The following is a 115,343-nucleotide window of genomic DNA, read 5'->3' on the forward strand; positions in this document are numbered from 1 at the left end:
TCCGCGCACCACGCACCGTACGCGGTGCCGCCTCCAGCTCCGTCAGCCCGCAAGCGTCTTCCGCCGTATACGTCAGCCGCGGGAACTCCCTGCCCAATTGGTTGTCTTCGCCCGCCTCCGCCCATACCGGACGAACGATATGCACCATCTTCCAGTGCGCGACCCACTTCCCGCTAGCCCCGGCAGCCTGCTCACGCCGCGCACCCGAAAGGGCCTTGTCCATGCCCGCCGCGACCCCAGCCGCAGAACCCACCGGGATGTTCGGCTCCATGCCCCCCTGCCACAGCGCCGTATTGCCATTCATATCCGGCGTGTTAACCGCCCGCCGGACCCGGTCCTCGTAATTCCGCATGTAACCGTACCCCATCGTGATTTCCTCGATGTTCGGGTGGACAAATCCCCTGTCCCAGCCCATCGCATCGGCCACGCTGTTGATATAGTCCCAGCGCCCCGTGTTGAACCCGACGAAATGCCTGCCAAGCGCCGCTCGGATTTCCATCAGCTGGAACGTCGCCTCAAGCTGCTCAACCAGCACGTACACCTTGATGGTGCCCGCACCCAGCCCGAGGTGGCTTTCCAGCGTTCCCAGCATCGAGGCCCACAGTGCCGCCTCCCCCGCCGTCTGTATCTTGGGAAGGTACAGCACGATGGACGAACCGGATGCCTGGAGCGTCCCGTAGTTGTTCACCACGTACAGCACCAGATCCACTATCGACGCCGCCATCGGGGAACCGTCCCCCGAACGCACATGCCGGTCAGCAAGGTGAAACCCCCGGACACGGAATATACGCGTCGTGAAACCCAGCTGCGAGCGCCAGTCCGGGACAATCTCCCGCCCGAGGAAGCCCAACGACCACCGGTTCATCTCCCCGGACACCCCCTCGGCGACACGATGGAACAGCGGATCGTTCCCGTAGGCCAGCTTCAGGTTCCGCTGGCTGTCCAGCGACATCGTCCCAGCCTGGCCCAACGCGTCCTCCCCGTCGAACATCCAACCGTCGGCCCCCGAAAGCAGCGCGTAGGCAACGTTCCGAAGGCCCGCTTCCACCGATGCCCCGGGACGCGACGCGGGGCCCGTCCCCTGGATCCACTGCCGCCGCAAATCATGCGGGATCGCGCTCCCCTCGAACCGACCCGAACGCGCGTCTTCCACCTTTATCGACGTGCCGGGAATGTACGAATCCCACGGAAGGAAACCTATCCTTTCCCCCCGCTGGTAGCGTGAAAGCCTCCGGCCGAGACGGTCGGACATCGCCGATTTGATGGCGCCGTTGAAAGGCAGCAAGGCCTCCAGCGCTTCAAGAACATCCAAGGTATAGATGTCGCTGTAAGTTTCCTGTAAGGAGTCACGTATGGTGAAGCCGTAGTTTTTCATCATCAAATTCTATTTGTTATACGGTAAATCAAAACATTTTAAAACAGCGGTTATACGATATCTTTTATTCTTTTTACATCGTAACTACTTTGTGTTTAGCAACAAAGTCGGGATTTATTGTCACTCCCCAACCTGGATCAGTGGGTACTTTAAGCTTGCCGTTCTGCACTTTCAATGGTGATGTAGGGCATTCAAACTCCACGTTCGTTTCCAGCGACTTAAATTCGTGATGAGCCCCGGCGTTCGGGATCGCAGAAACAATATGGATATCATAAAGAAATCCTAATCCACCACCCGACATGTGCGGTGTACATGTTTTTCCAAAGGCTTCGGCCATGCGGGCTACTTTGATGGTACGAATCATCCCGCCGAAATAGTAATTGTCCGGCTGGACAATTTCAATACCGTCATTGGCGATAAGCCAACGGAAATTAACAAAACTTTGATCCTGTTCCCCGTTTGCTATGGGCAATGTGAGCGCATCTGCCACCGCCTTGATGTCTTCGAAGTGATCGAACATCACCGGCTCTTCAAAATACTCATACTTGTACTCTTCCAAAAGCTTCCCGACGCGTATCGCCTCATCTACCGTATAGTAGCCATTGGAGTCTGCATATAAGGCGATATTATCGCCATATGTTTCACGGACAAGGGGTATCAATTTTTCGGTTTTGCCAATCGGCCCTTTATAATGAATGTCTTTGGTGCCAGCGTACTGATACCCTACCTTGATTTTGAGCGCTTGCACGTCATATTCTGCTACAGTTTCTTTGATGAGCGCAAAGTGTTCTTCCAACGGCTTTTCCCGAAACTCGGTAGCCATATAAACACCGACATCCGTATTGTGAATTTCACCAACCAATTGTCCTACAGGTTTGTTCGCAATATGGCCAAGCATATCCAGAATAGCGAATTCAAGTGTTGCCAAAGGCAAGCCAAGCGTAATACCATTATAGCGGAAATTGAAATGATAGATATATACCCTTTCCAGAATCAAATCTAATTCACGTGCATCTTGACCTATAAAGAAAGGTTGGACATCTGCTAAAAAAATCGGGAAAAGTGTATTCATGCCGAAATGCCCCACAGACATTCCTTCTGCTCCATCTGTTGATCGAACACGGCATAAGAAACTTCGCTCATGACGCAACAATTCAACAGATTCGATGATGACCGGTGAGCTGAATAATTCCTTTTTCAGCACGGGCTGTTTCAAGATGGCGTCAAGCTTAGCATACCGTTCCTGCAAATCTGTGGACTGATTCGTCGATGTACCAGTTGCACAAGAAGACAATGGAAGTGCAGTCGCAGCTAAGCCGCCCACTACAGCATTAGAAATAAATTTACGTCGATTCGTTTTCATATTATAAAAATTTAAATTGGTAATTAAATACAGAAATTAGATGTCCATGTTAATTCCTACCAGCCACTGCCTGAACCCTCCGGGGAAAATACCTCCCGTGGCGCGGTTGAGTCGTGACGCCTTGTAAATGTTGTTTGTGATGTTTTTTCCATTCACGAACAAGTGGAAATGAATACGGTCGTTGATCAACAAATCATAATTGGCAAAGACATCTACAGTGAAAAAGGAAGACAATTTTCCAATCGATCCGTCTGCGGATTCATTCACAAAATTATTGAACTCAGTGAATTGGCTGCCGGTGTAATGCCCACTTGCGCCTACTGCAAACGGCGAAATATCGTAATACAAGCCACTGCTGAAACTCACCTTAGGTGTATACGGAGCTTCAGCTTTTACTCCCCCATCTCCTAAGCGAACTACGCTTTTCGTGAAACCGTCAAAATCGTCCATTGTAAAAGTTTCCCTGGCATCGAGTTTGGCCTCACCTTGGCCGTTCAATGTATAAAGGGCATAGGCCTCTCGATGGTTGTTGATTTTATTCAGGAACTCCTGCCGCGTAGCATGATTGTGAATTACCTGACCAAATAAGTCGCTATCTTCCAATTCACCGCTCAGCACCTTTGATGTCAAGAAAGTAGCATTTCCTGTCCACGTAAGACGCTGTTTTGCCGAATGAAGCAAATCAACATGAAGTGCCAGTTCAACCCCCTGAACATTAATCTCTCCAAGTTTCGTAAACACTTCATTTCTCCCGCCGACAAAAAAGTTATATACGGTATTGTTGAAATAAGTTAGTTGCCCGTCCACGCTATTGGCAACCAATCCTCCTCGCCAACCGATTTCTGTGTTGAGGCTCACTTCAGGCTTCATATTAATCGATTGTCCAACAAGTGGGTTGGTGATGATACCATCCTGTTCTACTAAGAATCCGAAAACCTTTGATGGTGCAATAAAACCTTTATAAATGCTTCCAAAAATTTCGCCTTTTACAAGTTGGTAATCCAATGTAACACCTGGCAGGACAACCGGATAGTCGTTATATTCACGTTTAGCTTCAGCCCGATCGATAGTGGGATCTCCGGCAACTGCCAGGACATCCTGCCGATACATGTTGATGTATTCAAACCGTACGATTGGGGTGACATTCCACTGCCCAAACCGGAACACATTGCGTGCATAGGAAGATACTGACCACAGGTAATAGTCCAGATCTGCACTTGGATTACCACTTCGTGCCCACCTTGAACTACCTGCTTCAATAAGCGCATCCCGATAAGTCTCTCGATGATATTTTAATCCAACTTCCAGCTGATGTTTTTCTTCTTTATTTCCCCATCCCACAGCCAACGTCTCCTGCAAACCCACCACGCTGAAAGTCCATTTACTGTTTGCCGTGCTTTCCAATCCACCAACCACACGTCCCACCATAAGGTAATCCTCCTCGCCAAATGTACGTCCGGACAAATAACCGTACCGTCCGTTGTAAATCGATGTACCCAGGTAGTCAAGCGCTTCATCGGCTCGTACCTTCGACGTGTTCTGCCGCCACCAATCACGCGAGAAGTCAGAAGCGAAGACTTTAGAAGTCAGGCTTACCGTATGATTAACCGCCCATTTGTGGATAATATCCAAGCCATACCTACGCATGGTAAACCGATCGGCATCAAACGGATTGCTTGTGGGATCTAACTTGAAAGTCAACGGTGTTTGTGCACTCAGCGTAGCTAAATTATCTTCGAACTGGCTACTGACTTTGAAATACAACGACTGATCTTTCGACAACGTAGCAAACCATTTTGCATTCAAATTGAGCATTTCCACACTGGAATTGGCGAGAAATCCATCAAACTTCTTGTATACACCTTCCACCAGCATACCCACGTTATTCCACGTACCACCATAGGAAAGCAGTCCGGTCGTGTAATTGCGGTTTCCACCGATTAATTTTAAGCGGAGTTCCGGTTTCTGTGGCGGCAAAGCGGTAATGTAATTGACAGCACCATACATGTTATTTGGCCCATAACGCAACATATCCGCGCCTTTATAGACTTCAATGGCTTTGACCCTATCGCTCACGGGATTGTAATAGGTACCAGGAGCCAAATAAGGTGCCGGGGCAGTCGGTGAACCGTCTTCCATCATCAGCACCTTTTCTGATCGCCTTCCCCATGATCCACGGATACTTATGTTTGGCCGATTGGAAAGACTCATGTCTCCCACGATATTTACCCCAGGGACAAAACGAAGGATTTCTTCCGTCCCTAATGGATTACTATTGGTTACTTCCTGTGGGCTGATGCGGAAATTCGACCCTTTAAAATCACTCCGGTAGCTTTTGGAAGACTCGCTAACAATAATTTCGTTGAGGCTTACACTACTTGTTGCCAATTCAATGGTCACTTGCGAATTCCACTCATCCGTATCGATAACCAGCTCTTTGGGTTCATAACCCAAATACGTGACCACCAAAGTGTATTTCCCCCGGTCTACCTGCAGACTAAAGATTCCGTCATCCACCGTCAATGTGCGGATTGGTGTGGCGCTGTCCTTGACAGCTACTTGGGCACCAATTAGGGATTCTCCACTACCAAATCTTACTACCCGACCGCCTACAGCTACTTTCTCTTGCCCTACCGAACGTGCGGCAAGGAATGTGAATAGGACAATCATGAATAAACGATTTTTCATCAATAGCAACGAATAGTAGCGGTTTACAAAAGCTGCTCCCTCAAGGATTGGATGACCAGCGCTCCCATCTCTCGCGTACCTACGATTTTATCTTTATGGCCCATACGGCCACTGATGTCACTGGTGCGGTAACCGGCTTTCAATACACGGGCAACGGCATCATTCACCTGCTTTGCCGCTTCCTTCATGCCGAAACCGATTTCCAGCAGCAGTGCCGCCGACAGGATGGATGCCAATGGGTTGGCCTTATCCTGCCCCGCGATATCGTAGGCCGACCCATGGATGGGTTCGAAGAAGCCCGTGCCATCCCCGATGGAAGCAGAGGCCAGCATGCCCATGGAACCGACAACCTGGGCCGTCTCATCGGTCAGGATATCGCCGAAGAGGTTTTCCGTGACGATCACATCGAACCACGTGGGATGCTTGATGAGCTGCATGGCGGTATTGTCGGCAAGCATGTGCGTGGTTTCCACGTCCGGGTAGCGCCTGGCCACCTGCTGAACGACCTCCCGCCATAGACGTGAGCTCTCCAGCACGTTCGCTTTATCCACCGAACAGACTTTTTTCCGCCTCGTCCGGGCCGCCTCAAACGCCTTTACCGCAATCCGCTCCACCTCGTACCGGTGGTAAACCATCAGGTCGGACGCCATCTCGCCGTCTTCGCTGCGCACCTTTTCCCCAAAATAGGCCCCGCCCGTGAGTTCCCGGAAAAAAAGGATATCCGTGCCTTTCACGATTTCCGGCTTTAAGCTGGAGGCGTCCAGCAGCTCATCGAACAGGATGACGGGACGGATATTGGCATACAGCCCGAGTTCCTTCCGCATCCTGAAAAGCCCCTGTTCCGGCCGCACTTTCAACGTCGGGTCATTGTCGTACCGCACATGCCCCACAGCCCCGAACAGGATGGCATCACTGGCCTTCGCCTTTTCAAATGTCTCGTCCGGCAATGCCACCCCTGTCGCCAGGATGGCTTCATGCCCCATCTGCGCCTCCTCAAAAGCAAACGCGTAGCCATACCTGGCTGCCACTTCTTCCAAAACGGCTTTGCCGCATGCCGTCACTTCCGGCCCGATGCCGTCACCGGGTATGATTAAAATGTTCTTTTGCATGGTATTTTTAAATTACTTTTTTCCGATAGTTGATGCATGCCCCACGTTGGATGCATTTTCGCGCACCGCGCCACTGCTGGTGATTTCCACAAAATCAAGATCCCTGCCGAATGTCTCCTCCATCTTCCATAGCCCCAGCAACGCCGTACCGATGGCCAGCAACCCCACAAGGCCCGCACCATATAAGATACCGAACTGATCCTTGAACAACAGGAAAAGCGGGGTCATCAGGATGATGCTGCCCCGCACGAAATTCGGGGCGGTCGTTGCCACGGTAGCCCGCATGTTGGTGCCGAACTGTTCCGCCGCGATGGTGACAAACAATGCCCAGTACCCCGCGGCAATACCCAGTCCGGTGCACACCAGGTAGAACATGGTATCGGTTCCCAGGGGAACAAACAAATACACGGTTACCAATACGGTGGCCAGGAGGATGTATAGCAAAACCACCTTTTTGCGGCTCCGGAAATACTGGCTGATGATACCGCTGGAAATGTCGCCGATGACCAATCCGACATATTCCCACATCACCGCCTTGCCCGCCACAATGGGGTTATCCAGGTGCAGCGCAGCACCGATTTCGGGGGAAAACGTCATCAGGATGCCCGCCACGAACCAGACCGGTATCCCGATTAAAATGCACCGCAGGTATTTGCTGAACTGCGGGGCCGAGGTAAACAGCTGCAAAAAGTCCCCCCGCGTGACGGTCTTCTCCTTGACATTGTTAAAAATGCCGGATTCGAATACCCTGACCCGCATAATCAATAGCAGCAGCCCCAGCCCACCCCCGATGAAATAGGTAACCCGCCAGTCGAAGTGTTCGGCCACATTATAGGCCAGTACCGCGCCCATCATGCCAACCCCCGCTACGAGTGACGTCCCGTAACCCCGGATTTCCCTGGGCAGGATCTCCGCGACCAGGGTAATCCCTACCCCGAGTTCCCCGGCCAGCCCGATACCGGCGATGAACCGCAGCACGGCATATTGGTGGACCGAGGTAACAAACCCGTTTGCCAGGTTGGAAAGCGAGTAAATCAGTATCGATCCGAAAAGGACACTGATCCGGCCACGCTTGTCACCCAGGATGCCCCAGAGTATGCCCCCCAGAAACAGCCCCCCCATCTGCATATTGATAAGGTAAACCCCGTCGCCCAGCAAGCCGGAATCGCCCACACCGAGTGAACGGAGGCTGTCAACCCTGACAATGCTGAATAACAGCAAATCGTAAATATCCACGAAATAACCCAACGCTGCTACGATAACAGGTACCTGTAGCAATTGCCGGATGGTTGATCGTTGTTTCATATCATTTTAGTTTGTATACAATAAATCTGAGTCTTCATATGTTAACCGGGCTACTTAATGCCGCCGAAACAGAGGTACTTTATTTCCATGAAATCATCCATGCCGTATTTGGATCCCTCCCGGCCCAATCCCGATTCCTTGATGCCGCCGAAAGGGGCCACCGCCGTGGAGACCAGCCCCTCGTTAATACCGACAATGCCGCATTCCAGCGCCTCCGCTACGCGCCAGCAGCGGGCGATGTCCCTGCTGTAGAAATAGGATGCCAGGCCATAGGCCGTGTCGTTGGCCACACGGATGACCTCCTCTTCCGTTTTGAACCGGAAAACCGGGGCAACGGGCCCGAACACCTCCTCCTGTGCGATGGCCATGGCCGGCGTAATTTCCGACAGGATCGTGGGCTGGTAAAACAACCGCTCCAGCACCCGCCCCCCATGTATGATTTGAGCGCCTTTGTCCACCGCGTCGGCAACATGCCGCTTCACTTTATTGAGGCCTTTTTCATTGATCAACGGGCCGATCTGAACGGTTTCGTCCATGCCGTCACCCACCCTGAGGCTGGCCACCGCGCGTGAAAATTTCTCCATGAACTCGTCATAGACCTTATCGTGGACGAATAACCGGTTCACGCATACGCAGGTCTGGCCGCTGTTCCGGAATTTGGAAACCATCGCACCCCTGACGGCGGCATCGATGTCCGCGTCCCCGAAGACAATGAAAGGGGAATTCCCGCCCAGTTCGAGTGAAAGTTTCTTGAGCGTGGAAGCACATTGGGACATCAGTAATTTCCCCACCGCTGTGGAACCGGTGAAGGACAGCTTGCGGACTTTCCCGTTTTCGCAGAGCTCCTTGCCGACCCCGCCGTTATCGGACGTCGTCACGGTATTGTAGACCCCTGCGGGAAAACCTGCTTCTTCTGCCAGCCGGGCCAGGGCCAGAGCAGTCAGCGGGGTCTCCGACGGGGGTTTGACCACCACGGTACATCCCGCCGCAAGGGCCGGGGCGACTTTCCGGGTAATCATGGCCAATGGGAAATTCCATGGGGTAATCGTAGCCACCACCCCGATGGACTGCTTGATGACGACCATCCTTTTATCGTTCGCCGGGGCGGGGATGACATCGCCGTAGGTGCGCCTGGCCTCTTCGGCGAACCACTCGACGAACGATGCCCCGTAATCCACTTCCCCGCGGCTTTCCGTCAATACTTTACCGCATTCCATGGTCATCAGTGCAGCCAGCCGTTCCTTGTGTTCCAAAATGAGTGCAAACCATTTTTTCAGCAGCGTGGACCGCTCAGCGGCCGGCAGGTCACGGTATGCCGGCCATGCCGCGTATGCGGCATCGATGGCATTGCGGGTGTCCATCGCGTCCATATCCGCCACGGCAGCGACCTGTTCGCCCGTTGCGGGATTTATTACGCCGAACGTCCTGCCGCTGGCCGCATCCCGCCACTTCCCGTTTACGTATGCCTGCGTCCGGATTGATTGTTTATCTATTGTTATCATGTTGACATCAACTATGGGTATCATGAATCAGGAAAAGGTGATGACCTGACGGATGGCTTCGCCTTTGGCCAGCCGCTCGAAGCCTTCGTTTATCTCGTGTAAGCCCAGCGTATGCGTAAGGAGTTTGTCGACCGGCAACCGACCGGCCTGGTGCAGCGCGATATAGGCGGGGATATCCCGCGCGGGGATGCAGCCGCCCAGGTAAGAACCCAGCAGCATCCGCTCCTCCGCCACCAGCTTGGTGGGGGATAGCTGCATCATCCTGCTGGGGTGCGGCAGGCCTGCCGTGACGGTTTTCCCGCCCCTCGCCGTAGCCTGGTAAGTAAACTCCAGTGCCGGGACCACGCCGGTGAAATCCAGGCCGATATCCACCCCGCCACCCGTTATATCATGCACCTGCTGCACCGCGTCGGCCCGGGAAGCATCCACCGCCTCGTCCGCACCGAGCTGTTTCGCCAGTGCCAGCTTCTCCGCATTGACATCGGCCACGATAATCCTGCCGGCCCCGCTGGCCAGGGCCCCCAATAACGCCGAAAAACCAATCCCGCCCATCCCGGTAATCAGGACGGTCTGCCCCATGGACAGCTTCGCGGTATTGACCACCGCGCCGACGCCTGTCATTACCGCACAGCCGAACAGCGCCGCTATCTCAAAGGGCAGGGTCCTGTCCACCCTTACCACGGATTTGCGGGAGGTCACGGTGTACTCGGCAAATGCCGAAACACCCATGTGGTGGTGGACCGCATGCTGACCCCGATCCTGCAGGCGTATGCCCCCGCCCAGCAGCACGCCCCCGTTATTGGCTTTCACCCCGTTCTCGCAGAGTGCCGGACGGGCCGTCATGCAGGGCATGCAATGGCCGCAGACCGGCACAAACGAAAACACAACGTGGTCGCCCACCGCCAAATCACTGATGCCCGGGCCAAGTTCCACCACTTCCCCGGCCGCTTCATGGCCCAGTACCATCGGCATCTGCCGGGGCCTGTTCCCGTCGATGACCGACAGGTCGGAATGGCACAGCCCTGCCGCGCGGATCCTGACCAGCACCTCCCCTTCCCGTGGCGGGGCCAGCGTTAACTCTTCAATCACGAGCGGCTTGCTCTGGTCGTAGGGGCGCTCACTGCCCATGCTATGCAAAACCGCCGCTTTTATTTTTATGCTCATACGTTTTATTATTAGTTTTGTTTACCGTCCACCAGGGCACCGTTGCCGGTGCGGTCATTTTTGATCGTACAGGAATTCCCCGATATTTTTGGCCACCCGTGCAATCAGCAGGGTCCGGGCTTCAATGCTGGCCCAGATGCTGTGGGGTGTCAATACCAGCCGCTCCCTGTTTGCCATATGGAGGAAGGGATGACCGGGCGAGATGGGCTCCTGCTGGAATACATCGATGCCCGCGCCCCCTATCCTTTCCTCGTCCAGCGCACGGGCCAGATCCTCCTCGTTGACAATCCCGCCCCGCCCGACATTGAGCAGGATGGCATTTTTTTTCATGAGGCACAGCCGTCCGTAGTTGATGAGATTCTCGGTATGGGCGTTGAGCGGTGCATGGATGGACACGACATCTGACGTGTGAAGAAGGTCTTCCAGTACCAGCTGTGGATAGACTTGGTCGTTGTTTCGCCCGGATGTTGAGTAATACACCACCTCAGCCCCGAAGGCACCGGCGATACGTGCGACCTGGCGGCCGATATGCCCCAGGCCGATGATGCCGAAACGCTTGCCGCCCAGCTCCCAAAAAGGTTTACCCAGATGCGTGAAAATATCATTTTCCGCGTATGCACCGCTCTTCACATAACCATCGTAATACGGGATGCGGTTCAGCAGATGGAGCAGCAGCGCGAACGTACCCTGTGCCACGCTGTTCGACGAATAGTCTGCTACGTTCTTTACCGGAATCCCCCGCGCTTCCGCCGCGGCCCTATCGATATTGTTGGTGCCCGTTGCTGCTACACAGATCAATTTCAGACGGGCCGCGCGGCCAATCAGGCCATCATCCAATACCACTTTGTTCGTGATAACGATGTCCGCGTCCTTGATGCGCTCCCAGGCCTGTTCGCGCGTGGTCGTTGGGTACAGGGAGAGGGTTCCAAACTGCGCCAGCAATTCCATGTTCGGAACGTCCCCGACGGTCTTGGTGTCTAAAAAAACGAGCTTCATGGTGTTCCGCATGTTCATTCCGTCACTCGTCCCAACCCAAACTGGTCTCCAGCCTTTACCGCTTTATTGTTTTCAAAATGGATTTCCACCATTTTCTCACTGCCAACGCTGTTGTAAAACTCATCTTGCAATGTCAACAAAGTCTTGCGGGTCTTCACATCAATAACCTCACCACTGGATGGATAGGCATATTTACCATCGATGCTAAATGTCACCCATCCGGGCATATCCTGTAACGGAATAGTAGTCAATTGTTGATAGGGTGGCTGCGCACTGAAAACATGCAATCGCATATTGTACCCATCACATACCCACACTTCTTTCTCGTCAGGCGTCAGGCCAATGCCGTGACTGGGATTGCCATGTCTTCGGACCGGCCCCTTTTCCCAGCCCTGCACGACAATCCGCTTTAGGAATTCACCGGTGACCAAATCTCCTACCTCGAAACCCAGCAAACTATCCACGTTTACGTAAGCCAGGGTTTCCTTGCCATTCACAGTAAACGGCCGGATCCCATTTCCAAAAGGCCCAACCCGTTTCATGATGGTATGGTCTTGGGTGTTCGTCACATGCAGGTAGGGAACAGCAATGTCGCCGAGGTAAGCATGTTTACCCGAAAAACCGTAGATCGTATTGTGCGCTCGCCTGCCGACCTCTATTTTCTTGATAATTTCTCCTGTCTCGCAGTCCACTACATTCCAAAATGTACTTTCCAGGGATGGTAGATACATAATTTTACCATCAGGCGAAATAGACATACGGTCGGCGCCGCCTTCATAGGATTTCTCCCAAATCAATTCGTCCGTGGTGAGGTCTATCCGTTGCAGCGTTTGAAGTGTACTGACAAAAATACTGTTCAATGGAATACTTACCGCGATTCCCTTTACATTGGACGGGACCCCATTCAGTAAATATCCCTGCGTCTTGATCCGTTTCACGAATCGATGGTTGTCGTCCATATCAAAAACCAGAATGCCGTGGCCTCCATATCCGAGGTAATTTCTTATTCCCGGTACTGCTACATATAAATATCTACCAGCGGCGGGCGTATTCCCCTCGTCTTGCTGTATTTGGTTACTACAAGAGAACATACAGGCAGCCAAAAGCAAGGCAGCGAATCCTTGTAAGATCAGAACGAACTTTTTTGTTTTCATATCAGTGTTCAAGTTTAATTAAGGTATTTTCTACAGTAATTTGGACAGCTATACCAACTTCGCCTTTGCGATAAAATCAGCGTCATAGGTAATACCTAACCCGTACCCGTCCGGAACGATGATGTGACCTTCTGTCACATCAAAATGAGGTGCATACCATGATTCGTGTTTCATGGGGTGCCCATAAAACTCTTGATGAGGGCCACTATTAGCGATTACTGATGCAAAATGTAGCATACACACACTTTGCGCATCGGCCTTAGGGCTATGTGGCGTAACGTTGATTCCAACTGCTGCTGCCATTTTTGCTACGCGCAAACAGCGGATAAATCCGCCGTTATAATAGAGGTCCGGCTGCACCAATTGAAAAGCATTGTTTTTTATCATCCACTCAAACATGGATAGATTGCTATCCTGCTCGCCTCCGGCAATGGGAACCGCCAGTGCTTCAGCAACTTGCCGGGTGGCCTCATGATCCTCAAAAGGACACGGCTCTTCATAAAACCCGATGCCATGTGCTTCCAGCAGCCTGCCGACCTCAATCGCCTTAGGCGCGTCATAAGAACCATTGGAATCCACATAAATAGCCACATCATCCCCGAATGATTTACGGGCAAGCGGTATCAAATTATCCGTCCTTCCCGGAAAGGCATCCGCATTTTTGCTCATACGTCCGCCAATTTTCAGCTTTACCGCCTGAGCGCCTGTCTCCTGCAGTCGTTGCGCTAGCCATTCCACTTCTTGCTCTGGTGTGGTTTCACGGGTGAGGCTGGAAATATAAACGGGTATACGACGCCGCCTCACTTTTCCCAATATTGCCCCGACCGACTTACCAGCCACTTTTCCCAACATATCCAACACGCCCATTTCTACTTGCGCAACACAATTCCAAAAGGCCATTCCAGCCAGCTTGTAGTTCGATTCATACGCATACACCTCATCGACCAGCGTTTCCATATCCCGCGCGTCTTTCCCAATAAAAAAGGGAATGACTTTTTCCTTCATAATGGGATATAGATGCGATAATCTCCCGTTGTCGATAACAATTCCTTCTGCCCCATCTGTCGATCGAACACGAATGAAAAATTTATTTTCAACACGTAATAACGTTATCGAATCAATGATAACCGGCGCATCGAATTGTCCGTGCAGGTCGATGAGGTTCTCATATTTGTCAGGTAACCCGGAAGGCCTTCGCCGCCCGTGGGCAGCGAACGCCGGTGAAGCAAGCATCGGCGTTGCCGATGCAATCAATGTATTCCGGAGAAACTCTTTTCGAGAGTATGTCTTCTTCATTTTTTTAATCGCGCTGTGATGATGGAATCAAAACCTTTCCTTTTTGTGCGGGGAATGGATTTAACCATTAATCATACCCTGGGTTTTGCGGGAAAATAGAAGGATCGTTGACCACCTGTACTTGCGACAATGGTACAGGGAAAACCCACATATGCGCTTTCATACCATAAGGTTCCATCACTTCAAATGCACGACCAGTCCTCACCAGATCAAACCACCTATGCCCTTCGAACGACAATTCTAACCTTCTTTCTAAGTAAATAAGTTCCCGCAGTTCATCTTGACCCAGATTCGAGTAGCCTTCCAGTCCAGCCCGTTCACGTACTTGGTTGAGATAGGGTATGGCTTCATCGGCCTTACCATTTTCATTGAGTGCCTCGGCCAACATCAACAACACATCGGCATACCGAATGACTTTCCAATTTGCCGGGCTATCACCCGAGACTTTCGTTGGAATCAGGTATTTTTTTGTAAACGTAGAGCTGTTGTTCCCTGACGGGATAATCGGGATAAAATCCCCATTTTCATTGACGAAGCCATCAGCAACGGTGATGTCTTTGCGCAGATCTCCCGGAGGAAACAGGTCAAATAAGTGCCGAGGTGGGCTGTTTATGTCATTTCCTGGGCCAGTTACGCCATAAAATTCCAGCAGCCTGGGATCTTTTGGTGTAAAATCATTTGTGAAATTATTGCCCAAGCCTATCCCTCCTTCTTCATATTCGATATCGAAGATATATTCGCTATGATGTTCGTTTACATACCTAAACAACTCATTATAATCGGGTAACAGTGCATATCCCATCTTGGTAACTTCCATCAATTTGGTTTCAGCTTGCTGAAAATCGTGTATCGTCAGGTATACCTTGCCCAATAGCGCTTTTGCCGCGCCCTGCGTAGCCCTGCCTACGTCGGCACTGGGATATTGGGCTGGAAGTTTACTCTCGGCATCCAGCAAATCAGGTATAATGACCTGGCTGTACACATTGGCTACATCTTCCCGTCTTGCCTGAAAAGATTCTTCGATAGTTATCGGCTTCGTAATCATCGGCACATTCCCGAAGATCCGCACCAAATCAAAATAAGCCAATGCCCTTAGAAATTTAGCTTCACCAATGTGCCGATCTTTGTTTGGCACAGCCGAGACATCTTTATCTTCAATTTCAGCCAATATCAGATTGGCGCGATAGATGATGGAGTAATAGTTGTTCCAGGTATTACTCAAAAGGCTTTCGTCGTTGTTAATCGTAAATAAATCCACGTAAGAGGCGATAAACTTCACCGTCTCATCATAAGAATCATCTGCCCGGACATCACCAAACAGGTACATATTTTTATACTGACTGATGAATACATTGTATACGCCGATAACTGCGTCCGTAAAATCACCTTCCGTCTGATATAACACGTCCGTACTTACCGTATCTACAGGTCGCAATTCGATAAAACTATTGTTACACGATAGGGTTAAGAATAGTGCCAATAAGCATAGTATCTTTTTCATAACTAATACGTTCATTTAAATCTAAAATGTAATGTTCAAACCAGCTACAAGACTTTTCGGCAAAGGATAATCGTAATTCTCCCGTCCCGGGGTAAGGGGATCTGCGCCCGCACTTACATCTGGATTCCAGCCGACATGGTCGGTAAAGAGAAATGGATTGATCGCATTCAGGTAGAGCCGGAGGCTTCCCAACCCCAATTTATTCGCCAACGTCTCGGGGAATAAGTAGCCCAACGTTATGTTATTGATTCTCAGGTACGACCCACTATCCAACCAGATTTGGCTATAATTCCCGCGCCAATTTCCTGTTGGTGGATCTACGGGCCTTGGCGTTTTGCCATCACCGGGTTCTTCTGGTGATTTCCAGTAATCATTCATGATGGCCAGTTGCCGGAATCGTGCCCTGTTATTCGCTACTTGATTCCGGGAAAGCGCGAGAATATCATTCCCATAAACACCTTGAAGTGATACACTTAAACTAAAGTTCTTGTATTCAAAGTTGTTGGTCATACCGTAATAAAAGTCGGGATAAGGTGATCCCATTATCGTTCGGTCCAAACCGTTTATTATGCCATCGCCGTTAAGATCCACAAATCGTACATCCCCCATCCTGGTCGCATCACGTCCTCCCGGATTAAATATGGGGCCGCGTGCCAATTCCTCTTCGTTCATGAAAATTCCATCCGTCAACCAACCATAGAACATCCCGATGGGCTGTCCAATCATGGTAATGTTTCCACCTGAAATGATGGGATCCCCCTTAGGACCAAGCTTCGTCACCTCATTCTTGAATGTAGAGAAATTGAAATCGGTTGACCATCGAAATTCGTTTTCAAAGTTTACGGTATTTAGCACAAATTCCCATCCTTGGTTCCTTACCTCTCCAATGTTTTGCAGAGCGGTACTGAATCCGGAAATCGAAGGAACATTTACATTTAACAGCAGGTTTTTATTTTTTGATCTGAAATGATCCACGGTGAGATTTATCCTGCTGTTGAAAAGGCTCACGTCAATGCCTAAGTTGATTTGCTCTTGTGTCTCCCAAGTCAAATTCGGATTTGCAAACCGTGATGGTGCATAACCCCCTGTGGGTGTACCGCCTATCGAATATAGCAGGTAATTTATAGTTGCATATTGGTCGTAGTTCCCTATGTTATTGTTGCCCGTCTCTCCATAACTCGCCCTTAACTTCAATTCGTTCAAATCATCGACGTCTTGAAGGAAATTTTCTTCTGATATCCGCCAAGCCAAAGCCGCAGAGGGGAATATACCATACTTGTTTTCCAACCCAAAGCGGGAAGAACCATCGGCACGAATTGAAGCCGTCAAATAATATTTGTTATCAAAATTATAATTGACCCTTGTCAAATAGGATAGCAATGACCACTCATACTTATTGGACGATCCCGTGGTGATCAAACTTGCTGCGCTAAGTGTTGGCACCAAATTATTGGGATATTGATTACTGCTCATATTATTGGATTCAAATACCTCCTTCTGCACAGTATATCCAGCCAATCCCGTAAAATTATGCCTACCCCAGTTTTTGGTATAGTTAAGGGTATACTCGGTAAGCCAGTTGGAACTCAGCGCAGCATTATCCGTTCCCACAGCAGGATTGTTGAAAAATGACGGAAGTCGGGGAACAAACGTCATCCCCTTGTTGCTCAACAAATTCAAACCCAACATGACATTGAATTTGAGATCATCCAGGATTTGGTATTCAAGCCCCACATTGCCCAGCAATCCAATTGCTTTTTGTTTGTTGTCAATTTCCCGGGCACGGGCCAACGGATTCTGCGAGGAAACAACGGCATCAAGACCATCACCAAAAGGAAAATAGGTTCCGTCTTCGTTCAACAAAGTATAATACGTCGGAATTACAATGGTATTGTACAGCAAATCCGTATTGGGACTCGCTCCGTCAAAACCGGTATTACCCACATTGGTCTTATCCGTGAACGAGGGATTAAAATTTAAGCGTGCAGATAACTTGTCTGTTAATTTTGCATCAATATTCGCACGCAACGAATACCGCTTAAAATTAGTGTTCAGCATAATCCCGTCCTGATCCATGTATTCGCCGCTCATGGCAAACCGTACATTTTCGGTACCTCCAGAAGCTGATAACTGGTGTTGCATTTGGGGTGCGGTTTGCAAAATAGCATCCAAATGTTCTTGAAAGTCTGAGGTCGTCCCCGGTTGGGTAGTCGGCCGGCCCTCAAGCAGCTCTACAATCGTTATTGGCACAGGGATAGCCCATTGATTTGGAGCTCCAGAAATATCGTTACCCACATCCAGATTCGCATTTTTAATCCCATCGAAATAGTGTTGGGCTTGTTCCATACCGGTTTGGTATTTCGGTATTTTCGATGCACGTTGGTATCCAAAATAGGTATCATAGGAAATCACAGTTTGCCCTGCTTTCCCCCGTTTCGTATTAATGATAATGACACCATTTGAACCACGGGAACCGTAGATGGCTGTTGCGGAAGCATCCTTTAGAACGTCTATTCTTTCGATATCATTGGGATTTAATGACTGGATGCTGGCCGTAGGGAGCCCATCGACCACGTACAACGGGCTTCCGCTTGCGGATATACTACCGATACCTCTTATTCTTATCTGTGGGGGTGCCCCCGGTTCTCCCGACACCGGTTTTACCATTACCCCTGCTATTTTTCCCTGCAAAGCTTGTTCAACGCGTGGTACCGCTAAATCCTTAATGTCCTCAACTCCTACTGAAGATACGGAGCCAGTCAAGTCTTGCTTGCGTTGTGTTCCGTAGCCAACAACAACTACTTCTTCCAAATCGCTGACTTGCTCTTTCAGCGACACATTTATCACCCTGCCAGTAGACGCACTTAACTCCTTGGGCTCATACCCCACAATCGTGAAGACAAGTGTACCGCCATTATCTGGCAACGTCAATTGATAATTACCTTCACTGTTTGTCGTGGTGGCAACAGCAGTTCCTTTTAACGTCACGGTTACGCCTTCCAGCGGTTGCCCTTGTCCATCGGTAACGTGACCCGTGATCTCATAGTTTTGCACCTTTTCTTTTCCGGGCACCAAGACATGTTTAGAGATGATGATATTGTTGTTTTTAATTACATACCGCAGGGGTAATCCCTCAAAACATTGGTCTAACACCGCTGCGACCGATACGTTATTAACGGTTACACTGACATTCGGCGCTCCCAATAACGCACCTGCGTCGTATAAGATATTATACCCACTTTGACGTTTAATTTCCTTAATGATAGTCGCAAGTGGAACATTTTTTTTATCCAATGTGATGTTCTGCCCGAGTGCAAAAACACATACATGCATACTGACAATCAGCCACATCAGAAATAATCGCATAATTACGGGCGAGTTAATTAAATTGGTCAGTATTTTACCATATTTGCTTTTTATGGCATTTTTTTTATAAATTCGCATCATACAGGTTTATTAAAATTGTTAGTTATCACCTTACTCTTTTGGTAAACTGGGTTTGGCCTATTGGCTAAGATAATCTTTGCCAGAAGCGTTGCCGCGCTTCTGGTTTTTTATAACTTAGCCACCATTTATTGTCTAGCTATTTCATAATCACCACGATACCTCCTTCCAATTTGTAATGCAATAGCCCGGTCGCCTGCAAGGCGTCCATCAATTCGCCAATACTTGCAAACCTTGGAATACTCCCTCCTATTCGCTTGCCGGCCATGCCGTCCAAATACGTTACTTCTACGTCGTACCAGCGGCTTACCTTTTTCATCACTTCACTGATCTCTTCGTCATAGAACACAAAAAGATTTTCTTTCCATGATATCACTTCCTCCGTATCAATTGACCCGACGACTATTTGGCTTTTTCCTCTTTTCGTAACCGCTTGTTGACCCGGCGTAAGAATTATTGATCGGTTAGTTATTTGAGCTGGTGCACTTCCAACCGCTATAGAAGAAACTTTTACGCTCCCCTCAACCAACGTGGTCTTGGCCTGCTCATCGTCTTCATATGCGCTTACATTGAAATGCGTACCCAATACTTCGACTTCCTGGGATTTCGTTTTTACAATAAAAGGCCAGTCTGCAGCCTTTTCCACTTCGAAATATGCTTCTCCATTGATGGTGACTTCTCGCCTACTTTTATTGAACTGCACAGGATAAGTAAACTCAGTCGCAGCATTCAACCATATCTTTGACCCATCCGGCAGTACCAATTGGTATTGGCGTCCTTTGGGAGTAACAATCGTGTTGGTAAGTAATTTACCGTTTGCATCCGGCAATTCACCCTCATAATGCAACGTAGCACCATCAAATTTAATCTGTGTTTCACCTTCAACCGCCAGCAAACCATTGGCCGCATCGTCTAAATCAATGGTCCTTCCATCTGCCAAACGCAATATGGGTTTATCTGAGGGTGATGAAGTAACCGTATGGGTCAGCGTGGCCGTTGAATCAGGTAAGACACCGTTATTACTTATCGGATCTTTTTTACTTAAGAGCCAGCCGCCAAGCAAAAGCAGTACGGCAGCTGCGCCATAGTTCCAATACTTCTTACTAAATCGCCGCGGCCTGCTGAATGCAGAATGGTCTACAATACGTTGATATAATGTTTCTGCGTCTATTGGCAAATCAGCGGCTGCATCCGTTTCTTCCAATAATTCTTCAAGCAGGGAATCCAAATTTGCGTCATGCTGATGGCCAGCTACATAATCCAAGAGTATCTCCAGATCAGTCTCACTAATAGTGCCTGTTGAATAATCGGTAAGTAACTGCCGCAACCTGCTTCTTTCCATATTACTTTTTAAAGGTTTATAACCGTTTAAGGAATGTCTTCCTGTGCGGCTTTGTTTAGTATTACGTTTGAAAAAAGAAAGCGGGTAGTCAGTAATGTGAATTTTTCAATATGAGCGTGTAACGAAATCATAATCGTTAACAATTAATTCTTTAAATTTAAAACCAAATTTACGCAATGGTGCATGGCAATATCAACGTTCGCACACTGCACGAGCTGTATCGGCAGTTTGGCCTTCCTATCGATTCCTTGGAAGAAGAATCGGGCTTCACCATCCATTACCTCGAAGATACGTTCAAAGATCTGCCGTTCCGTTCGGAACCGTTCCGTCCGAATTACTTCAGCTTTCTGTTTATAAAAAGCGCATTTGGACATTATACGATCGATGACCAGCGGTTTGAAGTGACTTCAAACACCGTTTACTTCACCAACCCCGGAAACTACCGGATTTTTGAGTGGGAAAAATTGGAACATACCTGCTTGATTACCTTCGGCGAAGGGTTTTTGAAGGAATATGTGCACGATGAGGTATATCGTGACTTTTCCTTTTTGTTGTCGGAGATCGTTTCGCCACGTGTTTTAACACCGCATCAGTTTGACCAGGTGGAAGAACTGTGTAGTCTCATACACAAAGAATACAAAGGAGATTCCCCATACAAAAATAAAATCATCGGAGCACTTGTTATTGCGCTGTTATTAAAGATCAAAGCATATTTTTTCCAGGATTACAACCCCATTTATGAAGGAAACCGAAGCTCACAAATCGTAAAGGATTTCAAATTGAATCTAGAACGGCATTTTCGGGATTTGACCAGTGGAAAAACCAATACCCCATTAAGGGTTCAGGATTATGCGGACTTACAGGCGCTGCATGTCAACTACCTGTCGAGTGTAATCAGCAGTAAAACGGGGAAAACTATCAGCTCGTGGATAGCGGACAAAATGACTACAGAAGCTAAGGTAATGCTTCAGGATGAAGGCCTCAGCATCAAAGAAATTGCCGCCCGTTTAGGTTTTCTGGAAACGCCCCACTTCAGCAATTACTTCAAAAAGCATACATCTATCAGCCCCGCCGAATACCGGAAACAGTATTTCAATACCCTTTCTTAGATATTTGCAACACCTGCTACGATCCTTGTACCTTAACAAGGGGCTTAATGTGCCAACTTTGTCTTATCAAATTAAAAGATAAAAGTATGAGCACATTAAACAACAAAGTGATCCTGGTGACCGGAGCGTCAAGAGGTATCGGTGCTGAAGTAGCCGGGCAGTTGGCTGCTGCCGGCGCTAACGTTATCGTAAACTATGCCGGCGGAAAAGATGCCGCAGAAGAGGTCGTTGCTTCCATTAAGAAGAATGGAGGTGATGCCATGGCCCTACAAGCGGATGTAAGCAATGCGGATGCTGTAAAACAACTATTTGACAATGTCATCAATCATTACGGACGGGTTGATGTACTGGTCAATAATGCGGGCATCATGATTACCAAGCTAATCAAAGACACCACCGACGAGGATTTTACCCGCCAGTTCGACATCAATGTAAGAGGTGTATTCAATACGCTTCGTGAAGCAGCAACACGTCTTGCAGATAACGGTTCGATTATTAATTTTTCAACTTCGGTAAACCGGTTGATGTTGCCTACCTATGCCACCTATTCCGCTACAAAAGCAGCTGTAGAACAACTTACCCGTGTATTCGCAAAAGAAGTAGGAAGCAGGGGAATTAATGTTAACTCAGTTTCTCCCGGCCCTACCAATACAGAATTATTTACGAACGGTAAGCCTCAGGAAGTCATTGACCGATTAGCTTCTTTCTCTGCTTTTAATCGTATTGGCCAACCGGAAGACATTGCCAAAGTCATTGTATTTCTCGCCAGTGATGCGGCCAAATGGATTTCTGCCCAGAACATTGGGGTCAATGGAGCTATGGCGTAATGACATATTCATCTAAACAATCAATTAGATTTCAAATTCAAATACAATGAATTCACTAAAAAATAAAGTAGCCATTATTACAGGCTCAGGCAGGGGCTTGGGAAAAGCCATCGCAGAACGTTATGCCGCTTTAGGCGCAGCTATCGTATTGAACTATTCCAGAGACAAAGTTTCAGCAGATGAAGTGGAAAGTAACATCAACGCAATGGGTACTAAGGTAATTTCCGTGCAGGCTGATGTAAGCAAGGTATCCGATATCAAGCACCTGTTTGAAGCGGCAAAGAAAGCATTTGGCAAGATAGATATTGTTGTTGCGAATGTCGGTATTGAGATGGTGGAAACACCCGTTACTCAATTTACAGAAGAGCAATTTGACAGGTTGTTCTCCATCAATACCAAAGGTGCTTATTTTACCATGCAGCAGGCGGCCTTGAATGTGGAAGATAATGGACGAATCATCTATGTAGCGTCCAGTACGACTGCATTTCCTGTACCGGGGATGGCTGTTTATGGAGGAAGCAAAACGACTCCGAGATACTTAGTGGATGTACTGTCAAAAGAGATTGGCCATCGTGGGGTAACCGTCAATTCCATCATTCCTTTTGCGGTAGATCATTCCGGTATTTTTGCGGAAGAAGGCAGTTATCCGGAATTGCGGAAATCCTTGATTGATAGCTGCCCGATGGGAAGATTAGCGGAAGTAGAAGATGTAGCCAACATTGCTGAATTTTTCGCCAGCGATCTTTCCTCATTTGTGAACGGACAGCATTTATTGGTAAATGGCGGAGCCAATCAATAACAATCACTTTTAAAATGGCATGATGAGCAAAGTAAAATTGGCATTCTGAACAAACTAACCTATCTTTATCACGGGTAAATTTGCTTTCAAAATATCATAGATAATGAAAGCAATAATTTTAAAAGAATTTGGTTCGGCTGATAACTTACAGGTAGTTGAAGTACCAACTCCTGAAGAAATAGCAGAAAATGAGGTTTTAATCCAGGTGAAAGCATTTAGTGTAAATCCGTTGGATGCGCATGTGAGGGAAATACCCGAGTGGTGGAAACTGGTTAGTGGTTCGGATGTAACAGAACCTTACGTGATCCTGGGCTGGGACGTGGCCGGTATCGTTACAAAAACAGGAAAGAACGTCACTAAATTTAAAGAAGGAGATGCCGTGTATGGTTTGATCAACTTTTTAGGCAGGGGAAATGCCTATGCCGAATACGTGGCAGCACCAGAAAGCCATCTAGCGCTAAAACCTGAAAACATCAGTTTTGAAGCAGCAGCGTCAGCAACGATGGCTGCGCAAACGGCATGGGTTTCGTTGGTCCATTATGGCAATATAAAAAAGGGCGACAAGGTTGTTATTACCGGTGCTTCCGGTGGCGTCGGACATTATGCGGTGCAGATCGCGAAAAGCTTTGGAGCTTATGTAGTAGCTGTTTCCTCTGGGGAGAACAAGGATTGGGTACTTAGTTTGGGAGCGGATGAATATGTTGATTATAAGACACAGCATTTTGAAGAAATCGTCAAAGACGCAGATTTAGTACACGATGCGGTTTGGAGAGCGGACGAATCCCATCTTTCCCGATCGCTGATTGCCATTAAACCCGGCGGAACTTTATTGAGTTTAATGGTTTTTCCAAGTCCTGAATTCATCACAGCAGCAAAAGAGCAGCAAAACATTACCGTGGTTCGTGCCAACTTATCGGATACGCCAGACAAGCAAGGAGACATTGAAGCTATTAATGCTTTGCTTTCTTCGGGAAAGATAAAGTCCCACGTATCCGGCGTGTTTTCAATGGACGAAATTTCCAAAGCACACCATCAGATTGAAACGCATAGTACAGTGGGGAAAATTGTAGTGACAGTGTAGGATTATAATTATTAAGAAGAATGGCGACACAGCAGAAAAGCGATTTCAATGAAATAGTATGTTCCGTTACCGAAGAAAAATATTTTAAGGATGACCTATTTTTCGATTACCATTCTTTTGTAAGGGTTTTGTCCGGGGAAATGAAAATAATCCAAGCCGACAGAACATATGTATTCGGAGCTGGAAGCACATTCCTGTATCCCAGAAACCAGCTCTGCACCGTGATCAAATACCCACTTGAAGGCAGGCCCTATAAAGCTGTTATCATGACGCTGATGCCCCAACGATTGGAGGAATTCTATAAAAGACATCACATGAGATCGGCAGGTTTGAAAAATCCGGAAATAAAAGAATTTGGTCCGGGCCCTTTATTGGATAGCCTTTTCGATTCGTTGTTACCTTATTTCCGTTTGGAAAATCAATTACCTGAAACGGTAACTGTTCTGAAAATTAAGGAAGCCATTAGCATCCTTCGGGCAATCGATGAAGATACTGACGGAATCCTATCTGATTTCTCCCAACCTGGCAAGATCAACCTGTTTGATTTTATGCAAAAGAACTACATGTTCAATCTGTCACTCGAAAAATTCAGCTATTTGACGGGACGAAGTCTCTCTGCTTTCAATAGGGATTTTAGAACCACCTTTCATACTTCCCCTCAGAAATGGCTTACAAAAAAACGATTGGAACTGGCACTTCAACGAATAAAAAAGGAGAAAAGAAGACCGGTTGATGTATATCTGGAAGTGGGGTTCGAGAACTTATCCCACTTTTCCCATGCTTTTAAAAAACAGTTTGGTTTTGCTCCCAGTGAAATGCCAATACGTTGATTTGCGTTTACGCTAGCAGCAAGCATAGATAGATGAACAAAAAATCCGCAAGAACTAACATGCTGCGGATTTTTTGCGTTGAGTTTTTAGCCCTGAAAATCAGTTGATAAGCTATTTATCGTACTTCTATTTTATTTCAGTGATGAAATTCAAGTACGCTTCAATTGGTTGCTCAAGAGCAGATTTGAACATATCAAATAACTCCACGGTGTAGGGCTGCGCGAAGTGGAAATCAATCGCTTCTTGGCTCCGCCATCTTTCATACAACACATACGTTTTATCGTCGCCCGGTACGGTGTGCAGGAAGAATTGAATATTCCCAGCTTCGGGCCTGCTGTGTGCGATCGACTTTTCAAACTGCTTGAGGAAGGTATCCTGCATCCCGTCTTTTACCTTGAAGATCACGACCAGGTCAACCGGAGTATCGGTTGAAAACGGGGCCTTGATTTCATTTTTGGGCAGCGGCGCAATATCATGGAGATAAAGAATTTCCATAGGCTTTATTAACGCCGTTTTGTTTAACGCAAACACGTCTTCTGCGTATTTTTTCGTAAAATGTTCATCCAGTGATTTCCGGCTGTCCCATCTTTCAAATAGATATAGTATGTCCGGTTTGTCGCTATGTTCATACAGCGACATGGATATATTCCCGGGTTCGCTCAGCGCCCCATACCGATCTGAAATAAGCGCGTTTTTCAATGCTTCTTTGTGGTCCGCCTTCACATGGAAAGTAACCAATAGGGTGATTCGTTCATTAACAGTTGACATCATTTTAAATATTAAGTGTGTGATTTATTGATAAATTAACCCATCAGGCAGCGCCGTCATCGTGATAAAGGGGTTACGCCATTACCTCCTGCGTGGTCTTGATCCATCCCTTGGCGCTGTGTACGATAGCCATCAGCTTTTCGGGAATTTTCTTATCGGCAGCAAGGTCCGTATCCAGGATCATCGTAATATCGTCCTCGCGGCCTTCGTTGGCCCATTGCGCCCATTTTGGGTTGACTACCAGGCTTCTTCCGATCGCTACCAGGTCTAATCCCAAACTTAAAGCCTGGTCAGCTTCCGTTGGTGTGGTCACTTGTCCTGCTGCAATTACCGGTACACGGTTGTTTATATAGGAGGTCAATACCTGGGCGATCGTCTTATTGGTATTGCTGTCCAACGGTTTTTGCGTCAATACCTGGAACAAAGAGAAGTGGAGGTAATCTACCTGTTCCTGGATCAATCTGTCCACCAAAGCCAGGCTATCCGGTAATCTTAAACCTTCCTTTGGCAATTCCTCCGGGGAAATCCGAAAACCCAATACAAAAGGACGATCGGCATATTCGGCAATAACACGCCTTACTTCACGAACCACCTCCGTAGAAAAGCGCAAACGATTTTCGATGGATCCACCCCATTGGTCAGTCCGTTGGTTGAATAGCGGCGATAAAAAGTTTTGGTTCAGGAAGCCATGTGCACCGTGTATTTCAATACCGTCGAAACCCGCTTCTATAGCTCTGCGGGTAGTAGCACCAAACGCTTTGATAATATCCCGTATCTCATGCGCTGCTAACGCACGGGGTGTTAATAACTCAGCGGGCGTAAAAGGCGTCACTTCCGATTTTATGGCACTCGCGCTTACTACGGTTTGATTTGGGCTCAAGTCGGTCACGGTTTTATTGCCTGCGTGGAAAATCTGCAATATGGCAGGAGCCCCGCCACTTTTTGCTGCATCTGCCAATTTTTTCAGACTGGGGATGAAACGATCATCGTAGGCTGCGAATTCGTGGGTAAAGCCAATTCCCTCAGGAGTTACATGTGTACAACCAGTGATAATCAGTCCCACATCGTTTACCCGTTCTTTATACCATTCCACTTCTTCGTCAGAAATAGTAAAATCATGGTTGCCGGCCCATGTAGTCATTGGGGCCATTACAATCCTGTTTTTGATCTCGATACCATTTATCAGTTGAAAAGGTTCAAGCAATTTTTTATACGGTTTCATTTTCTTATTGTTTTGATACAAAGGTAGATGGCAAGCCCGAAGTACCGGATGCGCGGATGAAACCAAAAACTGCGAATTTCAAACAATCACAATGCGAACAGGGAGATGTTGAAACTCTTTTACTAAAAAAGACTGTCTCATTGATTTGAGAACAGTCTCTAAAGGTTGAGAAGCGGAATTTCGGTATTACAATAGTTTATTAAGCGTTTATAGCTGTTTTTGACGGTTACAAGTGTCTGTTACGAAAATGTTTTGGTGTTGAAGTCTCGGCTTTTTTGAAAAAATTAATAAAATGGGGCAATTCTTCAAAACCAAGGCACCAGGAAATTTCAGAAATATTCCAATCGGTGTGTTGCAATAAACTCTTGGCTTCTTGCATGATCCTTTCAGCGATAAATTGCGAGGTAGTCTTTCCTGTTATTTTTTTCAGCGAACGGTTTAGGTGATTGACGTGTACCGAAAGGTTCTCTGCGAACTCAATGGGGTATCTGAGTTTGATCTGTTGCCTTGGTGATTCGATGGGAAATTGGCGTTCCAGTAACTCTGCAAACAATGACGTTATTCTCAACGAGGCGTTTGAATCGTCAACAGGGTTGCTGCTAATGGGGTTTAGTTTTAATGCAAGATGAATAAGCTCAAAAACCAGCGCACGTATGGCGTCATATTTGTAAAAATAATCTGATTCGATCTCGGCGATCATCTTTTTGAAGATCGTGTTGATCTCTTCTTGTTGCTCAATATTCAACTCGAATAAAGGAATATTTCCCGGCTTAAAAACTGGATAATCGTTTATATTGCCGAAATGGTTGAAAAAGCCTTCCGTAAATACGCAGAAATAACCCGTTTGTTCCTCATCCAACAATTCCCAGGAATAGGGGATATTGGGATTAGAAAATAAAAGCGCGCTATCCATAAATTCCAAACTCTTGTCTGCATAAGAAAATTTTGTATGCCCTTTTAGAACACTTATTTTATAGAATCCCTTTCGATTATAGGGTTGGCAATTCACTTTATTTGAAGGCGTGCTAAACAGTGGAAAAACATTAAACTGTCCGATCTCTCTTTGCAGGTGATCCGGCATCCAGATTAATTTATCATCCAAAAATTGCTGTGCTTGTGTTGCTCTTTCCATAACTTTAGTGTACCTCAATTCCATAACAACTTATTTTCACAAAATTAAGGACATCACTAGCTAGAAAATTACAAAAATCAAATGCTTTGATGCAAAAATCAAACACTGTATATAGACAGCTCATTCACCATGAGTTGGATAGCACTTTCACTTCCTTGGAAGTGTTCTTCAAAAAAGCGTCGTTTAGAATGAACAACTAATTGCTATTCAAGAGGAAGAAGAGAAAATAACAATAGAGCACGTCGTGCTCGCCAAAATGGGTCCGTAAGACTTTCAATGCATTGACAAGGTGGTACTTTACCGTATTTTTAGAAATATGCATTCGTTCGGCAATTTCCTCATAGGACAGCCCTTCGTAGCGGCTGAGTGTAAACACTTCTTGTTGTTGGTCGCTCAACTTGCTCAACGCATCTTGGGCAAGTTGCTCCAGTTCATTTCTAAACACAGTCTCTTCGGTATCATTATTCGAAAAATCCATAAACAACCTCACCTGTTCCCTGAACCGTTCAGAGGCGGCAGCTTTCCGCCAAGCATCTACCAACGTGCGCCGCGCAATGGTAAACAAAAAAGGTGCTATCGCCCGGTCAGGATTCAAGGTTGCCCGATGAAGCCACAAGCTGAGGAACGTATCTTGGACAATCTCTTCGCTTTGCGCATTGTCCTTTAGGAAATTAAAAGCAAACTGGAAAACCTTGCGATGAAAACGGTCGAACACTTCACGAAAGGCATGTTCATCACCGGCTATTAAGCGGCTACAAAGTTCGGGTTCCGGAAGGTGCCTTATTGCCATCTTTTAGAAAATTGGTTAGTGTCAGCATGCCCAATGCGACAAAGTACGTTGGACACTTATGCAAACTTAGCGAAAATAACGATATTTCCAAATGAATTAAAATTGCCACCGTATCTGTAGTCGGATGTCTGATCGTTGGTTGCCTTCAATTGCATCTAACCCGCTTCCCACCTCTTCTACGTCATAATAAATAAATGTCGCATACCGCACCCATACGTCCAGCTTACGTCCGAAGCGATAACGAAGGTTTGCATAAGTGCGGATACCGTCGTTGTGATAGAGCGGAAATGAATAGGCATACAAAACATCGTTCTCAAAGGCATAGATGCGCGAATTGTATCCAGGCGTAGCAAACAATGCAACACGCATATTGCCACTCAACCTTCCACTCATTGGCTTGAAAATAACATCATGATAGACCATCCAACCCAGCTCCGTAGCATTCCCTTCCTTCTGGTAATGTGCCAATTCCAAACGGTTTCGCATACGCCATGTATCATTCAACTTATATTGGCCGCTTACCCGCACTTGCTGGCGCAATACATCTACAATCGCATTATGGGATGCCGTTGTTGCCGCATTTTCCTCCCGTTGCCGATAGCGGTAGCGGATGGTGATGTCAGCCCGTTTGTACCAGGTATAGGTAAATTGCGTAAGGAGGTCGGCTCCCCGCGATGGCGCGTCTACCCGATAACGCAACCAGGGAAACCGAAAAAAATCAGCGTATAAAACCCACTCCACTGCCCTATTCGGATGATACGCCAAACCGGAATAAAACCCGCGTTCATTGGCCGCTCCGCTCCCTTCCGCCATCCCTTGGTTGAAAAACGAATGATAGTCACGTTGATAATTACGGTAATGTAATGCCAACGAAAGATGGGGGTGCAAGGATGTCATGAGTCCATTAACCAGTGCAAAGCCGCTCCCTATTCGATGAGCAACCTCCCCGAATAAATATATTCCCCGCCAAGAGTGGTTGTAATAGAGGCTGGTGTTCCAAAGGCTACGCCCACGAAAGGCAAATCGGTTTCGCAGCAGATTTTGTGGTTGGATGGCCGCATTGAAGCGGGTATGGTATGCCGTTGCGCCAATCCGGAGCCGTCGAGATTCATATTGCATATTCGCACCATACGCCCGCTGCGATAGTGCATGCCGATTGGCTGTTTCCGTAGGCGTGCGATGAAGTCCTGTTTGACTAATCGAGCCCACAGCAGGCTCATCACCTGTCGTATCATAGGCCGAACCATCGAGGCGGCGCCCGGAAAAGAAAGGTGTAACAGACAAACGTCCAAATGCGATGGTGGCGGCTCCTCCCCGTAAAAATGACACTTCATTGGAGGACGTGTAGGGTCGTAAGCCCATAGCCTGCTTGGCAATACCTTGCAGCATCGATCCCTTGCCAAAACCTATACCACTCCACATTGCCAACCCTTGTCCAAATTGCAATGCGTAGTCACCCACAACCACATCCTTCAACCAGCCTTGATTGCGTATATAAACACTGCCTGAGTAAAAGTCAAAACCATATCGCTGCGGGCCGCCAAAAAAAGCTTCGCCTGCATCTTTCTTCATATTGAGCGCTACCTGCAAATCACGGCCAAAATGATATCGGTAGCGTGCAAAGACCTGATCAGGTGTGCCAAGATAGCGCGATCGGCTGGTATCCGTAATGGCATAACCGCGTCGTTGTTGTAATGTGCGCCCATACCTGACCATCACGTCATGTGTCCCCTCTTTCAATAATTGGCTTACGCTTACCTCCGAAAGCGCACGAGGAGCACTTACTACAATATAAGGTAGCAATAACCGGAGCAATTCGATATCCAGTCCTTCAATAGCCTGCAATTCATATATCGCGACAAATTTTCCGGACTGCTCCCGATGTTCCAGCAAATTATCGATAAATAATTGGGGCAAAAATTGAAGTTCCCTTAGCTCCCTGCCATCGGTAGCATTGAGGTCGATAGGATGCCGCTCGTAAAATTCCAGTCGTTCTGCCAATTCCGAAAAATCAAAATCTTCGGTCAATTCTTCCGCGACAAGTTCTGTCAGCCGTTCCATAAGTAAGTCCGTTTCGGATTGGGCATATAAGCCGGACATCGCCAACAAACCCACAACCAATATGACATATCGATTAAAACGCATAGCTTAAGCCTATTTGCGGCGACGTACCCAAGCGGGGATGGAAAGTGGCCGCTGCATCCATTGTAAAACGTTGCCAGTTCACGCCAAAGCCTGCATGCTGTTGCAAAGGGTTGGTGGATAGCCCCCCTCGTAAAGACAGGATATCACCCACGTGATAAGCTATCCCGAAATTCCCGGCCACAGTACCTTCCAAGCGATATACCGCATCCGCTGTCACCATCACACCTGCCCATGGGTAGCTCGCGCCAAATCGTATAAACGAGGGAATAGTACCGTAAACATCCATTCCGTAAGTCGCTTTATTGAGGTTAGTATATTGTAGCCCGATGGTTGCGCCCTGCTCGAAATAATACTGTACGCCCAAATCTACAGATAGCGAAAACGTACTGAGGTAATTGGGTATAAAAAGCTGGTGGTAGTTGGTAGACAGGCCGATGGAAAATTGCGACCCGAACCGTTTGGCAAAAGAAAAACCTACTTTAGTATCGTCGTATGCCGCTTTTAATCCATATCGATTCGCAGCCAATCCGAACACGCCTAAGCGGGTGGGGATACCCAATAAGGCTGCACGCGTGGTGATATCCGTTGTAAAAAAATGATGCTGGTAATTGACACTGGCAGTCAGGCGTTCCAGTCCCACCAGACCGGCTGGATTAGCCGTCAAACTGTAAATCCCCTTTAGGGCGGTGCCCGTAAAACCCATGGCTTGGTAGTTTGGGCCGACGTAGGTCTGGGCGAGGCTTTCATAGGAGATTAGGAGGAGTATGAGACACCTTCCAATCATGGAGGTGAAGATAAGAAAAAAAAAGAAAAAAACACGGATAGCAGCCTTGTCTATTGAGGCATGGCATTGCTATCCGTGTTTGTTTGGCCTGCTATACCTGGTAGTATTGCTCCCAGCCTTTTCGTGGTGGAGGTCCTACCAATAGCTCGTTGGCCAATTCGTTATTGGTAATGATCTTTTTCTTTTGATCAAACTCCAACTTGGTATTCAGTTTCTGTGCCAGTACTCCCAGCGAAAACACTTGGCTCAAGGGGCCGGCAATAGCAAAGGGTGAACGTGTCTCTTCCTCGCCTTTACAGGCTTTCAGGAAATTGGCGAAGTGATTGGAGGGACTTACGGGCACTTCGGGCAATTGGGATGCCATTTCTTTTGCTTTCTCCTCAGGGATAATCGACAGGGTACTGCCATGTGATCCGCCTTTGAACGTCAATTCTTTACCATAAATGATTTTTCCGGGATTTAATTTTACCGGTTCGAGCGCGCCCGTACTGGGCGGGGGAATATTGGGATCCAATCCCGAAACACCATATCCTTCCGGAATAGGAGGCAAATTGTCTAACCCGTCATACCATGTGATGTCTAACGCAGGCATGCGTTTACGTTTGGGAAACTTGAATACGATCGTCGAAGACATTGGAAAGAAAAAGTCATTATGGCCGCTGGCTTTCGTACATTCCACTTCGTAGGGCAATCCCAAGTCCAGAAACTGGTGGGCGGTATCAATCAGGTGCGCACCCCAATCACCCAACGCTCCCATGCCGAAATCGTACCAACAGCGCCACTGGCCATTGATGTAATCCTTGTTGTATCCGTGTTGCTGCGCAATGGCTGAATGCCACAAATCCCAATCCAAGGTATTGGGAATAGGCTCCGTCGGTGGAAAAGATTTGATATTGGGATCCCAGCCATGCCAACGGCGTGGTGAATTCATGTGTGCAGTAATGGCTGTCACATCTTTGATGATGCCGGCATCCACCCATGCTTTAAACTGAAAGTAATTGGCTTCCGAATGCCCCTGATTGCCCATTTGGGTAACCACCTTATTATATTTTTGGGCAGCCTTCATCATCAGTTCAACTTCGTTAAACGTGCGGGCCATCGGTTTTTCTACATACACATGTTTACCCAATCCCATCGCGTGCATAGTAATCGGAAAGTGCGAAAAGTCAGGCACACCAACGGTTACCGCTTCGATCTCGTTGCCCATCTTGTCAAACATTTGGCGGAAATCCTGAAACCGCGGTACGTTCGGGAATTGCTTCAACACGTTTTCGGTATGTGGGGCACCCATGTCTACATCACACAGCGCCACAATATTGGCAAGCCCGGTGGCGTAAAGATCCCGTATAATTTCGCCGCCGCGATTGCCAATCCCAATACAGGCCAAATTGACACGCTCATTAGCCGCAGCTAATTTGGGTCTGGCCATTAGTAGATCGGGAACCACTGCCGCAGCGGCCGAAGCCAACATGGCTTGCTTCAAAAAACGCCTTCTTGAATTGGTGTTTTTATTCATTTGTCATTGATTTTAAGGGATGTAAATAACTTGGTTGTAAAAGTAACGTTTACGCAGAAGCATCCGATACGCCCTTAAAATAGCCTACACATTCGGCCAAGCCGGCTAACGGATCTTTCATGTCTTTTTCAAACTCCAAACTGCATTTTCCCGCATATCCCACCTTACGTAAGGTCTTCACAAATTCAGGGATATCAATGACGCCTCTCCCCAATTCGCACGTGCTCCCCTCTTTGGTCGCTGCAGTGACATTTTTAAGGTGGATATCGAAAATCCGATCGCGATAGCGTTCCAAATCCTTGATGGGATCTTGCCCATCCCGCATATTGTGACCCATGTCAAAACAAAGCCCCATACGCTCATCCAAATTTTTCACCAGCTCAAAAATACTGGTTGCATTGGGGTATAAGTTGTCTTCTGGCCCATGGTTGTGGAGCGCATAGCGGATATCATATGCTTTGGCTTTATCCGCGATATACGCCAGATCTTCTTTATTGGGTATGCCCACGATAAGTTTTACGCCCACGCGTTTTGCATAGTCAAATGCGTTGTCTATTTCGGTTTTGGACTTGGTCATGTAAATGGGGCCTACGGCATAGCCGGTAACACCAGAATCAGCCAGCTTTTTATGGAATGCCGCTATTTCAGCATCCGAGCTGGTCAATGGCAGATGAAAATCTTTAATACATAAATAGTGCACATCCATGCGTTTCATCATGGCTAGTGATTCATCTAATCCGAAATGCACAAAGCTGTATCCGGCAATACCGAGTTCAAACCGATCATTGCTACGTACATCGTTGTGCCCGCTGTTGGCATGTGCCCAAGCAGTGGATCCCCCCATCGCCGCTGCTGAAACTCCGAGCAGTCCTTTTTGAATGAATGTTCTTCTTGTTTCCATCAATATGAATTATCTGTTAAATATATTGGTTATTTGTTTATAATTCCCGTTTCCGGGGTACCAAAAAATTCCGTCTGTTTGCAGTGGTTCTATTTTTGGCCTAGGAGCGTGAATGCAGTGAGCGTTCCAGTCAAAAATAGAATCACTGCAAACAGTGCATCGCTCAACAGCTGATATTTGTCGTGCCTCCCGTTCCTTTACAACTTCATCAGATTCGGCTTTTTACCTATATTAGCCCAATGGATCACAAACGGGCTACCATCAAGGATATTGCGGCGACATTGAGAATCTCACCGTCTACCGTCTCCAAAGCGCTGCGCGATCATCCCAATATCGGGGTAGTCACCAAAGAACGCGTCAAAAAGCTCGCGCAACAACTCCATTTTGTCCCCAACCAAGCGGCAATCCGGTTCAAACAGCAGAAATCTTTTACGCTCGGCATCGTGATTCCCAATATGCTGGATCATTTTTATGTTGCCGCTGTTGAAGGCTTTGAACGATTTGCCTATGACAATGGTTACAATGTGCTCATCTGCCAAAGCCATGAAAGCCTCCAGCGCGAAAAAGAGCTCTTGTGCACCTTGCAAGCAAACCGTGTAGACGGGCTGGTCATTGCCATATCCCGCGAAACCGCAGACACGACACATATTAATGAATTCGTCCACGCGGGCATCCCCATTGTTTATTTCATCCGCAAACCCATCAATGAAGAATATCACTGTGTATGCAGCGACGTCTATAAGGGGGCTACCGATGCCGTTGCCTATTTGGTTTCCCGGGGCCATCTCAGGATAGGACTTATCAATGCCTCCTCATTTTGGACCACCAGTCGCGACCGTTTTCTTGGATACCGCGACGGGCTTATCCAGCACCAGATTCCTTTTGACAAATCGCTTGTTCAAGAAAGCGACTTTACCCAGGAACACAATTTTCAAGCTACACGCCGACTGATGCAGCTTCCTAATCCGCCTACGGCCATCCTCTCCTTCAAAGATCAGGTCATGCTGGATGCACACAACTGCTTACGCCGGGAATTCGCATCAAACGCCGACACCATCGAACTTATCGGTTACGGTGCAAACCCCATGATCCAATACCTGGAGCGGCCTCCGCTTGCTTCACTCAAAGAACAACCCTATGAAATTGGGCAAAAATCAGGTTTATTGTTGTTGGACTTAATCAATCACCCACAACCTGGATACGAACCTCAACTTATAAAAGTACCCTGTGAACTGCAGGTATTCACAGCGTGATAACAAAGGTAAAGAAAGCGCGCTTTCAAACTGACCTTTCCTGCGAAACTTCCTTTATGAATAAGAAGCAGGTTCAAAAAAGCCACTTTTTGATATTATTCAATCGGTGTACTTGATTTTGCCAACAACCTTCCCGCGTATTAACGCATAATAATTTCATCCACAAAAACCCAAGCGGGATTCCCTTCGGCCGGAAAACCACGGGGTATCGGAACAAATGGTTCTACCGCTATCCGAAGATAACGGATCGCTTCCCCGGCCATCGGAGCAACTATCATCCGCCTTGGTAAGGCTTGTTGTGGGTTAGTTAGCGGTGGTTGAAAACGCAAGAGTAACCGCGCATCCGTTGAATCCATTCCGCCCCATACCTCCACCCATTTAGGCGGATAGATATGGCTGCCATAGTCCTGTTTGACACTGATGCCGATGGTATCGATACGAATAGCATTGTCAAAATGCATGGATGCAACCAGTTGCTCACCATGGAAGCCCAGCCATTTGCCATCTGCGTGATTGCTGCTGCCACTTGCTAAATCCGTTAGTGTAAGTGCACCGCGGCCCTTATATTGCGGATTCGGACGGCTCAGCAGGAATGCCCGGTCTGGAGCGCGTCCCGATCGGTGTAGCGTCCGCGCCACTTCCTTACTCGATAACCAGCCAGTTTTATAACCCCTTACCCGGATTCCGGTGGTGTGTTCGGCTACAAATGGTTTACTGTAAACCTGGGAATGCACACTATCCGGTTCGCTTCCATCCAACGTATAGCGAAGCTCAACACCCTTTACCGGATGAGTCAAGGTCACCTGTACACGATCCCGGAAGAAGTCATTCTTCGGCATTATCACCGGATCATTCAAGGACAATAAGGTATGGCCGTCATCCACATAGCCCCGTTCAATACGGATATTTCTGTATTGTTGCTGCAAACGATCCAATGCATTCGTATCGATACGGGTATTCCATACGTATACGGCACGCAAGGCCGGTGCAGCCAGCAATTGCTTAAGACCCGCTTCCGTGACTGAAGTGCCACTCAGGCCGACGGTGCGCAATTTGGGAAGTGTCGCCAAGGTTGCGAGCCAGGTGTCATCAACAGGTGTACCGTTTAACAACAATTCGCGCAGGTTGATGAACCTTTTCACGGTTTCCCGGCTATTTGTAGATACCGGCATTCCACTCAAGGTGAGTGAAACCACTTGTTTATCCACCGATGCAAGCTCTTCCAACGAGCGATCGGTATACATGGCTTTCCCATAGAAGCCTACGGCCAACGCGGGTGACTCTTGGGCCACGGGTTTAACAACACGGTATGGCGTATTTAGCTTTTCAACGGTTTCAGCATCCGCCGCGGAAAAACCATACGTTTCACCTTTAGACGCACCATAAATGGCTACCGCGAGTTGGTGAATCGTATCACCCATTGGCAAAGTAGCCAGCGGGATGTTAAAGTCTGCACCAGAAGCAACCCACGCTTTGACCAAAGCAAGTTCTTCTGGCGTGAGTTGGGGTTTCCCTTTAGGCGGCATACGATGTTCGTGATCCAAATCAAGCAGCAACCGTTCAATGAGCAGGCTCTCTTCGGCTGAGTCCTTTGCCAGCAGCTGGCCGTGCTTGCCGCCTTTCAATATCGAAGCGGTGTCCGAAAGCACCAAATCACCTTTGGCCTTGGCAGCACTGTGGCAACTCAGGCATTTTGCTTGCAAAATGGGATAAACGACATCTTGGAATACGATCGCCGTTTCCATGTCCAACGCCTTTTCTTTACTGCGACGCAAGGGTTCAAACAAATAATCTTCACCATGCGTCAGCCCTGCTCCGAAATGCCCGGCTGTGAGCAAGATCACCAATGAAAGGCTCAGCCCAGCCCGAAAAAACGGTGGATAGTGCCTTTTTCCCTTATTGCCCGGTATTTGGTAGTACCACAATAAACCCGTTGCTAAAAAACACAAGGCTACCCCCGTCCATTTATGCCAGACGAACCCATTGCCTTCATACCCCCCTTCTTTAGCGAGTAACAAGCCTGCCACTACGGTAATGGCAGCACACCACGCACCCGCCAAAAGCAGCACACGCACCAGTCGGCTGACGGTCGCTTGCGGCAGATTCAACCGATTCCCAAAACACGCAAAAGACCAAGCCAACACCAACAGGACAATCGGAAAATGCAGCAACAACGGATGAGTCCGGCCCAATACCTGCAATACGCTAGGCACCACGATACGATCCTCAAAAAACAGGAAGAACACGATGAATGCATGGAGGCCAATCAGCAGGTTCAGCAACAGCGCTTGGATTGATTTCATTTCTGTTCCTTACGCAAGAATATCGTTCACCACTGCGCCGGCCACATCGGTAAGGCGGTAGCGCCTACCCAAATGCCGATAGGTCAATTTTTCATGATCCAGTCCCAGTTGGTACAACATCGTCGCATGGAAATCATGCACATGTACCGGGTTTTTCACAATATTATAGCCAAACTCGTCCGTTTCACCATAGACGATACCGGGCTTTACACCGCCGCCAGCCATCCATACGCTGAAACAACGTGGATGGTGATCCCGGCCATAATTGTTATGTTCCAACCGCCCTTGGCAATAATTGGTACGTCCAAATTCGCCTCCCCATACCACTAAGGTTTCATCCAGTAGCCCCCGTTGCTTCAAATCGGTCACCAGCGCCGCCGATGCCTGATCCACGTCCTTAGCCTGCAAAGCCATCTGTCCGGGCAAGTTGTCGTGCTGATCCCAGCCCTGGTGATAAAGCTGTACAAAGCGTACACCGTTTTCGGATAGTTTACGGGCCAATAGGCAATTCGCTGCATAGGTACCGGGCACCAGGCAATCCGGACCATATAGTTTGACAATGTGATCGGGTTCTTTGGAAAGATCCGTCACTTCGGGTACCGACGTCTGCATCCGGTAAGCCATTTCGTATTGTTGTACCTTGGCTGCAATCTCCGGATCGCCAAATGCATCGAATTGCAGCAGGTTCAGTTCAGCCAATTTATCCAACATGGCCCTGCGGCTCACCTTATCCGTACCCGCTGGGTTGCCAAGGTAGAGTACCGGGTCAGGCCCCCCCATAAATTGCACGCCCTGATGCACGGAATCAAGGAAACCGTTGGTCCATAGCTTGGCGTATACACCCTGGCCATTGCCTTTCCCTTTGGACACCAATACGCAGAAAGCGGGCAGGTTTTGGTTTTCACTGCCCAGTCCATAGCTCAGCCACGCACCCATGCTGGGCCGGTTGCCTTGCTGTGCCCCTGTCTGGAAAAAAGTAATGGCCGGATCATGGTTGATGGCATCGGTATGCAACGAACGGATAATGCAGAGGTCATCCACAATCTTTGCCATATGTGGGAATACAGCGCTTACCCATGCGCCGCTCTTACCATATTGTGCGAAATCATAGTACGACCCTACCAGGGGAAAATTAGCTTGGCCAGCCGTCATGCCGGTAAGGCGTTGCCCGCCACGTATGGATTCGGGCAGATCTTGTCCCATCATCTCACGCAGCTTTGGCTTGGGGTCAAAAGATTCCAATTGCGACACCCCGCCGCTCTGGAATAAATAGATCACCCGCTTTGCTTTCGGCGCAAAATGCGGAAGTCGCGAAAGGAGTTCTTCTTTCGTGCCACTACCGGAAAACAAATCGGGTATCAGCAGCGAGCCAAGGGCCGCACTTCCGATGCCGATGCTTAGCCGCGAAAGAAATTGCCTTCGATTTTGGTATAAACGGGCTTGCGCTAGTTCTTTCTCAATCATGTCGTCTGTTTTCATGCCATTCGTCTCCTTTTTATCATCGGCATTGGGTTATTGGGTTCACTTCACGTCCGGGTGATGGTTTCTTCCAGGTTGTACAAGGCGTGCATCACGGCCATCAGGGCGGCCTGCTCAACCACGGGCACAGTACTTTCCTGCGGGGCTTCACCTATCGCTATAAATGCCTGTGCAGCGTCTGGTGATGCCGTATAGCGTTTCAACTCGTCTGTATAATAGGCATCCAACAACGCCAATTCCTGATCACTACCCGGTCGACTCAAGATACGGCGAAAAGCACGTTCGATATGCTGGCGGGGCTTCGCCCTTGGCGATGTTTTCAAGAGCACAGCCGCAAGCACACGTGACGCCTCCAGAATTACCGGGTCATTCAGCATTACCAACGCTTGGAGGGGAGTATTTGTGCGTTGCCGCGCCACTTCACACATATCCCGGTTGCTGGCATCGAAAATAAGCATGTTGGGTGGAGGTACCGTCAGCTTGATAAATACGTACATCCCTCTCCGATACAGGGCACCACCGTGATCCTGTACATAATTGGTCAGTGCCCCCCTTCCCGAACTGGTTACTTCCCATATGCCTTCCGGCTGGTAGGGCTTCACACTCGGGCCGCCGATTTCCGGATTTAACAATCCGCTGCTGGCCAAGGCCAGATCGCGGATAGCCTCTGCCGATAAACGCAATCGTCGGGTGCGGGCCAAATACCTATTTTCTGGATCCGCTTTCAGGTGCTTGTCCGTGACACGCGACGATTGGCGGTAGGTGGCACTCATCACAAACTGTTTCATCAGCCGTTTGACATCCCAGCCGTTATCACGGAAATCCGCCGCCAGCCAATCCAGCAATTCCGGATGACTTGGAAGCGCACCCTGGTTGCCAAAATCGGCGACTGTAGTTACCATACCTTGACCAAACACCATGGCCCACAGCTGGTTTACCAATACCCTTGCGGTAAGCGGGTTTTCATTGCTGAATGCCCACGTGGCAAGCCCAAGCCGGTTGGGGGCATAACGTGTGCTATCAAACGCCAGGATAGCCGCAGGCGTACCAGGATATACACGTTCAGTTGGGGCATCGTATACCCCTCTATCGAGGATATAAGTCGGGCGCACCTCATCACGCTCGCCCATCACCGATACCGATACTGCGGACGTGTCATCCCCCTTATTGATAAAATCCAGTATACCTGCCACATCTTGCTGCGTGAGGGTAAGCCGCGGCGTTTTCGAAGGCCCTGAGTTGACCAGTCCTTCCAACCCTTTTTCTAATGAATTGTTGAAAAAAGCGTATAGTTCAAAGTAATTCTTTTGTGAAAATGGATCATACTTATGATCATGGCATTGTGCACATTCCATCGTGATGCCCAGAATACCTTTACTGAAGGTGTTGGTTTTATCTATCGCATAGGCTACGCGGTATTCTTCTTCAATCACACCGCCTTCTTCGGTAATTTTATGGTTTCGGTTGAAAGCCGATGCCAGTAGTTGCTCCTTGGTGGCATCCGGCAGCATGTCCCCCGCAAGTTGCCAGGTTACGAACCGATCATAGGGCATGTTCTGGTTGAACGCATGGATCACCCAATCACGCCATGGCCATTGCGTACGGATGTCATCATCTTGGTAGCCATAAGAATCCGCATAACGTGCCACGTCCAGCCAATGCATGGCCATCCGCTCACCATAGGTGGGCAAGGCTAACAGTTCATCCACTATTTTTTCATATGCCGCAACGGATTTATCCGCCAAAAAACGTCCAAGCTGTTCTTCCGTAGGAGGTAGGCCGGTCAGATCCAAGCTGAGCCTGCGAAGCAAGTGATGCTTTTCTGCCTCCGGATTCGGAGCCAATCCCACCATATCCATTTTCGCCAGCACGAAGTGATCTATTTCATTAATTGGCCAATCGCTTTTGTGCGCGTTAGGGATCCCGATCTTTTCCGGTGGCACAAATGCCCAATGTGGCTTGTACTCCGCACCCTGTTGAATCCACCGTTCAATCAACTTTACTTCATAATCCGTCAGCGCCAGGTTGGATGATACCGGCGGCATCCGCACCGATTCGTCTTCACTGATGATACGCCGATAAGCTTCACTCCTATCCGGGTGGCCCGGTACAATGGCATGCATGCCTGCGGTTTCGACCAGTGCTTGGTAAGCCCCCTCTTTGGTATCAAGCCTGAGCGCTGCCTCTCGGGTATTTTTGTCGGGCCCATGGCAGGCAAAACATTTATCAGACAATATTGGGCGGATATGGAAATTGTAATCCACTATCGGCGGCAATGGCATAGCACCTCCACCCGTTTCGCTTCGCTTTGTAAAAAAATAACCGGATGTTATCGTCACAAATAAGCAAACCGCTAGTAAGATTAGCCATTTCGGTGAAAACGAAAATTTCATATCCGCCAGTAAGGGTTATAATTGTTATCTTCTTATCTCAAACTTAAGAAAAGTTGTGCGTATATGCAAGTTACATAAGCAATTAAAAAAACAAAAAACTGATCCTTTTTATTATCTTTCGCAACTTTCAGCAATTACTTAACAACGGACTGATATGGGAAAAACAAAAATCGTCCATCCCGACCGGGCACAGGATTTTTCTACGGGAGCCTACTCTGACGGTGTGCTTATCGACGGCCTATTGTTTGTAAGCGGCCAAGCCGCTATTGATTTTAAGGAATCTAGGTTTATCTTAGGTTCTATTGAAGAAGAGACCCGCCTTACTTTGCAAAATATCAAGGCTATTCTGGAAAATGCAGGAATGACCCTGGAAAATGTAGTGAAATGTACGGTTCACTTAAGTGACATCGCTGATTTCCAACGGTTCAACAAAGTGTATGCTGAACATTTCGCTGGCATCAAACCTGCCCGAACCACCGTCCAATCTGTATTGGACAACGGCATCAAAGTGGAAATTGACTGCATCGCCAAAAAATAGCCGACCCAATCGCTATGCTCATCATTGATGCACACCTCGATCTGGCCATGAATGCCATGGAATGGAACCGTGACCTCAGGGCCGGGATTGATACCATCCGCAACCGCGAATCCGGCATGCATGACAAACCGGATCGGGGAAACGGCGTGGTATCATTACCGGAATTACGCAAAGGTGGAATCGGATTAGTGGTTGCCACGCAAATAGCCAGAGTCACGGAAAACCACCATGTATTGCCGGGCTGGTATTCGCCTGAACAGGCTTGGGCACAAGCGCAGGGCCAGTTGGCTTGGTATCAGGCGATGGCAGATGCCGGCGAGATGCAACAAATCACCGACTTAAGCACGTTGGAACGCCACCTTGCACTATGGGAAGATGAATCCATAACTAATGCAACCAAGCCGATCGGTTTCATCCTTAGCCTCGAAGGTGCCGACTCCCTCGTCGACCTTTCTTACCTCGAACGGGCGTACGCCTACGGGCTTCGGGCTGTCGGGCCTGCGCATTATGGCCCTGGCCGCTATGCCCCCGGCACGGGGATGGAAGGGCCGCTCACCCCGTTGGGCGTTGAGCTCCTCAACGAGATGGATAGCCTGCACATGGTGTTGGATATCACCCACCTGACCGATGAAGGGTTCTGGCAGGCGCTGTCGGTATACAAGGGGCCAATATGGGCCAGCCACCACAATTGCCGGGCACTTGTAGACCATCAACGGCAACTGAGCGATGACCAGTTGAGCGCATTGATTGAACGGGGTACCGTCATTGGGAGTGCCTTGGATGCCTGGATGTTGTCTCCGCATTGGATTCGGGGCGAATCAACGCCATTACAACGTGGCGTAAACCTCGAAAGTCTTGTGAATCACATTGACCACATCTGCCAATTAGCGGGCAACAGCAATCATGTGGCCATCGGCAGCGATCTGGATGGCATGTTTGGCACCGAACAATGCCCGTACGATCTACAAACAATCGCCGATCTACAAAAACTGGATGGCATATTTCGGAAAAGAGGATATGCTGTTTCGGATATTGCCAATATTTTTCATAACAACTGGCTTCGGTTTATCCGTCAGGCCTGGCAAAACAATTAACTAGTAATAATGAACGACAATCAACCCTGGTACGTCATCGAGGACATCGATCGCATCGATTCCCCGGCGCTTGTGGTTTATCCCGAACGTGTGAGCGAAAATATCCGTACACTGAAAAAAATGGTCAATGGGAATACAGACCGATTGCGCCCGCATATAAAAACACACAAAACTAAAGAAGCGACTATCCTTTTAATGGATGCCGGCATCCACCAATTCAAATGCGCCACCATCGCCGAAGCAGAATTATTGGGCATGATAAAAGCGCCGGATGTGCTGTTAGCTTACCAGCCCGTTGGTCCTAAGGTGCACCGGTACCTGGAATTAATTGAAAGGTATTCCAATACGTCGTTTTCTTGCTTGGTGGACAATTTGGCCAACGCTGAAAACTTATCAGTCCAAGCCGGTAAAAAGGGCGTAAAAATCCGGGTGTATATCGACATCAATGTAGGTATGGGCCGAACGGGTATCCCCGTCGGTGACGAGGCCATCCAATTATATCAAGGTATCCGGTTATTGGACAACATGGAGTTGCTGGGCTTGCATGTGTACGACGGTCATCTCCGCGACCCGGATATCAACCAACGCAGGGAACGTTGCCATCTCGCTTTTGCCCCCGTCTGGACGATGATTTCTGAACTGGAACGCCAAGGTTATCCTGCTCCTGTGGTGGTAGCCGGTGGCTCACCGACGTTTCCCATCCACGCTGCCGATGCTCGGGTCGTATGCAGTCCGGGCACCTTTATTTTTTGGGATAAAGGCTATGGCGATGGCCTGCCCGAGCAACAGTTTCAACATGCCGCATTGGTATTGACCCGGATTATCTCGTTGCCTACCTCGACTACCCTTTGCCTTGATTTGGGCCACAAATCCATTGCGTCCGAAAATCCCCTTGATCGCCGGGTACACCTGCTTAATGCACCTGATCTGAAACCCATTGGCCAAAGCGAAGAACACCTTGTTGTGGAGGTCCCAGCAGGCCATGAGTGGAAAATTGGCGATGTGTTTTATGGTTTACCCTACCACATCTGTCCAACGGTAGCCTTGTACGAACAGGCAATAGCCATTGTCGACGGGCATCAAACTGGCATATGGCCAATTGTAGCCCGCGACCGCAGCATTATCGTGTAAACATCAGCTGTTTTCCACAACCATGGTTTCCGGATTCCAGTGCACGATTTTCCGGTCAAAATAACTGGTATTGGACAATACAGCCGGCCCTGCCGCACGTAGTCCGAAGACCGCGTCTTCTACAACACCAGTTTTATTACGGATAGCGTTGAAGAAATTGGCGAAGTGGTCATAGCTATCGCTGTACTCCCTGGGTGCGGTATATTCCTCCTCTTGTGGCCCCATCACTTCGAATTTTGGAGGGTATTTGGCGTTGTATTCCTTAAGGAACGCTTCTTGTGTAGCTTCAGCGAATGTGTTTATGGTATATCCGGGAGCGTCGGCCAGTCGTTTCTTCTTGATACTTACTCCCCTACCTGAAATAATCATCTGTCCTTCACTTCCGATAAACCTGAATTGTTGTCCGCCGCCGGATCCGTCGGCAAAATTGACCCGCAAGGTCAAGGTAAATTCAGGATGCGATTCCGTTTTCGGATAGTCATAAATCCCCACCATCAAATCGGGCACATCACGGCCGTCTTTCCAGTAACGAAGGCCGCCGCTGGTCATAATACGGTTCGGCCCCTTGGAATCCAGGACAAAATGTATCCCCGAAAACAAGTGGACGAACAAATCGCCCGCCACACCGGTACCATAGCGCTGGTAATTGCGCCAACGGAAGAAATGGAGGGGATCAAATGGGATTTTGGGCGCCTTATCACTCAAAAACCTATCCCAGTCTACGGTCTCCGGCGATGCATCCGGTGGTAACGAGTATTGCCATGCCCCTTGGGCGGAATGGCGGTCGTAATAGGCTTCCACGAAGTTCAGCTCGCCGATAGCCCCGGCCTGAAACAATTCCCGAGCCTTGGCATAAATAATCGAGCTGACACGTTGGCTGCCCACCTGAATCAACTGCTTGGTTTCATTGGCGGCCTGAATCATGGCATGCCCCTCCTCGATGAGCTTGGTTACAGGCTTTTCGCAATACAGGGCTTTGCCGGCCTTCATCGCCTCAATACCAATTTGTGCATGGAGGTGATCCGGCACGGCCAAGACAACCGCATCGATGTCCGGCCGGCTTAAAATTTCTTTATAGTCTTTTGTTGTTGCGATATCATTACCGTACAATTCCTTTGCGCGCACCAATCGCCCATCGTATAAATCGGCAACGGCCATGAGCTTGACCCCCGGAACCTTCAATGCCGATCCCATATTTGATGTACCTTGTATGCCTCCACCAATGAGCCCTAATTGGATTTGGTCATTGGCGCTGAATCGCTGTTGGTGTGCGACCTCCCATTGCAGCGTGTTGCTTTTTTGAGGCAACAAAATGGTCGGCGCTACACTGGCCGCCACCGCGGTATTAGCCATCTTTTTTAAGAAATGGCGTCTTGAATGCTGATTATCGCTTTTCATATCATATAATTGATTAATAAATTATTTGTCGTTGCTAATTTTCACATTTTTAAGGAAAGTTTCACGTTCTTAATGCAGAAAAAATCAGCCGTTGCCCGCTGATAAGTGCCGTATCCGCATCGATAATTTTTACAATCGGCACACCAAGTTCGTTTAACGCCCGTTCATATAAGTGGCTATGTTTTGGTGCGCCCACTAAATAGACAGGGGTATTTGCGCAAATACCCCTCAATTCAGCGCCTATCAGCACACCGCTTAAATAATAGAAATTCCTTGTTTTAGGTATTTGCTTGAGTAATTGGTTGGTTCTGACCATGAATGCTGCGTGGAGCAAATCACTGGTTTGGCTAGCATCTACTCCTTCACAAAAGCATGCTTGGTTTGCCGGATCCTGAAAATCGGCACCTGCCTCCACCGAATCGGAAAGCATGCTTTGTACCGAAAGCAAATCGAAAAACTCTCCGGTCATGTACGTTTCAAACGCTGTAGCTTGGTTACCTTTTATCCAAACGTGTTTTGGATGCGTACCCGGAAGAATTAATAGCTGTTCTTTTTCCGTATGCTCCAGAAGGGGCGCACAACCCACCACCTTGGTCTCTTCACCCCGCATGACATCGCGATCCGTCCTTACGCCGGATACCAGGATAAGCCGGTTATTCAGTGTCTCGGTATACAGCGCTTCGGCATATAAATCTGAGCCATCCAACTGAAACGGGAGCGTTTTATAAGGCAGCTCCATCAGCCCGATCGTGGAGGATGCCATTCCTGAAATGACAATAGGAACATCATTCAGCAAAGCCCCGGACTTTTGCTCAAGTTCGTCTACCGCATCCCTCAATGCGTTCGCATAAAATTCTTCGCGGCGTATGGATTTTCCCCGCTGTTCCTTCCACAATCGGAACGTTTCTGCAATCCCCTTGTCATGCGTAACCGATGCCAGCACATGCAGATCCGTTGCTTGAATCAGCCGGAGCCTGAATCGGCTTGTTCCCCAATCGCAGCTTAGAAACCTTTCCATGGCCTACCATTCCGCTACGCTGCCGTCGGTATGCCGCCAAACGGGATTTCGCCACTGATGTCCGATTGCAGCCATCTTCCGCACATGCGCCTCATTGATTGCAACGCCCAATCCCGGCCCATTCGGAATATTTACATAACCATCCTTGTATTGAAATACCGTCTTGTCTTCCAAATAATCCAGCAAGTCACTGCCCTGGTTATAATGTATCCCCAAGCTCTGCTCCTGTATAAAGGCGTTGTGGCAAGTGGCATCCACTTGCAGACATGCAGCCAGCGCAATAGGCCCCAAGGGGCAATGTGGCGCGGCCGCTACATCATAAGCCTCTGCCATGGAAATGATTTTTTTGCATTCGGTGATGCCTCCGGCATGGGATACATCCGGTTGGATGATGTCTGCATAACCTCCTTGCAGTAAGGTTTTAAACTGCCATTTGGAAAACATACGTTCCCCCGTTGCAATAGGAATAGCCACATGGTGGGCTATTTCCCGTAAGTCTTCATTATTTTCAGGTAACACCGGCTCCTCGATGAACATCGGCCGATACGGTTCCAACGCCTTGGCCAGTATTTTGGCCATGGGCTTATGCACACGGCCATGGAAATCAATACCGATACCAAAAGCCGGGCCTGTCGCATCCCTGACGGCGGCAATACGGGCTACCGCCGCATCGATCTTGTCATAGCTGTCTATGTATTGCAATTCTTCCGTAGCATTCATTTTGACAGCCAAAAAGCCATTGTCGGCCATTTTCTTCGCAGCGAGGCCCACATCGGCCGGACGATCCCCACCGATCCACGAATACACTTTCATCCTATCCCGTGCTTTCCCTCCAAGCAGTTCATGGATCGGCGCATTGTAGTATTTGCCTTTGATGTCCCACAGCGCTTGGTCAATGCCCGCTATGGCACTCATCAAAACAGGGCCACCCCGATAGAAGCCGGCGCGGTACATCACATTCCAATGATCTTCTATCCGCATCGGATCTTTACCCGTCAGGTATGTCATCAATTCATCGACCGCTGTTTTCACCGTAGCTGCTTTCCCCTCAATCACCGGCTCACCCCAGCCGGCGATGCCTTCGTCCGTTTCTATTTTCAGGAATAGCCACCTTGGCGGCACCTGGAATAATTCATAAGATTTGATCTTCATAAGCTCATGCAGGTTTGGCAATGGCCGCCACAAATTGGCTGGCTTTATCGGTCAGTTGCGCTAAATAGTCTCTGGTGATAGACTGGGTTGTATCAATCAAGGTATTGCCCACGCCAAAAGCAACAGCACCGGCATCTTTAAAGTCCCGGATATTTTGCGGCGTTAGACCACCGGAAGGCAGCAGCGGTATCTGTGGAAATGGCCCGGCGATGCTCCGGATATAAGCAGGTGACGTAGCAGGGAACACCTTCACAATATCGGCCCCACCCTTATGCGCTGCATAGATTTCCGTCGGCGTGAAGGCTCCAGGTATGCTCACCGCATCGAGATCTTTGGTCGTTTTAATGACATCCACATCCACCACCGGTGAAAGGATAAAGCGGGCACCCGCCGCTACAGCAGCTTCAACCATTTGTGTATCAAGCACCGTTCCCGCGCCGATAACCATCCGGTCGCCAATGCCTCCCGCCAACGTTTTAATAGCCACCAGCGGTTCTTCGGAATTCATGGTCACCTCCAAAATGCGGATGCCGCCAGCATATAATGCTTCGGCAACTTCCAATACATGTTCGGGCCGAAGGCCCCGGATAATCGCTATAATACCATTTTCCTTAATTTCTGATAATGTAGACATACAACTTAGGGTTTTATTAGGAACAAAAGATACTTCACAAAAGTAAATAATCTTTCGGCCAAACACTTAATCCTTTCCGAACAATTCGTGTAGTTCATCTTGTGTAAAGGGTTCGGTTCGATCACCGAATTTTGCACGTACACCGCCAAGATCTTCCCCCACCAACTCATCGCCTGTATTATTTCCCCAGGCGTTTCGGATATAACTGAGCAATTGAGCCAATTCGGCGTCATCAATGGCCGAGTTGTGCGCTATTCCGGGCATCTCGCCACTTACCTCGGGAGTCCTATATGTATGGCCTGCTACGTCGACAGGACCGGTAAGGCCATAGAGCACCAGTGCCATCAGCCGCTCTTTGTCTCCTTTCACCCACTCCGACCCGGCCAGGGGCGGCGCAATGGGTGATACACCACGGCCATCTTCGCCATGGCAGGGCTGGCATGCGTTTCTAAACAGCGCAATCCCTGCGGGATATTGTTTGGCCAGTTGTGCTTGGTTATGGTTCTCCGTCTGACCGCTGATTTCATCGACAACTGCCGAGAGATGTCGATATAATGCCTTCGATGTGTCGGGTACCTGCTTGGTTACCGTCTGCATCAATCGTGCTTCATGCCCCGCCACACCACTGATGATGGCATCCGTGATATAGCGATTGTCTGCATACTGCACAGCCCATTGCTCGACGGTGTGCATGACAGCCGAATCATCCCCCGGGGCCAGCGAAGCAACAGCAAGCGCCGCATAGGGTGCAAGCAATGTATCATTTTTTGCAATGACCGCATTCAGGATGTCAATCCGTTCTTTCTGGGTTGCCGTACCGCTCAATGATGGAAAGGCTGCAAGCGCCTGCGCGCACACCTGCCATTCCGGCCGGGCGAGTACGGTCCTGATATCAGCTACGGTCAGCAGTCCCAATCCTTCCAATGTCCATAGTGCGTGAACGCATTGCAGTGAATCGCTCCCGCTGGTGAGGAGCGTACGCAAATCGGATGCCGCATCCGTCGCCTGCCTGTCGATCAATGTACGCTGCGCTTGGTCGCGCACCCAGCCATTCGTATGGCCCAACAAAGCGACCAGCGAATCCGTCCGCTGGGGCATGGTTACCGTGCGCCGCTTACTGCCTTTTGGAAATACCCGATAAATCCTTCCCATCCCCAATGGAAGTGTCAGTCCCCGTTCGGCAATCTCATTTTTCAGATAGGGTGTGAGGTATGTACTATGTTGGATAATACCACGATACATATCCAGTATATAGAGCGACCCATCAGGCCCGTCAAACAGGTTTACCGGCCGGAAGCGCTCATCATCACTGGCCAAAAACTCCTTCCCCTCATAGGCCTGCTTTCCGGTCACACGGAACCCCGCTTCCGTAAGCACATTGCGCTTGATTAGGTTCGCCGATGGCTCTGCCACAAAAGCGTTTGTCCCAGGAATCAACCCGCCACGGTAGACCAGCGGCCCGCAGGCCGCCGTGAAATTTACCAGCCGTCCCGTACTATCCAACACCCCTTCCATATATCCCCTGTTCACACCGGTTGTTGGATGGATGGGATACACGCGTGTGTCCCCTACAATCGTTTCGTTATATCCGGCCACCCTACGTTGATTGGGGTTGCCTGCACCGAGTCCAGGTGGGAAATAGTCGCCCGACAGGTTACTGGAATTATCATTGTAATAAAGCCGGCCCCAATCATCCTGGCTGATACCCCATTGCCCCCGGAAATGCGTTTTTTCCTTTAGCCAGGTCCCATCCGCAAGCCTTCGATACCGCCAGTCATATTTGGCACTGTAAATCCAGTTATCCAATCCCCTTAGCAATCCATTCGGCTGGTGCTCCACATTGCCCCCTTCGGCATATGCACTGTCTACCAATGACTTGTTTATGGGGTGTCCCTCCTCGATTTCATAAAACCACAGATTAGGTGGCTCAGCCATCAGCAATCCACCATTCACCAGACAAAGCGCGCGGGGTACCACCAATGAATCCAGAAAGACCGTCCGTTCATCCATCTTCCCGTCACCATCCGTGTCTTCCAATATAACGATGCGGCCCACCGGTGCCTCTTCGCCCGTACCCAACGTATCAGGCATATAGCCATCCATCTCGGCCACCCATATCCGGCCGTCGCCATCGAATGTCATGGCCACAGGGGCCACGACCAGCGGTTCGGCCGCAACAAGCGCAACCTCGAAACCTGCTTCCAGCTCCATGGCCTTAAGCGAAGCCTGGGGACTAAGCACCCCGTCTCCGTAACGCGTAGAGCAACGGATTAGCAGGCAGGCAATAATTAGAAATGTGATTTTGTATCCGGTTGTTAAATTAGTTGTCTTCACGCTACAAACTAAGATAAAATTGCATTTATATGCAAGTTTATGTAAATAGCATATAACATATACTTTCTTAACTTACCTTAAGGACATATTCAACTAACCTATGTATTTTTGCGTTTAAACAAATAAAACCATGGAATTAGGCATTAGCATGTTTGGCGATTTGCAGGTAGACAAAGCAACGGGAAACTTCCAGTCCACACAACAACGGCTTCGGGAAATCATCGAAGAGATCAAATTAATGGATGAGGTAGGACTGGACTACTTCGGTATTGGCGAACACCATCGTCCGGACTATGCCGTACCCAGCCCCGAAATTGTGATGGCGGCTGCGGCGACGGTGACCAAAAACATCAAGCTGGGAAGTGCCGTGTCGGTATTGAGCTCTTCCGATCCGGTAAAGCTGTATCAAAATTTCGCGATGATCGACCAATTGTCCGGAGGCCGCGCAGAACTAATGGCTGGCAGGGGTAGCTTTATCGAGTCTTTCCCATTGTTTGGATATGACCTGGACGACTACGATGCGCTATTTGCCGAAAAGCTGGACTTACTGCTCACCATCAATAAAAATGAGCGCGTGACCTGGCACGGGAAATTCAGGACTTCGCTGAATGACCAAGCCATCCTGCCGCGTGCGGTGAATAATGAACTTTCCATCTGGATAGCTGTCGGTGGTACACCACAATCCGTGATTCGGGCCGGCAAACTTGGCCTTCCCCTGATGATTGCCATCATCGGCGGCGCGCCTACGCAATTCCAGCCGCTCTTCGATTTATACAAAAAGACATACCTTGAAAATGGCCACGACCCGGCTAAATTCCAAGTAGGCATCCATTCGCATGCCCTTTTTGGCGATAATGCTGCGGCGCTGAGCAAGGCCTATTTCCCATTATATGCCGCACAAATGGACCGGGTGGGAAGGTCACGCGGCTGGCCGTCTTATCAGCGCACCCAGTTTGACTTTGGCATGTCCAAACATGGCGCATTGTTCGTCGGTGAGGCTGACGCAATGGCTGACAAAATCCTTCATTATCAGGAACTATTTGGCCTTACGCGCTTTGCTGCACATATGGATGTGGGTGCGCCATCACATCAGGATCTCATGAAGTCCATCGAAATTTATGGCACCAAGATAGCACCCCAGGTCAGAAAAGCGTTGGCAAAATAACAGCTGCTACAGGGCTTCAAACGTTTCGGAAAATGAAAACCCAAACCGTTTGGCTGCGTCCGGATTATACACCCGTTTCCGCACCTGGAGCATTTCCACCTTGAGGCTATCTGTCGATTGTGTTTTTAGGTAAGTAGCTGCCTGGGCTCCACTTTGGTATCCCCATCGGTAAATATCAGCACCGAAAGCGGCGACCGCACCTCTTGATACCAGCCCTGATTCGCTGGTGAATACCGGTATGCCTTTGTCGTTGCAGTTTTTAAGAATGGTTTCAAAAGCCGCAAACACGGTATTATCCGGATTAGCGAAAAACGCGTCGATATTATTGGTCAGCAACGAACGGACGACCAATTGTGCTTCAGCAGAGCTGTTGAGCGGCAGTGCCTCCAGCTGCACATCCATGCTTTCTGCAAGCGAGGCAATCCGTTCATAAGCTTCAACGGACTGGGGTTCGGACTGATTGTAAATCATACCAACGGTCAGCCGCTCCTCTTTCGGTTTCACCATCTCGGTGATGATGGCAAACGACGTATCGATATAGTTCAGATCTTCACCCGTGCCAAACAGATGAGCAGGTGGCTGGCCGTTGGATTCCAGGAGTCCCAAAATCTCGGGCATCGCGGTCACCGTCTGGAAGATGGGAATGTCTTTACTCCGCTGTACAGCAGCAATCGTAGCGAGGGTAGTACTTGTGCCGATAAGGTCTACACCTTGGCTGTTGAAATAGCTGATAATTTGATTCAAGGTGGCCGCATCACCTTGGGCATTGCGATGAATGATACGTATTGTGCCGTCGGTTTCACTGTAGCCGCTGTCACTTAAAGCCGCTTCGAATCCCTCACGCGCTTGCGCAATGGTAGCGTCCTCAAAGGCCTCCACAAAGCCGACTACGGGTATGCCTTCGGCTTTTTGAGGGGATTGGCAGGAAAAGGCCGATATACCAGCTATCAATAGCAGCCAGAGGACGTGCTGATTCTTCATGTCAACAAATTTAAGGTTTTTTCTGAGGGTAATATGAAAATAGAAGGTTTAATTTATGCACGTTGGGCCGTGCGGGCCTTTGTCGCTGGAAGCGACGCTCTTTTGCGCGATGCCGCGCAGGTTTTTTTTGCGCTCTATGCCGCGCGGGCATGTTACTTTGTTTGCGCCAAAGTAACCAAAGCGCTTCGGCTGGCCGCTCCGTTGCCATCCGTTGCGGCATCCCCGGACGCATCCCGTAGACGCCCCCAAGCACAGGCCTTCGCTTCGCTTCGTCGGTCTGCTTAACCACGTCCGCTGCGCCGATTATTTCCGTCGGGGGCTGCTTCGCTGCCTATGGCTTCCTGCACGGCCTAAGCCGGTCCGGCCATGAATTTAATCCCGTACGGCTGCCCGCAACAACCCTCCGTACACCTTTAAATCCCGCCTTGAATACGCTGCGGCATGCAGTGGGAGACACTACCGACCGTAGCAGCGGATTCCAGCGGGGAGTTTATTCACCTTGTGTCTGTTTTTATCGGTGTTCATGAGCTCCCTGCGGTCGGTTTTGAATACTTTTTGCGGAAAAAAGTATTGCCCTGCCGTGGCGAACGGCGGAAAGCCTTGCGCTGAGGCAAAAGCACGCTCCTCACGCAGTGAGTAATTGTCTAAACAAAACCTTCTTTATAATTCAACCAAAAATCCGTAACCTTATCCCATGGCATTTATTTGGAAAAAATTAAGACGACATCCCCATAAAGTAGGACTTGTCCTTTCCGGCGGCGGGTTACGCGGCATTGGCCATCTCGGTGCCCTCAAGGCCCTGGAAGAACATGGGTTGAAGCCTTCCGTCATTTCCGGCTGCAGTGCCGGGGCCATTATCGGCGCCTTCTATGCTGCTGGCCATACGGTGGGCGAAATGCTGCAAATCGTACAGAAAAACGACTTATTTCCCGCAACAAGTTTCCGGCTACGGACCTCGGGTTTCGTCGACACCCGCTTCCTTTCCCGGCTATTCCAGCAGTACGTCCCCGCCAACACCTTCGAGTCCTTGGTACTGCCATTATATGTAGCGGCTACCGACCTTCTTTCGGGTAAAACCGCGTATTTTCATACCGGTCCTTTGGATGAAGCACTGCTCGCTTCGTCCAGTATCCCGCTGATGTTCCCGGCCGTGCGGCACGGCGACGCGGTGTACTACGATGGTGGCGTGCTCGACAACCTGCCTGTCCAGCCGCTACTCGGCCAATGTGATTTCCTCGTTGGCGTGCATGTAAACGCGCCGGATACCATCACGCCCGAGCAATTGACACCGATGAAGACACTCGACCGCATCATCCACCTTGCCATTGGCCAGTCTGTTGCTCGCAATGCAAAAAAGTGTGACCTATTCATCGAGCCGCCTGATATGCTGCAATTCGGTATGTTTGGGAAGAAAGACCTGATGCGTATCTATGAATATGTGTATGCTTACACTTCCGAGCAATTGGCAAAACGATAAAAAAACATACCTTTGCCCATATACCCACATACGATTACTCATGCTTGCTCAATTATTCGGTGCTATCTTTGGCCTGACAGCCGTTATACTCGGTGCATTCGGTGCCCATGCGCTCAAGAAAAAGTTTACGGAAGACCAACAGGACAATTTTGAAACGGGGGTTCGGTACCAATTTTACCATGCACTGGTATTGCTGATAGCCGGTTTCGCGCAGACCGCCGGATTAATCGAACCGGGAGCTTATACGGGATTGTTCATCGGCGGAACGGTACTCTTTTCGTTCAGTATCTATGGTTTATGTCTGAGCGCAGCATTCGGCACCAAGTGGCGCTTCCTCGGGCCGGTCACGCCCCTTGGCGGGTTGTTGCTTGTAGGGGGATGGCTGTCGTTATTGTTCGCAATTCTTCGCTGATGAAACCTGCTCTTCCTTATCCGGCCGCAGAATCAACCGTAGTGTCGGATCATTGGTGACAAACGACCAGGCCCAATTGGTAGCAAGCACCAATTTATTCCGGAAGCTAATCAAGGGGATGATATGCACAAACAGCCAACTTATCCAAGCGATGGTACCCCTGAGAAAACCCTTGGGCGGCAGATCAGCCACTGCCCTATATTTGGAAATGATCGCCATCGTGCCTTTATCGTGATAAACAAAAGGCTGCATCGGCCTACCGTCAAGCATACGCGACAGGTTTTTACCCAGTAGCCTTCCCTGTTGTATAGCCACCTGCGCTACTTGGGGATGGCCTTCGGGATAATTTTTATCATCCGTCAGCACACATTGATCGCCCAGTGCAAAAACTCCTTCGGTATATATTACCCGGTTGAAAGCATCCACCTTGATGCGCCCCCCACGGGCTACGGCGCCTTCGGGAAGCCCTTCCACGTGGACGGCAACCACACCGGAAGTCCAAATCAACGTATCGGTAGGAATGGTTTCGCCCGTACTCAGGAGGACATTGCCGGACACGTAATCAATCACCTTGGCATTCAGGACAATCTTAGCCCCAAGCTTGTCCAACACGGCGTAAGCCTCCCGTTGTGCCTTCGTGCTCATCGGGGGCAATAGCACAGGAGCGGAATTAACAATATACAGGTGGGATTTGAGATCGGTCAATTCGGGGTATTCTTTCGTCACGATCTCCCTCCCCATCTCGGCAAGGATACCTGCCAATTCCACGCCAGTAGGCCCCCCTCCAGCAATCACGATATTCAATGCCTTATCCCGTTCGGCAGGGACAGTGCTCCGTACCGCACATTCCATACGGAGCAAAATGTGGTTCCGCAGGTTCATTGCATCGTCCAATGTCTTCATGGGCATGGCATGTTTAGCAATGTTTTCAAAACCGAAATAATTGGTTCCGGTACCCATGGCCAGCACCAGGTAGTCATACGATAGCGTGCCTGTAGTAGTTTCTACGACTTTTTCCTGTGGATCAATGCGTTTCAATTCACCCATGTGGAAGCGGATATGGGGTTTTTCCTGAAACAACCGACGAAACGGATAGGAAATATTGGACGATTCGATAAATGCGGCGGCAACCTGGTAAATCAACGGCGGGAAAAAATGGTAGTTATTTCTATCCACCAAGGTGATAACAAACCGCTTATCCTTCCCCAGGTGTTTAATAAAATTGATTCCCGCAAATCCTCCCCCGATGACAATGACGTGTTTGGTGTTATCTTTCATGCGGTTTTATGCTGTCAACCCTCATTCAAAAATCACTCCACTTTTTCGTTCTCCGCTTTTAAGAAGATCCTGTAGCGTTCGACTACTAAACTTATGCTTATGTATGTAATTTAATCCTTCAATATACTTGAAATGTTTTAAATTTAATGTATACAGGTTGAGGTTTCTAATAATAGCAGTGGCTGCGATAAAAGCATCAGGCACATCTAAGTGGTGACTCAAGGTATATTTTTCAATCAGATCGATCGCCAATTCGGATATTTCATTATCGGTATGCACGATTTTTATGCTATTCAACGACCGATTTATTTTAGCAAGTTCGTGTTTATCACGGGCACCAAACAGAAACTCTCCCACGCTTATTGCGCTGACAGCGATGTGATCGGCACCTATTTTACTGAGCTCCGTCTTAATTTTATCGTCGTTTTTGGACAGCTCAATTAAAATATTGGTATCACATAATACTAGTATTTTTTGGGCCATGCCTTTGCTCTCAGTTCTTCCGCAGTGATGTCTCGACCTTCCCACATGCCCGCCAATGCAAAAAAGTCACCTTTGCTGGTTGTTTTTTCGTCTTGTTCAAGATCGGGCGCACTTTGTAAAACTTCAACAAAGTCCAAGTCTTTCAAGAAGGCAAGAAGATGGTTGAGTTTTTTTTTGTTTTTTATTTTAAGCGTTATCGTATCCATGTCTAATCCAAATAATATTATCTATGATGCTGACAGCACCGCCGTTTTTCACGCGATAGTGGCCTCTATTAGTCCCCTACCTCCACCAAAAATACTAATTTTTTATTGATCTACGACTTCCAGTGTTTCAAAATGGCGATTGACTAATTGTTCTACTTCATTTGAAAACATTAGCAAGCGATCGCGTAAGATATATAAGGCAAATCCATTTGCATCAAAGTTCGAATTATACCTAAACTCACTTAGTGCTTTCGAAAGTTCCACGACCATTTCCCGTTCTTCCGGTATCTCCAGACAAAAGTGTTCTCTAGCGAGCGGAGTGATGGACTCTGTCAATTGAATGAGGTACATCAGGTTAAGTATGTTGTCCGGCCTATACCCCCAAATCGCGTGCAACATTCCCAAGCAGAGTTGTTCCATGGCTTGCGACATGACTACCGAACAGCTTTCATCGTATCTGCTACCGATTTGATCTTGGACCATCCCCATCAGTCCCTCCGCACTCCAGAAATACCGATTCCACTGCCAGCGCCGTTTCTCCAAGTCAACCGGTTCGGGTATATTCGTTACAATCAACTGTCCCTCTTCCCCGCACCACCTCTCCGTTGCTTTCGCCAGAAAATGAAAAAACTGGTGCCCTTCCTCCAGCTTCCTATTGAATGTCTCCAATTTGAAATACAGCGCAACGATCTCCAACTCGTCCCCCAGCACCTCATTTAGTTGATGTTGCTTCTGCAATGGCTGATCCAATTTTTCCGCTGTCAGGATAGCCAGGTAATACCGATGGTGGTTTGTTTCTCTTTTGTCCAGCGTCACGAGGTTCACCGACCGTTCTTCCCGCGATTGCTGCGCAAAACAAAACACATGGGTGGGTGAAAAATATTGACGGGTGACCGACAGGATACGTTCGCGGTGGTCATCGGTACTGGGTATGTTGCTGTCCGCTGGTTCGTTGTCTACCGTTGGCCTGTCATCCACATCTTCGGCCTGTTCAATTTCCTTTATGGTTTCTTGCTCCGAGTTTTCCGACAGCTCGACAACTTGTCCTTCTTCGACTTGCCGTCTCTGAATTTCGTCAAGCAGATCGCGATTGAACGCCGTCAGGTACGCAAGCAGTTCTTTCCCCTTTTTAGCAGCTATGGTCAAATCTTCTTTCGACATGGAGAAATCATGGTCGTACCGCGCCGAACTATAGGATTCGTCTAATTTGCCCAGCACGCTCAACTCATGTTGCTTTTCGAAAAGCGCTCCCAATTCCGGACAAAAAGGCGCAATGTATTCCAGGTGGTTGCGCAGGGAATGGCTGATTTTCTCCTTGCCCATCACCAGGTTTTCAGCAGCACGGTAACCTTGCTCAATTACTTGGTGGAGCATAAAGGCCGCTTGACCATAATTCGCTTTATTCAGGTAAAACGCATAACCCTCCGCAAACGCGTCGATCTTGGATACCTCTTTGTCAAAGTGCTCTTTAGCCTGTCCGCACCACACAGCATAATCCACTTCGGGCAACTGAACCCGTAGGCTTACCTCAGGATGTTCAAAAACCAGCTTATCGGGTTGGCAGATCAGCGTAGCGCGCATGTTACCTTGTTTGATTTTACGGTTCACCTCGTCCGGGAAAGTCACGTGACACCGATATTCCGGCTTTTCGGACACGGCCAGGTTGCAGAGTGCCCGCGCAGCTACAATCCCTTGACCTACGGCGTTTCGCAATAAAACGTACAGTTGATTGATCCGTTTCCCGTGGACCGTAAACGGGTGCAGGTATATCTGATCAACCAACAGGTTTTCGGTGATGCGCTGAATGATTAATTGCAGCGCGGGATCTGAATGAGATGTAGTGTTCATTGGTTCTCGGTTAGTTGGTTTGTTCTTCGGTTCCTTCATCCAATAGCAACTCGCCTGTTGCCTCCGGCTCATCTTCCGACGCCGCGGATTCATCGGTACCTTCGTCATCCCTGTCCTCGTCCTTGGCCTTTGCGTCAGCTGAATAAGCGGTCAAATAAGAAGGCATTTCTACCGAAAGCCCGCCGTTATCGCAAATATGGTAAAGCGCCTGCGCAAGCCGGAGCAACAGCTCCCGGATGGCTACAATCCTGTCGCCAAACCGTTCATCACCCAAGCCCGTTTGGTCTGCCAAATATATCATCATATCGTCTAGGGTTTCGTACCACCCAGGCAGTGATTGATAGGAAAAGAACTTACTCAATGTATCGGCGGGATCCACTTTCCCATCAAAAGTGACATCACCGTCGAGTACGAAAGCCCAATAATCCTTCTTGGTCTTAAAAAATTCCAGTGGCTTGGCCTGTTTCTTGAAGTGACATTGCTTGTAAATAACATAGGCCACCTCCACCTGTTCAATAAGCTGCCTGCAATGGAACCCGCCTTCAGACAGCGTCGTACAGGCCATATCCGAACATACAGCATGGTTTACGACGAGGTTGATGTCACGAAGCCAATAAGTTATCCTCGTCTGACCACGAAAAAAATCATCCAAATAAATCATCGGATCCCGGATGATTTCCTTAGTCACATACCGGAAATTTTCGGCTTTTAGTTTCTTTTGTTTAATTTTCATCCCTGTAAGTTTTAAGAAAGATAGTTCAGATATAATTATTTTCAACAATTCAAATATAAGAACTATTTTTCTTCAAAACAAGATATTTTGAAGAAAATTTATACAAATGGATTCAGTATTGAAGCGAATTAAAGAAATAGCCAGCCAAGAAGGCATCAGCGTGACTGCCTTAGAGGCTTCAATAGGAGCGAGTAAGGGCGTTTTTTCAAGGGCATTGGCCAACGGAACCGATATCCAAAGCAAGTGGCTGGTTAAGTTGGCAGAAAATTATCCCCAGTATTCACCCGAATGGCTGCTGACAGGCAAAGGCGAAATAAAAAAAGCCGATATACTCAGGGAATTAGAAGAAAAATATGCCGCCGAGCATCCAGCCAACCTGACCAATGAACTGATTCAAACGTTAAAAAAAGTCATTTCTTCCCAAGAAACGACCATTCATTCCCAGGGCGTAACCATTGCTGCACTGCAAAAGCGGATTACCGAATTGGAAAATGAGAAATAAACATTAACTTTGGATCATTAATCGGTTTTAAGCCAATAACTCCATACTATTCTTTCGTACTGCTGCCGCACCAAACGGGGGATTGCGCTATACCTTCTTCGGAATGAGTCCATAATGAGTCCATAGTGAGTCCACGATGAGTCCAATTTTTCCTGCAAAAACATGGACTCACCCTGGACTCAAGCTGCATACACTGTAGGTTCATGGCGAAGAAGGCACAGACTTGGTATAAACCAGGGGTTAATCAATCAGCAACCTGCCACATAGAAGATAAAAAGATTTTGGAAAGGTTAGCGCTAAGATACAAAAAACGTTGAACATCCAAAATAATTGCTTTGTTTACAACCGAATTTTGAGCACTTCCTTCAACACGCCCACACTTTCCTCCAATGCATCTTTCGTGGAAGACGCAAATCCAAGCCTAATGGCATGCGCATCGTAGGTAGGATAGCGGTGCGCTGCCCCGTCCGAAAGGTATAATCCCTTTTTGCGGGTTTCAGCGGCAAGCCGGGCAAGGTCAAGACCCCGGTCAAAATGCGTCCACACCGTCAGCCCGCCCTCAGGGATGTCGAATTGCACACCACTCCCCAACTCCTCCGCCAGTAAACCGCAGAAATAGTCCCTCCGTTCCCGGTATACCGCCACGGCTTTCCGCAGGCTACGCTGAATGGTGCCGTCGTCCAACAGCTCGGCCATGGCACGCTCCAAAATATGGTCGCCTTGCCGGTCCAATAAGATCCTCACCGATGCGAGATGTGCAATGGCGTTTTCCGACGCCACTAGATACCCGAGACGAAAAGCAGGAGAAAACGTTTTGCTGAACGAACCACAATAAATGACCATGCCGCCATCGTCCGCACTGGCCAATGGCAACAGCGGCTTGTGTTTATAATGAAAGTCGTAATCATAGTCATCCTCGAAAATGATAAATCCATATTTCCCCGCCAACCGGAGCAACTCCAGTCGCCGATCCATTGGGAGGGATACCGTCGTCGGATAGTGGTGATGCGGCGTTACGTACACAAGACGCACCTTCGTAGTCCGGCAAAGCCGCTCCAAGACATCCACCTGTATTCCATCCCGGTCTATGGGCACACCCAATAATTGTGCTCCCGCATGCTGGAAATTGGCTTCTGCCCGCCGCCATCCAGGCACGCCTGTGACGACAATGTCTCCGCGTTGAATAAGCCCGTTGCAAACCAGGTTGATACCCATGACCGTGCCCCGTACGGAAAGCACATTCCGCACCGTGATATTCAGTCCACGTGTCAGGTTGAGGTAGCGCGTCAACGAGTCAAGGAAGCGTTCGGATCCCTTGGCATGGCCGTAGCTACCGAATCGTCCATACAAATCGCCCCGATCCAGCTGTGCCCGATAAGCGCGATACAACTCCTTCAAGGGCGCCAGCGACGGATCGGGAAAGCCATCGTCCAGGTGCAACCGCGTCGTCACAGGGTCTACTCCATGCCGCAGGTAGGCGGTATCCTGGATTTCAAAGCCTGCCTGATGCTTGCCGCCTTCCGTCACCCCTTCCCTGCTTAATCGTTGCGCCCGCAGTTCAGGAAGGTTCGACCCGACGAACGTACCTCGGCCAACACGGCCTTCCAGCCACCCTTGCATTTCCAATTCCTGAAACGCCTTGGTAATGGTCAGGCGATTCAGCCTGAGTATACCAGCCAAATCCCTCGAACTGGGCAGCCTCCCTCCTGGCGGTATCCGGCCCCGTTTAATGAGATCAATGATAGCTTCCGCTAACTGCAAATACACCGCTTTCCCCGACTGCGGCTGGAGCACGATGTCCGAAAACAACGCACGTAAAATTGGACTATCCATTTTATTGATATTGGATGATAAAGATAATCCAATTGGGCGATAGTTTTGCATTGGAACGAAATGCTGAAACCATGTATGTACCCAGAAGTTTTCAATTCGACGGGCAAGCGGAAAAGGTTGCCTTCATGCGGCGCTACCCGTTTGCGACCATTATTACCGCCGCCGACGGCATCCCTATGGCCACCCACCTGCCTTTCGTGCTGGCCGAAAACGGCGTTACGATCACGTTGAGTTCGCATTTCGCAGCAGCCAACAGCCAAGCGATGCACATTGAGGGAAATACGTCACTCATCATTTTCAGCGAGCCGCATGCTTACATCTCGCCCAGCCATTACGACAAACGGGAAAGTGTGCCCACCTGGGATTACATCGCCGTCCATGCCTACGGCACGTGCCGCATGGCAGACGGTGTCGACGCCAAGTTGGCGCTACTGGAAAAAATGATAGCGGTCTACGAGCCGGAATACCGAAACCAATGGGATGCGCTTCCGCTTCAATTTAAAACGGGTATGCTGCATGGCATTGTGGCGTTTACCTTGGAAGTAACCGACCTACAGGGACAGCAGAAGCTCAGCCAGAACAAAACAGCCGCCGAGCGCACGCGCATTGTCCAACAGTTGGAGGCAAGTCCAAGTGGTATTGAGCGAGACCTCGCCACATACATCAAAAAGTCATTGGCATGAATCAACATCCTATACAAATGATCCCATTTCCGATACCTCCCCAACTGGAAAACGACCAAGCCCTCCTGCTGCCGTTACTGAAGACGGATTTCGAAGCGCTGTATGCTTTGGCATCAGATCCGGCCATATGGGCGCAGCATCCCCAACCGGATCGTTGGAAACCGGATGTTTTCCGGGCATTTTTCGAAGGTGCCATTCAAAGCGGAAGTGCTTATAAAATTTTCGACAAAGCTACCGATAAACTGGCAGGCACAACACGGTTCTATGACTACAACCCTGCAACCGACAGCATCGCTATCGGCTACACGTTCCTGGCGGTTCGGCATTGGGGAACGGGACTGAACAGATCCGTGAAACAGTTGCTGCTGGACTATGCCTTTCGATGGGTATCCAACGTGATTTTCCACGTGGGTGCCACCAACTACCGATCGCAGCAAGCGGTGATGAAATTGGGTGCCCAAAAGGCGGGCGAAATGGACATGGCCGCCCCAGGTGCGCCGTCCAAACCTTATTTCGTTTATGCACTTCATCGGTAGAAGCGTATATTTGCGCCATGGCCATCTTTCCCACCCGCTATTCGCTGCTTTCCGCGACGGCACTCAATGATTACTTACGGCAACGCTATACACTCCGTGGCACTACCTGCCGCTTGTTGATCCACAACGTCAGCGACACCTACTTGCTCGAAAGCCCTGATGTAAGGTACATCTTCAAAATTTACCGCGATGCACATCGGAAATTGGAAGAGATAAACGGCGAAGTCGAATTGCTCAACACGCTGTATACTGGCGGTGCCTCGGTAATCCGTCCGATGCCGGATAAAGAAGGTGGCTATTCACAGGCATTCCAGGCAGCGGAAGGCATCCGGTACGGAGTGCTTTTTACGTACGCCGAAGGGCAGGTTTGCCCAACGATGAGTGATGCACAACTGCTGGCCGTAGGGCAGGGTATGGCGCGTATCCATAACATCACAGCCGGATTGCAACTAAGCTACTATCGCCAGCCGCTGGATATGGACGCGCTTGTGGATATTCCATTGCGCATCATACAACCGGCATTTGATGATGGGCTGGAAGCCGAATACCAATACGTGCACGATACGGCTACCCGCGTGAAGCAACAATTGCTGGCTTTCGACTTGTCCGAATTCAGCCACGGATATTGCCACTACGATTTCCTGCCTAAGAACTTCCATTTTGATACAAGTGGTCAAATTACCTTCTTTGACTTCGACTTTGCCGGAGCCGGGTACCTCGCCAATGATCTGGCTTCATTCTACGTCCATTTTTTTATGGATGTGCTCCACAACAACATGAGCCAACAGGAAGCTGACCGCCAATTTGCGGTATTCATACAGGGCTATCGCGAACTCCGGTCGCTAAGCGAAGCTGAATTGGCTTCCATCCCCTATTGGGGATACCTCTTTTGGCTGTTTTATTTCCGCTTCCATTATGAGAACTTTGAGGACTGGTCCAACTTTTTCTTTCACCCCAGGTTCATCAAAGCCCGGGTGGGCTGGATGAAAACGTGGGAGGAATGGTACCTTTAGGATTACTGATCCGATTCGGAAACCTCATATATCAGTTCTTTATAACCGATTTCACCGTCGGTTGATACGGCTTCCACAACAATGACCGTTTCACCTGTGGCATCTGAATGGTAATACGACGTCATGGCTTCTCCATTATCGTCCGTAACCAACTCGGGCGCCCAATGAATCAGCGTCCGCAAATCCGGTCTCGCCAGATCCGCTTCGGTGGGCGACTCATAATGCGGCGCATAAAACTCGATGACAGGCGAATACACCGGTACGGTGGCCTGCAACAGGCCAGTAGGCTTATGCACGGCAAACAAGCCCTTTCCTGCATGTGTATAAATGGCAATGATGCTTCCCACGGCTGGTACATCAAGTGGGGGTACTTCCGGATAAACCTCCCGATACAACGAACTGAAATTTTTGGCAAATCGGATGAGTTCTACACTTTTGACTTCACTTGGCGGAATATTGGGGATAATATTGTAGCTGTAACCCATTACCGGGACACCATCTATGACGACAAGTGTACTTTCTCCACCGATGATGCTTGCCTGGAGGTAACCACCATTACCTCCTACCCTATCGATGCGCAAATCGTCGGGAAAATTAAACAACAATACGCTGTACAACCCATAAGACCACTTTTCCTCTTTTTCCTGAATGGCCTCACCGGGGATTACGACATCCGACTCGCCATATCGATCGAACATCTTTTGCTGCTGCGGGCTAAGCGCCCGGCGTTCCACCAATACTTCATCCAACAGGATCTCGCCGGCTGACAGCCGATACGAATATTCGCGCTGTGCGCGCTCCTGCCTTGTCTGTACCAAATTGGAAACCACGCTGTCTACCAATTCAACAGACTGGCCCTGATCATAGGCAATCGCCGGTGGCTTCCTTTCGTCCAGCGATAGGGTGTAGTTCCGGTTTTTCCCGGATTTATTTGCACTTTGGATCAGCACATCCAATGAATCAACGTATGCATCTGCCAATTCAAAATAAAAATGCCCAAGACTATCTGTATTTTGCGTAGTTATGGACTGAGCCTCTCCGAATGTCATTAACGTAAGTCCTACCCCCTCTTGTGTCTTTCTGGAAAAAACGCCCCCCACCGTCCCACTGACATATGGCCGTGGCTCGTTTGGGTAAAGAAAGGTGTCTTGTGGCGGTGTAGTATAATTATACCATCGCCATCCTTGGGTAAGCATAAGCGCGTCCAGATCTTCAAATGGCGGGCGAGGCTCCTGCTGAAAATAGTAGCCGGGATCCTCGATATTACCACGGAGCTCCGATGACAACAGTAATTGGGTGAGCAAGTTTTTCCGTGTTGTCCGCGCTCTTCCAACATGATCTCTATTCATCACCAAAACGGAAATCTTTGCATCGACGGCCTCTCCTCCACTGCCGAGCACTCGTACGGAAACGTTCATTTTATCCCGTTTTCGGTGGTCGGTCTTATCCGTTGACACATCGATGTGCAGCCTTGTATCCGGCCGTTGGTTAAAAAAAAGCCTTTCAGCCAACGGCCGCATGTGCCTATCCAGCAGCGTGAATGAAAGGATGCCTTCGGGAAGTTCCGTAGCTGGAAGCGATGTGGTTATCCGGTGATTCTTCAACGACGCCCTGATGAAGTAATACAGTACACCACGGCAACTTACTTGGACAAATAAACTATCGGTCTCCCGGCGATTGGAATAAACGGCCACCCGGATGTCTTCCGCTGCTCTCGTAACAGCGAGGACACGGCCTTCACCGACGACTTCAGGAAGTGGATAACGATGGGAAACATCCTTGGTGGATGAGGGATCCAATACCGCATAATACGACAATCCGCTGTCAGCCGTCAGCGTGAAGCTGCCCATCCCCAAATGATTGCTTTTGAATGGCGTAAGGGTATTTCCGTGGCTATCCATCACAACGCCAGATACCATTACCCCCCTGCCAAGGCTATTGAGCGCCTTGAAACCGACCTTGCTGGCAATACCATCCACGAGCAGCCCGCTTTCGGCGAAAAATTGCAAATCCAGCATACGGTCTCGCAAGGCTATCGTCTTGGTATAGCGGGTTCCATGTTGTGTCTCCATATTCAAGGTAGCAATCTTTGCACCATTGGGTATGGGATAATCAAGCGGGTAATATCCATTGCGTGCACCCTTTAGGGAAAGCGTGTCTTTTTTGCCATCTACAGTCAAATAGACCGTAAGCTGCTTTTCGTGCTCTTCATCTATCAGCTTGGGGTTTAATTGAGCTTGTAACCAATACGATCCGGGTTCCCGCTCATTCAAGTATAACGACGTCATGGGATTGCGGCCGATCTCCCTTGACGCGGGAAACACGTCTACATAGGTCTGGAAGATAAAATCTGCACCAAAGTTCTTGTTCCATTCCGTATAAGCCCGTAGCAAATACTTACCTTGTACGTATGCTTCTTCCAGCTCAAAACCTCCTGATCCAACACCATCGGTCAATTTGATACGCTTACGATCCACAACCTGCTCATTCGGTCCTATAAGCTCTACATGGAGGACGCCGCTCACCGTGCTGGGGCGGTGGCTTGCAGACTCCACAACCACCGCCTTAAACCAGATGGTCTGGTCATTGGTATATACATCGGCATCCAGCTGCAGGTAGATCTTTTCAGCAAAAGCCGAGTACGCCACGAAACGCTCAGCTTGTGCATAAACGGAAGCCGTGCATAGCAAAAAAGCGATACCGGCAAGGGCAGCAAGGCTCTTGTTGCACCGAACGGTGTCACCTATGCTGTACATCCGTGTCATTTCCATGCCACATCTACTCCAATCACCTCAAAGACATTTCGCCCTCGTTCCCGTAGTGGTCTCCTGCTGCGCTGATAGAAAGACACCCCCCCGATTTGCCCTTCCAAAATGATAGAACCTTGTTGAATGGCCATGGGTAATGGTGTTATTGGTTTATGCAAAGTTATGGAAAATACAGTGAGGATACAACGATAACCCATGAATGAATTATACATTCGCCGATAAACTCACCACCACCTTGAACTATGCCCATGTCAGCGATGTGCAGAGTGGTATATTCAGGACACAACCCGGTAGTCCCGTCCTCGAAGAGGGGTTTGCTAATGTGGCTACAAAGAACAGCTACGGGATTTCCGTGGATTATACCGAAGAAATCACGCCGTGGTACAGCCTTTCTATGGCTATAACCGCAAACTATCATCATTTCAGCGGTACATTAGCCGATGAATCGATTGACGTGGGCAGAGCTTCGTGGTTGGGGCAGCTCGCCAATCAGTTTAGCTTTGGCAAATCGTGGAATGCCGAAGTGCTGGCGAACTACCAGTCCACGATGCAGGAGGATGCCATATCGATATTGCACCAAATGGGACAGGTCAATGGGACTATAGGCAAGCAAATCCTGAATAACAACGGAAGCTTAAGGCTCTTGCTGATAGACCCCTTCAACATCGGCCGGTATGTGTACGATTCCCGGCTTGGCAATTTGACTTCGGACTTCAAACTGCGCTGGGACAACCGCATGGTTGGGCTTTCGTTCTCCTATCGCTTCGGAAGCGGCAAAGGCGCGCAGGCACGTGACCAAACATCCAGCATGGAAGAAGAATCCAGTCGGCTTTGACGGACATTCGTCTGCGGCTTTTTTTATTTTTCTCTTGACAATAAAAAAAATTGATGTACATTTGGCTCGTCAAACAAAAAAGATGTTAACACGGAATAACGCATATTGGTTTTTTGGTTTCTTTTACTTTAGCAGTGAGAGCCGGGATTGATATGCATTGATAACGTAAAGATATAAATGTAGAAAGTCCCGGCAAGAAAGCCGGGACTTTTTTATTGTCCATTTACATGATTTATGAATATAAAAGTAGCGATACAAGGTATTAAAGGTTCATTTCACGAAGAAGCAGCCTATAAATATTTCGGCGACCAAATTGAAACGGTGGAATGTGAGTCGTTCAAAAAAATGTGCGAGCTGTTGAAGCAAGGCAAAGTAGATTACATCGTGATGGCCATCGAAAATTCCATCGCCGGAAGCTTGCTTCCTAATTACAACCTGCTCCGTGACTACCGGTTTCCCATCGTAGGTGAAGTATACTTGCATATCAAGCTGCACCTGATGGCCCTGCCCGATGTAACACTCCAAGACATTAAATTTGTGGAATCCCACCCGATTGCTTTGCAGCAATGCAACGATTACCTTGAAGAGAATCCGCAGTTTAAGGTGACGGAAGCGGAAGATACGGCCGCGAGTGCCAGGAAAGTGAGCGAATTGCAACTTAAGGATACCGCAGCTATCGCTCCCCAGCTGGCAGCAAAATTATACGGCCTTGAAATCGTGGAACGCCGCATCGAAACCAACAAGAAAAACTATACCCGCTTCCTTATCCTGACCAGCAAGCCCGAAGAACGGGGCAAAGTGAATAAGGCTTCGCTATCGTTCCAAACCGGCAATGGCGTAGGCTCATTGTCTACGGTACTGCAATGCTTCGCCGAGCAAAATATCAACCTCAGCAAGATTCAGTCCATGCCTGTACTGGGCAAGCGCAATGAATACGACTTTTATGTCGATGTGGAATGGAAGGATCAGGCAGACTATGATGCAGCCATCCGAAGGGTGCTCAAGCATACCAGCAACTTCAACATCATGGGAGAATATATGAAGAACGAAAAGGTTTGAAGCCCGAAAGCAGAAAGTCTCAATACACACTATACGCAATACTCAATAACTCAAAAAATGAAACAGACATTAGACATCGTACCCTTGAAATCATGGTTTGACACCGGTGATGCGCCATTGGTCATTGCCGGGCCATGCAGCGCGGAAACCGAGGAACAGCTCGTCGCTACAGCACATTTGCTTGCCAATACCGGCAAAGTGAACGCATTACGTGCAGGCATCTGGAAGCCCCGCACGCGCCCGGGTGAATTTGAAGGCATCGGCAGTATCGGCTTACAATGGTACCGCCGGGCGAAAGAAGAAACCGGATTGCCCATCGCTACCGAAGTGGCCACAGCTAAACACGTGGAAGAAGCATTAGCGGCTGGCGTAGACATCCTGTGGATAGGTGCCCGTTCTACAGCTAATCCGTTTACCGTACAGGAAATCGCCGATGCCCTGAATGGCGTCGATGTCCCCGTATTGGTCAAAAATCCCGTTAACCCCGATCTGTCGCTCTGGCTTGGTGCCCTGGAACGCGTAAACCGGGCAGGTATCAAAAAACTGGCCGCCATCCACCGGGGCTTCTCGTCATACGAAAAAACGGCTTTCCGCAACGAACCGATGTGGGACATCGCTATTCAATTGAAGACCCTCGTTCCGGATCTGCCGGTCATCAACGACCCCAGCCACATTTGCGGCAACAGGGAATTGATTCCTTACATCGCCCAAAAGGCATTCGACATGGATATGCAAGGCCTTATCGTAGAATCGCATATCGACCCATCCGTAGCGTGGACCGATGCCAAACAACAGGTCACTCCTCAAGCACTGGTGGATATCCTGGCCAACCTAACGTTCCGTCATGCCAAATCAGATGACCCGGTTTTTGAAGATAAATTGGCGCAATTACGTAAAGACATCGACAAACTGGACGACCAAATCATCAAAATCCTGAGCGATAGGATGAAAATCGTTGAGCGAATTGGCGAATACAAGCGCGATAACAATGTGACGATCTTGCAGGTAAGCCGCTGGGATGAAATCATCCAAAAACGGAGCAATGTGGCCCAGGCACTCAAACTTGATAAAGATTTCACAGTAAGGCTGCTGGAATTGATTCACAATGAATCCATCCGCAAACAAAATGAGATCATGAATACCAAACCGGTAGCGGAGGCATAATGGGAATCCGCGCGTTGAAACTTTCGCACCCGGCGAAATCGTTGAATGGAACCGTACGCCTTACGGGTTCCAAAAGCGAAAGTAACCGGGCGTTGATTATCCAGGCCCTGAGCGGTGGTAAAGTTCGCATTGAAAACTTATCGTCTGCCGCAGACACTGTTACCCTGCAACATGCCTTGGACACTGTTGTGGCTGGTCGGCTTGCCGATGGCGAGGCGCAGCAGACGGTCGTTGATATTGGCCCGGCAGGTACAGCCATGCGGTTTCTGACTGCCTACCTGTCCATTACCGAAGGCCACTACCTGCTTACCGGGAGCGAACGGATGAAACAACGCCCTATCGGCATATTGGTAGATGCACTAAACGTACTCGGTGCCGATGTCCAATATGCGGAGGCAACGGGCTATCCCCCGCTTGCTATCCAGGGCGGATTCAAGCAGCAAACTGCCCATATACGGGTAAAAGGTGATGTCAGCAGCCAGTATTTATCAGCACTCCTGCTCATCGCCGCTACCCTGCCCCAAGGCATAAACTTGCAAATTGAAGGCGAGCTGACTTCACGGCCGTACCTCACCATGACATTGGATATGCTGGCCGAGGCGGGGATTCGGCACCAATGGGAGGCCGATACCATCTCCATTCATCCCCAGGTGGCATCGCCCTGCCAATTGATCATCGAGCCGGACTGGAGCGCAGCTTCTTATTGGTACGCCATGGCGGCATTGGCCGAAGAGGCAAACCTGTTTTTGCCCAACCTGAAAAGCAGCAGCTTACAGGGAGATGCTGCCATCGTAGACATCATGGCACACTTTGGCGTAGCCTCTTCGTTTGAAGCTGGCGGGCTACGCATCCAAAAAACCACCACACATTCCGAAAAGGAGCTGTTTGACTTTAAAGAATGCCCGGATTTGGCGCAAACGGTGATTGTTTGCGCTGCGGCACTACGACGTGATTGCGCTTTTACCGGACTCCATACCCTCAAAATCAAGGAAACTGACCGCATCGCGGCCTTGCAAAATGAACTGGGAAAATTCGGAGTTAAACTGGTGGAAGACGGGGCGATATATCACCTGCAAACCAAAGGGCTGTGCAATCCCGAACAACTTGCATTTGACACGTACGAAGATCACCGCATGGCCATGGCTTTCGCACCCCTTGCACTGATATTCAATCAAGTGCAAATTAATGAGCCTAATGTGGTAGAAAAATCCTATCCCGATTTCTGGAAACATTTGAAAGAACAGGGATTTGTTATATCTTAGCCCGATTGTTAAAAGTCAGGAGTCTAATGTCTGTTGTCTAACATCTAATATCTAACGGCTAATATCTAAAAAAAATGGCAGGAAACTCTTTTGGCGACGTATTCCGTATTACCACTTTTGGCGAATCGCACGGGGAGGCAATCGGTGTGATCATCGATGGTTGCCCGCCGAATATCGCTATTGACACGGCGTTTATCCAATCCGAGCTGGACAAGCGGCGTCCGGGACAATCCAAAATAACCACCCAGCGGAAAGAAAGTGATATCGCCAAGATATTGTCCGGCGTATTCGAGGGTAAAACCACCGGCATGCCTTTAGCCATGGTAATCCCCAATGAGGACCAACGTTCTAAGGACTATTCGCACATTCAAGACAAATACCGCCCATCCCACGCAGATTACACGTACCAAATGAAGTACGGTATCCGCGACTATCGCGGTGGTGGGCGCTCGTCAGCCCGTGAGACGGCTGCCCGAGTGGCTGCTGGTGCCATCGCGAAAAGTTTGCTCGCCCAACAGGGAATCCACATTTTTGCGCATGTTTCCGGCGTGGGCAAAATCGAAGCACCTAACCTGACGTCTGCTGATATCGACGAGCTTGTAACCATGCGCGAAAACAATATCGTACGGTGTGCCGACCCCGCCACGGCAAATGAAATGATCGATTTCATCGATAGCATACGCAAAGCCGGTGACACCGTGGGCGGCCGTATCAGTGCTATTATCCAAGGGGTGCCTGTAGGCTTGGGTGAGCCGGTATTCGACAAGCTGCATGCCGACTTGGCCAAAGCCATGATGGGCATCAATGCGGTACACGGGTTTGAATACGGGTCGGGGTTCGCCGGGTCGGAAATGCAGGGTTCTGAGCACAATGACATCTTTGTCAATCCGGACAATGATGCCGCCAAGCTGCAAACATTGACAAACTTCTCCGGCGGTATCCAAGGGGGTATTGCCAACGGGATGGACATCACCTTCCGGGTGGCGTTCAAACCTGTAGCGACCATCATGCGCTCCCAACAAACCATTAACCAGGCAGGGGAAACTACAGAAATCACGGGAAAGGGCAGGCATGATCCGTGCGTAGTGCCCCGTGCCGTCGTTATTGTTGAAGCCATGGCCGCATTAGTCATCGCTGACCATTTACTTAGACACCAAAGCTATCATGCAACAAAATAATCCTTACGTAATCGCTTCCGATATTGGAGGCACCCACATCACCGCAGCGCTGGTAGACACACAGCAATGGCTCGTTATTGAAGATTCCATTTGCAGGTATCACGTAGATTCGCATGCCGATGCTAAATCGATTTTATCGGCCTGGGCAACACCTTTTCAGGAAGTCATACGCAGCTATCCGGATTTGCCCGCGCGCATCGGTATTGCGATGCCCGGCCCATTCGATTACGAAGGAGGCATCTCCCGCATGCGAGACCAAGATAAATACGACAACCTGTATGGGATGGATATCCGTGGTGCATTGGCTGAGCGGACAGGCGTTGAAGGCCCAAATATTCGTTTTATCAACGATGCGGCCGCATTTTTACAGGGTGAGGTTTTCGCCGGAAAACACAATGGCCACGCCAAAATGCTGGGCATCACCTTGGGTACCGGTCTGGGTAGCGCCGTGTGGGAACAAGGGAAAAATGCGGTGGATGCCGACTTATGGAAAACGCCCTACCTGGATAGCAACATGGAGGAACATTTGGTGACACGGTGGTTTGTACGCCGTACAGCACAGGAAGGTGTGAAGGTCACCGGCCTCCGTGAATTACTCCAACTACGCGAACAACACGCTTTCGTGGATGACATACTGGCCGAATACAGCCATCATTTGTTCGACTTCATGCAGTTCTTTAGTGAAAAAGAAGCAACCAACAAATTCATTATCGGTGGCAACATTGCTAAAGCTTGGGCTATTTTTTATGGATTCAATTCCGATGGATTTGACCAATTTGACATCCACATCAGCCAATTGGGCGAACATGCGGCATTGATTGGCGCTGCAGCAATATTTGCATAATATATCAAGGCCCGCTACGTCATTGCCCCCCTTCAAAACAAGGCGGGGTAATCCGCTGGATTAGCCTCGTGCATGATGGCATATACCGCTTCGATAACATCGTCGGCAGAAGGTTTGGAAAAATAATCGCCATCTGAGCCATATGGCGGGCGATGTGCTTTGGCCGTCAAGGTACGGGGTTGCCCGTCTAAGTGGTAATAGCCATTTTGCTCTTCGAGAACCTGCTGTAAGATAAAAGCAGAAGCTCCTCCGGGCACGTCCTCATCCACCACGAGCAGCCGGTTGGTTTTGCTAAGCGATAGTGCACATAAGTGATCTTCATCAAAGGGTTGCAACGTCTGCGGATCGACGATCTCGACGGAGATGCCAAGTTTTTCAAGCTCAGCAGAAGCTTCCTGTACCACGCGTAGGGTAGATCCGTAGGAAACCACGGTTACATCACGGCCTTCTTTTATCACCTCTGCCTTTCCCAACGGTACGGTAAATTCGCCCACATTATCCGGCATACGCTCTTTGAGCCGGTACCCATTGAGGCACTCAATAACAATCGCCGGTTCATCGGCGCGGAGCAACGTGTTGTACATGCCTGCAGCTTGGGTCATATTACGGGGTACGCATACGTGGATACCCCGTAGGGATCCCAATATCATGCTCATGGGTGATCCGGAATGCCAGATACCTTCCAGTCGATGCCCACGGGTACGGATAATGAGTGGCGCTTTCTGGCCGCCCTTTGTACGGTAGCTGAGACTGGCTAAATCATCCGTCAACACCGTGAGGCCATACACCAAATAATCCAGGTACTGGATCTCAGCAATGGGGCGCAGCCCGCGCATGGCCAATCCCATCCCCTGTCCGATGATGGCTGACTCCCGGATACCGGTATCAAAAATGCGGTGTTCGCCATACTTGGCTTGCAACCCGGCAAACCCTTGGTTTACGTCACCGATTTTCCCCACGTCCTCACCGAAGGCTACCAAGCGGTTATCTCGCGCAAAATTAGCGTCAAAACACGCATTGAGTACTTCCCGGCCGTCTACCACCTGGCTCTCAGCACCATATTCCGGAAGTACCGTGGTCACGTGCTTCGGTGCTTCAACGGTATCAGAAAACAAATGGGAGTTATACCGATCGGCGTTGATTTGTTGTTTCTGCGCATACCATGCCAGCAAAGCGGATTTCTCTGCACTTTGTTTTCCCCGCAATAGCCGGATGACACGCCGTACGGCACTATATACTTCCTTAAGTGACGGCTCGCTGAGCGACTTCAACTCGTTGAGCAGGATTTGTACAGTCTCATCCGTAATGGCTGCCAATAAGGCGATTGCTTCGTCTACGTCTTTTCTCAAGGTTTTTGTATACGCTGTCCATGCCCGTTTCTGTTCGCTACGTACACTTTCTTTTACCGAACGCTCAATTTCAACCAACTCGTTTTCATTGGCAATGCCCGATTCGATCATCCACGCCCGCATCTTGATGATGCAATCGTGTTCCTGCTCCCAGGCCAGCCGTTCCTTGGACTTATAACGTTCGTGTGAGCCGGATGATGAGTGACCTTGGGGTTGGGTCATTTCCGTCACGTGGATGAGTACAGGGATATGATGCTCCCGGCTAATCGCCGCTGCGCGTTCGTAGGTCTCGCACAAGCCCGGGTAGTCCCAGCCCTTTACCTTGAAAATCTCAAATCCTGCCCCATTTTCATCCTGCTGGAATCCTTTAAGCACTTCCGAGATATCTGCCTTGGTAGTCTGTACCTCGTTTGGCACTGAAATGCCATACCCATCATCCCATATCGAAATCACCGTCGGGATCTGCCGTACCCCTGCGGCATTCACGGCCTCAAGGAATACACCTTCGGATGTTGAGGCATTGCCCACGGTTCCGAAAGCAACTTCATTGCCATTGTTGGAAAAGGTATTCATGCCGATCAAGCCGGGATTATTGCGGTACATTTTTGAAGCCAATCCGAAGCCCAGCAGACGCGGCATCTGCCCCCCTGTGGTGGAAATATCAGAAGCCGAATTTTTCATGAGCGTCTGATCAACCCATCTCCCTTCAGGTGTGACCATCCGTGTCGCAAAGTGGCTGTTCATCTGCCTCCCAGCAGAAGATGGATCAGCGTCTACATCGGGATGAGCATATAGTTGAGAAAAAAATTGGTAAACCGACACGATACCTGCGGCAAACATAAAGGTCTGGTCGCGGTAATAGCCCGAACGCCAATCGCCAAGCTGAAATACCTTCGCCATGGCAATTTGTGCCAATTCTTTGCCATCCCCAAAAACACCGAATTTGGCTTTGCCGGTAAGCACCTCCTTGCGGCCAAGCAAACTCACAAATCTGCTTTTGGCTGCTAGCTGATAATCCGCCATGACGATGCTCCTGAAATCGTCAAAACTGAGTTTGTCATAAGTGGGGTGTTCGCTTTGTTTAATATGGGTATCCGACATAATTAAATTGCGTTTGCTCCAAAAGTAGGAAAAATATGTTTTTTTAAAAGCGACATTGACTTTTAAATTCAGGTGCGTTTACTGGTTTTGGCAAAATCGGCCGTTATTATTGCCAGGAAACTCAGACCTAATTGGCTATGTTTAAGTTTCCAATTACTATAAATAACGTCAACTACGGTAAAAGATTGTAACCGCTGCGATTTTGTGGATTGATTTTTGCTTTTTTTTGAATCTGAAAAGATTTAAGCATCTTCGCTAAACCTTTTGAAAGGCATTGCTGTTTATCGTACTAAGGAAAGCTAAAGGTTGAATAAAGCTAAAACTACAAATATACATTGAATAAGTTCGGTCGGATAGCCATTAAAACACTCCTTTGGATTATTGGGAGTATCATTGGATTGGTATTGCTCATTTTTGTATTGATACGTATCCCTGCTGTCCAGAATTATGTCGTACAGAAGGTGACAACCTACCTGGAGAATAAGATAAAAACACCCGTACGGATCGCACGTGTGCGTATTGATTTACCCAAAATGCTGGTGCTTGAGGACATATACTTCGCGGATCAGTCTGGAGATACTCTTCTTGCCGGTGAAAAATTGCGGGTAGACATCAGCATGCTGAAGCTCTTGAAAAATACGGTCGAAATCGGCCGTATCGATTTGCAGGGGATTACTGCCAAAATAAACCGGACGCTTCCCGATAGTGCATTTAACTTTGATTACATCATCAATGCTTTCGTAACCGAACAGGCAGAACCGACCCAGCCGGATAGTACCGCCCCGATGAAATTCGACATCGACCGGGTAAACCTCAACCGCATCCGATTCCTTTACCGCGACGAGGTGATGGGCATGGCGGCGGAGGTCAACCTCAACCACCTGGATACCCGCATCGAGACGTTTGATTTGGCGGACAATATGCACTTTGGCATCCCCCGTATCAACATCAATGGCCTGCAAGGTTCGGTCAGGCAATGGGCAGTCGCCCAACCGGAGGAAACGCCTGATGCGGCAGATTTTGGTATTACGGATACGGCGGAGACTTCGTTGCTGCCTGAGCTGGACTTCGAAACGTTTAACCTCGCTGACATTGACTTTGCGTACGTGGATGAGGCCGGCGCGATGGATACCCGCTTCCGGATTAATAAACTGCTGGCCCGGCTTAATAAGCTGGATCTGAATGGTGAATTTGTCGACATCCGCGAAATTGACTTGGACGGTTCGGACTCGCGTGTATTTTTTGGGCAGACAGCCAAATCCACTACTGCCAGCACCTCATCGGGCGAACCCGTTAATTGGCAAGTACAAGCGACCGCCATACGGATAGCCAATACCAATTTTGCGTTTGAAGACGCCAACCAGCCGCGCATCGCCAAAGGCTTTGACTACGGAAATATCGGTATTACAGGCTTTGAGGGGGAACTGACCGACTTGCACTATTCCGCGGATACCATCAGCGGCCGCGTAGCGGGATTAAAAGCCCGTGATCACAGCGGCTTCGTACTGAATCGCTTGCAGGCCGACTTTACCTATACCAACCAAGGTGCCGAATTGGAAGATCTGTATGCGGAAACACCGCATACGCTTTTCCGCGATTACATCAAGATAGCCTACCCCTCGCTGGAAACCATTACCGAACAGTTGGGCAGCATACAGGTGACGGCCGATATCAAGGAAAGCCACTTGGGAATGGAAGATGTGCTGTATTTTGTACCCGACTTGGATACCATGGCGATCATGAAACCGCTCTGGCCGGTCACCTTCCATATCAATACGGAAATCGATGGCAGATTGGATGACCTCCAAATCGCCTCCCTCCGGTTGACTACGCTTGACAAAACCCGCATCGTGGCACGCGCGCATATCAAAGGATTGCCCGATGTCGAAAGGCTGGATGTTGATCTTGACCTACAGGAATTGGTAACGGGAAAGGCAGACCTGGATCGGTTGATTGCGCCAAGCCTCCTGCCAGACAGCATCAGCCTCCCGGCCGATATTCGGCTCGCGGGCTCATTCAATGGCGGCCTGAACAGCTTCCAAACGGATATGCGACTAAAAACCACCATGGGCAGTGCCAGTGTGGATGCCGACTACCGCATCAACAGCCGGACACGGGATACCGTATACGATGCCCAGGTAAGCATCTCGGATATCGATATCGGCCAACTGATGAAGATGGATTCGGTAGTGGGCAAGGTGTCGCTTGCGGCACATGCCAAAGGTACGGGGCTCGATCCGGCGACGGCCGTTGCGGATATCCAGGCCGAACTCATCAGCCTCGAAGCAATGGGCTACGAATACACCAACATCGGCATCAACGCAACGGCAAAAAATGGTGACATTAACGCATCCATAACCAGCGATGATACCAACATCGATTTTGATCTGGATGCACATGCCGACATGCGGGGCCAATACCCGAGGGTAAACGTCAACCTGATGGTGGATAGCATCAACTTAAAAAATCTTGGCCTGATGCAGGATGAATTCCGCTATCACGGCCGCCTTGTGGCTGATCTGGAAACTGCTGATATCGACCACTTAAATGGAACAGTAGACATCGTAAACTCGTCCATTGCCTATAACGACGAACGCTATATGCTGGATACCGTGAGGCTGCGGGCCGTCGCGCAGGACTCGTCCAATATGCTGCAATTGCGGTCGGAGTTTCTAAATGCACACATGGTGGGCAATTTCAAATTGAGCGAATTGGGCGCTTCCGTGCAGGACATTGTTGCCGTGTATTACCAACCAGATTCAATAGCGCCCACCTTTACGTATTCGCCGCAACAGTTTGATTTCAGTGCCCAATTTACGCGTTCCCGGTTTATCCAAGGACTGCTGCCCGATCTCACGGAAATGCAGGATGTACTGCTGGATGGTTCATTCAACAGCGACGAAAAATTACTGCTTGCCAAAGTGACTGCTCCGCGCGTCGTATATGCGGGCACCACGATAGACAATGTCGGCCTGGATATCAATACCTACGACAGTACCTTATACTACAACGCGCTCATCAATCGGATTGGCGTGGGCAATATTGAGCTTATCAATACCTTGTTCAGCGGCACCGTGGTCAAAAATCAGCTTGACTTCGGCCTGTGGATTAAAGATGATGCGGATAAAGAACGCTACCACCTTGGTATGGCCCTCAAGGTAGATGCGAGAAACTTCCTGTTCAACCTGCGGGAAGATGGACTCATGCTGAATTATGAGCAATGGCGGGTAAATCCTGAAAATGTCATCCTATTCGGCAGTGATGGGCTCCGGGCGCACCAATTTGTGCTGAGCAATGAGGGCCAGGAAATGGCCGTACAATCGCAAGATTCTACATTAAACGCACCGCTCGATCTGGTCTTCAAGAATTTCAGGATAGAAACGTTCAGCAAGATGCTCGAAAGCGAATTGTTTGACATGGGCGGCGGCATTAATGGCACCGCTACCGTGTCCCGGCTGGAAGCGTCCCCAGTGTTTGTATCCGATATTACAATTGACCGTTTTTTCTTTGGGAATGACACCGTGGGCGATATCAACGTCAAAGTAAACAACGAACGCGAAAATATATTTGCCGCTGACATCAGCATCACGGGCAATGGCAATGATGTAAGCCTTACAGGCGACTTCATCAGCCCTCCGGGCGAACCCTCGCAACTGGACTTTGTATTGGACGTCAATCCCCTATCGATGCATACCCTGGAGGCCTTTAGCCTGGGCTACCTCCGGAATACCGCTGGTGCCATCAACGGCAAATTGGACATTTCGGGCACCATCGATCAGCCCCGCATCAACGGCGCGCTCCTATTTGATAAGGCTACGCTGAATGTGGCCATGCTCAATGCGACATTCAATATTGATGACCAGAGCATCAACTTCAATGACAAGGGGCTACGCTTCAATAAATTCCGATTGGAAGACAGCGTGGGTAACGATGCTGTACTCAATGGCACCATCAATACGACCACTTACTCCGATTTTGCCTTCGCATTGACGCTTATCGCGGATGATTTTCAGGTGCTCAATTCCACACAGGAAGATAATGACATGTATTATGGGCGGCTTTTTGCTTCCAGCAACCTACGCATCCAGGGCGATATGAACAATCCAAATGTAAGTGGTAGTTTGCAGGTAAATGAAAAAACAAATGTCACCTTTGTACTCCCGAATGATGACCCCGGCATGGTTGATCGCCAAGGGATTGTGCGGTTTGTGGATCGGAGCGACACTGCACGTGTAAACGTATTTGCCAAGGTGGATTCCCTTACGCATACCGAACTGGGCGGGCTCAATGTATCGGTTAATATCGCGACAGACAAGGATGCCATTTTTACCATCGTGATGGATCCCGGAAGCCAGGATGCACTGACTATCCAGGGAGAAGCTGAATTGAATGCCGGCATTGACCCCAGCGGCGATATTACGTTGAATGGCACCTACACGGTGGAAACAGGTAATTACTCGTTTTCTTTTGGCCCCGTAAAACGCTTATTTCAGTTCAGGCAGGGCAGCACACTCACCTGGACAGGCGACCCGTTGGATGCCCGCATGGATATCACCGCTGTATATAACCTGAAAGCACCGACATTGGAGTTGGTACAAAACCAAATCGGGGCAGAATCCTCAAATCTGTATAAGCAGCGCGTCCCTTTTAATGTCAATCTCCACATCACCGAACAGCTCTTTCAACCGCAATTGCGGTTTGACATCGATTTGGACGAAGACAATGCCATGATTTCACAAGATGTGGCCAGTAAGGTCAATACAGGATTGACCCAACTACAGGAAAACGAATCTGAAATGAATAAACAGGTGTTTTCGCTGATTGTGCTCGGTCGTTTCATGGCGGCCAATCCTTTTGAAAGCCTTTCAGGCGGCGGGGGTGCCGAAGCCATTGCCCGCAATACCGTGAGCTCGTTCCTGAGCGGCCAGCTTAATCGCCTCGCGGGCAATCTCATCCAAGGTGTGGAATTTGATTTCAACTTACAATCACAAGAAGATTATAGCATGGGAACCGGGCAAAACCGTACCGACCTCAATATCGGCGTATCTAAAATGTTATTTAATGACCGCATGAAAGTAAGCGTAGGATCCAACTTCGAACTGGAAGGCAATGCCCGGCCGGGCGAGCAGACGACCAACATTGCCGGGGATATCGCCGTGGACTACCAACTTACTGATGATGGCAGATACCTCGTAAGGGCTTACCGTAAAAATCAATACCAAATTACTTTACAGGGCCAATTTGTGGAAACGGGCCTCGGTTTCATTGTAAACATGGATTACAACGAATTTAGGGAAATATTCAACCGCACCAGTCGCCAGGCAGATGAATTCAACACTGAAAGCCGCCAATTCAGGAGGCGCTGGGACGTAGAACGTATGGAAACGGATTCGGTATACCGCGACAGCGTGCGTAGAATCATCTTGGATAGCCTCCAACGCAACGACCCGGAGTTTAGGGAACGTATGCAGCAAAGGCGGCAAGAACGGAAAAAGTCACAGACTCCCGATACTACGCGGAATAATACCGCCATGCGCAACGAACGGGACGAAGATCTATCGCACCAAGAAGAAGGGGGTACCGATGGGCAATAGGCTCGTATCACTATGTTGCATCACTGCGGCCTTATTTTGTTTGGCCAGCTGTAGTAGCACCAAATATTTGCCCGAAAACGAACACCTTTATGTCAAAGGCGAGGTAGAAATCGATTCGGACACCATACCCGAGCAGTATATCGATCCCTTGAGCGAGAGCCTCGAAGAATTGCTGCGACCAAAGCCAAACACCACCATCCTGGGGATGCGGCCGCAACTCTACCTGTACAATATCGCAGGCGAACCCAAAAGTGATCGCGGATTCAGGAATTGGCTGAAAAACAAAGTGGGCCAACCGCCCGTGCTCTTAAGCGATGTCAACCGCGAATACAATGAAAACCTGCTCCGCAACCGCCTCGAAAACCTGGGCTTCTTCCAGGCGCAGGTCGTTTCGGATACAACCATCAACAACCGGAAGGCCACCGTCACCTATACCGCTACCCCCAATATCATCTACCGGATCAATTCGGTCACTTTCGATGTGGATAGCAGTGACTTGGGCAAAGCCATCAAATCCACCGAATCCGCCTCGCTCTTACAGGCGGGTAGGCCCTATAACCTGGATAATATCATTGCCGAACGCGAACGGATTGACAATGACTTGAAAAACAAAGGCTATTATTATTTCAGCCCGGATCACCTCGTCATTGAGGTGGATAGTGTCTCTGATGGCCATCAGGTAGACCTCTACGTCATGATCAAGGACGAAACACCTGCAAGGGCAAAGCGGCCCTATTATATCAACAACATTTATATCTATCCCAATTATACCCTTACGCAGGGAGGCTACCGGCGTGCCGACCCCGATGAAGCGGATTTTTATCGGGGATTCTACTTTATCGATCCCGACCATACTTTCCGAAGGTTTGCACTGGCAAATGCCATGATTTTCAGGGAAGGCGAATTGTATACCCGGGGCAATCACAACCGTACCATCCGGCAGCTGGTGGGTATGGGTAGCTTCCGCTTTGTCCGCAATGAATTTGTGGATGTAGACTCCGCCGGCAAGGCAACGAACAAATTGGATGCGTACTATTACCTCACGCCAATGCCCAGGAAAGGACTTCGGATAGAGCTGCTCGGCAAGACGGCAGCGGTATATAACGGATCGGAAATCAATGTCAACTGGCAGCACCGCAATGCATTCCGGAGCGCAGAGCTGCTCACGTTTACGGTGTATGGCGGCTTTGAAACGCAGACGGGCGGCAATGTAAACCTCAACTCCAGCTTTTATCGTTATGGTGTCGAAGCGAGCCTCTCCTTTCCCCGCATGATTGCGCCTTTTGAATGGAAACCTACAAAGCGGTTCGTTCCCCGCACGGTGTTTACCGCCGGCTATGAATTTCTCAACCGACGCACGGCTTATAGCCTGAATTCCATGCGGTTTTCATTTGGGTATATGTGGCGGGAAAATACAGAAAAGGAGCATGACCTGAAAGTGCTTGAAGTCGCTTATGTGCAACCCTGGAACATCACCGATGCTTACCAGGCACTGATGGATACAGTGCCCCCGCTGCGGCATGCCATTGAGCCGCAATTTACCTTCGGCCCAATTTATAATTATACCCGCACCAATACGGCACGTACAGACCTCAAACACACCTACTATTTCAAGGGCGGCTTGGATTTGTCGGCCAACCTTTATGGGATTATCCGTAGAGCCAATGTCAGCGAGGGCAGGCAATACCAGATCTTCAATGCCAATTTTTCACAATACGTGAAGGTGGAGGCTGATTTCAGGCATTACATGCGTGTTGGCCTGCATGCCACGGTAGCCTCACGTGCCATGGCGGGCTTTGGTTATTCCTACGGCAATTCAAGGCAACTTCCCTATGTAAAACAATTCTTCTCAGGTGGTCCCAATGGAATAAGGGCTTTTCGTGCCCGCACGCTGGGGCCCGGCTCTTATACACCCGAATTTTACGGAGAAGACAATTTCTTTGCCGACCAAACCGGCGATATCAAAATCGAACTCAATACCGAATACCGTGCACGGTTAGCTAGCATTGTGCATTGGGCAGCATTTATCGACGCCGGGAATGTCTGGTTGCAGCATGCCGATTCCGAAAAACCCGGAGCAGCATTCAGCAGCAACTTCGTCAACGAAATGGCTGTCGGGGCCGGAATGGGATTGCGGTTTGATTTGAGCTTCTTGATCCTTCGGGGCGATTTCGCCATGCCGCTGCGCATCCCATACCGGCCAAGGGGCGAACGCTGGGTGTTTGACGAAATCAACTTCCGCAGCCCGGATTGGCGACGGAATAATTTGGTGTTTAATTTGGCGATAGGATATCCCTTCTGATAGAACAAGGAGTAAGGATTAAAAGAATAAGGATATTTGCCCTTGGACGAAAACAGTCCTTAATCTTTGCTCTTTATTCTTTGTTCATTTATCATCGCTCCTTTGTCATTGTTCCCAAATAATTCCTACCTTAGCTACCATTGAACAGTAGTGAACACCAAAATAATATTAACCTTATGAAGATAACCGTCGTAGGTGCCGGAGCAGTAGGCGCCACCACCGCTGACAACATCGTCCGCAAAGAACTTGCCGAGGAAGTCATCTTGCTTGACATCAAAGAGGGATTCGCCGAAGGCAAGGCGCAGGACATTTCACAGACCGCAGCTTTACTGGGATTCGATTCTAAAATTACCGGTGTCACCAATGATTACAGCCAGACAGCTGGTTCAGCTGTGGCCGTCATCACCTCCGGCATTCCCCGCAAACCGGGAATGACCCGCGAGGAGCTCATCGGCACCAATGCCAACATTGTGCGCAATGTCGCAGAAAACCTACTGAAGTATTCACCGGATATTATTCTGGTGGTGGTATCCAACCCGATGGATACCATGACTTATCTTGCACTCAAAGCCACCGGATTGCCCAAGCACCGCATTATCGGCATGGGAGGTACACTGGATTCTTCCCGTTTCAGGTATCAGCTTAGCTTGCGGCTCGGCGCTTCACCGGCAGATCTCAATGCCATTGTCATTGGTGGGCACGGCGATACGACCATGATTCCGCTTATCAAACATGCCACATGGAATAGCCTGCCTGTGACGCAATTCCTCTCCGATGAAGAGCAGCAGCAGGTGGTGGCCGATACCATGGTGGGCGGGGCCACATTGACCAAGCTTATCGGTACCTCGGCGTGGTATGCGCCCGGCGCTTCCAGCGCGGCCGTAGTGGAAAGCATCGTGCGCGACCAAAAGAAACTCTTCACGGCTTCGGTGTACCTTGAAGGTGAATATGGACAAAGCGACATCAACCTTGGGGTGCCCGTCATCCTTGGCAAAGGCGGATGGGAGCGTATCCTCGAACTGCCGCTCAATGAAGACGAAAAAGCTGCCTTCGCAAAAAGCGCCGATGCCGTACGCAACATGAATAATGTGCTGAAAGAAATCGGGACACTTTAATCGATGGTATCCGTTCCCTTGACTTTACTTAATCTGCAGGACGATGGCTTCCACTTATTGCTGGAAGTCATTGTTTTTGATACGCCCTTTAAGGCTGTACTGGATACCGGGGCATCCAAGACCGTATTTGACAAGGCTACGGTAGAAACGTACCTCCACCAGAATATGGCGTTGCAGCATACGGACATGGTTTCTACGGGATTGGGCACTACATCCATGCAAAGTTTTACGCTCAACGTACCCGACCTCCAAATCGGCGGGCTTCACCTGAAGCATTACGAGGTGGCCGTATTGGATTTATCCACCATCAACTACGCGTACGAACAATTGGAAATCGAGCCCGTCATCGGGGTCGTGGGTGGCGATATCCTCACCGCCTACGGTGGAATCATTGACTACCGCAAATCCATGCTGAAACTGAGGCAACGGAAGCTCCGTCATTGAGTATCCGGAATCTCCGGATCCCATTGTTCGTCAGCGAAATTTACCGCTTCTGCCTGTTCAATCAGCCCCAGTGAGATGTCATGGCGACCACCCTCATAAGGTGTGTTCAGCCACATATCCACGATATCGATCGCCTCAAATGCGCCGATGCACCGCCCCCCGAGACAAAGGATGTTGGAATTATTGTGTGCCGAGGTCATCTTACCCTGGTATGAGCTGTTGCACAGCGCTGCCCTTATTCCTTTAAACTTATTTGCAATAATGCACATCCCTATCCCGGTAGAACAAATCAGTATCCCCCGACAGTCGGGGTTTTCAACAACCTCCCGGGCTACCGTTGCCGCATAATACGGATACCTGACCAGCTCGCCGGAATGCGACCCGATGTCTTCTACGGGGTATCCCTGCTGTTGCAGGTGGTTGATAAGGGCAAGCTTGAGATCATAGCCTCCATGGTCATTGCCAATGATGATTTTCGTTGTTTTCATGATTGCTTTGTTTGGAACACCGTTTCATTGTACGCCCGTATTAAAGGTAGCAAAAATTCAATGGATTGGCGCGCTGCGGTATCGGGATCAGGCTTCGGCAAGATCTCTACCGACATCCACCCGCTGTACCGCACGGCAGACAAGGTGTCAAAAAGCTTTTTGAAGTTGGTATGCCCCTGTCCGGGTGCCAGCCTATTGGAATCGGCCAAATGGATGTATGCAATGTGCTGGATGTGTTTGACCAGTTCGTTATCAATCGTGATATCCTCAATGTTCATGTGGAAGACATCGGGCATCAGCTTGAAATTGGGTTTCTTTATTTTTTCCAATAGCCTCACTCCTTCTTCCACCGAATTGATAAAGTCAGTTTCATACCGATTGACCGGTTCCAGCATCAAGGTCACTTGCTTCGGTGCAGCGTAATCACACAATTCCCCCACCGTTTCACAAAACAACGTCTCCACTTCCTCCACCTGCCGATCCCCGATTTGCCCCCGTACCCTACCGATATTAACCAAGTTTCCAAACTGCTGCGCCAAATCAATCAGTTCCTTGAATATCGAAATGACCTCCCCCCGTTTTTGGCTATGAGTTGCGGTCAGGGTCAATCCACCATCGGCATACACCTGCCCCGTGGAGATACAGGAAACCTCGATACCATGTTCGTCAAGGAGCTGTTGCAGGCGTTGTTCGTTTATCTCGCTGCTTCGTTTCAACGCCAGCTCCACGCCATCAAAACCCAGTTTTGCGGCCTTGGGTATACACTCGTCAAACCCCCTGAATACTACAAAAGCACTCGGCAGTGCATGTGTATCAGCTATTGCAATAGACAATTTTATCATGAGTTTAATTTATAACTAATCATTTCTACCCGTTTGATAATGACAAAAAGCAGGATGAAGCTCAGTGGATGCAATAATCCCGCAATGAAGAAAGCGGGGCCATATCCGTAGCGGTCAATAATGAATCCGATAACCAGGCTGAACAGCATCGCCCCATAGGTGGCTGCACACCCCATGAGCCCCGATACAGAACCGACAACACGGGATGGAAACATATCGGCCACCAGCGTCTGCACAATCGTTGAATACAGCTGGTGCCCGCACATGGCCATGCCAAACAAGAATACGGCCGTGAGCAACGAAGCGTCTGCAATAAACAAGGAAAGTGGGAGCAATGCGGCGGCGATTCCGAGTGGAATCTTCCGGGAAAGATCCAGGGAGAATTGTTTCCGTAGCAGAAAACTGCTTAGCCACCCGCCCAGAAAACTTCCTCCGCCCGCCATCGCATACGGGATCCATGCATACGAACCGATACCCTGGATATCCAAGCCGCGCACGTCATTCAGGTATTTGGGAAGCCAGAAAATAAAAAAATACCAGCCCGCATCGGGAAGAAATTTGATGGCCAGGAGCCCCCATAACTTCCGGTAGCGAAACAAGCTTATCCAAGGGATATGTAGTGCTGTATCCTGCCCTACCGACTGTTCTTCTTCCTGGCCTGCGGCGATCAGCGCGCGTTCCCCGGCGGTGACAAATTTACTGCGTGACGGCACGGCATAGACCATCCACCATACGGCTGCCCATACCAACCCAACGATACCGAAAATAAAAAATGTCCACTGCCAGCTCCACGTGGCGATGATAAGTGCAATCACGGGAGGCGCAACAACCGCCCCCACGCTGGAGCCGGTATTGAAAATCCCGAAGGCCAATGCCCGTTCCTTTTTGGGAAACCATTCGGATACCACCTTCGCCGAGCCTGGAAAAGCCCCTCCTTCGCCGATGCCCAATAAAAACCGGGCGATTCCCAATCCCATGACGTTGGACACCAGCCCATGGAGCATGTTGGCGATAGACCACCATACAATCAAAATAAAATAACCGAGCCTGGAGCCCAACACATCGATGATCCGCCCACCCACTGCATACATGGTGCCATAGGCGAACAGGAAAAGGCTATTGATAAGGCCATAGTCTACATCGCTGATTTCAAAGTTTTTCCTGATTTCACTCAACGCGACGGGTAGGTTCTGCCTGTCCAAGTAGTTGATAGCTGTTGCCAATGCTATCAAGCCGACAATCCACCAACGGAAATTCTTGATAAGGGGGAGTTTACGCATTTAACTGATAGTTTAATCTTCAAAGGGTTTTCCAAATGAGGTCACCAGTCCACCGTCTACATAAATAAGCTGTCCGTTGACGAAATCCGAGGCTGCGGAAGCCAAAAAAATAGCCGCCCCCACCAAATCCTCCGGGGTTCCCCAGCGTCCGGCCGGCGTGCGACTGACAATGTACCGGTTTAAGGGATTGCTGGGAACGCGATAGGCCGTATTGATTGGCGTAGCAATATAGCCCGGACCGATTCCATTCACCTGGATGTTATAAGGTGCCCATTCGGTAGCTAAATTGCGGGTGAGCATCTTCAACCCGCCTTTTGCAGCGGCATAGGCCGATACCGTATCGCGGCCAAGCTCGCTCATCAACGAGCAGATGTTGATGATTTTCCCCTGCTTCCGGTTGATCATGAACTTGCCCACATGTTTTGACAAGAGGAACGGCGCCGTAAGGTTGGTTTGGATGACCGCATTCCAGTCCGGCTCCTCCAGATCTTCCGTTGGCACACGTTTGATGATGCCGGCATTATTTACCAAGATGTGTATGGCACCGATGGAAGACTCGATATCGGCTACTGCCTTGCGCACCTGCTGTTCATCGGTCACATCAAACGGATAGCCTGCCGCTGCCAGTCCTTCCGCCTGCAACGCCGTAACGACCTCGTGCACGTTGCGTTCGTTCCGCCCGTTGATAAGCAATTTCGCGCCAGCATGGCCCAATCCTTTGGCGATAGCCAATCCGATACCCTGCGTGCTACCGGTGATCAGGGCATTTTGGTGTGTTAGATCAAACAATTGTTTACCCATATCAGTAAAGTCCTTTCGGGTCTACCCAAACTACCTCGCTGTATACTTCGTTGTCCGTCAGCCGATGGGCTGGAGCGGTGAAGCCAGCGGCAGTAAATTTCTGCTGCAATGCCGTTAGCGATTTAAAATCACCCCCGTGAAATACGTTGTTCATGACTTTCACATAACCGCTCAGCGATTGCTTGGCCGCCGCCCATTCCGATGGGTATTTCTTGCTAATCTCGGGATACAGGTCAAGGCAAACTATGATGTAAGCAGCCCGCGCCTGCTCTTCTTTGCTCCCTTCCCTGATTTTTGATACCAGCGCTTCTACCGGTTCCCGTTGCAACAACTCACTTTTAAGCGCTTCCTTCGGCTTGATCAGGATTAAGGGCTTAGGTTCCTCCCGGACAATGTTGTATACAAGTGCCTGGCCGGAAACCGATTTACTGCCCCCATTATTTTCATTGACCACCTCAAAGAGGTCGACCAGGCGATCGGCAAAGCTTGTAATCGTTTCGTCCATCGGCATATTATCGCGGGTGGTATTCTGATAACGATCAACAATGCGCCATTCGTTGCTCATCAGTTTTCGATAGCCCTCCAATACCCCTACAATCGTCCCAACGGTTGCGGCATTGCAGTCTGCATCCCATCCCATGTTGAAGGCCAGTTTCAACGTTTCAGCGAAGTCCCCCGCTCCATACAGCAAAGCAGCCAGAATCGCAGCCGTATTCAGTTCCGTACCGTTCATGTCCCGGATTGCGCCCCCTTCTTGGGTATAGGTATCCCGTATCTGGCGCCTCGCCGCTTGCCAGTCGCCAGGATACTGATGGTGCCATTTCTTGACATTTTCAATAATCTTGAAGGTATTGCTTTTCGGGTCGATGGCCGCGATGCCGGCCCCGATCACTTCGTTGATGTCCGGAGCCAAAAAAGCTGCCGCAATCATCGCGGTAAACAGTTGGGTCGTTTGTGCCGGTTCGCCATCAATTGCCACTTGCGTGTAGTTGAGGCCTATCTTGGCGGCCGTCTGCGGCATCGCCGGAGCAAGTAACCCGAAAGTCTCGCATAAAAACTGACCGGAGACATTGAAATCAGCCCACGGATTCAACAATACATTTCCCGTATACGGCGGATCGATATTCAAATCCATCAAGTGCCTTGCATACCGATTTGAACACCAAATCCGCCGGTTGATTCGATCTTTCCATAATAATTCGATATCATCGTAAGGCAAGAAGACATTCCTTTTCTTTTGCATCTCGAGGATATACACCCATTCAAAGTCGGTGTCGTCGTCTGTTTGGGCACCTTCCAGGAGTTGTGGCACGTAATTCTTTACTTGGCCCGGCTCCTTCTCATACTTAAATTCATGGGGCAACCCATTTAAGTTGCCCAGAATCTGTCCCAGCAAACCGCCCCTTATTTTATCAACGACGGTCTCGACAGGCAGTTGCAGGGTTTCCGGCTTTTGGGCTGTTTGGGCGTATACAGCATATTGCTGCACCACGAAAAATAAAACAGCCAGGTAAATCATCATTCTTTTCATCATTTCTGCTATTTAATGGTGTATAATTTGTCACTGATATCCTTCGTTTTGCGGAAATTCGGTATCCGTGCGATCAATCTGATCTTGTGGGATAGGCCGCAGGGCATGAAAAGGCTGGATGTTGTTTGCCGCGTCCGGGTTGTACATCCGGACCCGCTCAACCAGTTTTCCCGTGCGGACCAAATCAAGCCAGCGCATCATCTCGCCCAACAGTTCGCGCGCACGCTCGTCCAAGATAAAATCGATATCCACTTGATCCGCGCGGACCTCCATTTCCAATTGGTTGGCCAACGTCTCGTCCGGTGTATTGCCCTTCTTTGCTGCCCGGCGGCGCACGGCATTGACATATGCCACAGCTTCCTCGGGCTTATTGTCCATCACCAGCGCTTCCGCCGCAAGTAGGTACGTTTCCGCCAACCGGAAAACAATGAAATCCCTGGAGCCGCGCATTTCCTGAGGATCAGGGCGATCGGGATCCAAAAATTTGGTCAGCGTAGGATAGACCCGCTCGTTCTGCCGACTTGGTGGGAATACGTTATAGTTTACGCGGCTCAATTCAGCTGCGCTCCATTCCCTATCCGACACAAAAACGGCGGTATCCCCTGTATTTAATGTCACCTGCCTTCCGTTTATCGTATAAGTGCCCGGCCTATTGGCATAAAAGACGCGTTTGAAGCTCTTGTCATAGCGATCATCCAATGTGCGGTCAAACAATTGCTCCAGTGTAAACCGCGTGGGCCGGAATCGTGCCCATGGTCTTCCATTTTCGATATCGCGCTGCATGCCGGGCAAATCGTCATACTTCATTAAAAAATACGTGTGCAACGTGTTCCCGCCGTCGCAGCACGCTGTTTGTCCTGCAGTGATAAAATTTTTGCTGTTTTGGATAGACCAGATGACCTCTGCATTCTTCTCCCCCTCGCCTTGTTCAAAAACGTCGGCAAAATCGTCCAGCAGTCCAAAATTATAATTATCAATCACGCTGCTGGCGTAGTTAGCGGCATTTGCATAATCATCCGGCTGCTGGGCTGCCGTGCTGGCTTTGGTCAGGTAAACTTTGGCAAGCAAGTGTTCGGTCGCGGGCTTGGTGGCACGCCCATAATCCGAAGCAACGGCTGGCAATCGCTCCAATGCAAAGGCCAGATCGGCGATGATAGCGGCATAAATATCCCCAACGGGCGCGCGCGTTGCCGCAGTTTGGACGCCCTGCACTTCCTCCAGGGTCAGATGCACGGGGCCAAATAGCTGGACAAGCAAGAAATAATATTGGGCACGTAAAAACCGCACCTCCGCCAGCCGGATGTCTTTAAGATCGTCAGCCAGCCCCGTTACCTCCGGCGCGCGGCTAATCACCGCATTGCACGTGTTAATGGCGATATACAGGTTATTCCAAAGTGAATTGACGACGCCGTTTCTGGGGTTCAGCCCAAAATCGTAAAAATTGAAGCTTTTCAGCCCGCCGTCAAAGCCGTTTGTAAACTCATCCGTTCCAAACACTGTCACCGTAGCCCCATTCTCGTCTATCCCATAAAACGACCTCAAAAAACTATAGGATGCATTTACACCTTCGAGCCATCCACCGGCCGTACCGAGGTGGTTGTCTGTAATCTGTGACCGCACATCCTCTTCCAATAGCTTACTGCAGGAAAAAAATGAGGCAATCACCAAGGTAAGTATAAAACAGTTAACCGTTTTCATATTGCAATGGATTAAAATCTAACGTTCAGCCCAGCCAAAAAAACGCGGCTTGGCGGTGTACTATTTGTGGGGGTTTCCGGGTCAAGACCATTATATTGGGATACGTATTCGGAGAAAACCAGTGGATTCTGTGCGCTCACATAAATCCACAGGGATTGAGCCCCGATGCTACGGGCGACATGCCCGGAAAAATTATAGCCCAGGTTGATGTTCCTTATTTTCACAAAGGATCCGCTAAAATAACGGAGTGTAGAGCCGAAATATGGCGTCTCCAAATTGGAATTGGGCTGCGGGAATGCATTCGTCGGGTTATTCGTTGTCCAATAATCCAATCGGTACTGGTTCACCCGCCCGGATAAGAACCTAAACGTCCCGTATTCGGTACTCTGGATCATGCCCCCTAGCCGGGCAAACGCAAAAATTGACAAATCAAATCCTTTGTAGCGAAATCGGTTTGTCAGGCCACCCGACAATTTTGGAATGTCACTTCCCAATATTTGCCGATCATCGGGATCAATCACACCATTCCCATTGACATCCTTTACTTTGATGCCTCCCACTATCGAGCTGTATTGCTCGGCTTCCGCTTCTTGTCCCTGCTGCCAGATACCTTCCTTGACGTAATCGTAATAGACCACCGCGGGTTGCCCAATGAATCTCAAATTCCCTATGTCATCCACCTTCCCCTGTGAAAGTTCAAGGATCTGCTCCTGATTGGTGTAGAGGTTCAAATCGGTTGTCCATTCAAACCCCTGCTCATCCGGGGATACGATATTCAGTGAAGAAAGGGACACTTCCAATCCCCTGTTCCGTTTCACACCGACATTGGACAGTATCGAACTGTATCCGCTCGTTATCGGCAAAACCCGCGGAAGCAGCAGATCCGTAGTCCGCGATTGGTATACCTCGATGGCTCCGGTAATCCGGTTATTCCACAGTCCAAAATCCAATCCGATATTCAGCGACGCCGTGGTTTCCCATTTCAGCCCATCATTCCTGATGGACGATGGCCGATAGCCAAATGCCGAACTGCCATCAAAATCGTAAACCGTCCGGGAAACCAATCCCTGCGTTTGGTAGGGCATGATGCCTTCGTTGCCGGTCTCCCCATAGCTTAGCCTCAGTTTCAAATTGGAAAAAAGGTTGCTTTCCTGCAAAAATTGTTCGTTCTTCAAATTCCAGCCAAGCGCAAAGGATGGAAAATACCCCCATTTATTACCCGTGGAGAATTTCGAGGACCCATCCACACGTCCTGTCAATGTCAGCAAAAAGCGCTGGTCAAAAATGTAATTGATCCTGGCCATATAAGAAAGGATGGTCCACTTTTGGTAATCACTCCCCACAGCGTTGATAATAGAAGCCGCCCCAAGATTATAGTATTCCAACGATTCCACGGGCAAGCCCAGCACATTGATGGTCGTGCCTTCCTGCTGCAACGATTGCACGCTGTATAGGCCGGTCACATCCAGTTGGTGCTTCTCACCGATGGTTTTTTGGTAGGTGAGGATGTTTTCCCAGGCGTATTGAAAAGCAAAATTCTCGGCATTATTGGCGGCCGGATCGCCTCCTTGCCGAACATTGGTGAGGCTACCGCGAAAATCACCTTTTCGATCCTGACGCAAGTCCGGGCCGAAATTCATCCGGAATTTCAACCCGTCGAACACTTCGGCTTCACCGTATATGCTGCTGAATAAGCGCACTACCTTGGATTTGTTAATGACAGAACCCGGTACGATTTCCAATAGCGGATTTGTGCGTAGTCCATCGCTCGTTGGGCGAAAGATGAGATTTCCGTTTTCGTCATAGGGCACCCCGAGTGGATTTTCCGTCAAGGTGCCAAAATCTGCTCCGGCATTGTACGGGTTGACGTCCTCCCCATTCCGCTCACTGTACGAACCTAATGTAGACATGCCTACTTTTACGCGCTGGCCTATCTTTTGGTCTACATTAAGCCGCGTCGTATAGCGGGTGAAATCCTGTCCTTTGATAATGCCTACATCATTGAAGTACCCAAGCGATATATTGAAATTGGTATTTTCGGTGCCGCCCGATACACTTAGCCCGTGGTTCTGCATCGATCCGTCGTTGATCATCAGGCGCTGCCAGTCGGTCGATCGGCCCTCGGCTATCGACTGAAGTTCAACCGCGTCAAATATCCCCGAATTCACGTCGGCATTGGGATCCTCGTCATCGTATAAGGGCCTGCCCGTCACGGGGCTGATCACCGCCCGCCTTGACTCCCTTTTATACTCGGCAAATTCCTCACCGTTCATCAGATCTGCATACCGCATGATATTCGAAACCCCGTAATAAGCATCATAGTTGATGTTTGTACGTCCGACTTTCCCCCGTTTGGTCGTGACCAAAACGACACCGTTGGCGCCTCTTGATCCATATATTGCGGTTGCGGATGCATCTTTCAACACGTCGATGGACTCGATGTCATCCGGGTTGATATCATTGAATCCACCCGATATGGGTATGCCATCTACCACATATAAGGGATCGTTTCCTGCATTGAACGATCTCCGCCCCCTCACCCGCACCGTGACACCCGCGCCGGGCTTGTTCCCTGCATGTACAACGTCTACCCCCGCTGCCCGTCCTTGCAACATCTGCGGGGCGCTTGTCGCGGGAACCTCGCGGAGTGCCTGTGTGGAGATGGACGTTATGGCTCCCGTGATGTCCTGTTTCTTTTGTGTACCATAGCCCACCACGACTACTTCATCCAGGCTCCCTTCCACCAATTCCAACTGGATGTTTACCGTACTGGCCTCCCCTACGACCACATCCTGCTGTCGATAGCCGACATAGGTAAAAAGCAGGGTATCTCCTGCGGCAGCGTCTATCGCAAACATGCCCGATTCGTCCGTAGTTGTGCCCCTTTCTGTGCCCTTTACCATCACGGATACACCATTCAGTGCAGCTTGGTCCCCCATTGAGGTCACCTTGCCGGAAATCCGCTTACCTTGTCCCAAAGCCGCCAAACACCATGGAAGAAAAGTGAACAACACAATGAAATGTCTAATTTTCTTCATTTTTAAATTACTTTTGGTTATATAACTTGGTTAATAAATCCCCCAAGTACAACTTAGGTACTCGATGATTTACAGGCACTAAGGTATTGCCAAAACCCTGCGTTGGCTACAAGTATTCTGTTTAATGCTTAAATTATTTTGACAGTATTACCTGCAAAATAATTCACCTGACGAGCAAAATACTTTAACTCTATCGGCAAGGCAACGAAAAAGTATGGAATCAGCTCAATGCCAGGTGCTGCCGCTGGTATTGGCTGGGGGTCACACCGATGATCCGTCTAAACTGGCCATTGAAATGGGTAAAATTGTTGAAGCCCACCTCAAAGCAGATTTGCGAGATGGGCAATTTATTATCCATCAATAATTTACAGGCATTCCCAATTTTGATCTCGTTCAAAAACTGGGTATACGTCTTGTTGGAATGCTGTTTGAAATAGCGGCAGAAGGCTGATGGGCTCATGTTGGCAATGGCCGAAACTTCTTCCAAAGAAGGATTATGTACATAGCGGTTGATAATATATTGATAGACATCATTCATCCGTTTGCATTCATCTTCCTCCACTGGCAACACGAATCCGCGGCTGGAGAGTAGCTCATATTCTTTTGAATTGGCCATTGCCTGCAAAATGGACAGCAAATCAATCAATTTGGCCAGGCTATCCTTGTGGTCGTCCAACCGTTTGATTTGCCGTTCCAATTCTATTTTGGATTTGCCAGTGAATTTGATTCCCCGTTTTGAATTGGTGAATAATTTCTTCAATTGCACATTCTTGGGAAGCTCCCAAAATTCCTTCCCCAAAAAATCTTCTTTGAAATAAACGACAATGGCTTGGGCTGCCGAGGCAGATACCGGCTGATAGAAACTCCGGTCATTCTGGTAAAAATGAGGGATATCCCTACCATAAAACACGAGGTCCCCGGCCTGAAACCGTTCCATGCTATCCCCTACAAACCGGATCCCCGTTCCTTTGAGCACCAGCATGATTTCACACTCCGGGTGAAAATGCAACGCCGGGAAAAAGTGGGGCTCGCATACCTTCATCAATTGAAACACATCCTGCTGCTCCTTATTGATAATTTTCAATAGCGCCTTCATCTTCTTGCATTTCTATGTTGCTTGTTATGCCTGTGGTCTATAACAAGGTTTATAATTTAATGTAAATTTGGTAAAATTTATCAGCAAAACAAAGTGAAGCCCATTCTCCGAAAAATCGATACCGGCGCGGACTATTCCTTCAGTATCCGTGAGGATATCCATCCGTATCTCTATAACCACTGGCACTATCACCCCGAAATCGAGCTTACCTTCATCCGCAAGGGGAAAGGTATCCGATTGGTTGGCGATAGCATGCAACCTTTTGAAGACGGCGATCTGGTTTTATTGGGCACCAATATTCCCCACCTATGGCGCAGCGACGCCAGCTACTTCGAACAGTCATCGGGCCTTACCATTGAAGCGATTGCTATCCATTTTAAGTCCGATTTTTGGGGGGATACGTTTTTAGCTTTACCTGAAATGGCGCCCATAAAAAGACTGATGGAAAATGCGCAACGCGGGATAAAACTCTTGGGTAGTACCCATAGCCTAATAACAAACAGGATGGAAGGTATCATCCACGCGCAGGGTGCCGCACGTATTGAGCAGCTCTTGCATATCCTCAATCTTATCGCTTCTTCCCAAGAAATCGAGTTGCTATCGAGTGCCGGGTTTGTCCACACGTTCAATGCCAATAATACCGACCGCATCGACCAGATATTCAACTACACATTTACCCATTTCAAAGAACCGTTGTCCATCGAACAAGTTGCGTCGGCCGTCAACCTCAGTCCGCATTCGTTTTGCCGGTACTTCAAAACCCGTACCTTGAAAACGTATTGGCAATTCTTGCTGGAAATACGCATTGGCTACGCGTGCAGGCTATTGATAGCAGATCGGCACAACATCTCACAAGTCGCTTTCGAATCCGGGTTTAGCAACCTCTCCAACTTCAACCGCCAGTTTAGAAGCATCATGCAGATGACTCCCCAGCAATACGTGAAAACCTATCGGACAACCCCTCAATTATAGGCCACGGTGTTGCTCAACGTGCCGATGGGGCCTATCGTGATGTTCACGGTATCCCCTACCTGCAAGGTAAAGTCATCAGCAGGCACTAAGCATGTACCTGTCATCAGGAAACTGCCATGGTCGAACGTGCATTCACGGTATAAATATGCTGCCAGTTCGCTGAGCGACCGTTTTATCCGGCTGATGGCCACCGAGTCCTGGAACATCAGCTGTCCATTGCGGACAATAGCCATCTCGATGATCGTGTCGGAACCAATGGGTGATTCAGGAATATAGAGGCATGGCCCCAATGCCGCACTACGGTCGTACACCTTGGCTTGGGGAAGGTACAACGCGTTTTCGCCCTCGATACTCCGCGAGCTCATGTCGTTTCCCACGGTGTAGCCTTGGATGCTCCCGGATGAGTTGATAAAAAGGGTCAGTTCCGGCTCCGGTACATCCCACGCGGAATCCTTGCGAATGCTTACCCGCTGCCCATGCCCGGCTACCCGATGGGGCAATGCCTTGAAAAACAACTCCGGCCGCTCCGCATGGTACACTCGGTCATATAAATCGGCTCCTCCCGAATCTTTCGCTTCCTCCATACGGGCCTCCATGCTCCGTAAATAAGTCACTCCCGCAGCCCATACTTCCTGATTGCCAATAGGCGGCAGCAATTCATTGGCTATCCATGCCAACGCCGTTGCTTCGGGAATGGGATCAAACAGGCTCAATTGCTTGCGAAGATAGGGATGTAGCCCATCCCGGTTAACGAGTTCGTCCCAGTCTTGACGAACCAGGTGGTAGCGGTCGTCCGCATGGAGAACATGGCCTTGTGTTGTTTTATACAATTTCATATGCATATAATTGATTGGTTGCTAAGTTAATCATTAAAGCGAAATCCCGCGTTTCCAGGGGATGAAATCATCGTGTCCCCCAACCTCTGCTTTGACAATCTCCTCACCGCTGGCTACCCGTATGATGTGCTCCAATATCCGTTCGCCGGCGGCTTCAATGCCTTCTTCCCCCCGGACTACTGTGCCCGCGTCGAGATCGATGATATCATTCATTTTTTCATACAATGGCGTGTTGGTAGCAACCTTCACCACCGGTGCAATCGGATTTCCAGTCGGCGTACCGAGCCCCGTTGTAAAGACTACTACCGTGGCACCGCTGCCTACCTCCGCCGTGGTCGATTCAATATCGCTGCCGGGGGTGCACAATAGGGTCAGCCCGGGCTTGGTTACCTTATCCGGATAATCCAGCACATCCACCACGGGCGAAGTGCCTCCTTTTTTTGCGGCACCGGCAGACTTGATGGCGTCGGTAATAAGCCCATCGCGGATATTCCCCGCCGAAGGATTGGAATCGAAGCCGGATCCCACCGCTTCCGCACGGTGCTGATAGGCCTGCATCAGATGCACGAATTTGCCTGCCAACTCCTCATCCACGCAGCGGTCGCTAAGCTCCTGTTCTACACCGCACAATTCGGGAAACTCCGAAAGCACGACCGAGGCACCCAACGCGACCAATACATCAGCGGTATAGCCCAGAGCTGGATTGGCGGAAATACCCGAAAATCCGTCAGAGCCGCCACACTCCAGCCCGATGCATAGCTTGCTGAGCGGCGTGGGCTGGCGGACAACTTCATTGGCCTGCACGAGTCCCATGAAAGTTTGCTGTACGGCTTCACGCAGCAAGTCGGCTTCATTGCCGATACGCTGCTGTTCGAGTATATACAACGGCTTGTTGAACGAGGCATCGCGCTTAGCAATTTCCGCTTCCAGCAAGCTAATTTGTGCATTTTGGCAACCGAGACTCAGCACGGTGGCTCCTGCAACATTGGGATGGGTGACATAACCGGCCAACAGCCCGCATAGTGTGCGGGCGTCGTCTTTTGTCCCTCCACAGCCGAGCGTATGGGTAAGCATCTTGATGCCGTCGACGTGTGCAAACAACCGATCTCCGGTGCCGATCGTTTCAGTGTCAATGGCTGTTGCCAGTGTCGCTTCATCGGTGCCGCCAGCTTGGTATAGCCGTTTCAACTCCCTGACCAACCCGGCGTAAGGGGATGAGGCACGTTGATAGCCCAGTTCTTTTACAAGTGTTTCATGGATGAGGCTTACGTTTTTATTTTCGCAGAACACCAATGGGATAAGCAGCCAATAATTTTTCACGCCTACGGCTCCATTGGAACGGTGGTAGCCCATAAAGGTACGCTCATGCCAGCGGGACACATCGGGTCGTATCCAATCGGTTTTCCGTTGGCTTACCCGGTATTCGCCGGAAGCATGCCGGATATTGGACGTCGAAAGCAACGCACCTTTTTTTATGGGTTGGGTGGCCTTCCCCACCAATACGCCGTACATGATTACGTCGGCATCGGTATCGATATCACGCATCGCATACTTATGTTTTGCCGGCACATCGTCCAGCAGCGTGATCCTGTCTTTTCCGACCGTCATCTCATTGCCCTTTACGAGGCCAACCAATGCTACGGCCACATTGTCCTGCGGATGTATTTGCAGCGATTTCGTCATCATCACTTTTTTATAAAGATTGTTTCGTCAGTTCACCGTCTAACTTTCTCCAAATGCCCAGTCTGTTGCCATCCCGCAACTCAACGGGGAGTAGCCTATCGGGATAATTCTGGTAGCTTACCGGCCGGGTAAACCGGTAGATGGCCTGCGTCCCTACCGAAGTGCTCCGGGCATCTGTAGTGGCGGGGAAAGGCCCCCCGTGCACCATCGCGTGGCCTACTTCCACCCCGGTTGGCGCGCCATTGATGATCAATCTGCCAGCTTTACCTTCCAATGCCTGGAATAGTAGCCCAAATGAATCAATATCCACATCGGTGCACCAGACACTGCTCGTTAATTGCCCATCAAGCACTTTTGCTATTTCCAGTAATTGTGCGGTATCTTCTGCGATCACATGGATGGATGCCGGGCCGAAATACTCTTCCCGCAAAGCATCGTTTCGAAGAAAATCCGCTCCGCGTACCCGGAATGCAACCGGGACGGCTGCATCGGATGGCAACCCTTCCGTTTTTCCCTCACCGAGTACCTGAATCCCGTTGATGGATTTTAGCCGCTCCACGCCTGCTGAATAGGCCGTATAGATACCCGGTGTCAGCATGTCGTGGCAGGTCTGCTCAGCCAGTTGACTACCATAAGTTGAGAGAAAATGCTCCGTTTCGGGCGACTGTAACATGACCATCAATCCGGGATTGGTACAAAACTGTCCAGCACCCAAGGTATTGGAGGCTGCCAAAGCTATGGCCGTTGCTTCCGCATGGTGTTTCAACTGGTCGGGCAACAGAAAAACGGGATTGATACTTCCCATCTCGGCATATACTGGAATGGGTACCGGCCTCCTTGCCGCCGCATCGTACAGGGCCTTGCCTCCCGAAAAAGAGCCCGTAAAGGCTACCGCTGCTATGGAAGGATGGGTGACCACTTGTAGACCTATCTCCCGCGCGACCATCAGCGAGGCGAATACACCCTGAGGCATGTCCGTTTGGCTTGCCGCCCGTTCGATACAACCGCTCACCAGTTGGGATGTTTGCGGGTGCCCCTCGTGTACTTTATACAATACGGGACACCCAGCGGCCAAAGCCGATATTGTATCACCTCCAGCCACTGAAAACGCAAACGGGAAATTGCTCGCACCATATACACATACTGGGCCGAGAGGCAGCTGCATTTGTCGGATATCCGGCTTTGGAGCGGGTATACGCTGTGGGTTTGCTGTATCGATAATGGCATTTACCCATGATCCCTCCTCCAACACCTCGGCAAATAAGTTAATCTGGTTGATGGTTCGGTCGATCTCCCCGTGGAGGCGCCCTTCGGGAAGGTGGGTCTCTTGGTGAGCGATTTCAACGAGATTTAACCGAATAGTGGCTATTTCTCGGGCGATCTGCCGCAGAAAATCGATGCGCCGCGAGGCTGGATATCGCCGATAGTGTTCGAATGCTACTTCGGCGCTTTCCATATAAGTGATGACCTCCGGCCACTCCAATAAGGTATGGGATTCTTTTAATTTTCCATTCATCATAATTGCTTGTCTATATTATGGGCCAACAAATTGGTTTATATACGCTCAAAAAGATGAACACAAAATAAGCTAACAATTTAATGGTTTCCCACCAATTTGTTAGCTTATTCTGATACTATATTGGCTTAACCGACTTATTGTCGGTTTGAGGCTTGCAGCATTAATGCCTCAATGACCTTCCCAATGTAGGCATACGGATATTTATGACTGATGAAATAGTGACCGGCGTCCACTGTGGGGTCCCATGTATTCGATCCATCTTCACTGACCGTAAATTTCCCGGGTCCGTTGACATAGAAGTAATCTTCAGGACTGCGCACGGCGCACAAAACGGCCGTTTGATCCCATGAATTACGATTCGTTTCCCCTTCCTTGGTGTATGTCATAAGGTTATACGCATAGGCCTTGCTTACTGGGTTATTGCCTCCCTGCCTTGCCACTGCGCTTCCTGTAAAAATCTTGGCACCGATTTCGAAGCCGCTGAACAATATTGGCCTGGGCCACTTGCTGATCACATTTACGGAAGCCTGGGCATGTTTGTTGACGTTAAATTCACTGCCCTCGGGGAATGCACCAGCCATGGCAACCAGTTGCTTAACCTTTGCCTTGACGAGATCAACACCGTTCAGCTCCGAATACGCGTCAGGCTGCGAGTCCAACAGCGCACTGATATTCGAAAGGAATCCCACTGTTACAATGGTCACGCTGTTGGCTGGCTGGTTGGCCAGCGAACGGCGGTATACCTCCACGGCGCTGGGATAGCTTCTTGCACGCACATCGGGCGCGAAGGTATTAATCAGCGTATCATTCCAACCATTTTCCGCAGTGAAGTCCGGTGCGCCCCGCATGGCAGTGCCAACCGGTAGGCTATCCCGACCAAAATAACGATTGAACAGCGCTATCGTGGGCGCAATGGATGGATGTGCGTCACTGGCAACCGTAGCCAATACGTCACATTCACCACTATCGGCAAGGGCGTGCAACACCGCAATGGCACCAACGTCATCGTAATCAGGCCCCATGTCGGTATCAAAAATGATTTTAGGTTTACGCTCATGCCCAGCATCCGTAGCCTGTGGCCCGGTACCGGACCTACAGCTTATACACCAAATGCAGCCTATCGAAGCAATCACAGAGAAACTGGCAGAAATACGCATCATCCGTTTATATTAATACAACTACTCTACATGATGGCTGTTTATCCCATCCACCGGTTTGTCGGAATACACTACATAGTTATTTGCCCATATCCTGTAGCCATCACGAGGGTTCGCCACCACCAGCTTTACGGCGTGTTTGCCCTTGGGCAGTTGGTATTTCCAAAAAATCTCGTGCCGACGCTTGGTGTAATCCGTAGACATGGTGAAAGTTTCCACTTTTTCACCATCGATATGCAAATCTACCGAAAAAACATAGTCGGTCAATTCTTCCCCATCCTTATGGGCAGATCCTAACAATACGACGCCCGTGCCCTCAAAGTCAAACGCATATTCCGAAGTAATGTTTTGGTTGACCGTCACCCGTTCAACGGGATATAAGCCTTCAAAACTTTTCTCATACCGCACGGGTTCGGGTTGTTGGATGGCAATTGTTGCCGTGCTATCGCCCACTTCTCCTCCATTGCGCTTGATCATTTCAAGCGCATGCCGATATCCGGTTTCATAGACCTTGTTTAAGGACATCGTCGTATATTTGAAGTTCATGTCTTCCACATCGGCCAGTCCCATCTTCCAATATGACGGGATACTATCGTAGCCAATCATCGTGCCCAATATTCCACCCGCACTCGATGGATTACAATCGGAGTCCTGCCCTGCGCGCGTGGCAATTTCCAGGGTTTTGGTATAATCACCATTGCCATAGAGTAGGCCCAGTACAATATAGGCTGCATTGATTTTCGCATCGATATTGAACGTGGCAAACACGCCTTCCGGGCAGCCCACTTCTTCCGACCATTTCTTTTGTATCTCAAACCAAGTCCGCTTCCAATCATCCGGATACTGCTCATGCCAGTTAATCACGTCGGCGATACATTTGTAAAAGTCGCTTTCTGCGGGAACGGTACGGAGGGCTTCTTTCACCACATAGTGGACGTCATCCGACACAAATGCGAGCGAATACATGGCACCCACGTACACCCCGCCATACCAGCCATCACCATAGTTCATGATATGGCCAATTTTATCACTGATAGCGGATGCCGAGTTGGGCATTCCGGGATTCATCAATCCGGCAAAATCAGATTCTATCTGGTAATCAATATCATCGGCATGGGGATTATTCAGCCAATGCCCGGACTCGGGGGCCTTGATACCATTGAGAATATTGTAGCGTGCGGCTTGGTTGGCATGCCATAGGACATATTCCGCGTTGGCAAAGGCGTTGGCAAAGGAATCTACGGGTGCATCCAGTCCCGCGCGTTCAAACACATCTACGAAGGTGAGATCCATATAAATGTCATCATACAAACCCGGCTCTCCTTCCATCCATTTCCGGATGTAGCCATCGTACCAGGGGATGGTTTGGTAATCCTGGATGAATGTCCCGTTGTAGCGAAATTCGGTAGGCCCACCGAAAGTCACCCCTATCGTCTGGCCGGCCCAGCCACCTTTGATTTTATCTTTTAGTTCTGCAAGCGATAGCACTTTTGAGCCCGATGTTGGGGCGTCTTGCGATGGCTGACTACATGAGCCCAGCCAAGAACATGCCAGCACTCCGAAGGTTAACGTTAGTCTGTTCATAATTTTTCAGTTTTATTTAAAACGGTGTTTACTATCATTTGATTATCCTGGTACTAGTTGGGTATCGGCCCGTAAATTTCCAGCTCACTGATGGATGTAAAATAGGCCGGCTTCCCATACCAGTGTTCCCCGCCCCCGGCATTTCCGATTATCCGGATTGCCGTAGCTTCCAGCGGCTCGAAATTAAGGGTATACATCACAAAATGCGGTTTATCATAAGGCGCATTCCCCTCAACCAAGGTAGGTGAAATCTTCATGTTTTTCACACGCTTCCAGCCACCTTTCCCATCTTTATATTCTACGGAAAGGCTTGTAAACCAACCTGCAATTTCCTCCATTGCCCCGGTATAGAAAACTACCGATCCGACTTTAATCGGCTCGCGCCATTGATAGCCATAATAATCGACCTTGGGCTCATGCGTGCCATCAATGCTGTAATAAGTAGAACCTTCGCCAGCCACGTTTCCATCCCGGATAGCCTCTACGTCATTGGCATACAATGAATAGGGTACGGTGAGCCATAGGGAATCACGCGCAGCGATATCCAATCTGCTTACATTACTCAATACGCGCGTAGCTTGGAGTGCCAGGTTGGGGCCGGTCACCCGCACCTTCAATTCCCGCGTGGCCTGTTGCGTGCCCCGCTGCGCTGCGATAAGAAGCCGATAATTTCCGGGCTGGCTGGTCGTTCCAACGATATTGCCCTTGTCAAACTGAAGTCCTTCGGGGAGCGACCCATCCGCGACCCGCCATTGCACGTCATCGCCATCTCCCACGATGGCCATGCGGTATGACACTGGCTTACCGACTTCAATCCGTAGATCAGGCCCCTCCGGCAGTTCGAGGGGTGCTTGAAACGACGCAGCACGTTTTATCACGTAGTAGTCTTTTCCATCCTCCGTGATTTTTTTGCCCCCATTCATCAGGATGATGCGTTCCCCTTGCATGGCTGTCCGAAGCGCCATATCATGGATACCCGCATCCGGCAAGTCATACCGGCTGACGTTGATATACCGGTCATTGAACGGTTGCTCCCAACCCGTTATCGGGAATAATAATTCATCCGGAATCGCTTCCATTCCGTTGATAAGCGCGATCAGTCCGCACATCGTGGCGGTTTGATTGTCGGCATCAAACCCCATTACCACCGCCATATCCAATGTTTTCTGGAAATCCCCTTGCCCGTACAGCAAAGCGAGTATGCCACATGCACCATTTAGGTTGGCATTCCATATCGTCTTGGTGTCGGCAGGTTCATGCTGGTAATACCGCTCCGCCATCGTTGCCCGTGCCGCCTTCCAATCCGTTGGGTGTGCCTTGTACAGTGCTTTCATATCTTCCACGGTTTGCGCAAACCGGCTACCTGCCGGAAGGGCCGCCGTTCCGATATCAATAAGGCGGTAAATGTCGGATTCAAAGAAAGCTGCGGCAAACATGGCTCCATAGTGGATGGTGGGTTCCACCCCCCAATCATCACTGGTAATACGGGCGGCCCATTCCGACTTTCCTGCGGCATAATGCACCATGCCGGGTGCCGTGATCGCCCAAATTTCATTGACCAATTGCGGGTCGATTTGAAACCAGTGCGGATTATATTGTTTATAGCCCGTCAATGGCGGACTGTATCCCACATGCATCAGCCCGAGTGCGGCCCGATTAGCCAGCCATACGCGCTCGCGGATGTGATGTTTCCACGCTCCAGCCAATTGCGCATAGGTAGGCTCCGCGCCATATTTTTCCATTTGGAGCAGGTACATATATTCCACATCCGTGTCGTCGTCTGAAAACGCGCCGTCTACGTCCCGGAGCTGCTGCAGCCTGGGGCCGTAGCCAAAAGGGAACGTTTCCGGACCCGGCTCATCGATATAGGCATTTTCGTGGGGCAAACCATAAGTATTGCCTACGATCTGTCCCAACCACGATGCATACACCTTCTGCTGGTAGGTTTCCACGGCAATTTTCAGGTATGGGCCGTTATCCTGCGCCTTCAATGTCCTTGCTCCGCCTGCCGGCCCAAGCAGCACGGCAAGCAGGCACCACGCCGCCCATATCCGACGACGCCATAACTTGTCTTTATCCGTTGCGTTAATAATCATCATTCTGTGTCAGATTGGGATTCTTGTCGATTTCTTCCTGCGGGATCGGCAAGAAATAAAATGCATCCCGCCAAGACCGGGGTTCCATTACCTCTTCGGTATATTGAAAGCCGCCACCGCCCTGCCGTTCGATCGTCATTTTATGCACCGGCACATTGAGTAGTTGGGGAGCTGTTTTCCACCTGCGCACATCAAAGAAGTACTGCTCTTCAAAAGCCAGTTCGACCTTCCGTTCATTCATATATCGTGCACGTAAGGCTTGCCCCGATTCATCATTGGGTATTTCGGGCATGTCCGATCGTTCCCGCACCCGGTTAATATAGGCACGCGCTTCGTCCTCATGGCCCAAATTCAGTTGTGCTTCGGCATAGTTGAGCAGGACTTCTGCATAACGGATCACTATCCAGTTGGCACTCCACCGGTTATCGCCGTAGCTCAGGGGATTCTCCTCGTTAAGGAACTTTTTGAGGTAGTAGCCGGTCATGGTGAGCGACGTCGCATATTCGTCATAGGCCCCTGGTCCATTGGCTCCGTCTACGAAGGTTTCCAGCGTCCTACCCCGCCATGATGCGCCGTTATATAAGATAGATGCATAAAACCGCGGATCCCGCCCCACATAAGGAGCCGCCAAATCATAGCCGGATTCCGGATCTCCGATGGCCCTGCCATTGGCCATTTCGTAACTGTTGACCAGCTCCTGCGTGGGCCTGGTCATACCATACGCACCATTGAACCCCTGCGGATTGGTCATGTAATCCCAGTCGTTTGTCCGGTAAGGATAAGCAAACTGGATGTCGAATATCACCTCCTCGTTATTATCATTCAGGAAGAGCCCATTGTAATCGGGATATAGTGCGTATTGTTCTGAACTGATGACCGCCCATGCGGCATCTGCGGCAAGTTGCCATTTGGCCAAGTCATTCCCTTCATTGTGGAGCGGGCTCGCCGCATAAAGCAATGCCCGTGATTTCAGTGCTAAAGCAGCGCCAGATGTCGCTTTGCCAACCTCGGTGGGCGACCATTCCGACGGCAGCAGTCCGGCGGCGGCATCAAGATCCGCAACGATAAAATCCACGCATTCTTCGTACGAATTTCGGGGCACAAATAAGTCTTCATCCAATGACTGAGCGGATGAAATGATGGGTACGCCCCCGAAGAAATTAACCAGCTCCGAATAAAACAGGGCCCGGAGGAAGTAGGCCTGCCCCAGCAATCCGTCATTTGTCTCCGCATCGCCCTGCCCGGTATTGTATTGCGCGATGAATTGATTCAAACTCCGTATCGGATAATACAGATCCCAAGCATCCGCAAACGGGGCATTGCCGGGTGTGACCTCGCCGGTATTGAACGGCTGGGCCGGATGCCAGTTGTGCCCTCCTTCCCCGATTTCGGTTGCACAGTCCAATCCACGCCCCAGACCACCCGGGATATTCAGGTAGACGTCATTCAGATACAATTGCGCTAAATTAGCATCTTCCCATACCAGTTCTTGGTCGATAACGTCCAAGGGGTTTTTATTCAAGACATCTTTCTCACATGAAAAGAAGAAACCTGCCACAAGCGCCGTCAATAATTTGATATAACCTTTCATGATTGTTTGTTTTTTAGCCAACTAAAATTCAACATTAAGCCCTACCATCATCGTTTTCTGAATCGGGTAAAAATAAGGTGCACCCGATGGGGCTTCGGGGTCGAATATCTTCACCTTGCTCCAAGTGAGCAGGTTTGTCCCCGTTAGGTATATGCGCAGCCGTTTGAGCACATTTTCCGGAATGAGGCTCTTTGGAAACGTGTAGCCCAGTTCGGCATTTTTCAGCCGCAGATAGGCGGCATCTTGCAACCAGAATGAGGACGTCTCTTGTTTGTAATTGTATTGATCGAGGGAAAGCCTTGGATAGGAGGCATTGGGATTTTCCGGGGTCCACCGGTCAAGGTGATGTTCCATCGCACTGCTTCCATAGATAAACTCAAGCGTCGCCTCGCCTTGGAAATTGACATTATACCCACCTGCACCCTGCAGCAATACATTCAGGTCAAATCCTTTATAGCTTCCACCCAGCGTGATCCCGAATATGCTTTCGGGAATGTCAGATTTTCCTATCGCACTGATATCGTTTGAATTGATGACATTATCGCCGTTCAAATCTTTATACCGGATGTCTCCGAGGCGGGGTTCTACACCCACAATCTTCGGGGAATTGTCGATTTCTTCCTGGGTCTGGTAAAGCCCTTCGCTCACGTAACCGAAAAATTGCCCCATGGGTTTGCCCGTACGCTGCCGATAAGCGGGTATGTTGGCCGGTTCATCGATGAAGGCAATTTTGTTCCGGGTAAATGTGTAGTTGGCATTCACAAAATAGTTGAATGCACCGATGGTATGGTCATGCCGCAACTCCACCTCGACACCATGGTTTCTTACCCGTGCGATATTCTCCACCGGCAAGGATGCTCCAAAGGTCACGGGGACAGATTGGTTGCGCATGGCCAGGATATTAGCACGTTGCTCAAAAAACACATCGGTACGGAATCCGAAAAATCCACCTTTAAATGAGGCATCCACCCCAAAATTGGTTTTACGTGCCCGCTCCCAGGTAACATACGGGTTGGCCAATTCACCGATGTACAACGACTGTACGGGTGTGGGCGACGATCCGCCAAAAACATAGTCGCTACCGTAATAAACGGGCTGCCGATATAAAAAGCGCCTGTCGCTTACCAAGTCGTTGCCCACCTCTCCATATGAACCCCGTATCTTGAGCATATCGATATAATCGATGCGTTTGAGAAACGCCTCATTGGCCATGTTCCATCCCAACGAAAATCCCGGGAAAAAACCATATCTCCGGGAAGGTGCAAAATTCTCGGATCCGTTATAGCCAAAGCTAGCCTCTACCAGGTATCTCTGATCGTAATTGTAGTTGATACGCCCCACCACACCTTCGCGTCCGCTTTCCGAGGCTCCCCCATAATTGTTGATGTTGGTCCGTGGGCCGGCGAACAGCTGGTCGAGCGCTTTGGATGGAAAATCGGATCGGTAGCCACTGAGGGAATTGCTGTAGCTCGCAAATTGCGTATAGAGCGCCAGTATGCCCAATTCATGCTTGCCGAATGTCCGGTTGTAATTGATATGTGTTTCAAACGTCCGGTTGTTGTACTGATCAAACCCTTCGTCCAAACTGGGCAGGGGCACCCCTATCTCTTCTAGCCCATCGCCCGTGGGAATGAAGGTTTGGTAGGGTGTATACCAGTTTTTGTAATTGTTAAAACCAAAATCATAGGCATATATCACTTTTGCCGATAGCCCCTTGACCCAAAAATCAAACTTCTGATCAATGGTAAATGAAGTTTGGATATTCCTTGCACCATTTTTCCGATAGCCAGCCTCCGTCAGATCGGCTACCGGGTTGGTACCCCACAACGATGCCCACGAACCGTCTTCATTTTTAATGGGAAATGCGTTTGGTGGCAGATAGGTCGTCGTGCTGAATATCCCCCCGTCTTCCCTGGATGTCACCACGCCGGGATGCCGCCAGTCCCCTAATTCCCCGCCCAATCCAACGGTCAGTTTCGTGGTATTGCTGAGATCGGCGTTAATATTGGCCCTGAAATTATATTTGGAAAAATTCACGCTTCTATACATCCCCTGCTGATCAAAATACCCCAGCAGCAAAAAGTAATTCAGATGCTCCGAACCGCCCGTAGAAGACAGCGAATGCCTTTGCTGCAATGCGTCTGGTTTGATCACTGCATTATACCAATCGACATCAGGATGCGTATATGGGCTTGAATGGTCGCGGTATTTCTGCAGATCTTCCGCTGAGTAAGGTGGTGTCGCGTCGGGATTGTCATTCAACGCCGCTTCGTTATATAATCGGGCGAAGTCATAGGAATTCAGGTATTTGGGCACCTGCGAAGGATTCTGGATTCCCGCATATCCATTGTACGTAAATGAAGGCTTGCCTGTTTTTCCCCGTTTGGTAGTCACCAGTATAACCCCATTGGCGCCGCGAATACCATAAACCGCGGTCGCAGAAGCATCCTTCAGTACGCTCAACGATTCGATTTCGTTGGGATCGATTTGCGAAAAATCACGGGGGATACCATCTACAAGAATCAACGGAGCATTATTATTCAATGTTGATCTTCCCCGGATTAGGAGTTCGTCCGGCGAATCGTCACCCGGCTCTGCATTCCGTTGCACGGCGACGATCCCTGGCAATCGCCCAACCAACGCATTAGCGAGGTTAGGTGCGTTGCTCCTGACGATTTCGTCGCCTTTCACAGCAGAGACAGATCCCGTTACGTCTTGTTTGGCCTGGGTTCCATAACCGATTACCACGACTTCCTCCAAGGCCGAATCGGAAGCGACCATGGCGATATCTAACATTTTTTTACCTCCTAGAGCCACCTCTTGGCTGTTATATCCGATATAACGGACCAACAACGAAACATCAAACGAACGTACCGTAAGTGTATAGACACCTTCCTCATTGGTGGTCGTGCTGGCATCTTCACCCACGACCGTAATGGTTGCCCCTACCAGCGGCTCGCCGCTGGCTGCATCCGTCACCTTGCCGGTCACTGTCTCCTGTGCCACGGTACGTTGGCAAAATAATAGGCAACAGACCAGACCAAGCAAAGTGTATTTCATACTTTTACTCATAACAATTGGTTTTTTATTGGTTTATAATACCTTGTACAGGCGCTCGTTATCCACCAGCGGCAATCACCAGCCCCAGTCCAACGACAAACAATACGAACATCGCACTCACAAGCGCATTGACCGTCTTTGATCCGCCCCTAAATTCTTTCCAGATCAATACGCCCCACAGTGCGGCCACCAATGTGGCCCCCTGCCCAAGCCCATACGATATGGCCGGCCCGGCTTTGCCTGCGGCAATGAGGTTGAAGAGGTTGCCTACCCCCCAGATACCGCCCCCCAGGATGCCCACCACGTGCAGGCCAAACCGTCCTTTGAAATATTCACTGTAACTACTGGGACTCCCCTCAAGCGGCCTGCGCAACAGGATGGTATTAAACAGCAAGTTGCTCACCACAATGCCGCCTGCAAACACCACAAATGCGGTATAAGGTGTCATCTTTCCGGCAGCAGGAGACACGAAGTTTTCCAAATCCATGCCTGCGGCGATGAATGGATAAAAGGTAGACATCAACACGCCTGCTATAACGGATACAACTATCCACTTGCCCACGCCTTTTTTGCCGGTACTGCCCGAATGCTTCTGGTAGGCAACAGCGTTGAGAACAATCGCCACGGTCACCAACCCTACACCAAGGAAAAGCAATACTGGATCACCCTTGCTGAGCATCAGGTAATTGATGAGCACGCCAATGACCAGTGCCAGGCCGATTCCCACGGGAAATGCCACGGCCATACCCGCGCCAGCAATGGCTGCGGTAAGGAGGATATTGGCCAAGTTGAACACCACACCGCCGATAAATGCGCTCCGTATGTTGCTTCCTTCTGCCTGACCCAAATCAGCGACGAATGATCGGCCGGATTCACCGATGCTTCCCATGGTAAATGCCCCCACAAGTGCCAGTAGAAAAATCCCCAGTACATAGTCCCAATAGAACAGCTCAAAGCGCCATTCCCGTTGCACCAGCTTTTGCGTATTGGCCCATGAACCCCAGCAAAGCATCGTGATGATGCAAAAAAGGACTGCCAAGCCATAATTTTCTACGATAAACATAATTTTTCCGGTTTTAATTGGTTAATATAAGCTATACTACTTCACGCTGCTGAGCAGCACTTCATTGCGAAAGGGAATGGACGACTGCGCGCCCATACGCGTCACCGCAATCGATGCCGCCCGGCAAGCAAAGGCGATGGCGTCTGTCAGCGTCTTGCCTTCAGCTACGGCCACAGCTAATGCCCCATTGAATACATCCCCTGCCGCTGTGGAATCCACGGTTTCCACAGCGGGAGCCGGAATGTGATAAAATACGCCATCCTCCAACAAGGCAGCACCACGATCGCCCAGCGTAATGATAACATGCTTCACGCCCTGGGCATGGATGCTTTCTGCGGCCTGCCTTGCATCCGGAATATCGGTAATGCGTATGCCCGAGAGCATTTCCGCTTCGTTTACATTGGGTGTGATGATATCCACCATATGGAATACATTCGGCACAAGCGCGTTGGCAGGCGCTGGATTGAGGATGACCTGCATGCCCCTTGCCCGTGCATGGCGGGCGGCGAATTCAACCGTACGCATAGGAATTTCCAACTGGATAAGCAGTATTTTCGCGTTTGCATAATTGTTCATCACCTTTTCTACGTCAGCAGGCTCCAAATGTGCGTTGGCTCCGGGGGCTACCACAATGCTATTTTCCCCTTTTTCATCCACGGTAATGAGCGCAATGCCAGACGGGCTCTCCCGATCGGACAGAATACCGTCGGTATCTACACCTTCTTCATCAAATAACTGTGACGACTGCTTACCAAAGATGTCGTCACCAATTTTACCGATAAACGTCACATCTCCACCCAACCGCGCAACAGCTACTGCCTGGTTGGCCCCTTTGCCCCCCGGATTCATGAAAAACGAACCCCCCAAAACGGTTTCCCCGGGCTGGGGAATATGACTGGTTTTTACCACCATATCCATGTTCATACTGCCTACAACGATGATTTTATTATTCATATAACTGGTCAAAAAATGATAACGGGTTTATAATGGATCAAAAATAAATCAGATAGCCATTAGAAAATAGCCATATTTTCGTAATTTTATGAATCTTAACTTGATATTATACAACAACAATAAAACACAAAAATCTTATTTTCAAATATTTATATCATATAAATTCACATAAGATTTTTCCCATTATTTCAATTAAGCAGCTAAAAAATGCTCGTCTTCGAATTAGAGAAACTCATCAAATCGCTCTCGGCAACGGAGAGAAAACTTTTCCATCTCCACAGCAGCAAATTACAAGGACCAAAAGATTACGTGCTTTTGTTTGATTTGGCTACGGATAAGAAGGCCGGACGCAACAAGACGTGGGAACAACGCTTTAAAGAAAAATACCCGAATAAATTGTTTGAAAATGCTGCCAATTACCTTTATAAAGTGCTCACGGACGTATTAGTACAAATACGCATTGAACAGGACACATGGTATACACAATACCAGAGCTTGATGAAAGCGCGGCTCTGCTTCGAACGTTCCATTCCCAATAGGGCTCATAAGGAACTACAAAAGACACTTAAACTCGCCGCTGAAAGCCAAAACCATTCCGTAGCTTATCAAGCCGCCCGTATGGAGCTTACCGCATTGGCAGACATCGGCTTTCCCAGCTTCAATGAGCAGCAATTGGTGGATAAACAGATGAAAGCCAAGCATACACTGCAGTCGCTTCGCCAACTTCATGAACATTATTCCCTCTATGAATTATTGAGCCACCGCCTTACAAAAGGAGTGCTCCACAGCAATGGCAAACGCGACAAGCGGATAAATGACCTCATCTTGAGCGAGCTCAGCTTGACGACGCGGGGCAGCCAATACCAATTCGAGCCTCAAAAGCTTCATTTACTATTCCAGTCCTTCTTTTTTATCCATACCGGTGAATACCGCTCGGCACTACGGATATTCGACGAACTCAACACATTCATTGAATCCAATGAATCGATGTGGAATTACCCGCCTTATGATTACCTCTCCGCACTGGACGGCATTTTGGATAGTCTGCGAGGCATTGGCTATTATAGGGAAATGGCGCATTTTATTGACAAAATCGTTGCGCTATCCAAACGAACATATCCCGACCATTTCCGTAGTTTAGCAGGACTTACTGCGTTGGCTTACCGTTTGAGCATGTACCTGGGAACCGGTGATGTCCATGAGGCTATGCAATTGCTGGACAGCTCCAAACATGAAAAGCAGCAGACTTCCATCACCGACAGCCATGAAAAACAACTGGAATACCTTTATTTCGAAGGCTTGGCATATTTTCTTTCGCAGCAATGGCATGATGCCAATAGGTGCATCAATCACTTTTTCACCTTCGGCAAACAAAATTCCCAGCTTTCCGTATACCGCGCAGGAAGGTTGCTGCATATCCTCCTTGGCTATGAACAAGACGATATGGCATATCTTGAATATGAAATCCGCTCCTACAAAAGGGCTTTCAGCAAGTTAGGTAAGGCCTTTAAAATTGAAAAATTGGTATTCAACACCATCGCAGCCGATCCCAAACGCCGGGGGAATGCGTGGAAAGCGGCGGCACGACAAAAGGTAGCCATTAAACTTAGCGAAATCAGATCCGATAAGCGTGAGATGCAATTGCTGAAATTCTTTGATTATGGCAAATGGGTGCTCAGCAAATACACCTGAAATCCCCTGCCTACAATCAGTAAGGGATATTCAGCTTCTTAAACACAACGTGCCAGAGCCAAATGGGGCCGAGTGCAAGCAATTGTAAAAAACTGCGGAAAGGGGGCGCTGTCCGTTCCATACTTCTACCCCAGTATAAAACAATAAAGGATACCAACAGCAATGTCATACAGACCAGCCAAACAGCTGGCCCTCCGCGCTGTTCGATGTATTCGAGCTGCACGATGAAAAAGCTGAATATGCCTATTGTAAACAGTACGGCGTAAGACAATGTAGGGGCTAAGCGTAGGTAATAATAGATGATGGCTGCAATGAGGAAGGAGCCCCAATTGAGAAACATGTCATAGCCATGTTTTTTCAGAAAGGTAATTTCGGGAAAAGGTATCATCCATACCAACCCCAGCACTGCAAAAAAGAGAACAGGTATTGCAACCCATTGAATCACTCGGTTAGCCGGATGTTGGTATGCCTTGTCCAAGGTTTCAAAATAGGCGTCTACCTTCCGCTTGGGCACTTCCGGCTTCGGGCCTCCGCCCCCCCTCTTCGGACCCCTGACTGCTTGCTTCGGACTATTTTGCATACGACACCGAGCGCGTCTCGCGGATTACCGTTACTTTAATCTGTCCCGGATAGGTCATCTCCGTCTGGATGCGGGTAGAGATATCCGCTGCCAGCAACTCCGCCTGCGCATCCGATACCCGCTCACTTTGCACCACTACCCGCAGTTCACGCCCTGCTTGTATGGCAAATGTTTTTTCCACACCGGGATAGGAAAGTGCCAGCTCTTCCAATTCCTTAAGCCGCTTGATGTAATTTTCCACCACTTCCCGGCGCGCACCCGGCCGCGCCCCGGAGATGGCATCACAGGCCTGTACGATAGGCGAAATCAGCGAGGTCATCTCAATTTCATCGTGGTGTGCACCGATGGCATTGCAGACATCGGGATGTTCCTTGTATTTTTCTGCCAGTTGCATACCCAATATGGCATGTGGCAACTCCGGATTGTCATCCGGCACCTTGCCGATATCATGCAGCAATCCGGCACGTTTGGCGTATTTGACATTGAGCCCCAGTTCGGCGGCCATGGTTGCACTGAAGTTGGCCACTTCACGCGAGTGCTGCAATAGGTTCTGTCCATAAGATGATCGGTAGCGCATACGCCCCACCATTCGGATAAGCTCAGGATGGAGTCCGTGTATGCCCAAGTCTATCGCTGTACGTTCCCCGATTTCGACAATTTCATCTTCAATCTGGTTTTTAGTTTTTGCCACGACCTCCTCGATACGCGCAGGGTGAATACGGCCATCCGTCACCAGGCGGTGCAGGG

88 protein-coding genes and 1 pseudogene (1 of these 89 running past the window's edge) are annotated in these 115,343 nt (G+C 49.4%); 30 read left to right on the forward strand and 59 right to left on the reverse strand.

The annotated features are described in order from the left end of the window. The 13 genes and pseudogenes from BMW65_RS20730 to BMW65_RS20790 all read right to left on the reverse strand — a co-directional run. Positions 1–1,378 (reverse strand): annotated as a pseudogene (locus BMW65_RS20730) (hypothetical protein); the annotation flags it as partial. A gap of 70 nt (positions 1,379–1,448) precedes the next feature. Next, complete coding sequence (locus BMW65_RS20735) at positions 1,449–2,738, reverse strand: mandelate racemase/muconate lactonizing enzyme family protein (protein WP_090608524.1); 1,290 nt, start codon at positions 2,736–2,738, stop codon at positions 1,449–1,451. Between the two features lie 36 nt (positions 2,739–2,774). Continuing rightward, positions 2,775–5,426 carry a TonB-dependent receptor gene (locus BMW65_RS20740; protein ID WP_090608526.1) on the reverse strand — a complete coding sequence of 884 codons (2,652 nt, stop codon included), beginning with the start codon at positions 5,424–5,426 and terminating at the stop codon, positions 2,775–2,777. Between the two features lie 23 nt (positions 5,427–5,449). Continuing rightward, positions 5,450–6,535, reverse strand: a complete 1,086-nt coding sequence (gene leuB / locus BMW65_RS20745; RefSeq protein WP_090608528.1) for a 3-isopropylmalate dehydrogenase — start codon at positions 6,533–6,535, stop codon at positions 5,450–5,452. 12 nt (positions 6,536–6,547) lie between these two features. After that, complete coding sequence (locus tag BMW65_RS20750) at positions 6,548–7,840, reverse strand: MFS transporter (protein WP_090608530.1); 1,293 nt, start codon at positions 7,838–7,840, stop codon at positions 6,548–6,550. Between the two features lie 50 nt (positions 7,841–7,890). Beyond that, the gene (locus BMW65_RS20755; protein WP_090608532.1) at positions 7,891–9,342 is read right to left on the reverse strand and encodes an NAD-dependent succinate-semialdehyde dehydrogenase; all 1,452 of its coding nucleotides are present in this window, start codon (positions 9,340–9,342) and stop codon (positions 7,891–7,893) included. 27 nt (positions 9,343–9,369) lie between these two features. Then, a complete protein-coding gene (locus tag BMW65_RS20760) occupies positions 9,370–10,506 on the reverse strand; it encodes a zinc-dependent alcohol dehydrogenase family protein (RefSeq protein ID WP_218145483.1) in 1,137 nt (378 codons plus the stop codon). A 54-nt stretch (positions 10,507–10,560) separates the two neighbouring features. After that, a complete protein-coding gene (locus BMW65_RS20765; protein ID WP_218145484.1) occupies positions 10,561–11,520 on the reverse strand; it encodes a D-2-hydroxyacid dehydrogenase in 960 nt (319 codons plus the stop codon). Continuing rightward, positions 11,517–12,656 (reverse strand): YncE family protein, encoded by a 1,140-nt coding sequence (locus BMW65_RS20770; RefSeq protein WP_090608534.1) that lies wholly within the window; start codon positions 12,654–12,656, stop codon positions 11,517–11,519. The genes BMW65_RS20765 and BMW65_RS20770 overlap by 4 nt, the downstream gene beginning before the upstream one ends. 48 nt (positions 12,657–12,704) lie before the next feature. Then, entirely contained in the window at positions 12,705–13,952 is a 1,248-nt protein-coding gene (locus BMW65_RS20775; protein WP_090608536.1) for a mandelate racemase/muconate lactonizing enzyme family protein, read from the reverse strand. Between the two features lie 67 nt (positions 13,953–14,019). Then, positions 14,020–15,453 carry a RagB/SusD family nutrient uptake outer membrane protein gene (locus BMW65_RS20780; protein ID WP_090608538.1) on the reverse strand — a complete coding sequence of 478 codons (1,434 nt, stop codon included), beginning with the start codon at positions 15,451–15,453 and terminating at the stop codon, positions 14,020–14,022. A 21-nt stretch (positions 15,454–15,474) separates the two neighbouring features. Continuing rightward, positions 15,475–18,819, reverse strand: coding sequence for a SusC/RagA family TonB-linked outer membrane protein (locus tag BMW65_RS20785; RefSeq protein WP_090608777.1), 3,345 nt, complete (start codon positions 18,817–18,819; stop codon positions 15,475–15,477). A gap of 217 nt (positions 18,820–19,036) precedes the next feature. Beyond that, positions 19,037–20,239 carry a FecR family protein gene (locus BMW65_RS20790; RefSeq protein WP_090608539.1) on the reverse strand — a complete coding sequence of 401 codons (1,203 nt, stop codon included), beginning with the start codon at positions 20,237–20,239 and terminating at the stop codon, positions 19,037–19,039. Positions 20,240–20,415: 176 nt separating this feature from the next. Between BMW65_RS20790 and BMW65_RS20795 the strand changes: the two genes are divergently transcribed. The 5 genes from BMW65_RS20795 (at position 20,416) to BMW65_RS20815 (ending at position 24,885) form a co-directional block, all read left to right on the forward strand. Further along, complete coding sequence (locus tag BMW65_RS20795; protein WP_090608541.1) at positions 20,416–21,348, forward strand: helix-turn-helix domain-containing protein; 933 nt, start codon at positions 20,416–20,418, stop codon at positions 21,346–21,348. A gap of 86 nt (positions 21,349–21,434) precedes the next feature. Beyond that, the gene (locus BMW65_RS20800) at positions 21,435–22,175 is read left to right on the forward strand and encodes an SDR family oxidoreductase (protein WP_090608543.1); all 741 of its coding nucleotides are present in this window, start codon (positions 21,435–21,437) and stop codon (positions 22,173–22,175) included. Between the two features lie 46 nt (positions 22,176–22,221). Continuing rightward, positions 22,222–22,974, forward strand: coding sequence for an SDR family oxidoreductase (locus BMW65_RS20805; protein ID WP_090608545.1), 753 nt, complete (start codon positions 22,222–22,224; stop codon positions 22,972–22,974). Between the two features lie 103 nt (positions 22,975–23,077). Next, on the forward strand, positions 23,078–24,055 hold the full coding sequence (locus BMW65_RS20810) for an NADP-dependent oxidoreductase (RefSeq protein WP_090608547.1): 978 nt from the start codon (positions 23,078–23,080) through the stop codon (positions 24,053–24,055). 20 nt (positions 24,056–24,075) lie between these two features. After that, complete coding sequence (locus tag BMW65_RS20815) at positions 24,076–24,885, forward strand: AraC family transcriptional regulator (RefSeq protein WP_090608549.1); 810 nt, start codon at positions 24,076–24,078, stop codon at positions 24,883–24,885. A gap of 126 nt (positions 24,886–25,011) precedes the next feature. On the opposite strand, the gene BMW65_RS20820 is transcribed toward BMW65_RS20815, so the two are convergent. The 8 genes from BMW65_RS20820 to BMW65_RS20855 form a co-directional block, all read right to left on the reverse strand. Next, entirely contained in the window at positions 25,012–25,656 is a 645-nt protein-coding gene (locus BMW65_RS20820; protein ID WP_090608551.1) for a putative quinol monooxygenase, read from the reverse strand. 70 nt (positions 25,657–25,726) lie between these two features. After that, positions 25,727–26,875 (reverse strand): NADH-dependent flavin oxidoreductase, encoded by a 1,149-nt coding sequence (locus BMW65_RS20825; RefSeq protein WP_090608553.1) that lies wholly within the window; start codon positions 26,873–26,875, stop codon positions 25,727–25,729. Positions 26,876–27,101: 226 nt separating this feature from the next. After that, the gene (locus BMW65_RS20830) at positions 27,102–28,007 is read right to left on the reverse strand and encodes a helix-turn-helix domain-containing protein (RefSeq protein WP_090608554.1); all 906 of its coding nucleotides are present in this window, start codon (positions 28,005–28,007) and stop codon (positions 27,102–27,104) included. 196 nt (positions 28,008–28,203) lie between these two features. Next, positions 28,204–28,797, reverse strand: a complete 594-nt coding sequence (locus BMW65_RS20835) for an RNA polymerase sigma factor (RefSeq protein ID WP_090608556.1) — start codon at positions 28,795–28,797, stop codon at positions 28,204–28,206. Positions 28,798–28,893: 96 nt separating this feature from the next. Then, positions 28,894–30,942 carry a helix-hairpin-helix domain-containing protein gene (locus tag BMW65_RS20840; RefSeq protein WP_090608558.1) on the reverse strand — a complete coding sequence of 683 codons (2,049 nt, stop codon included), beginning with the start codon at positions 30,940–30,942 and terminating at the stop codon, positions 28,894–28,896. Further along, positions 30,932–31,726, reverse strand: a complete 795-nt coding sequence (locus tag BMW65_RS20845; protein ID WP_090608560.1) for a hypothetical protein — start codon at positions 31,724–31,726, stop codon at positions 30,932–30,934. Before BMW65_RS20845 ends, BMW65_RS20840 begins: the two co-directional genes overlap by 11 nt. A 91-nt stretch (positions 31,727–31,817) precedes the next feature. Beyond that, positions 31,818–33,242: a Gfo/Idh/MocA family oxidoreductase gene (locus BMW65_RS20850; RefSeq protein WP_090608563.1), complete on the reverse strand. Its 1,425-nt coding sequence runs from the start codon at positions 33,240–33,242 to the stop codon at positions 31,818–31,820. Between the two features lie 49 nt (positions 33,243–33,291). Further along, positions 33,292–34,143, reverse strand: coding sequence for a sugar phosphate isomerase/epimerase family protein (locus tag BMW65_RS20855; RefSeq protein WP_090608565.1), 852 nt, complete (start codon positions 34,141–34,143; stop codon positions 33,292–33,294). Positions 34,144–34,382: 239 nt separating this feature from the next. Between BMW65_RS20855 and BMW65_RS20860 the strand changes: the two genes are divergently transcribed. Beyond that, positions 34,383–35,396: a LacI family DNA-binding transcriptional regulator gene (locus tag BMW65_RS20860; RefSeq protein WP_090608567.1), complete on the forward strand. Its 1,014-nt coding sequence runs from the start codon at positions 34,383–34,385 to the stop codon at positions 35,394–35,396. A 140-nt stretch (positions 35,397–35,536) separates the two neighbouring features. Here BMW65_RS20860 and BMW65_RS20865 read toward each other — a convergent pair whose 3' ends face one another. From BMW65_RS20865 to BMW65_RS20875, 3 genes are read right to left on the reverse strand one after another with little or no spacing between them, the layout of a single operon-like run. Then, positions 35,537–37,699, reverse strand: a complete 2,163-nt coding sequence (locus tag BMW65_RS20865) for a c-type cytochrome domain-containing protein (protein WP_090608569.1) — start codon at positions 37,697–37,699, stop codon at positions 35,537–35,539. A 9-nt stretch (positions 37,700–37,708) separates the two neighbouring features. Further along, positions 37,709–39,178, reverse strand: a complete 1,470-nt coding sequence (locus BMW65_RS20870) for a DUF1501 domain-containing protein (RefSeq protein ID WP_218145485.1) — start codon at positions 39,176–39,178, stop codon at positions 37,709–37,711. A gap of 47 nt (positions 39,179–39,225) precedes the next feature. Continuing rightward, positions 39,226–41,571, reverse strand: a complete 2,346-nt coding sequence (locus BMW65_RS20875) for a PSD1 and planctomycete cytochrome C domain-containing protein (RefSeq protein WP_090608570.1) — start codon at positions 41,569–41,571, stop codon at positions 39,226–39,228. 154 nt (positions 41,572–41,725) lie between these two features. On the opposite strand from BMW65_RS20875, the gene BMW65_RS20880 reads away from it, so the two are divergent. The 3 genes from BMW65_RS20880 to BMW65_RS20890 are packed head-to-tail and all read left to right on the forward strand — an operon-like array spanning position 41,726 to position 44,334. Continuing rightward, entirely contained in the window at positions 41,726–42,109 is a 384-nt protein-coding gene (locus tag BMW65_RS20880; RefSeq protein ID WP_090608572.1) for a RidA family protein, read from the forward strand. Between the two features lie 14 nt (positions 42,110–42,123). Further along, the gene (locus BMW65_RS20885; protein WP_090608573.1) at positions 42,124–43,203 is read left to right on the forward strand and encodes a dipeptidase; all 1,080 of its coding nucleotides are present in this window, start codon (positions 42,124–42,126) and stop codon (positions 43,201–43,203) included. A gap of 9 nt (positions 43,204–43,212) precedes the next feature. Continuing rightward, positions 43,213–44,334 (forward strand): D-TA family PLP-dependent enzyme, encoded by a 1,122-nt coding sequence (locus tag BMW65_RS20890; RefSeq protein WP_090608575.1) that lies wholly within the window; start codon positions 43,213–43,215, stop codon positions 44,332–44,334. A gap of 3 nt (positions 44,335–44,337) precedes the next feature. Here BMW65_RS20890 and BMW65_RS20895 read toward each other — a convergent pair whose 3' ends face one another. The 5 genes from BMW65_RS20895 to BMW65_RS20915 all read right to left on the reverse strand — a co-directional run bounded on the left by BMW65_RS20895 (position 44,338) and on the right by BMW65_RS20915 (position 50,777). Continuing rightward, entirely contained in the window at positions 44,338–45,732 is a 1,395-nt protein-coding gene (locus BMW65_RS20895) for a Gfo/Idh/MocA family protein (RefSeq protein WP_090608577.1), read from the reverse strand. A 61-nt stretch (positions 45,733–45,793) separates the two neighbouring features. Continuing rightward, the gene (locus BMW65_RS20900) at positions 45,794–46,750 is read right to left on the reverse strand and encodes a 2-dehydro-3-deoxygalactonokinase (protein ID WP_090608579.1); all 957 of its coding nucleotides are present in this window, start codon (positions 46,748–46,750) and stop codon (positions 45,794–45,796) included. A gap of 3 nt (positions 46,751–46,753) precedes the next feature. Further along, positions 46,754–47,902 (reverse strand): galactonate dehydratase, encoded by a 1,149-nt coding sequence (gene dgoD, locus BMW65_RS20905; protein ID WP_090608580.1) that lies wholly within the window; start codon positions 47,900–47,902, stop codon positions 46,754–46,756. A 4-nt stretch (positions 47,903–47,906) separates the two neighbouring features. Beyond that, positions 47,907–48,536 carry a bifunctional 4-hydroxy-2-oxoglutarate aldolase/2-dehydro-3-deoxy-phosphogluconate aldolase gene (locus BMW65_RS20910; protein ID WP_090608582.1) on the reverse strand — a complete coding sequence of 210 codons (630 nt, stop codon included), beginning with the start codon at positions 48,534–48,536 and terminating at the stop codon, positions 47,907–47,909. A gap of 66 nt (positions 48,537–48,602) precedes the next feature. Continuing rightward, positions 48,603–50,777: a DUF7133 domain-containing protein gene (locus BMW65_RS20915; protein WP_177181244.1), complete on the reverse strand. Its 2,175-nt coding sequence runs from the start codon at positions 50,775–50,777 to the stop codon at positions 48,603–48,605. A 223-nt stretch (positions 50,778–51,000) separates the two neighbouring features. Here BMW65_RS20915 and BMW65_RS20920 point away from each other — a divergent pair, with 223 nt between their 5' ends. After that, positions 51,001–52,035, forward strand: a complete 1,035-nt coding sequence (locus tag BMW65_RS20920) for an LLM class flavin-dependent oxidoreductase (protein ID WP_090608586.1) — start codon at positions 51,001–51,003, stop codon at positions 52,033–52,035. 6 nt (positions 52,036–52,041) lie between these two features. Here BMW65_RS20920 and BMW65_RS20925 read toward each other — a convergent pair whose 3' ends face one another. Next, positions 52,042–53,016 (reverse strand): ABC transporter substrate-binding protein, encoded by a 975-nt coding sequence (locus BMW65_RS20925; protein ID WP_090608588.1) that lies wholly within the window; start codon positions 53,014–53,016, stop codon positions 52,042–52,044. A 33-nt stretch (positions 53,017–53,049) separates the two neighbouring features. Here BMW65_RS20925 and BMW65_RS20930 point away from each other — a divergent pair, with 33 nt between their 5' ends. The 4 genes from BMW65_RS20930 to BMW65_RS20940 all read left to right on the forward strand — a co-directional run bounded on the left by BMW65_RS20930 (position 53,050) and on the right by BMW65_RS20940 (position 54,905). Then, a complete protein-coding gene (locus BMW65_RS20930; RefSeq protein WP_090608590.1) occupies positions 53,050–53,301 on the forward strand; it encodes a hypothetical protein in 252 nt (83 codons plus the stop codon). Between the two features lie 156 nt (positions 53,302–53,457). Next, positions 53,458–53,625 (forward strand): hypothetical protein, encoded by a 168-nt coding sequence (locus tag BMW65_RS24315; RefSeq protein ID WP_177181245.1) that lies wholly within the window; start codon positions 53,458–53,460, stop codon positions 53,623–53,625. 85 nt (positions 53,626–53,710) lie between these two features. Continuing rightward, positions 53,711–54,493, forward strand: coding sequence for a patatin-like phospholipase family protein (locus BMW65_RS20935; protein WP_090608592.1), 783 nt, complete (start codon positions 53,711–53,713; stop codon positions 54,491–54,493). Positions 54,494–54,533: 40 nt separating this feature from the next. Then, positions 54,534–54,905 carry a DUF423 domain-containing protein gene (locus BMW65_RS20940; RefSeq protein WP_090608594.1) on the forward strand — a complete coding sequence of 124 codons (372 nt, stop codon included), beginning with the start codon at positions 54,534–54,536 and terminating at the stop codon, positions 54,903–54,905. Here BMW65_RS20940 and BMW65_RS20945 read toward each other — a convergent pair. The 5 genes from BMW65_RS20945 to BMW65_RS20965 form a co-directional block, all read right to left on the reverse strand. Then, positions 54,882–56,183, reverse strand: a complete 1,302-nt coding sequence (locus tag BMW65_RS20945; protein ID WP_090608595.1) for an NAD(P)/FAD-dependent oxidoreductase — start codon at positions 56,181–56,183, stop codon at positions 54,882–54,884. The two genes, BMW65_RS20940 and BMW65_RS20945, sit on opposite strands and share 24 nt — an antisense overlap. A gap of 21 nt (positions 56,184–56,204) precedes the next feature. Continuing rightward, entirely contained in the window at positions 56,205–56,666 is a 462-nt protein-coding gene (locus BMW65_RS20950) for a type II toxin-antitoxin system VapC family toxin (RefSeq protein ID WP_090608597.1), read from the reverse strand. Continuing rightward, positions 56,648–56,872, reverse strand: coding sequence for a hypothetical protein (locus BMW65_RS20955; protein WP_090608599.1), 225 nt, complete (start codon positions 56,870–56,872; stop codon positions 56,648–56,650). Before BMW65_RS20955 ends, BMW65_RS20950 begins: the two co-directional genes overlap by 19 nt. Positions 56,873–56,974: 102 nt before the next feature. Then, positions 56,975–58,720 (reverse strand): HEPN domain-containing protein, encoded by a 1,746-nt coding sequence (locus tag BMW65_RS20960; protein ID WP_177181246.1) that lies wholly within the window; start codon positions 58,718–58,720, stop codon positions 56,975–56,977. A gap of 10 nt (positions 58,721–58,730) precedes the next feature. Beyond that, positions 58,731–59,453, reverse strand: a complete 723-nt coding sequence (locus BMW65_RS20965; RefSeq protein ID WP_090608604.1) for a hypothetical protein — start codon at positions 59,451–59,453, stop codon at positions 58,731–58,733. A 106-nt stretch (positions 59,454–59,559) separates the two neighbouring features. Between BMW65_RS20965 and BMW65_RS20970 the strand changes: the two genes are divergently transcribed. Further along, on the forward strand, positions 59,560–59,955 hold the full coding sequence (locus tag BMW65_RS20970) for a hypothetical protein (RefSeq protein ID WP_090608606.1): 396 nt from the start codon (positions 59,560–59,562) through the stop codon (positions 59,953–59,955). 339 nt (positions 59,956–60,294) lie between these two features. Here the strand turns inward: BMW65_RS20970 and BMW65_RS20975 are convergent, their stop codons facing one another. Further along, positions 60,295–61,788: an aminotransferase-like domain-containing protein gene (locus BMW65_RS20975; RefSeq protein WP_090608608.1), complete on the reverse strand. Its 1,494-nt coding sequence runs from the start codon at positions 61,786–61,788 to the stop codon at positions 60,295–60,297. Between the two features lie 14 nt (positions 61,789–61,802). Here BMW65_RS20975 and BMW65_RS20980 point away from each other — a divergent pair, with 14 nt between their 5' ends. The 3 genes from BMW65_RS20980 to BMW65_RS20990 are packed head-to-tail and all read left to right on the forward strand — an operon-like array spanning position 61,803 to position 64,020. Beyond that, positions 61,803–62,471: an FMN-binding negative transcriptional regulator gene (locus tag BMW65_RS20980; RefSeq protein ID WP_218145486.1), complete on the forward strand. Its 669-nt coding sequence runs from the start codon at positions 61,803–61,805 to the stop codon at positions 62,469–62,471. After that, positions 62,468–63,007 (forward strand): GNAT family N-acetyltransferase, encoded by a 540-nt coding sequence (locus BMW65_RS20985; protein WP_245747712.1) that lies wholly within the window; start codon positions 62,468–62,470, stop codon positions 63,005–63,007. The genes BMW65_RS20980 and BMW65_RS20985 overlap by 4 nt, the downstream gene beginning before the upstream one ends. A gap of 17 nt (positions 63,008–63,024) precedes the next feature. After that, entirely contained in the window at positions 63,025–64,020 is a 996-nt protein-coding gene (locus BMW65_RS20990) for a phosphotransferase enzyme family protein (RefSeq protein WP_090608610.1), read from the forward strand. A gap of 2 nt (positions 64,021–64,022) precedes the next feature. Here the strand turns inward: BMW65_RS20990 and BMW65_RS20995 are convergent, their stop codons facing one another. Further along, positions 64,023–66,791 carry a Plug domain-containing protein gene (locus tag BMW65_RS20995; protein WP_143053960.1) on the reverse strand — a complete coding sequence of 923 codons (2,769 nt, stop codon included), beginning with the start codon at positions 66,789–66,791 and terminating at the stop codon, positions 64,023–64,025. Continuing rightward, the gene (locus BMW65_RS24320) at positions 66,782–66,919 is read right to left on the reverse strand and encodes a hypothetical protein (RefSeq protein WP_177181247.1); all 138 of its coding nucleotides are present in this window, start codon (positions 66,917–66,919) and stop codon (positions 66,782–66,784) included. Before BMW65_RS24320 ends, BMW65_RS20995 begins: the two co-directional genes overlap by 10 nt. A 68-nt stretch (positions 66,920–66,987) precedes the next feature. Here BMW65_RS24320 and BMW65_RS21000 point away from each other — a divergent pair, with 68 nt between their 5' ends. The 6 genes from BMW65_RS21000 (at position 66,988) to BMW65_RS21025 (ending at position 73,130) form a co-directional block, all read left to right on the forward strand. Further along, positions 66,988–67,623, forward strand: a complete 636-nt coding sequence (locus tag BMW65_RS21000) for an outer membrane beta-barrel protein (protein ID WP_090608614.1) — start codon at positions 66,988–66,990, stop codon at positions 67,621–67,623. Positions 67,624–67,857: 234 nt separating this feature from the next. Next, positions 67,858–68,682: a prephenate dehydratase gene (locus BMW65_RS21005; RefSeq protein ID WP_090608616.1), complete on the forward strand. Its 825-nt coding sequence runs from the start codon at positions 67,858–67,860 to the stop codon at positions 68,680–68,682. A gap of 57 nt (positions 68,683–68,739) precedes the next feature. Further along, positions 68,740–69,846, forward strand: coding sequence for a chorismate mutase (locus tag BMW65_RS21010; RefSeq protein WP_090608618.1), 1,107 nt, complete (start codon positions 68,740–68,742; stop codon positions 69,844–69,846). After that, positions 69,846–71,108, forward strand: coding sequence for a 3-phosphoshikimate 1-carboxyvinyltransferase (gene aroA, locus BMW65_RS21015; RefSeq protein ID WP_090608620.1), 1,263 nt, complete (start codon positions 69,846–69,848; stop codon positions 71,106–71,108). Before BMW65_RS21010 ends, aroA begins: the two co-directional genes overlap by 1 nt. Before the next feature lie 74 nt (positions 71,109–71,182). After that, positions 71,183–72,286, forward strand: a complete 1,104-nt coding sequence (gene aroC, locus BMW65_RS21020) for a chorismate synthase (protein WP_090608622.1) — start codon at positions 71,183–71,185, stop codon at positions 72,284–72,286. After that, positions 72,273–73,130, forward strand: a complete 858-nt coding sequence (locus tag BMW65_RS21025) for an ROK family protein (RefSeq protein ID WP_090608624.1) — start codon at positions 72,273–72,275, stop codon at positions 73,128–73,130. The genes aroC and BMW65_RS21025 overlap by 14 nt, the downstream gene beginning before the upstream one ends. A 32-nt stretch (positions 73,131–73,162) precedes the next feature. On the opposite strand, the gene BMW65_RS21030 is transcribed toward BMW65_RS21025, so the two are convergent. Then, complete coding sequence (locus BMW65_RS21030) at positions 73,163–75,580, reverse strand: alpha-ketoacid dehydrogenase subunit alpha/beta (protein ID WP_090608625.1); 2,418 nt, start codon at positions 75,578–75,580, stop codon at positions 73,163–73,165. A 335-nt stretch (positions 75,581–75,915) separates the two neighbouring features. Here BMW65_RS21030 and BMW65_RS21035 point away from each other — a divergent pair, with 335 nt between their 5' ends. The 4 genes from BMW65_RS21035 (at position 75,916) to BMW65_RS21050 (ending at position 85,035) form a co-directional block, all read left to right on the forward strand. Beyond that, positions 75,916–81,174: a translocation/assembly module TamB domain-containing protein gene (locus BMW65_RS21035; protein WP_143053961.1), complete on the forward strand. Its 5,259-nt coding sequence runs from the start codon at positions 75,916–75,918 to the stop codon at positions 81,172–81,174. Continuing rightward, positions 81,164–83,476, forward strand: coding sequence for a translocation and assembly module lipoprotein TamL (tamL, locus tag BMW65_RS21040; protein ID WP_090608629.1), 2,313 nt, complete (start codon positions 81,164–81,166; stop codon positions 83,474–83,476). The genes BMW65_RS21035 and tamL overlap by 11 nt, the downstream gene beginning before the upstream one ends. Positions 83,477–83,652: 176 nt before the next feature. Beyond that, positions 83,653–84,591 (forward strand): malate dehydrogenase, encoded by a 939-nt coding sequence (gene mdh, locus BMW65_RS21045; RefSeq protein ID WP_090608783.1) that lies wholly within the window; start codon positions 83,653–83,655, stop codon positions 84,589–84,591. Positions 84,592–84,594: 3 nt separating this feature from the next. Next, positions 84,595–85,035: a retropepsin-like aspartic protease gene (locus BMW65_RS21050; protein WP_090608631.1), complete on the forward strand. Its 441-nt coding sequence runs from the start codon at positions 84,595–84,597 to the stop codon at positions 85,033–85,035. Here BMW65_RS21050 and rpiB read toward each other — a convergent pair. The 8 genes from rpiB to BMW65_RS21090 all read right to left on the reverse strand — a co-directional run bounded on the left by rpiB (position 85,029) and on the right by BMW65_RS21090 (position 95,809). Then, positions 85,029–85,523: a ribose 5-phosphate isomerase B gene (rpiB, locus tag BMW65_RS21055; RefSeq protein ID WP_090608633.1), complete on the reverse strand. Its 495-nt coding sequence runs from the start codon at positions 85,521–85,523 to the stop codon at positions 85,029–85,031. The genes BMW65_RS21050 and rpiB overlap by 7 nt on opposite strands. Then, a complete protein-coding gene (locus tag BMW65_RS21060; RefSeq protein WP_218145487.1) occupies positions 85,520–86,365 on the reverse strand; it encodes a sugar phosphate isomerase/epimerase family protein in 846 nt (281 codons plus the stop codon). Before BMW65_RS21060 ends, rpiB begins: the two co-directional genes overlap by 4 nt. Then, on the reverse strand, positions 86,362–87,645 hold the full coding sequence (locus BMW65_RS21065) for an MFS transporter (RefSeq protein WP_090608635.1): 1,284 nt from the start codon (positions 87,643–87,645) through the stop codon (positions 86,362–86,364). Before BMW65_RS21065 ends, BMW65_RS21060 begins: the two co-directional genes overlap by 4 nt. Before the next feature lie 12 nt (positions 87,646–87,657). Further along, positions 87,658–88,446, reverse strand: coding sequence for a gluconate 5-dehydrogenase (locus BMW65_RS21070; RefSeq protein ID WP_090608636.1), 789 nt, complete (start codon positions 88,444–88,446; stop codon positions 87,658–87,660). Position 88,447: 1 nt separating this feature from the next. Further along, positions 88,448–89,980: an ADP-ribosylglycohydrolase family protein gene (locus BMW65_RS21075; RefSeq protein ID WP_090608638.1), complete on the reverse strand. Its 1,533-nt coding sequence runs from the start codon at positions 89,978–89,980 to the stop codon at positions 88,448–88,450. A gap of 27 nt (positions 89,981–90,007) precedes the next feature. After that, positions 90,008–91,675, reverse strand: a complete 1,668-nt coding sequence (locus BMW65_RS21080) for a RagB/SusD family nutrient uptake outer membrane protein (protein WP_090608640.1) — start codon at positions 91,673–91,675, stop codon at positions 90,008–90,010. An 11-nt stretch (positions 91,676–91,686) separates the two neighbouring features. Continuing rightward, on the reverse strand, positions 91,687–94,713 hold the full coding sequence (locus BMW65_RS21085; RefSeq protein ID WP_090608641.1) for a SusC/RagA family TonB-linked outer membrane protein: 3,027 nt from the start codon (positions 94,711–94,713) through the stop codon (positions 91,687–91,689). A 220-nt stretch (positions 94,714–94,933) separates the two neighbouring features. Further along, entirely contained in the window at positions 94,934–95,809 is an 876-nt protein-coding gene (locus BMW65_RS21090) for an AraC family transcriptional regulator (RefSeq protein ID WP_090608643.1), read from the reverse strand. A 93-nt stretch (positions 95,810–95,902) separates the two neighbouring features. On the opposite strand from BMW65_RS21090, the gene BMW65_RS21095 reads away from it, so the two are divergent. Further along, the gene (locus BMW65_RS21095) at positions 95,903–96,781 is read left to right on the forward strand and encodes an AraC family transcriptional regulator (protein ID WP_090608645.1); all 879 of its coding nucleotides are present in this window, start codon (positions 95,903–95,905) and stop codon (positions 96,779–96,781) included. Here BMW65_RS21095 and BMW65_RS21100 read toward each other — a convergent pair. The 10 genes from BMW65_RS21100 to rbsK form a co-directional block, all read right to left on the reverse strand. Continuing rightward, complete coding sequence (locus tag BMW65_RS21100) at positions 96,772–97,617, reverse strand: fumarylacetoacetate hydrolase family protein (RefSeq protein WP_090608647.1); 846 nt, start codon at positions 97,615–97,617, stop codon at positions 96,772–96,774. The genes BMW65_RS21095 and BMW65_RS21100 overlap by 10 nt on opposite strands. A 33-nt stretch (positions 97,618–97,650) precedes the next feature. Beyond that, positions 97,651–99,303 (reverse strand): UxaA family hydrolase, encoded by a 1,653-nt coding sequence (locus tag BMW65_RS21105; RefSeq protein WP_090608649.1) that lies wholly within the window; start codon positions 99,301–99,303, stop codon positions 97,651–97,653. 7 nt (positions 99,304–99,310) lie between these two features. Next, entirely contained in the window at positions 99,311–100,819 is a 1,509-nt protein-coding gene (locus BMW65_RS21110) for an aldehyde dehydrogenase (NADP(+)) (protein ID WP_218145488.1), read from the reverse strand. A 134-nt stretch (positions 100,820–100,953) separates the two neighbouring features. Next, positions 100,954–101,979 carry a nucleoside hydrolase gene (locus BMW65_RS21115; RefSeq protein ID WP_090608651.1) on the reverse strand — a complete coding sequence of 342 codons (1,026 nt, stop codon included), beginning with the start codon at positions 101,977–101,979 and terminating at the stop codon, positions 100,954–100,956. An 18-nt stretch (positions 101,980–101,997) separates the two neighbouring features. After that, positions 101,998–103,560: an ADP-ribosylglycohydrolase family protein gene (locus BMW65_RS21120; protein ID WP_090608653.1), complete on the reverse strand. Its 1,563-nt coding sequence runs from the start codon at positions 103,558–103,560 to the stop codon at positions 101,998–102,000. Between the two features lie 53 nt (positions 103,561–103,613). After that, complete coding sequence (locus BMW65_RS21125) at positions 103,614–105,659, reverse strand: ADP-ribosylglycohydrolase family protein (protein ID WP_090608655.1); 2,046 nt, start codon at positions 105,657–105,659, stop codon at positions 103,614–103,616. Continuing rightward, a complete protein-coding gene (locus BMW65_RS21130) occupies positions 105,646–107,247 on the reverse strand; it encodes a RagB/SusD family nutrient uptake outer membrane protein (protein ID WP_143053962.1) in 1,602 nt (533 codons plus the stop codon). The genes BMW65_RS21125 and BMW65_RS21130 overlap by 14 nt, the downstream gene beginning before the upstream one ends. A gap of 21 nt (positions 107,248–107,268) precedes the next feature. Next, positions 107,269–110,307, reverse strand: coding sequence for a SusC/RagA family TonB-linked outer membrane protein (locus tag BMW65_RS21135; RefSeq protein ID WP_177181248.1), 3,039 nt, complete (start codon positions 110,305–110,307; stop codon positions 107,269–107,271). Positions 110,308–110,365: 58 nt separating this feature from the next. Continuing rightward, on the reverse strand, positions 110,366–111,370 hold the full coding sequence (locus BMW65_RS21140) for a GRP family sugar transporter (RefSeq protein WP_090608659.1): 1,005 nt from the start codon (positions 111,368–111,370) through the stop codon (positions 110,366–110,368). A gap of 36 nt (positions 111,371–111,406) precedes the next feature. Beyond that, on the reverse strand, positions 111,407–112,324 hold the full coding sequence (rbsK, locus tag BMW65_RS21145) for a ribokinase (RefSeq protein WP_090608661.1): 918 nt from the start codon (positions 112,322–112,324) through the stop codon (positions 111,407–111,409). A gap of 207 nt (positions 112,325–112,531) precedes the next feature. Here rbsK and BMW65_RS21150 point away from each other — a divergent pair, with 207 nt between their 5' ends. Further along, a complete protein-coding gene (locus tag BMW65_RS21150) occupies positions 112,532–114,016 on the forward strand; it encodes a hypothetical protein (RefSeq protein WP_090608663.1) in 1,485 nt (494 codons plus the stop codon). Between the two features lie 16 nt (positions 114,017–114,032). Here the strand turns inward: BMW65_RS21150 and BMW65_RS21155 are convergent, their stop codons facing one another. Both BMW65_RS21155 and rny read right to left on the reverse strand, forming a co-directional pair. Further along, positions 114,033–114,596: a DUF962 domain-containing protein gene (locus BMW65_RS21155; RefSeq protein WP_090608665.1), complete on the reverse strand. Its 564-nt coding sequence runs from the start codon at positions 114,594–114,596 to the stop codon at positions 114,033–114,035. After that, positions 114,586–115,343 carry the final stretch of a ribonuclease Y gene (gene rny, locus BMW65_RS21160; protein ID WP_090608668.1) on the reverse strand. Its footprint extends 793 nt past the window's final position, so 758 of the gene's 1,551 nt are visible here — the last part of the coding sequence; the start codon falls outside the window, past its right edge; it ends in the stop codon at positions 114,586–114,588. Before rny ends, BMW65_RS21155 begins: the two co-directional genes overlap by 11 nt.

The organism is Parapedobacter koreensis (assembly GCF_900109365.1).
In the GTDB taxonomy this organism is placed as follows: domain Bacteria; phylum Bacteroidota; class Bacteroidia; order Sphingobacteriales; family Sphingobacteriaceae; genus Parapedobacter; species Parapedobacter koreensis.

What these genes read in the sequence shown, in the direction of transcription:
- BMW65_RS20735 (WP_090608524.1), bottom strand. Translation starts at nt 2,738, where the DNA reads ATGAAAACGAATCGACGTAAATTTATTTCTAATGCTGTAGTGGGCGGC.
- BMW65_RS20740 (WP_090608526.1), bottom strand. Translation starts at nt 5,426, where the DNA reads ATGAAAAATCGTTTATTCATGATTGTCCTATTCACATTCCTTGCCGCA.
- leuB (WP_090608528.1), bottom strand. Translation starts at nt 6,535, where the DNA reads ATGCAAAAGAACATTTTAATCATACCCGGTGACGGCATCGGGCCGGAA.
- BMW65_RS20750 (WP_090608530.1), bottom strand. Translation starts at nt 7,840, where the DNA reads ATGAAACAACGATCAACCATCCGGCAATTGCTACAGGTACCTGTTATC.
- BMW65_RS20755 (WP_090608532.1), bottom strand. Translation starts at nt 9,342, where the DNA reads ATGATAACAATAGATAAACAATCAATCCGGACGCAGGCATACGTAAAC.
- BMW65_RS20760 (WP_218145483.1), bottom strand. Translation starts at nt 10,506, where the DNA reads ATGAGCATAAAAATAAAAGCGGCGGTTTTGCATAGCATGGGCAGTGAG.
- BMW65_RS20765 (WP_218145484.1), bottom strand. Translation starts at nt 11,520, where the DNA reads ATGAACATGCGGAACACCATGAAGCTCGTTTTTTTAGACACCAAGACC.
- BMW65_RS20770 (WP_090608534.1), bottom strand. Translation starts at nt 12,656, where the DNA reads ATGAAAACAAAAAAGTTCGTTCTGATCTTACAAGGATTCGCTGCCTTG.
- BMW65_RS20775 (WP_090608536.1), bottom strand. Translation starts at nt 13,952, where the DNA reads ATGAAGAAGACATACTCTCGAAAAGAGTTTCTCCGGAATACATTGATT.
- BMW65_RS20780 (WP_090608538.1), bottom strand. Translation starts at nt 15,453, where the DNA reads ATGAAAAAGATACTATGCTTATTGGCACTATTCTTAACCCTATCGTGT.
- BMW65_RS20785 (WP_090608777.1), bottom strand. Translation starts at nt 18,819, where the DNA reads ATGCGATTATTTCTGATGTGGCTGATTGTCAGTATGCATGTATGTGTT.
- BMW65_RS20790 (WP_090608539.1), bottom strand. Translation starts at nt 20,239, where the DNA reads ATGGAAAGAAGCAGGTTGCGGCAGTTACTTACCGATTATTCAACAGGC.
- BMW65_RS20795 (WP_090608541.1), top strand. Translation starts at nt 20,416, where the DNA reads ATGGTGCATGGCAATATCAACGTTCGCACACTGCACGAGCTGTATCGG.
- BMW65_RS20800 (WP_090608543.1), top strand. Translation starts at nt 21,435, where the DNA reads ATGAGCACATTAAACAACAAAGTGATCCTGGTGACCGGAGCGTCAAGA.
- BMW65_RS20805 (WP_090608545.1), top strand. Translation starts at nt 22,222, where the DNA reads ATGAATTCACTAAAAAATAAAGTAGCCATTATTACAGGCTCAGGCAGG.
- BMW65_RS20810 (WP_090608547.1), top strand. Translation starts at nt 23,078, where the DNA reads ATGAAAGCAATAATTTTAAAAGAATTTGGTTCGGCTGATAACTTACAG.
- BMW65_RS20815 (WP_090608549.1), top strand. Translation starts at nt 24,076, where the DNA reads ATGGCGACACAGCAGAAAAGCGATTTCAATGAAATAGTATGTTCCGTT.
- BMW65_RS20820 (WP_090608551.1), bottom strand. Translation starts at nt 25,656, where the DNA reads ATGATGTCAACTGTTAATGAACGAATCACCCTATTGGTTACTTTCCAT.
- BMW65_RS20825 (WP_090608553.1), bottom strand. Translation starts at nt 26,875, where the DNA reads ATGAAACCGTATAAAAAATTGCTTGAACCTTTTCAACTGATAAATGGT.
- BMW65_RS20830 (WP_090608554.1), bottom strand. Translation starts at nt 28,007, where the DNA reads ATGGAAAGAGCAACACAAGCACAGCAATTTTTGGATGATAAATTAATC.
- BMW65_RS20835 (WP_090608556.1), bottom strand. Translation starts at nt 28,797, where the DNA reads ATGGCAATAAGGCACCTTCCGGAACCCGAACTTTGTAGCCGCTTAATA.
- BMW65_RS20840 (WP_090608558.1), bottom strand. Translation starts at nt 30,942, where the DNA reads ATGCGTTTTAATCGATATGTCATATTGGTTGTGGGTTTGTTGGCGATG.
- BMW65_RS20845 (WP_090608560.1), bottom strand. Translation starts at nt 31,726, where the DNA reads ATGATTGGAAGGTGTCTCATACTCCTCCTAATCTCCTATGAAAGCCTC.
- BMW65_RS20850 (WP_090608563.1), bottom strand. Translation starts at nt 33,242, where the DNA reads ATGAATAAAAACACCAATTCAAGAAGGCGTTTTTTGAAGCAAGCCATG.
- BMW65_RS20855 (WP_090608565.1), bottom strand. Translation starts at nt 34,143, where the DNA reads ATGGAAACAAGAAGAACATTCATTCAAAAAGGACTGCTCGGAGTTTCA.
- BMW65_RS20860 (WP_090608567.1), top strand. Translation starts at nt 34,383, where the DNA reads ATGGATCACAAACGGGCTACCATCAAGGATATTGCGGCGACATTGAGA.
- BMW65_RS20865 (WP_090608569.1), bottom strand. Translation starts at nt 37,699, where the DNA reads ATGAAATCAATCCAAGCGCTGTTGCTGAACCTGCTGATTGGCCTCCAT.
- BMW65_RS20870 (WP_218145485.1), bottom strand. Translation starts at nt 39,178, where the DNA reads ATGAAAACAGACGACATGATTGAGAAAGAACTAGCGCAAGCCCGTTTA.
- BMW65_RS20875 (WP_090608570.1), bottom strand. Translation starts at nt 41,571, where the DNA reads ATGAAATTTTCGTTTTCACCGAAATGGCTAATCTTACTAGCGGTTTGC.
- BMW65_RS20880 (WP_090608572.1), top strand. Translation starts at nt 41,726, where the DNA reads ATGGGAAAAACAAAAATCGTCCATCCCGACCGGGCACAGGATTTTTCT.
- BMW65_RS20885 (WP_090608573.1), top strand. Translation starts at nt 42,124, where the DNA reads ATGCTCATCATTGATGCACACCTCGATCTGGCCATGAATGCCATGGAA.
- BMW65_RS20890 (WP_090608575.1), top strand. Translation starts at nt 43,213, where the DNA reads ATGAACGACAATCAACCCTGGTACGTCATCGAGGACATCGATCGCATC.
- BMW65_RS20895 (WP_090608577.1), bottom strand. Translation starts at nt 45,732, where the DNA reads ATGAAAAGCGATAATCAGCATTCAAGACGCCATTTCTTAAAAAAGATG.
- BMW65_RS20900 (WP_090608579.1), bottom strand. Translation starts at nt 46,750, where the DNA reads ATGGAAAGGTTTCTAAGCTGCGATTGGGGAACAAGCCGATTCAGGCTC.
- dgoD (WP_090608580.1), bottom strand. Translation starts at nt 47,902, where the DNA reads ATGAAGATCAAATCTTATGAATTATTCCAGGTGCCGCCAAGGTGGCTA.
- BMW65_RS20910 (WP_090608582.1), bottom strand. Translation starts at nt 48,536, where the DNA reads ATGTCTACATTATCAGAAATTAAGGAAAATGGTATTATAGCGATTATC.
- BMW65_RS20920 (WP_090608586.1), top strand. Translation starts at nt 51,001, where the DNA reads ATGGAATTAGGCATTAGCATGTTTGGCGATTTGCAGGTAGACAAAGCA.
- BMW65_RS20925 (WP_090608588.1), bottom strand. Translation starts at nt 53,016, where the DNA reads ATGAAGAATCAGCACGTCCTCTGGCTGCTATTGATAGCTGGTATATCG.
- BMW65_RS20930 (WP_090608590.1), top strand. Translation starts at nt 53,050, where the DNA reads ATGAAAATAGAAGGTTTAATTTATGCACGTTGGGCCGTGCGGGCCTTT.
- BMW65_RS24315 (WP_177181245.1), top strand. Translation starts at nt 53,458, where the DNA reads ATGCAGTGGGAGACACTACCGACCGTAGCAGCGGATTCCAGCGGGGAG.
- BMW65_RS20935 (WP_090608592.1), top strand. Translation starts at nt 53,711, where the DNA reads ATGGCATTTATTTGGAAAAAATTAAGACGACATCCCCATAAAGTAGGA.
- BMW65_RS20940 (WP_090608594.1), top strand. Translation starts at nt 54,534, where the DNA reads ATGCTTGCTCAATTATTCGGTGCTATCTTTGGCCTGACAGCCGTTATA.
- BMW65_RS20945 (WP_090608595.1), bottom strand. Translation starts at nt 56,183, where the DNA reads ATGAAAGATAACACCAAACACGTCATTGTCATCGGGGGAGGATTTGCG.
- BMW65_RS20950 (WP_090608597.1), bottom strand. Translation starts at nt 56,666, where the DNA reads ATGGCCCAAAAAATACTAGTATTATGTGATACCAATATTTTAATTGAG.
- BMW65_RS20955 (WP_090608599.1), bottom strand. Translation starts at nt 56,872, where the DNA reads ATGGATACGATAACGCTTAAAATAAAAAACAAAAAAAAACTCAACCAT.
- BMW65_RS20960 (WP_177181246.1), bottom strand. Translation starts at nt 58,720, where the DNA reads ATGAACACTACATCTCATTCAGATCCCGCGCTGCAATTAATCATTCAG.
- BMW65_RS20965 (WP_090608604.1), bottom strand. Translation starts at nt 59,453, where the DNA reads ATGAAAATTAAACAAAAGAAACTAAAAGCCGAAAATTTCCGGTATGTG.
- BMW65_RS20970 (WP_090608606.1), top strand. Translation starts at nt 59,560, where the DNA reads ATGGATTCAGTATTGAAGCGAATTAAAGAAATAGCCAGCCAAGAAGGC.
- BMW65_RS20975 (WP_090608608.1), bottom strand. Translation starts at nt 61,788, where the DNA reads ATGGATAGTCCAATTTTACGTGCGTTGTTTTCGGACATCGTGCTCCAG.
- BMW65_RS20980 (WP_218145486.1), top strand. Translation starts at nt 61,803, where the DNA reads ATGATAAAGATAATCCAATTGGGCGATAGTTTTGCATTGGAACGAAAT.
- BMW65_RS20985 (WP_245747712.1), top strand. Translation starts at nt 62,468, where the DNA reads ATGAATCAACATCCTATACAAATGATCCCATTTCCGATACCTCCCCAA.
- BMW65_RS20990 (WP_090608610.1), top strand. Translation starts at nt 63,025, where the DNA reads ATGGCCATCTTTCCCACCCGCTATTCGCTGCTTTCCGCGACGGCACTC.
- BMW65_RS20995 (WP_143053960.1), bottom strand. Translation starts at nt 66,791, where the DNA reads ATGGAAATGACACGGATGTACAGCATAGGTGACACCGTTCGGTGCAAC.
- BMW65_RS24320 (WP_177181247.1), bottom strand. Translation starts at nt 66,919, where the DNA reads ATGGCCATTCAACAAGGTTCTATCATTTTGGAAGGGCAAATCGGGGGG.
- BMW65_RS21000 (WP_090608614.1), top strand. Translation starts at nt 66,988, where the DNA reads ATGAATTATACATTCGCCGATAAACTCACCACCACCTTGAACTATGCC.
- BMW65_RS21005 (WP_090608616.1), top strand. Translation starts at nt 67,858, where the DNA reads ATGAATATAAAAGTAGCGATACAAGGTATTAAAGGTTCATTTCACGAA.
- BMW65_RS21010 (WP_090608618.1), top strand. Translation starts at nt 68,740, where the DNA reads ATGAAACAGACATTAGACATCGTACCCTTGAAATCATGGTTTGACACC.
- aroA (WP_090608620.1), top strand. Translation starts at nt 69,846, where the DNA reads ATGGGAATCCGCGCGTTGAAACTTTCGCACCCGGCGAAATCGTTGAAT.
- aroC (WP_090608622.1), top strand. Translation starts at nt 71,183, where the DNA reads ATGGCAGGAAACTCTTTTGGCGACGTATTCCGTATTACCACTTTTGGC.
- BMW65_RS21025 (WP_090608624.1), top strand. Translation starts at nt 72,273, where the DNA reads ATGCAACAAAATAATCCTTACGTAATCGCTTCCGATATTGGAGGCACC.
- BMW65_RS21030 (WP_090608625.1), bottom strand. Translation starts at nt 75,580, where the DNA reads ATGTCGGATACCCATATTAAACAAAGCGAACACCCCACTTATGACAAA.
- tamL (WP_090608629.1), top strand. Translation starts at nt 81,164, where the DNA reads ATGGGCAATAGGCTCGTATCACTATGTTGCATCACTGCGGCCTTATTT.
- mdh (WP_090608783.1), top strand. Translation starts at nt 83,653, where the DNA reads ATGAAGATAACCGTCGTAGGTGCCGGAGCAGTAGGCGCCACCACCGCT.
- BMW65_RS21050 (WP_090608631.1), top strand. Translation starts at nt 84,595, where the DNA reads ATGGTATCCGTTCCCTTGACTTTACTTAATCTGCAGGACGATGGCTTC.
- rpiB (WP_090608633.1), bottom strand. Translation starts at nt 85,523, where the DNA reads ATGAAAACAACGAAAATCATCATTGGCAATGACCATGGAGGCTATGAT.
- BMW65_RS21060 (WP_218145487.1), bottom strand. Translation starts at nt 86,365, where the DNA reads ATGATAAAATTGTCTATTGCAATAGCTGATACACATGCACTGCCGAGT.
- BMW65_RS21065 (WP_090608635.1), bottom strand. Translation starts at nt 87,645, where the DNA reads ATGCGTAAACTCCCCCTTATCAAGAATTTCCGTTGGTGGATTGTCGGC.
- BMW65_RS21070 (WP_090608636.1), bottom strand. Translation starts at nt 88,446, where the DNA reads ATGGGTAAACAATTGTTTGATCTAACACACCAAAATGCCCTGATCACC.
- BMW65_RS21075 (WP_090608638.1), bottom strand. Translation starts at nt 89,980, where the DNA reads ATGATGAAAAGAATGATGATTTACCTGGCTGTTTTATTTTTCGTGGTG.
- BMW65_RS21080 (WP_090608640.1), bottom strand. Translation starts at nt 91,675, where the DNA reads ATGAAAACGGTTAACTGTTTTATACTTACCTTGGTGATTGCCTCATTT.
- BMW65_RS21085 (WP_090608641.1), bottom strand. Translation starts at nt 94,713, where the DNA reads ATGAAGAAAATTAGACATTTCATTGTGTTGTTCACTTTTCTTCCATGG.
- BMW65_RS21090 (WP_090608643.1), bottom strand. Translation starts at nt 95,809, where the DNA reads ATGAAGGCGCTATTGAAAATTATCAATAAGGAGCAGCAGGATGTGTTT.
- BMW65_RS21100 (WP_090608647.1), bottom strand. Translation starts at nt 97,617, where the DNA reads ATGAAATTGTATAAAACAACACAAGGCCATGTTCTCCATGCGGACGAC.
- BMW65_RS21105 (WP_090608649.1), bottom strand. Translation starts at nt 99,303, where the DNA reads ATGATGACGAAATCGCTGCAAATACATCCGCAGGACAATGTGGCCGTA.
- BMW65_RS21110 (WP_218145488.1), bottom strand. Translation starts at nt 100,819, where the DNA reads ATGATGAATGGAAAATTAAAAGAATCCCATACCTTATTGGAGTGGCCG.
- BMW65_RS21115 (WP_090608651.1), bottom strand. Translation starts at nt 101,979, where the DNA reads ATGATGCGTATTTCTGCCAGTTTCTCTGTGATTGCTTCGATAGGCTGC.
- BMW65_RS21120 (WP_090608653.1), bottom strand. Translation starts at nt 103,560, where the DNA reads ATGAACAGACTAACGTTAACCTTCGGAGTGCTGGCATGTTCTTGGCTG.
- BMW65_RS21125 (WP_090608655.1), bottom strand. Translation starts at nt 105,659, where the DNA reads ATGATGATTATTAACGCAACGGATAAAGACAAGTTATGGCGTCGTCGG.
- BMW65_RS21130 (WP_143053962.1), bottom strand. Translation starts at nt 107,247, where the DNA reads ATGAAAGGTTATATCAAATTATTGACGGCGCTTGTGGCAGGTTTCTTC.
- BMW65_RS21135 (WP_177181248.1), bottom strand. Translation starts at nt 110,307, where the DNA reads ATGAAATACACTTTGCTTGGTCTGGTCTGTTGCCTATTATTTTGCCAA.
- BMW65_RS21140 (WP_090608659.1), bottom strand. Translation starts at nt 111,370, where the DNA reads ATGTTTATCGTAGAAAATTATGGCTTGGCAGTCCTTTTTTGCATCATC.
- rbsK (WP_090608661.1), bottom strand. Translation starts at nt 112,324, where the DNA reads ATGAATAATAAAATCATCGTTGTAGGCAGTATGAACATGGATATGGTG.
- BMW65_RS21150 (WP_090608663.1), top strand. Translation starts at nt 112,532, where the DNA reads ATGCTCGTCTTCGAATTAGAGAAACTCATCAAATCGCTCTCGGCAACG.
- BMW65_RS21155 (WP_090608665.1), bottom strand. Translation starts at nt 114,596, where the DNA reads ATGCAAAATAGTCCGAAGCAAGCAGTCAGGGGTCCGAAGAGGGGGGGC.